This window comes from Rahnella sp. P4_A8 (assembly GCF_056402435.1).
Window position 1 is genome coordinate 1 of sequence record NZ_JBFUHK010000005.1, and the last position, 115343, is coordinate 115343.

General features: G+C 53.8%; 103 protein-coding genes and 1 pseudogene (1 of these 104 running past the window's edge). 36 read left to right on the forward strand and 68 right to left on the reverse strand.

The window, feature by feature from the left end:
* The 7 genes and pseudogenes from AC1DUO_RS04140 to fkpA form a co-directional block, all read right to left on the reverse strand.
* Nucleotides 1-157: pseudogene (locus AC1DUO_RS04140) on the reverse strand (30S ribosomal protein S7); the annotation flags it as partial.
* A gap of 96 nt (nucleotides 158-253) precedes the next feature.
* Nucleotides 254-628, reverse strand: a complete 375-nt coding sequence (gene rpsL, locus AC1DUO_RS04145; RefSeq protein WP_013573668.1) for a 30S ribosomal protein S12 — start codon at nucleotides 626-628, stop codon at nucleotides 254-256.
* A gap of 143 nt (nucleotides 629-771) precedes the next feature.
* The gene (tusB, locus tag AC1DUO_RS04150) at nucleotides 772-1059 is read right to left on the reverse strand and encodes a sulfurtransferase complex subunit TusB (RefSeq protein WP_013573667.1); all 288 of its coding nucleotides are present in this window, start codon (nucleotides 1057-1059) and stop codon (nucleotides 772-774) included.
* A gap of 13 nt (nucleotides 1060-1072) precedes the next feature.
* Nucleotides 1073-1432: a sulfurtransferase complex subunit TusC gene (tusC, locus tag AC1DUO_RS04155; RefSeq protein WP_013573666.1), complete on the reverse strand. Its 360-nt coding sequence runs from the start codon at nucleotides 1430-1432 to the stop codon at nucleotides 1073-1075.
* Between the two features lie 22 nt (nucleotides 1433-1454).
* On the reverse strand, nucleotides 1455-1847 hold the full coding sequence (gene tusD, locus AC1DUO_RS04160) for a sulfurtransferase complex subunit TusD (RefSeq protein ID WP_013573665.1): 393 nt from the start codon (nucleotides 1845-1847) through the stop codon (nucleotides 1455-1457).
* Nucleotides 1844-2566: a helix-turn-helix transcriptional regulator gene (locus tag AC1DUO_RS04165; protein ID WP_013573664.1), complete on the reverse strand. Its 723-nt coding sequence runs from the start codon at nucleotides 2564-2566 to the stop codon at nucleotides 1844-1846. Before AC1DUO_RS04165 ends, tusD begins: the two co-directional genes overlap by 4 nt.
* Nucleotides 2567-2830: 264 nt before the next feature.
* Entirely contained in the window at nucleotides 2831-3685 is an 855-nt protein-coding gene (gene fkpA / locus AC1DUO_RS04170; RefSeq protein ID WP_013573663.1) for an FKBP-type peptidyl-prolyl cis-trans isomerase, read from the reverse strand.
* A 293-nt stretch (nucleotides 3686-3978) separates the two neighbouring features.
* Here fkpA and AC1DUO_RS04175 point away from each other — a divergent pair, with 293 nt between their 5' ends.
* Nucleotides 3979-4197: a protein SlyX gene (locus AC1DUO_RS04175; protein ID WP_014411533.1), complete on the forward strand. Its 219-nt coding sequence runs from the start codon at nucleotides 3979-3981 to the stop codon at nucleotides 4195-4197.
* A gap of 232 nt (nucleotides 4198-4429) precedes the next feature.
* On the opposite strand, the gene slyD is transcribed toward AC1DUO_RS04175, so the two are convergent.
* The 4 genes from slyD to kefG form a co-directional block, all read right to left on the reverse strand.
* Nucleotides 4430-5035: a peptidylprolyl isomerase gene (gene slyD, locus AC1DUO_RS04180; protein WP_013573661.1), complete on the reverse strand. Its 606-nt coding sequence runs from the start codon at nucleotides 5033-5035 to the stop codon at nucleotides 4430-4432.
* A gap of 198 nt (nucleotides 5036-5233) precedes the next feature.
* Nucleotides 5234-5437: a YheV family putative zinc ribbon protein gene (locus tag AC1DUO_RS04185; protein WP_013573660.1), complete on the reverse strand. Its 204-nt coding sequence runs from the start codon at nucleotides 5435-5437 to the stop codon at nucleotides 5234-5236.
* Between the two features lie 78 nt (nucleotides 5438-5515).
* Nucleotides 5516-7324 (reverse strand): glutathione-regulated potassium-efflux system protein KefB, encoded by a 1809-nt coding sequence (gene kefB / locus AC1DUO_RS04190; protein WP_013573659.1) that lies wholly within the window; start codon nucleotides 7322-7324, stop codon nucleotides 5516-5518.
* The gene (gene kefG / locus AC1DUO_RS04195) at nucleotides 7324-7878 is read right to left on the reverse strand and encodes a glutathione-regulated potassium-efflux system ancillary protein KefG (RefSeq protein ID WP_014411531.1); all 555 of its coding nucleotides are present in this window, start codon (nucleotides 7876-7878) and stop codon (nucleotides 7324-7326) included. The genes kefB and kefG overlap by 1 nt, the downstream gene beginning before the upstream one ends.
* A gap of 129 nt (nucleotides 7879-8007) precedes the next feature.
* Here kefG and AC1DUO_RS04200 point away from each other — a divergent pair, with 129 nt between their 5' ends.
* Nucleotides 8008-9924 (forward strand): ABC transporter ATP-binding protein, encoded by a 1917-nt coding sequence (locus tag AC1DUO_RS04200; protein WP_119261134.1) that lies wholly within the window; start codon nucleotides 8008-8010, stop codon nucleotides 9922-9924.
* A gap of 60 nt (nucleotides 9925-9984) precedes the next feature.
* On the opposite strand, the gene AC1DUO_RS04205 is transcribed toward AC1DUO_RS04200, so the two are convergent.
* Complete coding sequence (locus AC1DUO_RS04205) at nucleotides 9985-10587, reverse strand: LysE family translocator (RefSeq protein ID WP_013573656.1); 603 nt, start codon at nucleotides 10585-10587, stop codon at nucleotides 9985-9987.
* A 100-nt stretch (nucleotides 10588-10687) separates the two neighbouring features.
* On the opposite strand from AC1DUO_RS04205, the gene AC1DUO_RS04210 reads away from it, so the two are divergent.
* Entirely contained in the window at nucleotides 10688-11683 is a 996-nt protein-coding gene (locus AC1DUO_RS04210) for a hydrolase (RefSeq protein WP_014411530.1), read from the forward strand.
* Nucleotides 11680-11925 (forward strand): YheU family protein, encoded by a 246-nt coding sequence (locus tag AC1DUO_RS04215; RefSeq protein ID WP_013573654.1) that lies wholly within the window; start codon nucleotides 11680-11682, stop codon nucleotides 11923-11925. Before AC1DUO_RS04210 ends, AC1DUO_RS04215 begins: the two co-directional genes overlap by 4 nt.
* A 31-nt stretch (nucleotides 11926-11956) precedes the next feature.
* Here AC1DUO_RS04215 and AC1DUO_RS04220 read toward each other — a convergent pair whose 3' ends face one another.
* Genes AC1DUO_RS04220 through fdrA form a run of 4 tightly spaced genes read right to left on the reverse strand, consistent with a single transcriptional unit; the run spans nucleotide 11957 to nucleotide 16593 of the window.
* Nucleotides 11957-12856 carry a carbamate kinase gene (locus AC1DUO_RS04220; protein ID WP_013573653.1) on the reverse strand — a complete coding sequence of 300 codons (900 nt, stop codon included), beginning with the start codon at nucleotides 12854-12856 and terminating at the stop codon, nucleotides 11957-11959.
* A gap of 9 nt (nucleotides 12857-12865) precedes the next feature.
* Nucleotides 12866-13627 (reverse strand): oxamate carbamoyltransferase subunit AllH family protein, encoded by a 762-nt coding sequence (locus tag AC1DUO_RS04225; protein WP_119261133.1) that lies wholly within the window; start codon nucleotides 13625-13627, stop codon nucleotides 12866-12868.
* Nucleotides 13624-14892, reverse strand: a complete 1269-nt coding sequence (locus tag AC1DUO_RS04230; RefSeq protein WP_013573651.1) for a YlbE family protein — start codon at nucleotides 14890-14892, stop codon at nucleotides 13624-13626. Before AC1DUO_RS04230 ends, AC1DUO_RS04225 begins: the two co-directional genes overlap by 4 nt.
* Before the next feature lie 33 nt (nucleotides 14893-14925).
* Nucleotides 14926-16593, reverse strand: coding sequence for an acyl-CoA synthetase FdrA (gene fdrA / locus AC1DUO_RS04235; RefSeq protein ID WP_119261132.1), 1668 nt, complete (start codon nucleotides 16591-16593; stop codon nucleotides 14926-14928).
* 297 nt (nucleotides 16594-16890) lie between these two features.
* On the opposite strand from fdrA, the gene allD reads away from it, so the two are divergent.
* The 3 genes from allD to allE are packed head-to-tail and all read left to right on the forward strand — an operon-like array spanning nucleotide 16891 to nucleotide 20006.
* Entirely contained in the window at nucleotides 16891-17940 is a 1050-nt protein-coding gene (gene allD / locus AC1DUO_RS04240) for an ureidoglycolate dehydrogenase (RefSeq protein ID WP_013573649.1), read from the forward strand.
* Nucleotides 17941-17965: 25 nt separating this feature from the next.
* A complete protein-coding gene (gene allC, locus AC1DUO_RS04245; protein ID WP_013573648.1) occupies nucleotides 17966-19192 on the forward strand; it encodes an allantoate deiminase in 1227 nt (408 codons plus the stop codon).
* Nucleotides 19193-19214: 22 nt separating this feature from the next.
* On the forward strand, nucleotides 19215-20006 hold the full coding sequence (gene allE, locus AC1DUO_RS04250; RefSeq protein WP_477986588.1) for a (S)-ureidoglycine aminohydrolase: 792 nt from the start codon (nucleotides 19215-19217) through the stop codon (nucleotides 20004-20006).
* Nucleotides 20007-20073: 67 nt separating this feature from the next.
* On the opposite strand, the gene AC1DUO_RS04255 is transcribed toward allE, so the two are convergent.
* From AC1DUO_RS04255 to AC1DUO_RS04295, 9 genes are all read right to left on the reverse strand, one after another.
* A complete protein-coding gene (locus tag AC1DUO_RS04255) occupies nucleotides 20074-21219 on the reverse strand; it encodes a glycerate kinase (protein ID WP_119261130.1) in 1146 nt (381 codons plus the stop codon).
* A 24-nt stretch (nucleotides 21220-21243) separates the two neighbouring features.
* Nucleotides 21244-22530, reverse strand: coding sequence for a uracil/xanthine transporter (locus AC1DUO_RS04260; RefSeq protein ID WP_119261129.1), 1287 nt, complete (start codon nucleotides 22528-22530; stop codon nucleotides 21244-21246).
* Between the two features lie 62 nt (nucleotides 22531-22592).
* A complete protein-coding gene (allB, locus tag AC1DUO_RS04265; protein WP_119261128.1) occupies nucleotides 22593-23954 on the reverse strand; it encodes an allantoinase AllB in 1362 nt (453 codons plus the stop codon).
* 82 nt (nucleotides 23955-24036) lie between these two features.
* A complete protein-coding gene (locus tag AC1DUO_RS04270) occupies nucleotides 24037-25491 on the reverse strand; it encodes an allantoin transporter (RefSeq protein WP_014411521.1) in 1455 nt (484 codons plus the stop codon).
* Nucleotides 25492-25566: 75 nt separating this feature from the next.
* Nucleotides 25567-26445 (reverse strand): 2-hydroxy-3-oxopropionate reductase, encoded by an 879-nt coding sequence (gene glxR, locus AC1DUO_RS04275; RefSeq protein ID WP_013573642.1) that lies wholly within the window; start codon nucleotides 26443-26445, stop codon nucleotides 25567-25569.
* A 91-nt stretch (nucleotides 26446-26536) separates the two neighbouring features.
* Nucleotides 26537-27313, reverse strand: coding sequence for a hydroxypyruvate isomerase (gene hyi / locus AC1DUO_RS04280; RefSeq protein ID WP_119261127.1), 777 nt, complete (start codon nucleotides 27311-27313; stop codon nucleotides 26537-26539).
* A 15-nt stretch (nucleotides 27314-27328) separates the two neighbouring features.
* Nucleotides 27329-29110 carry a glyoxylate carboligase gene (gene gcl / locus AC1DUO_RS04285; protein WP_013573640.1) on the reverse strand — a complete coding sequence of 594 codons (1782 nt, stop codon included), beginning with the start codon at nucleotides 29108-29110 and terminating at the stop codon, nucleotides 27329-27331.
* Between the two features lie 114 nt (nucleotides 29111-29224).
* Entirely contained in the window at nucleotides 29225-30034 is an 810-nt protein-coding gene (allR, locus tag AC1DUO_RS04290; RefSeq protein ID WP_013573639.1) for an HTH-type transcriptional repressor AllR, read from the reverse strand.
* A gap of 86 nt (nucleotides 30035-30120) precedes the next feature.
* Complete coding sequence (locus AC1DUO_RS04295; protein ID WP_013573638.1) at nucleotides 30121-30627, reverse strand: ureidoglycolate lyase; 507 nt, start codon at nucleotides 30625-30627, stop codon at nucleotides 30121-30123.
* Nucleotides 30628-30841: 214 nt separating this feature from the next.
* Between AC1DUO_RS04295 and allS the strand changes: the two genes are divergently transcribed.
* Together allS and AC1DUO_RS04305 are read left to right on the forward strand one after the other, a co-directional pair.
* Entirely contained in the window at nucleotides 30842-31756 is a 915-nt protein-coding gene (gene allS / locus AC1DUO_RS04300; protein WP_047607996.1) for an HTH-type transcriptional activator AllS, read from the forward strand.
* Nucleotides 31757-31891: 135 nt separating this feature from the next.
* Complete coding sequence (locus AC1DUO_RS04305) at nucleotides 31892-32761, forward strand: phosphoribulokinase (RefSeq protein WP_013573636.1); 870 nt, start codon at nucleotides 31892-31894, stop codon at nucleotides 32759-32761.
* 3 nt (nucleotides 32762-32764) lie between these two features.
* Here the strand turns inward: AC1DUO_RS04305 and AC1DUO_RS04310 are convergent, their stop codons facing one another.
* Entirely contained in the window at nucleotides 32765-33172 is a 408-nt protein-coding gene (locus tag AC1DUO_RS04310) for an OsmC family protein (RefSeq protein WP_013573635.1), read from the reverse strand.
* Between the two features lie 362 nt (nucleotides 33173-33534).
* On the opposite strand from AC1DUO_RS04310, the gene crp reads away from it, so the two are divergent.
* On the forward strand, nucleotides 33535-34167 hold the full coding sequence (crp, locus tag AC1DUO_RS04315; protein WP_013573634.1) for a cAMP-activated global transcriptional regulator CRP: 633 nt from the start codon (nucleotides 33535-33537) through the stop codon (nucleotides 34165-34167).
* A gap of 61 nt (nucleotides 34168-34228) precedes the next feature.
* Nucleotides 34229-36304, forward strand: coding sequence for a YccS/YhfK family putative transporter (locus AC1DUO_RS04320; RefSeq protein ID WP_119261126.1), 2076 nt, complete (start codon nucleotides 34229-34231; stop codon nucleotides 36302-36304).
* Nucleotides 36305-36995: 691 nt separating this feature from the next.
* Here the strand turns inward: AC1DUO_RS04320 and argD are convergent.
* From argD to AC1DUO_RS04360, 8 genes are all read right to left on the reverse strand, one after another.
* The gene (gene argD, locus AC1DUO_RS04325; RefSeq protein ID WP_119261125.1) at nucleotides 36996-38213 is read right to left on the reverse strand and encodes a bifunctional acetylornithine/succinyldiaminopimelate transaminase; all 1218 of its coding nucleotides are present in this window, start codon (nucleotides 38211-38213) and stop codon (nucleotides 36996-36998) included.
* A 123-nt stretch (nucleotides 38214-38336) separates the two neighbouring features.
* On the reverse strand, nucleotides 38337-38912 hold the full coding sequence (locus AC1DUO_RS04330; protein ID WP_013573631.1) for an aminodeoxychorismate synthase component II: 576 nt from the start codon (nucleotides 38910-38912) through the stop codon (nucleotides 38337-38339).
* A gap of 76 nt (nucleotides 38913-38988) precedes the next feature.
* Nucleotides 38989-39591 (reverse strand): putative adenosine monophosphate-protein transferase Fic, encoded by a 603-nt coding sequence (locus tag AC1DUO_RS04335; RefSeq protein ID WP_112198418.1) that lies wholly within the window; start codon nucleotides 39589-39591, stop codon nucleotides 38989-38991.
* The gene (locus AC1DUO_RS04340) at nucleotides 39581-39751 is read right to left on the reverse strand and encodes a YhfG family protein (protein ID WP_013573629.1); all 171 of its coding nucleotides are present in this window, start codon (nucleotides 39749-39751) and stop codon (nucleotides 39581-39583) included. Before AC1DUO_RS04340 ends, AC1DUO_RS04335 begins: the two co-directional genes overlap by 11 nt.
* A gap of 97 nt (nucleotides 39752-39848) precedes the next feature.
* The gene (locus tag AC1DUO_RS04345; RefSeq protein ID WP_477986598.1) at nucleotides 39849-41054 is read right to left on the reverse strand and encodes an aldose 1-epimerase family protein; all 1206 of its coding nucleotides are present in this window, start codon (nucleotides 41052-41054) and stop codon (nucleotides 39849-39851) included.
* 243 nt (nucleotides 41055-41297) lie between these two features.
* The gene (locus AC1DUO_RS04350) at nucleotides 41298-42821 is read right to left on the reverse strand and encodes a helicase HerA-like C-terminal domain-containing protein (protein WP_119261124.1); all 1524 of its coding nucleotides are present in this window, start codon (nucleotides 42819-42821) and stop codon (nucleotides 41298-41300) included.
* Nucleotides 42822-42962: 141 nt separating this feature from the next.
* The gene (gene ppiA / locus AC1DUO_RS04355) at nucleotides 42963-43529 is read right to left on the reverse strand and encodes a peptidylprolyl isomerase A (RefSeq protein ID WP_013573626.1); all 567 of its coding nucleotides are present in this window, start codon (nucleotides 43527-43529) and stop codon (nucleotides 42963-42965) included.
* A gap of 145 nt (nucleotides 43530-43674) precedes the next feature.
* Nucleotides 43675-44958, reverse strand: coding sequence for a cytosine deaminase (locus tag AC1DUO_RS04360; RefSeq protein ID WP_477986600.1), 1284 nt, complete (start codon nucleotides 44956-44958; stop codon nucleotides 43675-43677).
* Between the two features lie 223 nt (nucleotides 44959-45181).
* On the opposite strand from AC1DUO_RS04360, the gene nirB reads away from it, so the two are divergent.
* The 5 genes from nirB (at nucleotide 45182) to AC1DUO_RS04385 (ending at nucleotide 52743) form a co-directional block, all read left to right on the forward strand.
* Nucleotides 45182-47734: a nitrite reductase large subunit NirB gene (gene nirB / locus AC1DUO_RS04365; RefSeq protein WP_112198417.1), complete on the forward strand. Its 2553-nt coding sequence runs from the start codon at nucleotides 45182-45184 to the stop codon at nucleotides 47732-47734.
* Complete coding sequence (nirD, locus tag AC1DUO_RS04370) at nucleotides 47731-48081, forward strand: nitrite reductase small subunit NirD (protein ID WP_119261122.1); 351 nt, start codon at nucleotides 47731-47733, stop codon at nucleotides 48079-48081. The genes nirB and nirD overlap by 4 nt, the downstream gene beginning before the upstream one ends.
* Before the next feature lie 91 nt (nucleotides 48082-48172).
* Nucleotides 48173-49555 (forward strand): siroheme synthase CysG, encoded by a 1383-nt coding sequence (gene cysG / locus AC1DUO_RS04375; RefSeq protein ID WP_119261121.1) that lies wholly within the window; start codon nucleotides 48173-48175, stop codon nucleotides 49553-49555.
* Nucleotides 49556-49793: 238 nt separating this feature from the next.
* Nucleotides 49794-50924: a collagen-like triple helix repeat-containing protein gene (locus AC1DUO_RS04380; RefSeq protein ID WP_037033653.1), complete on the forward strand. Its 1131-nt coding sequence runs from the start codon at nucleotides 49794-49796 to the stop codon at nucleotides 50922-50924.
* Between the two features lie 100 nt (nucleotides 50925-51024).
* Nucleotides 51025-52743, forward strand: a complete 1719-nt coding sequence (locus tag AC1DUO_RS04385; RefSeq protein ID WP_379670870.1) for a ShlB/FhaC/HecB family hemolysin secretion/activation protein — start codon at nucleotides 51025-51027, stop codon at nucleotides 52741-52743.
* 64 nt (nucleotides 52744-52807) lie between these two features.
* On the opposite strand, the gene trpS is transcribed toward AC1DUO_RS04385, so the two are convergent.
* The 11 genes from trpS to pilM all read right to left on the reverse strand — a co-directional run bounded on the left by trpS (nucleotide 52808) and on the right by pilM (nucleotide 62851).
* A complete protein-coding gene (trpS, locus tag AC1DUO_RS04390; RefSeq protein ID WP_037033655.1) occupies nucleotides 52808-53824 on the reverse strand; it encodes a tryptophan--tRNA ligase in 1017 nt (338 codons plus the stop codon).
* A 1-nt stretch (nucleotide 53825) separates the two neighbouring features.
* A complete protein-coding gene (locus tag AC1DUO_RS04395) occupies nucleotides 53826-54524 on the reverse strand; it encodes a phosphoglycolate phosphatase (protein WP_013573620.1) in 699 nt (232 codons plus the stop codon).
* Nucleotides 54517-55194, reverse strand: a complete 678-nt coding sequence (gene rpe, locus AC1DUO_RS04400) for a ribulose-phosphate 3-epimerase (RefSeq protein WP_014333544.1) — start codon at nucleotides 55192-55194, stop codon at nucleotides 54517-54519. Before rpe ends, AC1DUO_RS04395 begins: the two co-directional genes overlap by 8 nt.
* Nucleotides 55195-55244: 50 nt before the next feature.
* Entirely contained in the window at nucleotides 55245-56060 is an 816-nt protein-coding gene (gene dam, locus AC1DUO_RS04405; RefSeq protein ID WP_013573618.1) for an adenine-specific DNA-methyltransferase, read from the reverse strand.
* Nucleotides 56061-56142: 82 nt separating this feature from the next.
* Nucleotides 56143-57192: an SPOR domain-containing protein gene (locus AC1DUO_RS04410; protein ID WP_112151928.1), complete on the reverse strand. Its 1050-nt coding sequence runs from the start codon at nucleotides 57190-57192 to the stop codon at nucleotides 56143-56145.
* 127 nt (nucleotides 57193-57319) lie between these two features.
* Nucleotides 57320-58402 carry a 3-dehydroquinate synthase gene (aroB, locus tag AC1DUO_RS04415; protein ID WP_013573616.1) on the reverse strand — a complete coding sequence of 361 codons (1083 nt, stop codon included), beginning with the start codon at nucleotides 58400-58402 and terminating at the stop codon, nucleotides 57320-57322.
* 57 nt (nucleotides 58403-58459) lie between these two features.
* The gene (gene aroK, locus AC1DUO_RS04420) at nucleotides 58460-58981 is read right to left on the reverse strand and encodes a shikimate kinase AroK (protein WP_477986607.1); all 522 of its coding nucleotides are present in this window, start codon (nucleotides 58979-58981) and stop codon (nucleotides 58460-58462) included.
* Nucleotides 58982-59329: 348 nt separating this feature from the next.
* Complete coding sequence (hofQ, locus tag AC1DUO_RS04425; protein WP_112198413.1) at nucleotides 59330-60592, reverse strand: DNA uptake porin HofQ; 1263 nt, start codon at nucleotides 60590-60592, stop codon at nucleotides 59330-59332.
* A complete protein-coding gene (locus tag AC1DUO_RS04430) occupies nucleotides 60592-61452 on the reverse strand; it encodes a pilus assembly protein PilO (protein WP_119261119.1) in 861 nt (286 codons plus the stop codon). Before AC1DUO_RS04430 ends, hofQ begins: the two co-directional genes overlap by 1 nt.
* On the reverse strand, nucleotides 61449-62012 hold the full coding sequence (locus AC1DUO_RS04435) for a PilN domain-containing protein (protein WP_119261118.1): 564 nt from the start codon (nucleotides 62010-62012) through the stop codon (nucleotides 61449-61451). The genes AC1DUO_RS04430 and AC1DUO_RS04435 overlap by 4 nt, the downstream gene beginning before the upstream one ends.
* Nucleotides 62012-62851 carry a pilus assembly protein PilM gene (pilM, locus tag AC1DUO_RS04440; protein WP_119261117.1) on the reverse strand — a complete coding sequence of 280 codons (840 nt, stop codon included), beginning with the start codon at nucleotides 62849-62851 and terminating at the stop codon, nucleotides 62012-62014. Before pilM ends, AC1DUO_RS04435 begins: the two co-directional genes overlap by 1 nt.
* 121 nt (nucleotides 62852-62972) lie before the next feature.
* Between pilM and mrcA the strand changes: the two genes are divergently transcribed.
* The gene (gene mrcA / locus AC1DUO_RS04445) at nucleotides 62973-65528 is read left to right on the forward strand and encodes a peptidoglycan glycosyltransferase/peptidoglycan DD-transpeptidase MrcA (RefSeq protein ID WP_112198410.1); all 2556 of its coding nucleotides are present in this window, start codon (nucleotides 62973-62975) and stop codon (nucleotides 65526-65528) included.
* A gap of 74 nt (nucleotides 65529-65602) precedes the next feature.
* On the opposite strand, the gene nudE is transcribed toward mrcA, so the two are convergent.
* Nucleotides 65603-66160 (reverse strand): ADP compounds hydrolase NudE, encoded by a 558-nt coding sequence (gene nudE, locus AC1DUO_RS04450; RefSeq protein WP_013573609.1) that lies wholly within the window; start codon nucleotides 66158-66160, stop codon nucleotides 65603-65605.
* 442 nt (nucleotides 66161-66602) lie between these two features.
* On the opposite strand from nudE, the gene AC1DUO_RS04455 reads away from it, so the two are divergent.
* The 7 genes from AC1DUO_RS04455 (at nucleotide 66603) to AC1DUO_RS04485 (ending at nucleotide 73568) form a co-directional block, all read left to right on the forward strand.
* Nucleotides 66603-68750 (forward strand): intracellular growth attenuator family protein, encoded by a 2148-nt coding sequence (locus AC1DUO_RS04455; protein ID WP_477986612.1) that lies wholly within the window; start codon nucleotides 66603-66605, stop codon nucleotides 68748-68750.
* Between the two features lie 114 nt (nucleotides 68751-68864).
* Complete coding sequence (gene yrfG, locus AC1DUO_RS04460; protein ID WP_119261116.1) at nucleotides 68865-69554, forward strand: GMP/IMP nucleotidase; 690 nt, start codon at nucleotides 68865-68867, stop codon at nucleotides 69552-69554.
* A 24-nt stretch (nucleotides 69555-69578) separates the two neighbouring features.
* Entirely contained in the window at nucleotides 69579-69983 is a 405-nt protein-coding gene (gene hslR, locus AC1DUO_RS04465; RefSeq protein WP_013573605.1) for a ribosome-associated heat shock protein Hsp15, read from the forward strand.
* 58 nt (nucleotides 69984-70041) lie between these two features.
* Nucleotides 70042-70926, forward strand: a complete 885-nt coding sequence (gene hslO, locus AC1DUO_RS04470) for an Hsp33 family molecular chaperone HslO (RefSeq protein ID WP_037033672.1) — start codon at nucleotides 70042-70044, stop codon at nucleotides 70924-70926.
* A gap of 227 nt (nucleotides 70927-71153) precedes the next feature.
* On the forward strand, nucleotides 71154-72776 hold the full coding sequence (pckA, locus tag AC1DUO_RS04475) for a phosphoenolpyruvate carboxykinase (ATP) (protein ID WP_013573603.1): 1623 nt from the start codon (nucleotides 71154-71156) through the stop codon (nucleotides 72774-72776).
* A 103-nt stretch (nucleotides 72777-72879) separates the two neighbouring features.
* Nucleotides 72880-73092 (forward strand): FitA-like ribbon-helix-helix domain-containing protein, encoded by a 213-nt coding sequence (locus AC1DUO_RS04480; RefSeq protein WP_013573602.1) that lies wholly within the window; start codon nucleotides 72880-72882, stop codon nucleotides 73090-73092.
* Nucleotides 73089-73568: a PIN domain-containing protein gene (locus AC1DUO_RS04485; protein ID WP_013573601.1), complete on the forward strand. Its 480-nt coding sequence runs from the start codon at nucleotides 73089-73091 to the stop codon at nucleotides 73566-73568. The genes AC1DUO_RS04480 and AC1DUO_RS04485 overlap by 4 nt, the downstream gene beginning before the upstream one ends.
* Nucleotides 73569-73780: 212 nt before the next feature.
* On the opposite strand, the gene envZ is transcribed toward AC1DUO_RS04485, so the two are convergent.
* Nucleotides 73781-75142 carry a two-component system sensor histidine kinase EnvZ gene (gene envZ / locus AC1DUO_RS04490; protein WP_477986616.1) on the reverse strand — a complete coding sequence of 454 codons (1362 nt, stop codon included), beginning with the start codon at nucleotides 75140-75142 and terminating at the stop codon, nucleotides 73781-73783.
* Nucleotides 75139-75858 (reverse strand): osmolarity response regulator transcription factor OmpR, encoded by a 720-nt coding sequence (gene ompR, locus AC1DUO_RS04495; RefSeq protein WP_009635740.1) that lies wholly within the window; start codon nucleotides 75856-75858, stop codon nucleotides 75139-75141. The genes envZ and ompR overlap by 4 nt, the downstream gene beginning before the upstream one ends.
* Nucleotides 75859-76447: 589 nt before the next feature.
* Between ompR and AC1DUO_RS04500 the strand changes: the two genes are divergently transcribed.
* The 4 genes from AC1DUO_RS04500 to AC1DUO_RS04515 all read left to right on the forward strand — a co-directional run bounded on the left by AC1DUO_RS04500 (nucleotide 76448) and on the right by AC1DUO_RS04515 (nucleotide 81528).
* Complete coding sequence (locus AC1DUO_RS04500) at nucleotides 76448-76996, forward strand: fimbrial protein (protein ID WP_013573598.1); 549 nt, start codon at nucleotides 76448-76450, stop codon at nucleotides 76994-76996.
* A gap of 104 nt (nucleotides 76997-77100) precedes the next feature.
* Nucleotides 77101-77787: a fimbrial biogenesis chaperone gene (locus tag AC1DUO_RS04505; protein ID WP_013573597.1), complete on the forward strand. Its 687-nt coding sequence runs from the start codon at nucleotides 77101-77103 to the stop codon at nucleotides 77785-77787.
* A gap of 105 nt (nucleotides 77788-77892) precedes the next feature.
* Nucleotides 77893-80403: a fimbria/pilus outer membrane usher protein gene (locus AC1DUO_RS04510; RefSeq protein WP_477986620.1), complete on the forward strand. Its 2511-nt coding sequence runs from the start codon at nucleotides 77893-77895 to the stop codon at nucleotides 80401-80403.
* A gap of 9 nt (nucleotides 80404-80412) precedes the next feature.
* A complete protein-coding gene (locus AC1DUO_RS04515; protein ID WP_119261113.1) occupies nucleotides 80413-81528 on the forward strand; it encodes a fimbrial protein in 1116 nt (371 codons plus the stop codon).
* 14 nt (nucleotides 81529-81542) lie between these two features.
* On the opposite strand, the gene pbpC is transcribed toward AC1DUO_RS04515, so the two are convergent.
* Together pbpC and AC1DUO_RS04525 are read right to left on the reverse strand one after the other, a co-directional pair.
* The gene (gene pbpC / locus AC1DUO_RS04520; protein WP_477986623.1) at nucleotides 81543-83912 is read right to left on the reverse strand and encodes a penicillin-binding protein 1C; all 2370 of its coding nucleotides are present in this window, start codon (nucleotides 83910-83912) and stop codon (nucleotides 81543-81545) included.
* A 56-nt stretch (nucleotides 83913-83968) separates the two neighbouring features.
* Nucleotides 83969-89986 (reverse strand): alpha-2-macroglobulin family protein, encoded by a 6018-nt coding sequence (locus AC1DUO_RS04525; protein ID WP_119261111.1) that lies wholly within the window; start codon nucleotides 89984-89986, stop codon nucleotides 83969-83971.
* Nucleotides 89987-90217: 231 nt separating this feature from the next.
* Here AC1DUO_RS04525 and greB point away from each other — a divergent pair, with 231 nt between their 5' ends.
* The 6 genes from greB to AC1DUO_RS04555 all read left to right on the forward strand — a co-directional run bounded on the left by greB (nucleotide 90218) and on the right by AC1DUO_RS04555 (nucleotide 97398).
* Nucleotides 90218-90691 carry a transcription elongation factor GreB gene (gene greB, locus AC1DUO_RS04530; RefSeq protein WP_013573592.1) on the forward strand — a complete coding sequence of 158 codons (474 nt, stop codon included), beginning with the start codon at nucleotides 90218-90220 and terminating at the stop codon, nucleotides 90689-90691.
* 111 nt (nucleotides 90692-90802) lie between these two features.
* Entirely contained in the window at nucleotides 90803-93133 is a 2331-nt protein-coding gene (locus AC1DUO_RS04535) for a Tex family protein (RefSeq protein WP_119261110.1), read from the forward strand.
* 398 nt (nucleotides 93134-93531) lie between these two features.
* Entirely contained in the window at nucleotides 93532-93756 is a 225-nt protein-coding gene (gene feoA / locus AC1DUO_RS04540; RefSeq protein ID WP_013573590.1) for a ferrous iron transporter A, read from the forward strand.
* Nucleotides 93757-93842: 86 nt separating this feature from the next.
* Nucleotides 93843-96161: a Fe(2+) transporter permease subunit FeoB gene (feoB, locus tag AC1DUO_RS04545; protein WP_014411500.1), complete on the forward strand. Its 2319-nt coding sequence runs from the start codon at nucleotides 93843-93845 to the stop codon at nucleotides 96159-96161.
* 8 nt (nucleotides 96162-96169) lie between these two features.
* Entirely contained in the window at nucleotides 96170-96409 is a 240-nt protein-coding gene (locus tag AC1DUO_RS04550) for a FeoC-like transcriptional regulator (protein WP_013573588.1), read from the forward strand.
* 68 nt (nucleotides 96410-96477) lie between these two features.
* Nucleotides 96478-97398 (forward strand): LysR family transcriptional regulator, encoded by a 921-nt coding sequence (locus AC1DUO_RS04555; RefSeq protein WP_013573587.1) that lies wholly within the window; start codon nucleotides 96478-96480, stop codon nucleotides 97396-97398.
* Here AC1DUO_RS04555 and AC1DUO_RS04560 read toward each other — a convergent pair.
* The 12 genes from AC1DUO_RS04560 to bioH all read right to left on the reverse strand — a co-directional run bounded on the left by AC1DUO_RS04560 (nucleotide 97378) and on the right by bioH (nucleotide 106819).
* Complete coding sequence (locus AC1DUO_RS04560; RefSeq protein ID WP_119261109.1) at nucleotides 97378-97644, reverse strand: DUF2442 domain-containing protein; 267 nt, start codon at nucleotides 97642-97644, stop codon at nucleotides 97378-97380. The two genes, AC1DUO_RS04555 and AC1DUO_RS04560, sit on opposite strands and share 21 nt — an antisense overlap.
* Nucleotides 97628-97867 (reverse strand): DUF4160 domain-containing protein, encoded by a 240-nt coding sequence (locus tag AC1DUO_RS04565; protein ID WP_014411499.1) that lies wholly within the window; start codon nucleotides 97865-97867, stop codon nucleotides 97628-97630. The genes AC1DUO_RS04560 and AC1DUO_RS04565 overlap by 17 nt, the downstream gene beginning before the upstream one ends.
* Before the next feature lie 100 nt (nucleotides 97868-97967).
* Nucleotides 97968-98903, reverse strand: a complete 936-nt coding sequence (mdcH, locus tag AC1DUO_RS04570; RefSeq protein WP_013573584.1) for a malonate decarboxylase subunit epsilon — start codon at nucleotides 98901-98903, stop codon at nucleotides 97968-97970.
* Between the two features lie 27 nt (nucleotides 98904-98930).
* Nucleotides 98931-99557: a malonate decarboxylase holo-ACP synthase gene (locus tag AC1DUO_RS04575; RefSeq protein WP_119261108.1), complete on the reverse strand. Its 627-nt coding sequence runs from the start codon at nucleotides 99555-99557 to the stop codon at nucleotides 98931-98933.
* A 17-nt stretch (nucleotides 99558-99574) separates the two neighbouring features.
* On the reverse strand, nucleotides 99575-100537 hold the full coding sequence (locus tag AC1DUO_RS04580; RefSeq protein ID WP_013573582.1) for an AEC family transporter: 963 nt from the start codon (nucleotides 100535-100537) through the stop codon (nucleotides 99575-99577).
* Between the two features lie 190 nt (nucleotides 100538-100727).
* Nucleotides 100728-101543, reverse strand: coding sequence for a biotin-independent malonate decarboxylase subunit gamma (mdcE, locus tag AC1DUO_RS04585; protein ID WP_112151934.1), 816 nt, complete (start codon nucleotides 101541-101543; stop codon nucleotides 100728-100730).
* Complete coding sequence (locus AC1DUO_RS04590) at nucleotides 101540-102382, reverse strand: biotin-independent malonate decarboxylase subunit beta (protein WP_013573580.1); 843 nt, start codon at nucleotides 102380-102382, stop codon at nucleotides 101540-101542. Before AC1DUO_RS04590 ends, mdcE begins: the two co-directional genes overlap by 4 nt.
* Nucleotides 102372-102674 carry a malonate decarboxylase subunit delta gene (locus AC1DUO_RS04595; RefSeq protein ID WP_013573579.1) on the reverse strand — a complete coding sequence of 101 codons (303 nt, stop codon included), beginning with the start codon at nucleotides 102672-102674 and terminating at the stop codon, nucleotides 102372-102374. Before AC1DUO_RS04595 ends, AC1DUO_RS04590 begins: the two co-directional genes overlap by 11 nt.
* A gap of 40 nt (nucleotides 102675-102714) precedes the next feature.
* A complete protein-coding gene (locus AC1DUO_RS04600) occupies nucleotides 102715-103572 on the reverse strand; it encodes a triphosphoribosyl-dephospho-CoA synthase (protein ID WP_119261107.1) in 858 nt (285 codons plus the stop codon).
* A 5-nt stretch (nucleotides 103573-103577) separates the two neighbouring features.
* Nucleotides 103578-105239, reverse strand: a complete 1662-nt coding sequence (mdcA, locus tag AC1DUO_RS04605) for a malonate decarboxylase subunit alpha (protein ID WP_013573577.1) — start codon at nucleotides 105237-105239, stop codon at nucleotides 103578-103580.
* A gap of 307 nt (nucleotides 105240-105546) precedes the next feature.
* A complete protein-coding gene (locus AC1DUO_RS04610; RefSeq protein WP_014333504.1) occupies nucleotides 105547-105816 on the reverse strand; it encodes a YdgH/BhsA/McbA-like domain containing protein in 270 nt (89 codons plus the stop codon).
* 220 nt (nucleotides 105817-106036) lie between these two features.
* Complete coding sequence (bioH, locus tag AC1DUO_RS04615) at nucleotides 106037-106819, reverse strand: pimeloyl-ACP methyl ester esterase BioH (RefSeq protein ID WP_013573575.1); 783 nt, start codon at nucleotides 106817-106819, stop codon at nucleotides 106037-106039.
* A 46-nt stretch (nucleotides 106820-106865) separates the two neighbouring features.
* On the opposite strand from bioH, the gene gntX reads away from it, so the two are divergent.
* The gene (gene gntX / locus AC1DUO_RS04620; protein WP_119261106.1) at nucleotides 106866-107555 is read left to right on the forward strand and encodes a DNA utilization protein GntX; all 690 of its coding nucleotides are present in this window, start codon (nucleotides 106866-106868) and stop codon (nucleotides 107553-107555) included.
* A 97-nt stretch (nucleotides 107556-107652) separates the two neighbouring features.
* Nucleotides 107653-108228: a Fe-S biogenesis protein NfuA gene (gene nfuA, locus AC1DUO_RS04625; RefSeq protein ID WP_013573573.1), complete on the forward strand. Its 576-nt coding sequence runs from the start codon at nucleotides 107653-107655 to the stop codon at nucleotides 108226-108228.
* Between the two features lie 53 nt (nucleotides 108229-108281).
* Here nfuA and malQ read toward each other — a convergent pair whose 3' ends face one another.
* The 6 genes from malQ to ulaC form a co-directional block, all read right to left on the reverse strand.
* Nucleotides 108282-110357, reverse strand: coding sequence for a 4-alpha-glucanotransferase (gene malQ, locus AC1DUO_RS04630; protein WP_119261105.1), 2076 nt, complete (start codon nucleotides 110355-110357; stop codon nucleotides 108282-108284).
* Between the two features lie 8 nt (nucleotides 110358-110365).
* On the reverse strand, nucleotides 110366-112780 hold the full coding sequence (gene malP / locus AC1DUO_RS04635) for a maltodextrin phosphorylase (RefSeq protein ID WP_119261104.1): 2415 nt from the start codon (nucleotides 112778-112780) through the stop codon (nucleotides 110366-110368).
* A 217-nt stretch (nucleotides 112781-112997) separates the two neighbouring features.
* The gene (locus AC1DUO_RS04640) at nucleotides 112998-113687 is read right to left on the reverse strand and encodes an L-ribulose-5-phosphate 4-epimerase (protein WP_119261103.1); all 690 of its coding nucleotides are present in this window, start codon (nucleotides 113685-113687) and stop codon (nucleotides 112998-113000) included.
* Nucleotides 113684-114544: an L-ribulose-5-phosphate 3-epimerase gene (locus AC1DUO_RS04645; protein ID WP_112151938.1), complete on the reverse strand. Its 861-nt coding sequence runs from the start codon at nucleotides 114542-114544 to the stop codon at nucleotides 113684-113686. Before AC1DUO_RS04645 ends, AC1DUO_RS04640 begins: the two co-directional genes overlap by 4 nt.
* Nucleotides 114545-114554: 10 nt before the next feature.
* Nucleotides 114555-115211: a 3-keto-L-gulonate-6-phosphate decarboxylase UlaD gene (locus AC1DUO_RS04650; protein WP_013573567.1), complete on the reverse strand. Its 657-nt coding sequence runs from the start codon at nucleotides 115209-115211 to the stop codon at nucleotides 114555-114557.
* A gap of 25 nt (nucleotides 115212-115236) precedes the next feature.
* Nucleotides 115237-115343, reverse strand: the final stretch of a protein-coding gene (gene ulaC, locus AC1DUO_RS04655) for a PTS ascorbate transporter subunit IIA (RefSeq protein WP_112151939.1). Its footprint extends 364 nt past the window's final position; only the last 107 of its 471 coding nucleotides appear in the window; its start codon lies beyond the right edge, outside the window — the gene reads right to left on this strand; the stop codon is at nucleotides 115237-115239.

The following is a 115343-nucleotide window of genomic DNA, read 5'->3' on the forward strand; positions in this document are numbered from 1 at the left end:
GTGTAGACGATTGCTTCTGCAGTGTGTAGACGATTGCTTCTGCAGTAGATTTTTTACCATCTACCATCAGAATGTTGACGAATTTTGCCAGCAGTTCGGATCCGAACTTAGGATCTGGCAGGATTTTACGTTGACCAATGACGCGACGACGTGGCATGGAAATACTCCGTTGTTAATTCAGGATTGTCCAAAACTCTAAGAGTTTATTTTGACAGTAAAGTGAAAATGTTTGGCCTTACTTAACGGAGAACCATTAAGACTTCGGCTTTTTAACGCCGTATTTAGAACGAGATTGCTTACGATCCTTAACGCCTGAACAGTCCAGTGCGCCACGGACGGTGTGATAACGCACACCTGGCAAGTCTTTTACACGACCGCCACGGATCAGGATCACGGAGTGTTCCTGCAGGTTGTGACCTTCACCGCCGATGTAGGAGGTAACTTCAAAACCGTTAGTCAAACGCACACGGCAGACTTTACGCAGTGCGGAGTTTGGTTTTTTAGGAGTGGTGGTATATACACGAGTACATACGCCACGTTTCTGCGGGCAAGCTTCCAGCGCTGGAACGTTGCTTTTAGCAACCTTCGTAGAGCGTGGTTTGCGTACCAGCTGATTAATTGTTGCCATTAAAAAGCTCCTGGATTTTGGTTCATAAACTACTTTGTAAACGCGTGATAAATCGCCCCATAAAAAGCATTAGCTAATATGGGGACGCAGAATTTTAGGGCTGACCTAAGAGGGTGTCAAGAAATATACAGCACATCGTTGTTTCACCATGCTGTTTGCTGGGTATGTTTCTCAGTCAGCGCGACGAAACCAGTATAGTCGATCAATGTGATTCTGTGTGAAATTTGACCAACCAGACCACGAGCCGCCAAATCTTCGCTTAAAACATAAATGGACTGCACATGCTGACTCATCAGGTTGCATGCCTCACTGCCATCAAGTGCAGCCAGCACGCCATCCTGCATCAGCAGAAGCGCATCGTCCTGGGCGATCATGTGAATAAGCAATGAAAAATCACAATGTTGCGGGGAATTGGCAAGAGTAAAAAGCATGGAGTTTCCTGATTTAAAACGTCATTACCACATCATATTCGGCCAGTCGCTGGCGAATTTCAGTCACGGGCAACGGCTCAACATCCAGAACCCATTCATGGCCAGCCGACAGGCCCCGTGTCTTTAATGACTCTTCACAAACGAAACACTGATCGACATCGTAAAGAGATAACACGCCGAACGTGGCAATATAATTACGCGCCAAAATTTTTTCCGGCTGCTGCGCTGGCATTAACTGGAAAACACCATCAGCTATGAAAAATACACCAATATCTTCGGTCAGCGCTGACGTTGCCAGCAACGCATCCAGCCCTTCCCGTCCTGCAGACGTACCGTGCGGACCCTGGGTGAATACAAACGCGATCTTCTTCATTATTGCTCCCTGCATTCACACATCAGAACTGCACCAGACGATCACAGGTCAACGAAGCTTCAGCCAGACTGCCCAGTCCGGTCAGGGTAAAACCCGGCTGCAAGTTAGTCTGCCCGTGCCCCTGATTATGGGCTTCTGTTTCATCTATCACACCGCGGCGTAATGCGGCAGCTACGCACACATTGAGTGCCACCTGGTAATCTGCCGCCATGCGCTGCCAGGATCGGACTAAATCGAATTCATCGGATGCCGGCGCGGAAAGCAAATTACCATTGAGCACACCTTCACGATAAAAAAACACGCTGTCGAGATGATGACCGCTGGCGATCAGCGCCAGTGCAAACTGATACGCGGCACTGGCTTGCTGAGTGCCGTATGCAGGGCCGGTGACCAGCAGGCAGTAACGCAGTTTCAACGTTCGTTCCCCACCAGATCACCGCTTTTAAACTGGCGGATATACAGGTAGACCGTGTGCTTAGAAATGTTGAGGCGATCCGCAACCTGATTAATCGCGTCTTTGATATCAAAAATACCCTTTTCATAAAGATTCAGAACCACCTGACGGTTCTTCGCATTGTTAGATACGTTGCGGTCAGCGTTGACTTCTTCAATGGTGAATTCCAGCGTCTGAGCCACCAGATCATCTACGGATGACGCGAAGTTCACGGACGATGCCACTTCCTGCGTCTCAGGCGGCATAAAGGTCTGAATGATTTGCGAGAAAGGTACGTCAAGATTCATGTTGATGCACAGCAAGCCAATCACGCGTTGCTCACGGTTGCGAATAGCGATGGTGACTGACTTCATCAGCACACCACTTTTCGCGCGGGTGAAATAAGCTTTGGACACATTACTGTCCGCACCGGTCATGTCATGCAACATGCGCAGCGCTAAATCCGTAATTGGCGAGCCGATTTTACGACCAGTATGCTCACCATTAGCAATACGGACCGCTGAACATTTCAGGTCTTCCAGTGAATGCAGAACAATTTCGCAATGCTCACCGATCAGCATCGCAAGCCCGTCCACCACGGCCTCGTATGAAGACAAAATCTCATGATCGACCTGGCTGAACGGACGTTGGTCCAGCAAATCCAGTTCACCGGTTTCGCCAGTTATAAGCGAATTAGACATCGAAGCTACCACCCTCTCTATCGCGCCTTCCAACGGGAGTCAGGACGCATTATTCATCATTCCACGGTCGTTACTGTATCAAAGACACAGAAAAAACGGCCTTACGATTATATGGATCTGTGACGTTATGCCGGGGAAACAAAAGCGTCAAGTTATCATCATAGAGTAACCTCAATAAAATGAAGGACAGGCGGCAAGAAAAGTGAGAGGCGAAAAAAAACCGCCGCATTTAGCGACGGTTTTCTGCAACGACTCAGCAGCAACTTAGTTTGCTTTTGGTGCTGCTTCAGCAGGTTTTTCAGCTGCTTTCGGGTCAGCCTTAGGTGCCGCTTTCACATCCAGCAGTTCAACATCGAACACCAGAGTGGAGTTAGCCGGGATCCCCGGAACGCCAGTTTTACCGTAGGCCAGTGCCGGTGGGATGACCAGCTTGATTTTGCCGCCTTTCTTGATGTGTTTCAGGCCTTCAGTCCAGCCAGGAATTACACCGTCAAGACGGAAGGACAGCGGCTCACCGCGGGTATAAGAATTATCAAACTCTGTACCGTCGGTCAGGGTACCTTTGTAGTTAACGACAACGGTATCGCTGTCTTTAGGCGCTGCGCCGGCACCTGGTTTTTCAACCTGATACAACAGACCTGACTCAGTTTTCTTCACGCCTTTTTCTTTGGTGAAATCAGCACGGAATTTGTCGCCTTTGTCAGCGTTAGCTTTCGCGTCCTGCTCCATCTTAGCCTGTGCTGATGCTTTCACACGGCCTTCGAAGGTTTGCAGAGTCTGCTCGATTTCCTGATCAGACAGTTTGCTTTTGTTCGCGAACGCGTCCTGAACACCGGCGATCAACTGGTCTTTATCCAGTTTGATGCCCAGCTTTTCTTGCTCTTTCAGGGAGTTGTCCATGTAGCGACCCAGCGATGCACCCAGAGCATACGCAGCCTGCTCATCATCACTTTTGAATTTGGCCGTATCTGTTGCTGCCGGAGCAGTTGCAGCAGGGGCAGCGGCTGGCGCAGTTGCAGCAGCGGCCGGTGCTGTGGCTTCAGCAGCCATAACCTGAGTGGCATTCAGGGCGATAGCCATGGTGGTTGCCAGCAGAGTTACTTTAAACAGTGATTTCATCCATTTCTCCAGGACCAGAAATCTGTGACCTCTGGTAATAATTACGAAAGTTCGGCGGTTACTATAACTGTCCGTCTCACGACAAAACAATCTCTATACACGCCATTAGCGTCTTATTCCGACCTTTTTTACATCAATAAGTTTCGTCACACGATCGGGATATACGGATAAAGCGTCAGGGAGGTCAGGTAATCCTGCGGCTTTACGGGTAGAATCGCCGGTCTACAATACAGGATGAGGTTCAGGTCAGTGCACAACATGATCAACACGAGCCATACAGTGAGGTAATGATGATGAACTCAAATACCATTGAACAACGTCTGGAGATGCTGGAAAACAAACTGGCTTTTCAGGAAATTACCATTGAAGAGCTGAACATGATTGTCACACAGCATCAGTTGGAAATGAGCAGACTGCACGATCACCTGCGCCTGCTGACAGACAAACTGCGTGCCAGCCAGCCATCAATGATTGCCGATCAGTCGGAAGAAACGCCGCCACCGCATTATTGATACGGATTGCGACGCAACAAAAAGGCGCCCTTGCGGCTAATGCCGGTCACTTAAGCATTTTTATGAATACAAATTCATTTTTGTGCTTCAAAGGATAATGAAGGAATCAGGCTTATAGCGCTATTTTTCTTCATCGAAGGCCCAAATTCACGGGCCTCATTTCCTTAAGTGACCGGCATTAGCCCTTGCGGCGCCTTTCGTTTATATCACTGTTATATCACTGTGCGGGCGATTAATGACAACCGCAGCCGCCGTTACCGCCGCAACCGCCTTTTTTGCCGTGATCATGACCGTGGTCGTGATCATGGTCGTGGCCGTGACCACCGCAGCAACCGTCACCGTGTTCATGGTCGTGACCATGATCGTGGCCGTGTTCGCCATGAACGTGGCCATGAGCCAGTTCTTCTTCGGTCGCTTCACGGATTGCCACCACTTCAACGTGGAAGTTCAGGTTCTGGCCAGCCAGCATGTGGTTGCCATCAACCACAACGTGGTCGCCATCAACTTCAGTGATTTCGACAGGAACCGGGCCCTGATCGGTATCAGCCAGGAAACGCATACCGACTTCCAGCTCATCAACACCCATGAACACGTCTTTAGGCACGCGCTGAACCAGGTTGTCGTCGTAGTTGCCGTAAGCATCGTTCGCGCCAACATGTACGTCAAATACGTCACCAATTGCATGACCATCAAGTGCAGTTTCCAGACCGGAGATCAGGGAACCATGGCCGTGCAGGTAATCCAACGGTGCGCTCACCGGAGATTCATCAACCAACACACCGTCTTCTGTACGTACCTGATATGCCACGCTGACGACCAGGTCTTTTGCTACTTTCATGATAACTCCTACCGTTGGAAACTCAATTTTTTGTCTGCGGGCGTTGCATAACGCACGCAACTTCGCTTAAGGCTAATTCAGTGACGGCCACTTTTCGATGAGATCATCCTGAAAAGCGCGATCGGATAAATTTGGCGAAGAGTGTAGCGGAAATCCGCGTCTCTGTACTACCAGCATAAAAAAACACGAGCCATAACGCTACTTCGGATCGAAAATACCAATCACCTGCTCTTCCGGGCGAAGCTTCTTGCTGACCTGCGCGTCAGTCTGACGCTGATGGTGTCCGCACTTTACACACTCCACCACTTCAACCTGATCTTCCTGCCATAAAGCCAGTGTATCCATCGCCTTACATTTCGGACACACCGCACCAGCGATGAACCGTTTACGGGTTGTAGCCATGTTACTTCTCCTGAAATTTCCGATATTGCGTCCGGTCAGTTTTCGATCAACCACCGAAATTATTTTTCTGCTACCGGGCTATTCGTCATCGTCCCAGCCATCAAGCTGGCGACGTTCGTTATGCATTTCACTCTGAAAGATGTCTTCCAGCTCTCGCCGGGCCTCTTTCACGCGGGAAATCTGCGCAACGTCGCCGCGGTTTTGCGGCACCAGTTCACGCAACATCCGCATGTCGAGCCGGCGAAAATGTTGCTGCGCGCGATACGCACTGTGCGGATGCATGCCCAGCGTCACGAGTGCTTTCTTCCCAAGCTCCAGCGCACTAGAAAACGTCTCGCGGGAAAAATTCACTACGCCGGCCTGCAAAAGCTCATGCGCTTCCACACGGCCACGGGCACGCGCCAGAATATTCAGATGGGGAAAATGCTGCTGGCATAAATGCACGATAGCCATCGTATCTTCCGGCTCATTGGAGGTAATAACGATCGACTTTGCCTTTTCCGCGCCGGACGCCCTGAGTAACTCCAGTTCGGTTGCATCGCCGTAATAGACTTTGTAGCCGTAAGTCCGCATCAACCCGACGGCGCTGATATCACGCTCCAGCACCGTAATGCGCATTTTGTTCGCCATCAGCAAACGTCCGATCACCTGCCCGAAGCGCCCGAACCCGACAATAATCACCTGCGGTTCGTCATCCTGAACAAAATGCTTTTCGTCGCTTTCTTCGCCGTCGTTGTAGCGTCGCACCAAAATCCGGTCAACCCACTGCATCAGCAGCGGCGTGGTCATCATTGATAACGTCACCACCACCAGCAACAGCGAAAGCTGCGACGAAGAAATCACTTTCTGCGCGCCCGCCGCCGAGAACAGCACGAAAGCAAATTCACCGCCCTGACTGAGCACGGCGGAAAATTGCAGCCGGACCGAAGTACGCAAGCCAAATACACGGGACAGCCCGTACAACAAGGCACCTTTGACAGTCACCAGAACAATCACGCCCGCCAGCACCAGCAAAATATGGGTATAAAGCACACCCAGATTCAGCGCCATGCCGACAGAAATAAAGAACAGCCCGAGCAGTAAACCCTTAAATGGCTCGATAGCGATTTCCAGTTCGTGCTGATATTCACTTTCAGCCAGTAAAATCCCGGCGATGAACGTCCCGAGTGCCATCGAAAAGCCCAGCGTATCCATAAACAGCGCCGAGCCGAGCACCACCAGCAACGCGGCGGCGGTAAACACTTCACGCACGCCGGAGGCCACAATCAGCCGGAAAATCGGCCGCAGCAGATAGCGTCCGCCAATCAACATCCCGCCAAAGGCCAGCACTTTCAGGCCGATCATTTCCCAGTTATTGCTGCCTTCGGAGCCCCCCGCCAGAATCGGGATCAGCGCCAGTGCCGGGATCACCGCGATATCCTGGAACAGCAGCACGGCAAAACCCAACTGGCCGCCTTCGTTACGCGTCATGCCTTTATCGCGCATCAGTTGCAGTGCCATCGCCGTGGATGACATCGCCAGCCCGATACCGCCAATCACCGCCGCCTGCCAGGAAAACTTCGTGAGATACAACAAACCGCCAAGCACCAGCGCGGTCAGGATCACCTGCCCGGCACCGACGCCAAAGATTTGCCGCCGCAGCGCCCACAACTTACCGGGATTCAGTTCCAGCCCGATGATAAACATCAGGAAAACCACGCCCAGTTCGGAGAAGTGCAGGATCTCATCCACGTCACGGATAAAACCTAAGCCCCACGGGCCGATGGCAATCCCCGCCAGCAAATAGCCGAGTACCGCGCCGATACCTAAACGTTGCGCCAGAGGCACGGCGACCACCGCAGCGAATAAAAACAGCAGGATTGCCGTAGGAATACTTGAAACGTCCATCAGACGATCCCCCCATGCGGCAACGGGGATTGCAGCCATTCGCCGTACGCTTCGGCATGGCTCTGCAACACATCAGGTTTCTGACGTCGCGCCCAGTAAATAACGATTGGCGTCATCCAGTGCATATGGCACATCGCCGACGTCAGCTCGAACGGACGCATAATATCGGACATCGGATAACGGTTATAACCGCCCGCACGGTAAGCGCCTTCCGGCTCGCCGGTGGTAACGACCGAACGCCAGTATTTGCCGTTAAGCGCATTCCCGCCAGCACCGCTGGCAAACCCCCGGGCCAGCACGCGATCCATCCATTCCTTTAATAAAGCCGGGCAACTATAGGTATAAAGAGGATGCTGGAAGACAATCACTTTGTGTTCACGCAGCAGTTGTTGTTCGCGGTGGATATCAATAAAAAAATCAGGATAGTGGGCGTACAAATCATGCACGGTGACATGCTCAAGTTGCTGTGCCTGCTGTAACAAAACGCGGTTGGCGACTGAATCGGGTGATTCCGGGTGGGCGTACAGCAGCAAAACCTTTGGTGGCTGCGACATCAATACCTCCAAAGCGTCGTCAGGGTGCGGTTTTTCCGTTACCATGCTTCGCAAAGACAAAATGGGACGCGATACGTCTTGTTTAAATCATTATCATGACAATTTAACATACTCTCAACACGGCGCTTTATGATTGTTTTCTCCTCCTTACAAATCCGACGCGGCACTAACGTGCTGCTGGACAACGCGTCTGCGACCATCAATCCCGGCCAGAAAGTCGGGCTGGTGGGCAAAAATGGCTGCGGTAAATCCACCCTGATTTCGCTGCTTAAAGGTGAAATGAGCGCCGATGCAGGCAACCTGACGTTTCCGTCCAACTGGGCGCTGGCCTGGGTCAATCAGGAAACACCCGCTCTGGACCAGCCTGCGATAGAGTATGTTATCGACGGTGACCGCGAATTTCGCCAACTGGAAGCGCAATTGCAGCACGCTAACGAGCGTGATGACGGCCACGCTATCGCCACGCTGCACGGTAAACTCGACGCCATCAACGCCTGGACCATTCCGGCGCGCGCGGCGAGCCTGCTCAGCGGATTGGGCTTTACTCAGAATCAGTTGCAGCAGCCAGTCAAATCGTTCTCCGGCGGGTGGCGCATGCGTCTCAACCTTGCGCAGGCGCTGATTTGCCGTTCTGATTTACTGCTGCTCGATGAACCGACTAACCACCTGGATCTCGACGCCGTCATCTGGCTGGAGAAATGGCTGAAAAGCTACACCGGCACGCTGGTGCTGATTTCCCATGACCGGGACTTTCTCGATCCGATCATCGATAAAATACTGCATATCGAACAGCAGACGCTGAACGAATACACCGGTAACTACTCGTCTTTCGAACGCCAGCGTGCGACCAAACTGTCGCAACAGCAGGCATTGTTTGAAAGTCAGCAGGAGAAAGTGGCGCATCTGCAAAGTTATATTGACCGTTTCCGTGCGCAGGCGACCAAAGCCAAGCAGGCGCAAAGCCGTATTAAAATGCTGGAACGCATGGAGCTGATAGCCCCGGCGCACGTCGACAATCCTTTTCATTTTAGCTTCCGCTCGCCGGAAAGTTTGCCCGATCCGCTGTTGCGGATGGAAAAAGTCAGCGCCGGTTATGGCGACACCACGATTCTGGAGTCGATCAAACTGAATCTGGTGCCGGGTTCACGTATCGGCTTACTGGGCCGTAACGGGGCCGGGAAGTCCACGCTGATCAAACTGCTGGCTGGCTCCATGCCGCCGCTTCACGGTGACATTGGTCTGGCGAAAGGCGTCAAACTCGGTTACTTCGCGCAGCATCAGCTGGAGTTCCTGCGCGCAGAAGATTCGCCGCTGCAACATCTGGTGCGCCTGGCGAACAAAGAAACCGAACAGCAGTTGCGCGATTATCTCGGTGGATTTGGTTTCCACGGCGATAAAGTGACGGATCCTACCGGGCGATTCTCCGGCGGTGAAAAAGCGCGTCTGGTGCTGGCACTGATTGTCTGGCAGCGCCCTAACCTGCTGTTGCTCGATGAACCGACCAACCACCTGGATCTCGATATGCGTCAGGCGCTGACCGAAGCGCTGATCGACTTCGAGGGCGCGATGGTTGTCGTGTCGCATGACCGCCACTTACTGCGCTCCACCACTGACGATTTGTATCTGGTACACGGCGGCAAAGTGGAACAGTTCGACGGCGATCTGGAAGATTATCAGCAATGGCTGGTGGACATTCAGCGTCAGGAAAGCCAGCAGGACGCACCGGCCAAAGACGGCGGCGTTAACAGCGCGCAGTCGCGTAAAGACCAGAAACGTCGCGAAGCCGATTTCCGCAATCAGACCCAGCCGCTGCGTAAGCAAATCACCAAACTTGAAGCGCAGATGGAAAAATTAAGTACAGAACTGGCGACCATTGAAGAGCGTCTGGCTGATTCCGCGATTTACGACAACAGCCGTAAAGCCGATCTCACCGAATGTCTGCAACAGCAGACCAAAGTGAAAGGCGCGCTGGAAGAGACCGAAATGACCTGGCTCGATGCACAGGAACAACTGGAAGACATGTCGAAGGCCTTTGATCTCGACTAGAAGATCGTTCGGTAAGAAATGAGAAAGGCGCCACGACGGCGCCTTTCTTTTGTCTGCAAATCAGTGCCAGATCAGCAATACGCAGGCGGCGGTCAGGATCCCCATCGCGATATTAAAGGTATACCACGCACGCCTGCTGCGCAGCAGGCGGCCAATTACGGTACCGAAGCCAAGCCAGATGATCCCGGACACCAGATTGACCAGGAACATCCCGAGGCTGATACCGGCAATAGAGTGGTTATAGGCGGCACCGGCCAGACTGAAGCTCGCGACCGCGCCCAGCCCCATCAGCCACGCTTTCGGGTTGAGGAATTGCAGCAACCAGCCCTGATACAAGCGGATCGGCCTGGGTGGCGGGGCGCCGGTTTCCAGTTTTTCATAGGCAGATGTCGCAATCTTCCACGCCAGCCACAGCAGATACAGGCTACCGGCGATTTTGAGGAACAGATGTAACGCAGGATAAATCGTGATGAGCCCGCCGACCCCAAACGCCACCAGCAGCAAAATACTTTGCATGCCAAGCATAATGCCGACCATCAGCCAGAGTGAGCGGAAGAACCCGAAGTTAGCGCCAGACGTGGTTAACAACATATTGTTCGGGCCAGGGGTGATAGCGGCGACCCATAAAAATCCAAGCATCGAGAAAAATAAACCAGGTTCCATTTAATTTGGGTTCTCCGACCCGAAAGATGTGCGATAGCATTGAAGCTAACAGCGTGATATTGATCGCACAAGAGTCTCTTAAGAGAAATTTATTCATCTTATGTTTGAATCCTTTCGCCCCCTGCGCGGAGCCAGTAATCCTCACATCCAGACGCTGTTACCGCGGCTCGTTCGGCGGCACGCAAAACTCAAACCTCACTGGCAAAGGCTGGATACGCCGGACGGGGATTTTCTGGATTTAGCCTGGACTGAAGACCCGGAACAGGCGCGACATAAACCACGCATGATCCTGTTTCACGGACTGGAAGGCAGTTTCTTCAGCCCTTATGCCCACGGTCTATTGCAGGCCTGGAAAGACAAAGGCTGGCTCGGCGTCGTCATGCATTTTCGCGGATGCAGCGGTGAACCCAATAAACTGCTGCGTATTTACCATTCCGGTGAAACCGAAGACGCCCGTTTTTTCATTCGCTGGCTCAATGAAACTTATGGCGAAGTCCCGACCGGCGCGGTGGGCGTGTCGCTCGGCGGCAATATGCTGGCCTGTTATCTCGGGCAGGAAGGGGAAACGTGTACGCTGAGCGCCGCCGTGGTGGTCTCCGCGCCGCTGATGCTGGAACCTTGCGCTTACCGGCTGGAACAAGGTTCATCACGGATTTATCAGCGCTATCTGCTCGATCAGCTCAAAGGCAATGCCTCGCGCAAACTGGCGAAATATCCGGGCACATTGCCCGTCACGCTGGAGCAGCTAAAAGCCATGCGTTACCTTCGTGAATTCGACGACGCCATCACCTCAAAAGCACACGGATTTACCGACGCGCTGGATTATTACCGCCGGTGCAGCGGCCTGCCGTTACTGGCGCAGATCAGAACGCCGTTGCTGATTATCCACGCCAAAGACGACCCGTTTATGACGCCGGAGGTCATCCCGAAAGCAGAAGATTTACCGGATTGCGTGGAATATCAGTTAACAGAACATGGCGGACATGTCGGGTTTGTTTCCGGCAGCTTACGTCATCCGCAGATGTGGCTGGAGCAACGCATTCCGGCCTGGATCGCCCCGTATTTAGAAAATAAGACTAAGGAAACAACAGAGTGATTATTCCCTGGCAGGAACTGGACGCTGAACTGCTCACCAGCGTGGTGGAATCCTTCGTATTGCGCGAAGGCACCGATTACGGCGAGCAGGAACGATCGCTGGAACAAAAAGTCGATGACGTGAAACGTCAGCTGAAAAGTGGCGAGGTTGTGCTGGTCTGGTCAGAACTGCATGAAACGCTGAACATTATGCCGCGTGGTCAGTTCCGCGCCGGGCAGGAAGAAACCCCGCAGGACTGGTAACTCACGGCTCCGTCGATGCGGAGCCGTTTTCTTACGCCGTTGCCGAAATACAGGTTCCGGCGTCTCCCGCCAGCACCGCCTCGATCTGATCCAGCGCGCCGATATAGGCCGGATAGCCGCTGTAATTCACAAACGCGCTGACCGCCGCGACTTTGGGGCCCATCGAACCGTCGTTTTGCGCAAAAGGCGCGAGCTGCGCGGGCGTCGCACGACGGATCGCCCGTTGCTGCGGCGTGCCCCAGTGTTCATACACCGCATCGGCATCGGTCAGGATCACCAGCTTTTGCGCCTTCAGTTGACGCGCCAGCAGCGCTGCCGACAAATCCTTGTCGATTACCGCCTGCGCGCCGTTGCCATCTTCAAACACCGGAATACCGCCACCGCCATTACAAATCACCACGTGCCCGCGCGCCAGCAATTGCTGAATAGCGTCGATATCCACAATCCGCTTAGGCACGGGTGACGCCACCACGCGGCGCAAATAAGCCCCGTCGGCTTTCATTTTCCAGCCATGCAGATTTTCCAGTTCCTGCTGAGATCCCGGCGGGTACACCGGCCCGATAAATTTTTCGGGAGAGGCAAACGCCGGATCGCGGCTGTCGACTTCAATGCGCGTCAGCACGGTGGACACCTCTGGCATGCCCGTCTGCTGCCCGAGCATTTGCGCCAGCATAAACCCGATCATGCCCTGTGTTTCTGCGACCAGAATATCCAGCGGATAGGCGGGCACCTCCGTATACGCCTGATTTTGTAATGACAACAATCCGACCTGGGGCCCGTTGCCGTGAACAATCGCCAGACGGTAGCGCGTCGCCAGCCGCGCCAGCGCACCGGCCACCGTCGCAATATTGCGATACTGATTTTCAGCCGACAGGCATTCGCCACGTTGTAAAAGCGCATTACCGCCCAGTGCGACCACTAAAGTTTCCATGTTTCCTCCTTAAAGAAAGTGTTCCCTTAAAAGCGTCAATGCCAGCCAGACGCCAAGCAGCGTATCGGCACCCGACGTGTGCCCCAGCGCCAGAACCTGCTCTGCGCGCCGGGCACGAATCAGATGCAGCAATGGGGTGGAAAATTGTCTTCTCACCGCATGATGCAGATAGGCGCAACTGACCGATGATGTGAGCGTGCGCAGGTCCGGTGTATGATCAAAAAAGTCACCGACCGGCAACCCGTGCGCCGCACACACCAGCAACATGCCGGTCAGCGTGTCGTCGTGGCTCGGTGTCAGCCCCGCGCCTTTGCCCACTACGTTCTGCCAGTCAACGCGATGCCCCTGCAACTGCCGCAATAACTGATGCTGAATATGCGCCAGTTCTCCGCCGGGCGGTTCAAGGACAACCTGACGAAGCTCACCGAACAGCCCCGTAAGCTGCGGGCATCCGGTCAGAAAACCGTGCACATAGTCGTAAAGCTGCCGCGAGCCTTGTGTTACGTGCAAATCCAGTCTGCGCGCGGGCGGGTTTTCAGCACCCGCCCGCATCACATCGCCCAACGTCAGACGACTGAGTAGCCCTTCAAAATCCCGCGCCCGCAACAGCCATCCCATCGGGCTCAACCCTTTGCCGTATCGATGCAGCGTCAGCCATTCGCCCCGCTCATTGATCAGGTTGATGGCGCGGGAAAACAAACCAACGACCAGCCAGTCACCGGGACATACCGGTGCGTGAGCGCTGACCGCCAGCGGTGCGGGAATATTCATACCTGAGGATGCACCCCGAGATGTTCCGCCAGAGCCTCCAGCGCCTGTTCGAAGCAGGCCAGCGGCGCACGTACCGTGCCTGCACCAATCTGACCAATCCCCGGTTCGCGGTGAGCAATGCCGGTGTTAATCAGCGGCGTGATGCCGGTTTCCACCACACGCCGCACATCCAGCCCGAGGCAGGCGCCCTGAAAATCCCAGCCGGGAATTTGCAGCATCATGTTGCGTTCGAGGAAGATTTCCGCCATTTCCTCAGACACGGTGATGGCGGCGTCCATCCCGCCTGCGCCGACAAAACGGGTCACGCCCGGCGCGGCAATCATCGCTGCGCCGCCGACGCCAAAGGTTTCCGTGATGGCGCTGTCGCCCATGTCCGGGTTGGCGTCTTGCTGGCTGTAGCCGCTGAAGAACAACCCCTGCGGCATATTGACCGGTGCGGTAAACCAGCGGTCACCGAGGCCGCTGACGCGGATACCAAACTCTTTGCCGTTGCGGGTCATGGCGGTGACGATACTGCCTTTGCCGATGGCCGCACCGGCATCCATTGCCGCCTTGCAGTAAGCCATCGCCAGATTGAGGAAGAACTGATCGGTCGTACTCAGAAAATGCAAAACGTCAGTCAGCGTGGTTTTATCCAGATTGCCTGCCGCCAGTTGCGGTGCCAGCGAACGCATCAGTAACGCCGAAGTGGCGATATTGCGCTGATGGAATTCATCGCCCATCGTAATGCCCTGCGCCATCATCGCCGTTAAATCGATACCGCGCTCGAGACGATGCAACGCGCCACTCAGTGCCGGTGCCAGCACGTCGCGCATCCAGCGCAAACGCATCTGAACATCCGGGCCATAGGCACCGAAACGCATCACCTTGCCGATACCTTCGTTCATGTTGCAGAAAGCACGGTTGCCGTCAGTGAGATTGCCGATCACCAGCACCGGCATGTTCGCCGACGTGATACCGCCCATCGGCCCGACCGCACTGACGTGATGGCAAGGCACAAACCGGATTTCGCCACTATTCAGTAATTGCAACGCACGTTGTTCATCCTGCGCCCAGCCTTCAAACAGACAGGCGCCGATGCAGGCACCGCGCACCGGGCCGGTCATGTCTTCCCAGCAGACGGGCGGACCTGCATGCAGCAGGGTTTTTCCCTGATTCAGCACCGGGATCACCTGACGGGCGGGCTGAACATCAAGCCAGTGCGGTCGCGCCTGACGAATGCGTTCGATAACGGCGGTATTGGCCTGTTCGAGGGTATTTTTCATAAGATGTCTCGTTATCCGAAGAGGGGAAACGGCTCAGCCCAGTTGTTTTAACAAGCTGGCCAGCCGGAGATTGCCACCCGCAACGGGCGACCATGGGTAGTGCACGACCGGCACCGAAGCCGATTGCAAATCCAGCGCAAAACTGCGCAGTCCGGCGTTGATCACCGCGACCTGCGACAACAGCGGGCAAGTTGATGCCGCAGGTGTCACGGCAGTTTGGGTACATAAGGTGTGTGCCAGCAGCGTGGCTTCCGGCAGGGTTTGCACCACCAAAATGCCCGCCTCGCGCAATAGGGCGATTTGCTGCGAACGGCACTGCGGATCCTGCTCACTGCCCGTCACCATGGCGATCACCACCAGCGGCGCATGTCGGGCGCGCTGCGTCATCAGTTGCCTGACAGCCGTTGCCACCGAACCGGCCGGATCGCGCTGCGCACCATAACCAATGACCACATCCAGCAGCAGCACGCCGGTTTCAGATTTACCGGCCAGCCCGAGAATCAGCTGTTCCCGCGAGGTCGGGTCAATCATCGGATGCGGTTTGCCAACGGTGTAGAAATCGTCGCCCAAATCAATGATGCGGTGTCCGTTGTGGTCAAGCATGGTGCCGTGCTCATGGACATGATCGGCTTCCACGTCCAGCAGACCGGCCAGCACCATTGCGGCCTCGGCGGCCAGCGTGCCACCGGTAAACAATCCGGCGATTTTTTTACCCGTGACATCAGGCTGCGATGCGGCAACCTGAACCACCCGCGCCAGCAGGCAGGCGATGCGTGCCGCTTCATCGAGGGTCGATGCCAGCCAGACATTGCCGTCACGTGCCTGGCTGACCGGCGCACCGAGAAACAGCGCCACCACTGGCTTACGAATAGCTTTCATCGCTGCCATCACTTTCAGGCGAACGGCATCTGCCGGGGGTTTGGAGACAAAGGCCAGCACCTGACTTTGCGGATCCTCCGCCAGCATCTTCAGCGACGTCAGCGCACTGATGCCGCCGACCTGCGCGGAAAGATCGCGTCCTCCGAGGCCGATAGCCTGCGAAATGCCCTGTCCGTTCAGCGCAATTTGCGACGTCAGTTCCTGAATGCCGGTACCGGATGCGCCGGTCACGCCAATCACGCCTTGCGGCAACACATTGGCAAACGCCAGCGGTGCACCGGCAATAATGGCGGTGCCGCAATCCGGCCCCATCACCAGCAACCCTTTCTCACAGGCTTTTTGTTTAAGCGCGATTTCGTCTTCCAGCGTGACGTTATCAGAGAAAATCATCACGTTGCGGCCACTGTCGAGCGCCTGATGCGCCAGCCCGGCGGCATACTCGCCCGCAATGGAAATCAGCATCAGATTAGCGTCAGGAAGGCGTTGTTCCGCGCTGGAAAAACGGCGCGCTACCGGCAGAGATCGCCCGCCGCGTTGCCCGGCTGACATGGCTTTTAAGGCGTCTTCAAGCTGTGCGGTAATCGCAGCAATAATGCCTGCTTCGCGACTTTCGCTACGCACCGCCACGCAGATATCATTCGGCGTCGCCTGTTCAAAACAGGCATGCCAGAAACCGGTGGCTTCTAATAACGCTTTATTGGCGGGTGTCCCCATCATCACCGATACATCGTCAACGTCCGGTGATTCACTGAGCTGGCGGGAAATAATCATCAGGCTGACGGAATCCTGAAAACTTCCTTTTTTAATACAGGCGTGGATCATCTGCTTCCCTTATATTTTCAGACGGTGAGACGCAGGCTACGCAGAAATAAAACCTCGCAAGGTGAACTGGCTCACACTTGATTTATTGTCAGGTTTAATTAAATAACCACGCTGATTTACATGTGAAAAAATTAAATAATGAATAACGATTAAATAAAAAATTAATAAGAAAAAATGCGCATTAGCAAATTGATTTTCGCTATCCCTGATTAGTTATTCAGATCACATTCTCACGCGGGATATCCCGTATTTTCTTCGCTATTCAACTCCTCATTCGCTGCAAATAAGGAACGCCAGATGAAGGTCAGTCGCGAAGAATTACACCAGCTTATTGCCCGCAAACTCACCACCGCCGGTTTAACGCCGGAACATGCCGCCGTGGTGGCCGACGTGCTCTCTTATGCTGATGCCAGAGGCATCCATTCTCACGGCGCGGTGCGGGTTGAATATTATGCCGAACGTATTGCCAGAGGCGGCACCAACACCTCTCCGGCGTTGCAGTGGGAAGAAACCGGGCCATGCAGCGGCATTCTGCATGCCGATAACGGCCCCGGACACGTCGCAGCAAACCTGGCGATGGAACATGCCATCGACATGGCAAAAACCAAAGGCGTCGCCGTGGTGGGAATCCGACAGATGGGGCATTGCGGCGCGCTGTCTTATTTCGTTCACCGCGCGGCCAAAGCCGGTTTGATCGCGGTTTCCGTTTGCCAGTCTGACCCGATGGTGGTGCCGTTTGGTTCCGCCGACATCTATTACGGCACCAACCCGATTGCCTTTGCCGCACCCGGCGAAGGGGAGCAAATCATCACCTTTGACATGGCGACCACCGTGCAGGCGTGGGGGAAAATCCTTGATGCCCGGGCGCGCAATGAAAAAATCCCTGACACCTGGGCGGTAGATGGCGCAGGCAATCCCACCACCGATCCTTATGCCGTCGAAGCGCTTCTGCCGATGTCCGGCCCGAAAGGCTACGGTCTGATGATGATGGTCGATGTGTTGTCCGGTATTTTGCTCGGCCTGCCGTTCGGGCGCTCCGTCAGCTCGATGTATGAAGACCTCACCGCCGGTCGTGACCTCGGCCAGTTGCACATTGTGATTAATCCGGCGTTCTTTACCTCTTCTCAGATATTCAGAAAAAATATCAGCCAGATGCTGGCCGAATTAGTGGCACTTCGCCCGGCGCCGGGTTTTGAAAAAGTGCTGTATCCGGGTCAGAACCTGGATATTTATGAAGAGCATACGAAAGCCAATGGAATAGAACTGATAGATGATATTTATCGTTATTTAATTTCCGATGAGCTTTATACCCACACTTATCAAACACAATCTCCTTTCGCACATTAATTATTTATTTAAAGGTGAATATGCTATGTCGCCCTTTTATCAGCACGTAGAAAGTCAGCTCGACTGGTTATCGGTATTTGGCGCAGATCCGGCTGGCGGTATTTCCCGCCTGCTTTATTCCCCCGAATGGCTGGAAACGCAAAATCAGTTAAAACAGCGGATGACGCAGAATGGGTTTGCCACCCGTTTCGACGCCGTCGGCAATTTATATGGCCGCATCGAAGGCAGTGACCGCAAAGACGAGGTCATTCTCTCCGGCTCGCATATCGATACGGTGGTCAGCGGTGGCCATCTCGACGGACAGTTCGGTGTGCTCGCCGCCTTTATCGCCATGCGCTATCTGAAAGACACCTTTGGCACGCCGCGCCGCACGCTGGAAGTGGTGTCGCTGGCCGAAGAAGAAGGCAGCCGTTTTCCCTATGTTTTCTGGGGCAGTAAAAACATTGTCGGACAGGCCGATCCTGCCGATGTGCGCAACATCACCGATGCGCAGGGCGTGAAATTTACCGATGCGATGCAGCAATGCGGTTTCACGCTGCCTGGTTCTCCGTTGCCCGCCCGCCGCGATATCAAAGCCTTTGTCGAACTGCATATCGAGCAGGGCAGCGTGCTCGAACGCAATCAACAGCAACTTGGCGTGGTGCATGCGATTGTCGGTCAGCGCCGCTATACCGTGACCCTGACCGGCACCGCCAATCACGCGGGCACTACGCCGATGAGTTACCGCAAAGATACCCTTCAGGCATTCAGTCAGATTTGCGTGACGGCTACCGAAAGCGCCGAAGCGCACGGCGATCCGCTGGTGCTGACCTTCGGCAAAGTGGTGCCGGTGCCGGGTACCGTTAATGTCGTGCCGGGTAAAACCGTGTTCAGCATTGATTGCCGCCACACCGATCAGCAGGCGCTGCTGGCGTTTACCACAGAACTGGACGCCACCATGCGGCGGATTTGCCAGGAACGCGGCATCGGCATCGACATTGATTTATGGATGGATGAAGCGCCGGTGCCCATGGACAAACAACTGGTGGCGCAACTCGACGCCCTGTGCCGTGAACAAAACAGCCGTTACCGCGTGATGCACAGCGGCGCCGGGCACGACGCGCAGATTTTCGCCGCCTGCGTACCGACCTGCCTGCTGTTCGTTCCCAGCATTGCGGGTATCAGCCACAACCCGGCAGAAAACACCGCTGTTGCCGATCTGGCCGCGGGCGTGGAAATGCTGGCGAAAATGCTGCATCAACTGGCTTATTAATCTGTCTTAAAGGGAGTTTACAATGGGTTATATCAACCAAAACACAGGCTATATCAATGATTTACTTTCTAACCGTTCCATCATCAAACGCGGGAATTATGCGCTGATTGAACCCGACGGTCTGGTCAAAAATACCCTGCCCGGTTTTGAGCGCTGTGAAATCACCATTCTGGCGACGCCGAAACTGGGCGCGACCTTTGTGGATTATCTGGTCAACATGCTGGAAGGGGGGAAAAACCTGGCGGGCTTCGGCGGCGACGCGCATATCGAAACCTTCGTCTACGTGATCGACGGTAACATCACTGCGAATGCCGAAGGTCAGGATTACCGGCTGGAAAGCGGTGGATATCTTTACTGCCCGCCGGGCGTGAGCATGACGCTGGTGAATGCCAACGGCGGCCAGAACAGCCGCTTATTCCTCTATAAAAAACGCTATACGCCAGTCAGTGGTTTCCAGCCGCATGTGGTGAGCAACAACGTGCATCAGCTGGAAAAAATCCACTACGAAGGCATGTCGGATGTGATTGTGCAGGATTTACTCCCTGCGGATCTGGGGTTCGATATGAACATTCATATTCTGACGTTTGCGCCAGGTGCCTGCCACGGCTATGTGGAGACGCACGTGCAGGAGCATGGTGCGCTGATCCTCAGCGGTGAAGGCATGTATAACCTGGATAACCACTGGATCCTGGTGAAGAAAAACGACTATATCTTTATGGGTGCGTACTGCCCGCAGGCCTGTTATGCCGTGGGGCGCGATGAGCCGCTGAGCTATATCTATTCGAAAGACTGTAACCGCGACGTCGAACTTTAACGGTTCGTGAATGTAATAAGAAAACCGCCATCGCTGGCGGTTTTTGTGTTTTGAGAAACCGATAACGTCAGGAAGAGACCTTCATGCCAAGCCGGTAAACTCGGGCAAGATTTTGCGCAGCGTAGCGCAGGTTTTCCTCCCCCTGCTCCAGCACCGTTTCCAGTGGCGCGAGGCGTGGGAGAATACTGAATACGGCTTCCAGCCCGTGCTGATGCACGACTTCCACTCCTTCGCCCAGAATGCCCGCCAGCCCGATCACCGGCACATGGTGGCGTTGTGCCAGCCGCGCCACACCGACCGGTGCTTTGCCGTTAATGGTCTGCTGATCCAGCCGCCCTTCGCCGGTGATCACCAGCGTAGCACCTTGCATCGCCTCTTCCAGCCCGATGGCATCCATAATAATGTCGATACCGGAACGCATGTTGCCACGCAGGAACAACCGAGCCGCCACACCCATTCCGCCCGCCGCGCCGCCGCCTGGCCACTCAAGCACGTTAACCCCGAGATGGCGGAAAATAACCGCCGCCAGATGGGCCAGCGCCGCGTCCAGAACCTGAACATCTTGCACCGACGCGCCTTTTTGCGGGCCGAATACTGCCGCCGCACCGCACGGGCCGGTCAGCGGATTTTCCACATCGCACGCCACTTCAATCCGGCACTGCGCTAAACGCGGATCCAACTGACTCAGATCAATAGCCGCCAGTTGCGCCAGCGCCGCGCCGCCCCACGGCAGATCAATGCCCTGCGCATCGGTAAAACGACCTCCGAGCGCCTGTACCATGCCAATGCCGCCATCAACGGTCGCGCTGCCACCAATGCCTAAAATGATATGGCGGATACCGCCGTCCAGTGCATGACGGATTAACTCACCGGTGCCGAAACTGGTGGCCGTGAGCGGGTCACGCTGTCCGGCGGGCACCAGCATCAGACCGCTGGCGGCGGCCATTTCAATCACCGCACAATCACCTTTGCCGTTCACACCGTAAAAACCACGCACGCGATGTCCCTGCGGGTCTGTCACTTCAATATCAATGCGATGGCCGCCGGTCGCGGCAATCAGCGCATCCACCGTGCCTTCGCCGCCGTCAGCGACCGGCAGACGGACGGCCTCGAGTTCCGGGAACACAGCGCGAAACCCGTCTTCAATCGCCATCGCCGCACATTCCGCACTTAAACTTTCCTTGAATGAATCGGGCGCAATAATAATTTTCATCTTCAATCCTTCGGTAATGGGGACTCAGTGAACCCGGTCCCAGGGCAATAAATTTTCCAGCGCAATCGCCAGCATCACGCCGGTCAGCAAACCATTACTCAGCAGCGGACGCAGCCACAGCGGCACCTGCTGCACATATCCGGCAGGCAGCCCCATCAGGAAAATCCCGGCAAACAGCGGGATCGCCAGACGGTAAACATTGCGGCTGCTGAGCCTGATGTGGGGCAGAAATGACAGCGACGAACTGAGCAGAGGCAGATAAGACACCAGCAACACGGCGCTGCTGATGCTCAACGGGATGCGGGCGAAAAACGCCGTCAGCGGCGTAAACAGACCAATGGCAACCACCACCAGCGCGCCGAGAATAAACGGTGCTTTGCGGTTGTCATTGGTTTGCGTCAGCAGGCCAATCGATGAGACAAACGGCGAAAAAGGCACGATGCCCAGAACAGCCGATCCCAGGGTAAACAGGCCGGAAACCACAAAACTGCGGCGATATTGCGGGGTCTGCTGCGGGTAAAAAATCTGGGTGCCGCGCAGCGCGCCAAAAGTATTCGAAATATTCAGCAGCCCGGTCATCGTGGCGGTCAGGATAATACCACCGCGTAATTCCTGCGGCGCGCCCAGCGGAAACCACTGCCAGTCTGTGCCGGTGCCCGGGCTGACGGCCTGCGGGAAAATGATCCTATATGCCGCCCAACCGAGCAACGTACCAGCCAGCAGGCCATATTTATTCCACGGTGACGGCAGCCAGACCACAATACCGACCACCAGCGCCGCCACGGCGAGCGCCAGCAGGAACGCCGGAAAATCAATAGCCACCGGCCCCTGCGGCACGCCAAAAGGGAGCCCCAGCATGCCTTTAATAAACAGCGACAGCAGTTGGGCACCGAGTAAAAACATAAACACCATCATCACCGCCGGACGAAACAACACGGCGATACGATGACCAAGCCCGCTCAGGCCAATCAGCACGGTGATCACACCGGAAAGTGCGATACCCACAGCCAGACTGCCGCCGATCACCGGCAGCGGCGTCCCTTGCGCGGCTTCCGCCAGCGTCACGGTGAGGATCACGCCCCACCACAATCCGGTCGGCCCTTCCATAATGGCACGGCCGTGGCCGAGCGCCGCCTGCGCCACGCACGCCAGCCCGGTGGCGATAAAAGAGTATTGCATCAGGCACAGCGTGGCCGCATCGGAAAGCTGAAACGCAGACTGTAATGTCGGCGGGATAACCACCGTGTTGCAGAAAATGAAGAAGAACCACTGGATACCCGGCAGGATTTGCGCTCTGGGAAATAACATCATGACAATCTGGCTGACCTCAAAAAGAAAAAGCCCGCCGTTTACACAGCGGGCAGATGCAGAGATTACTGCTGGTGTTTCAGTACGAATTTACCGATGCACTTATCCTGGAAACCGTCTTTGATGTCATAGATGGTTTCGCCGCGCAGAATAGTTTTCACGACCTGCGCATTGATGGTGCGGCCAACATACGGACTGACTTTATGGCGATATTCCAGATCTGACGCTTTCAGCACATAGCTGCTGTTCGGTTTGATGAACACGAAATCGGCATCTTTGCCGATGGAGATACGGCCTTTATGCTTCAGCCCGAAGATATCCGCCGCGTTGGAAGACATCAGCTTTGAGAACATCGGCAACGACATACCGCGTTTCTGCACGGCTTCGTCGAACATCACATCGACGCAGTTTTGCAGTCCGGCGATACCGCCCCACGCCTGCATGACGTTGCCGGCTTTCATATCCGGCGGGCACGGTGAATGGTCGGAGACCAGGCAGTCAAAGTCACCTTTCAGCAGGTGTTCCCACATGCCGTCCTGATTTTTCTTGTCGCGGATAGGTGGCGAACATTTTGCCAGCGTGCCGATCTCTTCAAACTGTGCGGTATCCAGTACGAAGTAATGCGGGCAGGATTCACAGGTCACGCGCTGGCCTTCGTGACGTGCGCGCAGCACTTCCGCCAGACCTTCCGGGCTGGAGATATGGCAGACGTGCAAACGGCAGTCCGCTACTTTCGCCAGATACAACACGCGGCGAATGGCTTCCACTTCAGTGAAGACCGGGCGTGAGGCAACATAATCATGTGCCGTCACCCGTCCGGCGTCTTTGGCTTCGCGGCCCAGTTCGTCGCAGATCAGCGCGTTTTCCGCATGAACCGCCACTAGCTGATCGCGTTTTGCCAGAATTTGCAGGCCTTTGAAATATTCCCAGTCATTCACGTCACGGAAATCGTTACTGACGCTGCGGTCGCCGCAGGTAGCGACGAAACATTTGTAGGCCACCACGCCTTCTTCATCCAGCTCATGCAAACGGTCAAGGTTGTAAGACACCAGCCCGCCAAACTGCGCGGCATCGATGGTCAGCTTGCCTTCGGCTGCATCGAATTTCATGTGCAGGGACGCGCGATCTACCGTGGCCGGTAACTGGTTAAGCGGCATTTCGATCATGGTGGTGATCCCGCCTTTGGCCGCCGCACGGGTACCGCTGGCGTAGCCTTCCCAGTGACTGCGGCCCGGTTCGGAGATGTGCGTATGGGCATCCACCATTCCCGGCGCAACGATCAACCCTTCGGCACTGAGGATTTTTTCTGCGCCAGTCAGGTCATCGCCGATGGCGACAATTTTGCCATTCTTCACCGCGATATCCGTAATCACGGCTTCACTTTCCAGAACAACAGTGCCTTTTTTAATGATCAGATCATATGACATGGTTATATTTCCTTATGAAAGTACAGAGATAAGATTTTATTATTGGATTTATTATTCGTTTATTTCATGCCGGTTTACCGGCTCACACATTTTGCGGCTGAAGTGACGGTTCCCTTTTCATAAAAACGGAATACAAAACGAAAGCCACAATGACGCCCACAAACCAGGAAACCCGCGATAAAGGTTCCAGTACAGGAATAAACTTTCCGCCCAGTGAAAGGACGACGGCAATTAATGTCACGGCGAATGCCACGGTATTAAATCCGCGATCGTAATAGTGATAATTTCCCGGTGCGGTATACAGCGTATCCAGATCCAGCTCACTGCGTACCACAATAAAATAGTGCGCCATCATCACGCCAATGACCGGCCCTAACATCCCGCCGATAATATCGAGGAACAGGTAAATACTTTCCTGATTCTCCATCAGTTTCCACGGGCAAATCACCACGCTTATCAGGCTGGCAATCAGCACACCTTTTTTATAGGTCAGCTTTTTCGGTGCGATAGCGGCAATCTGGAAACCGGCCGGGATAATGTTACCGGTGGCGTTGGTCGAAATGGTGGTCATCAGGATCACTAACACAGCAAACACCGAGGCGAACAGGCTGTCCCATTTCTGTACGATATCCAGCACGTTCCAGGTATCAACGCCGTAGTGAATGCTTGCCCCAGCCAGAATACAGACGCTGGCAACGGCAAACAGCACGTACGCCACGATAAGACCCAGCGTTTGTCCCCACGCCTGCTGTTTAAAGCTGCTGGCATTCTGGGTAAAGTCCGAAGCACTCACCGCCGGTGCCGCCCACACCGCGACCACGGCATTGATCACCACCAGAAACAGGAACAGCGGATTACCCGATTGCTCGGCATTGGCGGGCACATAGTTAAGGATATTTTCCAGCCCGGCCAGCGAGATAGCCCAGACCGCCATGCCGCCGAAAACAACATAAATGCACGGATTAAGGATGGCGGTGAATTTATTCAGCACCCCGCCGCCGCCAAAACCGATCATCACGTTGATTGCCCAGAAAATCATAAAGGCGATCAGCCCCGGCATGGAAATACCCAGCAGATTGAAATCACCGCCGAGGGTCAGGAACTCCGGCCAGATTTTGCCAATCAGGATCAGGAAGGCCAGTGAACCGGCATAGCATTGCAAACCGAACCACATAATCGCCGCGATACAGCCTCTGAGAATGCCGGGAAATAATGCGCCGCGGATACCGTAAGAACCGCGCAGGATCATCGCAAAAGGTACGCCGTATTTCGAACCTGCCGCCCCGTTTAATACCATCACCGCCGCAATAAACAGCGCGCTGATAATAATCGCCATCATCACGCTAAACGTAGACAACCCGAGAATAAGAAATCCGCCGACCGCAATATAATTCGGCACGTTGTGTACCGAACCCATCCACAGCGTAAAATAATTAAATCCTTTCCAGTTTCTTTTTTCTTTTAATTTTGGCAGAAGATCGTTGCTGTATCCTCTTTCACGATAACGTTCTTGCTGAGTGCATTCTGATTCATTCATCCTTAATTCCTCATAATACGTTAGGGACGTGCTTGTGGATTAAAAAAGGCTGACATTGATGCCAGCCTTACTTAATTAACCGATTTTGTGATTCGACATCATTTCCAGCGACTGAATTAATGACGAATGATCTAACTGCGATCCGCCGTTTGCTGCACAGACATTGAATAACTCCTGACAGGTCGCCGTATTAGGCAGGCTGATTGATAAGGCTTTGGCACTTTGCAGCGCCAGGTTGAGATCTTTCTGGTGCAGCGCGACTTTAAAGCCCGGCGCAAAAGTGCGCTTGATCATGCGCTCACCGTGCACTTCCAGAATGCGCGATGAGGCGAATCCGCCCATCAAAGCCTGACGAACACGGGCAGGATCGGCACCGGCGCGGGAAGCAAACAGCAGCGCTTCCGAGACAGCTTCAATATTCAGCGCCACAATGATCTGGTTCGCCACTTTGCAGGTTTGCCCGGCTCCGCAATCGCCCACCAGCGTGATGTTTTTACCCATCAGCTCAAACAGCGGTTTGATATCGTTGAAGACTGATTCCTTACCGCCCACCATGATGGTCAGCGTGCCCTGCTGCGCGCCAATTTCACCGCCGGAAACCGGCGCATCCAGATATTCCCCCCCCAGTTGCTGCACACGCTGCGCAAACGTTTTGGTTTCAATCGGTGAGATGGAACTCATATCGACAATGGTTTTGCCTTTCAGCGGCACGCTGGCGCAGCCGTTGTCACCAAACAGCACCGTTGCCACGTCTGGCGTATCCGGCACCATGATAATAATGACGTCGGCGTGAACGGTGACTTCTGCCGGTGTCGCACAGGCTTTGGCACCGGCATCGGTCAGTGAAGCAGGCACGTTGCCGAGTGTGGAGAAATGCAGACTGTGCCCGGCATCCACCAGATGTTGCGCCATCGGTGCGCCCATAATTCCTAAGCCGATAAATCCAATTTTCATGCTAATTCCCTTTCAATGTGACTGAAATTTGGCGTACAGAAATCCCTCACCGCGAGGGTGAATAATGTCTGTTTCTCGCGTTTTATAACGATTAGCGGTAGGCGTTAAGCCAGCCTAATCCTTCTTCCGTGCGCGCCCGTGGCTTATATTCACAACCGACCCAGCCGTCGTAATCCGAGTTTTTAATCAGGTTGAAAATAAAGTCGTAATTAATTTCACCGGTACCCGGTTCATTACGGTTCGGGTTATCCGCCACCTGCAAATGACCGATTTTGTCCGCATGGCGGATCAGGGTATTCGCCAGTTCCCCTTCCATCCGCTGCATATGGTAAATGTCGTACTGGATAAACAGGTTGTCACAGCCGACGCGTTCAATAAGATCCAGCGCCTGTTGCGTACCGGTCAGATAAAATCCCGGCATATCAAAGTGATTGATCGGCTCAATCAGCAGCATCAACCCCTCTTTCGCCAGCGCCTGTGCGGCATAGCGCAGATTTTCCACCACCAAAGGCGTCACGCTGACGGCATCAGAACCCGCCGGAGTTTTGCCAATCAGACAGTTAATTTTGCGGTTGCCGAGTGCTTTGGCGTAAGCGATGGCCTGTGCTACGCCTTCGCGAAACTCCGCTTCACGCCCCGGCAGGCAGGCAATACCGCGCTCGCCCGCCGCCCAGTCGCCCGCGGGCAGATTGTGCAGCGTATGTTGCAGCTTATTTTGCGTCAGCAACGCCTTCAGGGTGTCAGCCGGATAGTCGTAAGGGAACATAAACTCCACCGCCGTAAAACCGCTGTCAGCCGCCGCTTTAAAGCGCTGAAGGAAATCTACCTCCAGAAACAGCATGGACAAATTCGCAGAGAACTTGAGCATTTTCAGCCTCCTGGCTTATTCATATTTCATGAAGCTGACGTGCGTCGGTGCGTCATCCGCATTGTCGGCAACCGGCTCAAACTCATTCACACTGTCAATTTCGCCGCCCATGGAAATATTGGTGACGCGTTCCAGCATGATTTCCACCACCACCGGCACCTGATGTTTTTTCATCAGACGTTTAGCTTCTGTAAACGCCGGGGCGATATCTTCCGGCTTGAAGACGCGTATCGCTTTACATCCCAACCCTTCCACCACTTTCACGTGATCGACGCCGTAACCTTTCACGTCTTCAGAGTTGATATTTTCGAACGCCAGTTGTACGCAGTAATCCATATCAAAGGCGCGCTGCGACTGGCGGATCAGGCCGAGATAAGCGTTGTTCACCAGGACGTGGATGTAAGGAATGTTGAACTGCGCACCGACCGCCAGCTCTTCGATCATGAACTGGAAATCGTAATCGCCTGAAATCCCGACCACCTGACGTTCCGGCGCAGCAATGCAGACGCCGAGTGCCGCAGGAATGGTCCAGCCCAGAGGGCCCGCCTGGCCGCAGTTGATCCAGTGGCGCGGCTCAAACACGTGCAGCATCTGCGCCGCCGCAATTTGCGACAGGCCGATCGTGGTTACGTAATTCACATTGCGGCCAAAGGCTTTGCTCATTTCTTCATAGACGCGTTGCGGTTTGACCGGCACATCGTTGAAGTGGGTTTTGCGCAGCATGGTGCGTTTGCGTTCTTCACATTCCTGGATCCAGCTTTCGCGACATGGCAGTTTGCCGGCTTTTCTCTGCTCTTCCGCCACTTCTATCAGCAGTTTCAGGGCTTCACCGGCGTCAGACACAATGCCTAAATCAGGACAAAGTACGCGGCCGATTTGTGTCGGTTCGATATCAACGTGGATGATTTTGCGGCCTGCGGTGTATTTCTCTACCGAGCCGGTATGACGGTTGGCAAAACGGTTACCGATGCCAAATACCAGATCCGACGCCAGCAGTGAGGCGTTACCGTAGCGGTGCGCGGTCTGCAATCCGACCATGCCAGCCATCAGGCGGTGATCGTCCGGGATCACGCCCCAGCCCATCAGCGTCGGGATCACCGGCACTTGGGTTATTTCAGCAAAGCGCTGCAACAGCGCGGCGGCATCAGCGTTAATCACACCGCCACCGGCCACAATCAGCGGACGCTCACAGGCGTTGAGCATTTCCATCGCTTTGACGGCCTGAGCGACGGTGGCGGCAGGCTTGTAAGCGGGCAGCGATTCATAAGTTTCCGGATCGAATTCGATTTCGGCGGTCTGCACGTCATACGGCAGATCGACCAGTACCGGACCGGGGCGACCGGAGCGCATCAGATGAAACGCCTGTTGCAGAACACGCGGCACCAGCGCAGGTTCCAGCACGGTCACCGCCATTTTGCTCACCGGACCGGCAATCGCCTGAATATCCACCGCCTGAAAATCCTCTTTATGCAGACGCGCGCGCGGTGCCTGACCGGTAATGCACAGGATCGGAATGGAATCCGCCGAGGCGGAATACAGCGCGGTGATCATGTCGGTACCCGCCGGGCCAGACGTCCCCAGGCACACGCCGATGTTGCCGGCTTTCGCACGGGTATAACCTTCGGCCATATGCGATGCACCTTCCACATGACGGGCTAACACATGACGGATTTTTCCATGCAGGCGCATGGCGTTATAAAACGGGTTAATCGCTGCGCCCGGTACACCAAACGCGGTGGTGATCCCTTCTTTTTCCAACACATACATTGCTGCCTGTGCAGCTGTCATACGAGCCATAGCTAAATCCTCAGGTAATTCCGCTTTGCATAAAATAACGGAAAAAGTTTCCAACTTTAATTTGACTGAAAAAAATCCCGCTCACGACAGAGCGGGGATCGCAGGACGAACCGGTTAGTGGCGCTGACCCAGGGCCAGACTGATGTCACGCGCGGTATCCCGCACCAGTTCGCCTAAATCGGTAAAACGCTCCGTCGTTAAGCGGGAGCTGGGGCCGGAGATCGAAATCGCCGCCACCGCATTGTTATTGCTGTCAAAAATCGCCGAGGCCAGGCAGTTCAGCCCTGTCACATGCTCTTCGCTGTCCTGTGCAAACCCCTGCTGACGCGCGTGTTGCAGATCCTTTTTCAACGCATTCAGATTATCCAGCGTGTGCGTCGTAAAGTTCTTCAACCCCGCCTGCATCATCAGGCTCATCAGCGCCTCGTCATCCAGCGAATACAGCAACGCTTTCCCGGCCCCGGAGGCATGCAGTGGCAGACGGCTGCCAAGCGGCGCGCACATCCGCACCATCGACTGGCATTCCCGCTGGCCGATCAGTACCGCTTCGAAACCGTTGCGGATCGCCAGATTGGCCGTTTCGCCCGACAACAGCATCAGACGTTGCATATAAGGCGCGGCGACTGACAATACATCCCGGTTATGGATATAAGACGATCCGACCGTAAACGCCTGTAAGCCAATGTGCCACCAGCTCAGTTGCGCATCCTGATAAACAAAATCGGCCTCTTCCAGCACTTTCAGCAGTCGAAAGGTGGTGGAAAGGGGCAGCGACAAATTCTCTGCAATGTTGCTGACAGAAGAACTGCCGCCGGACTGCGCCAGATAATTCAACACCGCAATGCCGCGTTCTAAGGCCTGAGCGCCCTTTTGCGAACCAGAACCAGGCTGGCTAGGACGCCCCCGTTTTTTTACTTCGGCCATCTCACATTTCTCCAGCATCAGGCGCTGAGCGCCCGCGTTTCGCTTGTTTTCAGATGCTTGTATCTTATGCAAGATGCTTTATAGCGTCACGACTTTAATCCCGCCGCAACGGGTAAAATAAGCTGATAGCCCTGAGGTAACTGACTGATATCACAGTTGTCTGCGCCGCCACGATCGACGGTGAGAAAATTCGTCACCGTCTCAAACGCAAACAGCGGATGGTGCCAGACATTCCGGTGATAATTCACGCCCTGCAGGCCGTTGGTGATAAAGGCTTTCAGCGTGGAGATGTCCGGCGTCTCGCCCCCTGCCGCAACAATCACGATAAAGCGCTCGCCCTGCATCGGCACAAACGCCTGTGAACCGAGCGGGTGTTTTTCGAGTTGCGTCACCACAATGGGCAACGGTGCTGGCTGGGCGCGGTTGATGCTGACCAGCGGGCGATCCTGCCCGAGGATTTCCACGTTGGTCAGATCGTGGTACCGCTCAACCTTGCCGTCGTTGATATGAAAAAAATCGCGACCTGTCGTCTCAATCACATCGCCGTAAACCGCGAAGGCCGCCTGGGTCAGCGGGTAAACCGGAAGTTCCATGGCATTCATCCCTGCATTTAAAATAAAACCGGTGAGATAAGCCCGCCAGATTGGCGGATTTATCCTCAATGCAATTACTGTAGAAACTTTTTCCAACTTGCTCAATCGAAATATGGAAAAAGATTCCATAAAATTGATGAAGTCCACAATTCTCATCCGGTTAAATCTATAAAATCTTTTTCATTCAATGCATTAACATTACTTCAGGTGACCTATGCTGGATGAGGAGTCGATTAAAACCTTTATGCACGTCGCGCAAACAGGCAGCTTTTCCCGCGCGGCAGAGATGCTGCATAAAACGCCCGCGACCATCAGCTATCGAATTAAGATGCTGGAAGACAGTGCCGGGACGTTATTGCTCAACCGCACGACCCGTACGGTGTCGCTGACGCCCGCCGGACAGCATCTGCTTGAACGATGTCGCCAGTGGCTAACCTGGCTGGAGGGTGTACCGGCAGAACTGCAGCAGATTAACGACGGCATTGAGCGCCAGCTGAATGTGGTGGTGAACAATCTGATGTACTGCCCTGAAGCTCTGGCAGCGTTATTAAGCTCTCTGACGCAGCGCTACCCGTTCACGCAGTTCACTTTCACACGGCAGATTTACATGGGGGTATGGGATACGCTGCTGTACGAAGATTTTCAGCTGGCGATTGGCGTCACCGGCACCGAATCTCTTTCTAACGCCGTGAATCTGCTGCCGCTGGGTGAAGTGGACTGGGTTTTTGTTCATGCACCCTTTCATCCGCTGCAGCACATCACTGGCATGCTGGAAGAAGCGGTGTTGCGTCAGTACATTGCCATCAATGTGGAAGACACCTCGCGCCATCTGAACAAGCGGGTAGCCTGGTTGCTGACCGGGCAACGGCAGATCATCGTGGCAGATGTGGCGACTAAACTGGCCTGTCACCTGAAGGGAATGGGTATCGGTTTTCTGCCGCGCCATCTGTGCCAGCCATATCTCGACAGCGGCGAGCTGATCGCCCGGCAAATCCGCTATCCGCGCGCCCCTTCCCCGCTCAGTCTGGCGTGGAAAAAGGAGTACACAGGCAAGGCGCTGCATGACATTGTTTCTCTGTTCCACCAGAAAGACCCGCTGATCCAACCGTTGCTGGCGGGTTTAGAATAGTGATGCCCTCTTTGGCTTCGCGAATAAATATGGTAACAATAGGCTTAATTATGCGCAGCCTTGACGCCAGATCTTCGACCACAGAAAAGACCGCGTCTCGCCTGCCTGCATCACCTTTATGGAGAACAGCGCATTATGTCAGCCAAACATCCTGTTATTGCCGTGACCGGTTCGAGCGGTGCAGGCACCACGACCACCAGCGTGGCATTTCGTAAAATATTTCAGCAGCTTGGTTTGCGTGCGGCGGAACTGGAAGGCGACAGTTTTCATCATTTCACCCGTCCTGAAATGGATGCGGCAATACGCAAGGCGCGCGATCTGGGACGTCATATCAGCTACTTCGGGCCGGAAGCCAATGACTTTGGTTTGCTGGAAAAAAGCTTTATCGAATACGGTAAAACAGGCACTGGCCGTTCACGTAAGTATCTGCATACTTATGACGAAGCCGTTCCCTACAATCAGGTGCCGGGTACCTTTACGCCGTGGCAGGCGTTGCCGGAACCGACGGATATTTTGTTTTACGAAGGGTTACACGGTGGTGTGGTGGCGGACAAAATTGACGTTGCCGCGCAGGTCGACCTGCTGGTCGGCGTAGTGCCTATCGTCAACCTCGAATGGATCCAGAAACTGGTGCGCGATACCGGCGAGCGCGGGCATTCCCGTGAAGCGGTGATGGATTCCGTCGTGCGTTCGATGGATGACTATATCAATTACATTACCCCGCAGTTTTCCCGCACGCACATCAATTTCCAGCGGGTACCCACCATCGATACCTCGAACCCGTTTGCCGCCAAAGCCATTCCGTCACTGGATGAAAGCTTTGTGGTGATCCACTTTCAGGGGCTGGATGACATCGATTTCCCGTATCTGCTGGCCATGCTGCAAGGGTCGTTTATCTCGCACATCAAAACACTGGTGGTGCCGGGCGGCAAAATGGGGCTGGCGATGGAGCTGATCATGGCGCCGCTGGTGCAGCGCCTGATGGAAGGCAAGAAGATCGAGTAAACTTTATTCGGCTGCAATCACTTCAAAGCTGTGGGTGATTGTGGCCGCTTTCCCCAGCATCAGAGACACAGAACAGTATTTTTCGGCAGACAGGCTGACCGCACGTTCAACAATCTTATCGGTCAGATCCTTACCGGTGACGATAAAATGCAGATTGATGTGAGTGAACAGACGCGGCGCTTCTTCGCGGCGTTGTGAGGTCAGCTTCACTTCACAATCACGCACGTCATTACGACCTTTTTGCAAAATTGACACCACGTCGATTGCACTACACCCCCCTGCGGACATCAGTAACATTTCCATCGGGCTTGGGGCTTTATCACCCGCGTTTCCATCCATTGAAATCTGATGACCCGATGCAGACTCACCTAAAAATGTCAGTCCTTCAACCCATTTGACACGTGCATGCATGAACTATTCTCCCGGTGAATAAACTTGTCGAAATCTGCTCTCAGAGTACCCTTTCACCTAAAATCTGGCAACGTAACCCGATCGCCATCATGCTGAAGCGAGACAACAGAAGACAGCATCTCAAACCTGTGCTACAAACAAAGCCGAAACATACTTTCCAGTAAATTGCGGTGACGGTTTTTGCGGTTTAAGTACAGAACCCACGGTGATGACAGCAATAAACAGGCTGTTGCACTCCGACATCCGCTTGCAGCATTTCTGGAGAGTTATATGCTGAAAGGGCGCTTTGGATTTGAAGTGCCGTACAGGGAACTCTGAGCCCTGTGATTTTGGGCAGCGATAACAACAGAGGATAATAGCAAATGGTTCTCGGCAAGCCACAAACAGACCCGACTCTTGAATGGTTCCTGTCTCACTGTCATATACATAAGTATCCTTCTAAAAGTACGCTGATTCACCAGGGTGAAAAAGCCGAAACGCTTTACTACATCGTGAAAGGGTCAGTTGCTGTCCTGATTAAAGATGAAGAAGGCAAGGAAATGATACTGTCCTACCTTAACCAAGGTGACTTCATCGGTGAGCTGGGACTCTTCGAAGAAGGTCAGGAACGCAGTGCCTGGGTACGTGCTAAAACTGCCTGTGAAGTGGCTGAAATTTCATATAAAAAATTCCGCCAGCTGATTCAGGTTAACCCGGATATTCTGATGCGTCTCTCCGCGCAGATGGCCAACCGTCTGCAAGTGACGTCAGAGAAAGTCGGCAACCTTGCCTTCCTTGACGTTACCGGTCGTATCGCTCAAACCTTGCTCAATCTGGCTAAACAGCCTGATGCAATGACCCATCCGGACGGGATGCAAATCAAGATTACCCGCCAGGAAATTGGCCAAATCGTCGGTTGTTCACGTGAAACAGTCGGACGCATTCTCAAAATGCTGGAAGATCAAAGCCTGATCTCCGCACACGGTAAAACGATTGTCGTTTACGGCACACGTTAATCCCTCAAAAATTGGCGCGGCAAAACACTGTCGCGCCTTTTTTATGGGCTAAGCTTTACCCATGACGCTATGGCGAAGACTGTTTTACCATCCTGAAGTGAACTACGCGCTGCGCCAGACGCTGGTGTTGTGCTTACCTGTTGGCATTTGCTGGCTGTTTGGCAATTTGCAAATGGGCCTGCTGTTTTCCCTCTGCCCGGCCTGTTGTAACATCGCCGGTCTGGATACCCCGCATAAACGCTTTTTCAAACGCCTGCTCGTTGGCGGTTCACTCTTTGCCGTGAGCAGCCTTCTGCTGCAACTGATGCTCGAAAGCTGGCATATACCGCTGCCGCTGATCATGCTGTCGCTGGCGTTACTGCTCGGCGTCACCGGTGAAATCAGCCCGCTGCATGCGCGCCTGTTGCCCGGTGCGCTGGTGGCGACTATCTTCACGCTGAGTATGGTGGGCGTGCGCCCGATGTGGCAGGCCCCGGTGTTGTTCGCCGCTGGCACAGCCTGGTACGGATTGTTTAACTGGGCGTGGTTTCGTATTTCGGAAGAACAGCCGATGCGCGAAACGCTCAGCCAGCTCTATCTGCAACTCGCGGATTATTTCGAAGCCAAGTACAGCCTGCTGACGCAACACACCGATCCCGAAACCGCGTTACCCCCACTGCTAGCCCGCCAGCAGCAGGTTATCGACCTGATTGCCCTGCTTTATCAGCAATTACACATGTTGCCCCAGCACGGACATCATCATCACCATAAGCGGCTGTTTCAGCGTTTTCAGGTGGCGCTCGATTTGCAGGAGCACATTACAGTGAGCCTGCATCAGCCGGAAGAAGTGCAGAAACTGGTGGAGGAAAGCCATGCCGAAGCGGTTATCCGCCGAAATGCACAGGTGATTTCCACCCGTCTTCGGGTGATTGCCGACGATATTCTTTATCACCGTTTATCCGGGCGCTTTACGATGGCCAATGAGCTGACCGCGCTGGAGAAAATCGCCGCGCGCAACCCGGACAATCCGGTAGGTCAGTTTTGTTATTACCATTTCAGCCGCATTGCCCGTCTGTTACGCACACAGCGGCCGTTGTACAAACGTGACCTGATGAACACCCAGCCGCGTTTGCCCTTCTGGCCCGCGCTGAAAAGCTATCTTTCCTTCAAATCCGTGGCACTGCGTAATGCCGCACGTTTGGGCATTATTCTGGCGATTGGCAGCAGTCTGGGTCTGTTCTTCAATTTGCCCAAACCCTACTGGATCTTGCTGACTATCATGTTGGTCAGCCAGAACGGTTATAACGCCACGCGGGTGAGGATCCAGCACCGTGCACTCGGTACGCTGGCCGGATTGCTGATTGCCTCAGGCTTGCTCAAACTGGAACTGCCGGAAGGCACCACGCTGCTGTGCATGTTGCTGATCACCCTGTTGTCCTATACCGTTCTGCGCAAAAACTACGGACTGGCGATGGTCGGCATGACGGTGACTGCAGTGTATACCCTGCAATTGCTGGCGATGAACGGCGTGCATTTTCTGGTACCACGACTGGTCGATACCCTGATCGGCTGCGCGCTGGCCTTTGGTGGCACTATCTGGTTGTGGCCGCAATGGCAAAGCGGTTTGCTGCGCCAGAATGCACACCAGGCGCTGGAAATCTATCAGGACGCTATCCGCCTGCTGCTCGAGGAAAGCCCCGACACCGCCAAACTGGCGTACACCCGTATGCAGGTCAATCAGGCGCACAATAAGCTGTTCACTTCGCTAAATCAGGCGATGCAGGAGCCGGGTTTTAACTCACATTATCTGGCGGATATGCGTTTGTGGGTGACGCACAGTCAGTTTGTGGTTGAGCATATCAACGCGATGACGATCCTCGCCCGCGAGCATTACATGCTGCCGGAAAAACTGGCGACGGAGTATTTACAGACCTGCGAAATCGCGCTGCAAAGCTGTCAGCAACGACTGCTCTACGACGGGCCGGGCAGCGAGAACAACCTGTTTAATGCGCCGGAACTTCACCCGGATATGCCACTGACCGAAATGGAACGCCATCTGCGGCGCGTAATTTCACATCTCAGCGTGATGCATACCATCTCGTCACTGGCGTGGAAGCAGAGGCCGCATCATGGGATCTGGCTGACGCGGCGGGCGTGAAGGGGGAGACCCCTTTCAAATCCCCTTTTTACTGGCTTGCAGCCAGACTGCTTTTTAAAGCTAATCGGAGAATATTTCGGTTTCTCAAGTGCGGGGACCGCGCACTGACGGCTTAAAATGGATTGAGAAAGTTTCGGTTTCTCAATTGCCGAGCTCGCTTAACTCACCGCGCCGAAACCGACCAAAGAGGGCTAAGACGAGCCCTCTTTGGAATCTCCACGTCTTAAACTGCGCGCTTCGCTCGTAGGCTATGTTCCAGCAACCACAGCGACAGGCTGGAAATCTTGCCGCGTTGCGGTTCCTTCTCTCGGTCTTCGAGCCACTGGTCTCGAAGCCGCTCCGTTCAGCAAGATTTCTGATTCGCCCGCAGGATTCTAAATTCAAAAGCAGAAGGGTTTTATCTTTTAGAAATGTCGATTGGCGTGCTCAAAAATGGCACCGAATGAACGGTTCGAGACCTATGGCTCGAAGCCTGAAATTCGGGAATCGCGCAGCGATGACATTTTGCGCCACACACTAATGCGCCAGAACATGTCCGTCGTGCCTGCGGCAGCGCGCAGTAAAAAAGCGAGGGGAGTGCAGAGGGGAAAAGCCTTTCTCCTCTGCTCGGTTTCGGCGCAAAGGCCTTGTGATAACCGTACTTGAGAAACCGAAATTTACTCAGTCAGTTGCAAAGAGGGGGGCGTGGGGATCACCCCCCGCAAACTTTCCCCACGGCTTTCTCAAACCTTTCCATCCCTTCTTCAATATCCGCGAAGTCGATAACAAGCGATGGCGCAAACCGCATCACGTTTGGTCCGGCGACCAGCATCATCAATCCGAATTCTGCCGCGGCGGCATGGAATTCTCCGGCGCGGTTTTTATACGCATCAGAAAGCTCGGCGCCGATCAGCAACCCCTGACCGCGGAACTCGCTGAAGATGTGATATTTCTGGTTGATGGCCTCCAGCGCGCTGATGAATTTCTCGCGGCGCTCGTTGATCCCGGCCAGCACGTCTGGCGTATTGATGATATCCAGCGCGGCTTCAGCGACGGCGCAGGCCAGCGGGTTACCGCCGTAGGTGGTGCCGTGTTTGCCCGGTTCCATCACCGAGGCCACGTCTTCGGTTGCCAGCATGGCGGAAACCGGGAAACCGCCGCCGAGCGCTTTAGCAGTGGTCAGGATGTCCGGCGTCACGCCGTAATGCATGTAGCTGAACAACTTGCCGCTGCGCCCCATGCCGCTTTGTACTTCATCCAGCACCAGCAGCGCCTGATGTTTGTCACAAAGCTCACGCAGACCTTGCAGAAACGCTTTGGTCGCAGGCGTGACACCGCCCTCCCCTTGCACAGGCTCGACAACAATGGCGCAGGTGTGGTCGTCGATCACCGCTTTTACGGCATCCAGATCGTTGAACGGCACGTGCACAATATCAGCGGGTTTCGGGCCGAAGCCGTCGGAGTATTTCGGCTGGCCACCCACGGAAACCGTGAACAGCGTGCGACCGTGGAAGGCATTATGGAAAGCGATGATCTTACTTTTGTACGGGCTGTGACGGTGCGAAGCGTAATAGCGCGCCAGTTTAAAGGCCGCTTCGTTGGCTTCAGCGCCGGAGTTGGCGAAGAATACGCGGTCGGCAAAGGTGGCGTCGATCAGCTTCTGCGCCAGTCGAAGGGCGGGTTCATTGGTAAATACGTTACTGACATGCCACAGGGTTTCGCCCTGCTCTTGCAACGCTTTCACCAGTGCCGGATGGCAATGTCCAAGCGCCGTCACAGCGATACCCCCGGCGAAATCAACATACTCGTTCCCTTGCTGATCCCACACGCGACTGCCTTTACCTTTCACGGGAATGAATTTCGCAGGTGAATAAACCGGCAAAATAACTTTATCGAATGTGCCCCGATCTACCGATGATTTTTCCGCCATTACCCTTCTCCCTCACGACCATTGATATGAAAATATAATCACAAAATATGCATAAAAAATCACATACAGGCAAACAGAAATCGCATCTGATGGGTAAGTAATTTTTTCAGCAATATTAACTGATTAGATTTTAAGGAAATTATCCAAAAGCTGATGCCCCTGCTCGCTCAAAATGCTTTCAGGATGGAACTGAACGCCATGCAGCGGCAAGGTTTTGTGCATGATGCCCATAATGTCGTCACGACCACCATCCCGTTCTGTCCATGCAGTAACCTCGAAACAATCGGGCAGCGTCTGTGGCGCGACCACCAGCGAATGGTAGCGCGTCACGGTCAGCGGATTATTCAGCCCGGTAAAGACACTCCTGCCGGTATGGCGGACAGGGGATGTTTTGCCGTGAATGGCCTGCCGGGCGCGGACGATGCTCGCGCCGAACGCCTGCGCCATCGCCTGATGCCCGAGGCACACGCCAAGTATCGGTAAACGGTCGGAGAAATGGGCAATCGCTTGCAGGGAAATGCCAGCCTGATCAGGCGTACACGGGCCGGGAGAAATCACCAGATGTGAGGGGGAAAGCTGTTCAATGTCGGTGAGCGTCAGCTGATCATTACGCATCACTTTCACCTCTGCACCTAGCTCGCAAAAATATTGATAGAGGTTGTAGGTGAAGGAATCGTAGTTGTCGATCAGCAGCAGCATAGTGTACCCGGTAAAAGTCGGAAAATTTACCGGGCAATTCTACGCATTTTTCAGCTCAGGCTCAGTATTTTGTCGATCAATGTTCTTCCGGGATTTCACTGACAACAGTATTAAAAATTGCCACCAGCTCGGATTCATCACCAAACACCGCCGTTTTATTGGCCGCCAGCCAGCGCTCACGATCCACTTTGGACCAGTCAATATCGTAGCCAGCATGAATGACCAGTTGCTCGATGAAGATCCGCAGCGCACGTCCGTTACCTTCGCGGAACGGATGCAGCAGATTCAGGCCGGTGTAATAGTGAGCCAGACGCTCAGCGAGATTATCCAGGGGTAACCCGACCAGAAACTCTTCTTCTTCAAGCTCCTGCATCAGCGCGTTGCCCTCTTTTTCGATATATTCGAAATGGCAAAACTGAGTGTCATCCTTGTAGATATCGATTTCACGGAACTCGCCTGCCCAGGCGTAAATGTCCTGGAACAAAGACAGATGCACCGCACACAGATGCGGCAGTCCCATCACCGCAGGCCCAAGCGGCATCGCTGACGCGCGCAGGGCAGTAAATGCGAGTTCGGCCTGCAACAGACGATGTTCTTCACGGATTTCCAGCCGGTTTTTCAGCACATTGATGCCGGTATAATAGTAAGGGTCGGCACCGGGCACGAGTTTATCGTTCATAGTGCTTCCTCAGTTCGGTGAGGCGTTGTGAAATTTGTTCGTTGTCTAACGTGATAACCTCAACCTGCAAACCATCCAGCGCGCTACTGGCCTGAAAGTTCTGCCGCTGACGTTCGCGAAAAAGTTTTTCCTGCTGCCTGAGTGTCAATTTCTTCGCCATTATTTCCTCCCTGGGTACAGCCATTCGGGCACATACCTTGTGGAGTTAAGTATAGACAGAGAAAAAAGGGCGCCAGCTTCAGCGCCCTAAACTCGGATTATTCAACAGCGATAGGGGTCTCGTTCACGTCTGTTTTATGATCTGCCTGAARCGTTTTCACGCGATCCTCAAGCTGTTTCACCGCCTGCGCATCCGGCAGAAGTGAATATTTCAGTTCAAACACCGTGCTCTGGCCGGGTTGCAGTTGTTTTACGCGGCCTTGTTTACGTTCGATAGTGACCGGATACGCATAGTTGGTGCCCGGTTCGATACCCGTAACATAACCCTGCTTCAGAGTGTCGGTGTTTTTCCACAGCGTCAGCAGCGGCAACTGATGGGTATCGAATTCAATCGATGCTCCTTTGTTGCCCGCTTTGTTCACTACGCCAGCAATGGTTTTACCCTGTGCATCCGCCAGCGGAACCATGTTAAAGACCATCTCGTCGAAGCCTTTGGTTGGCCCGGCGTAAGTCTGCCAGTCTGCTAAACCTTTTTTGGCGTAATCATTGAACGGAGAAATTGATTTCAGCGGCGCAATGAAACGGGCGCCCTGCTCAAGGATCGGCTGACCGAAATTACTGTGATAAATAATCTGGTAGTCGTGCGGATAATCCGACTGGTTAGTCAGGGTGTCGTGGATGGTCCACGAATGACTACCCGGCACGTAACGCAGCTCAGTCCAGGTTTCCAGCTTGGCTTTCTTAAAGGTGTCTTCTTTCAGCAAGCCGCGCACCGTGATTTCATAAGGGGCTTTATCGGCAATATCAACCACCACTTTCGAGGCTGGTGTATTGCCCGCCCGACCGTGCAGCGTGTAAATCATGCCGTCAGCAGTAACAGGATGTCCGGTCCATTCAAAGCCGCAACGCACCATCATTTCGTTGAAACCTTCCAGCCAGCCCACACCGTTACGGCTTTCAAGGTTGATATAGGCCGGATTCACCACCTCCTGAACCGGAGAATCCCAACCTAAGCGGATGTTATCGCCGGTCACGTGCAGTAAATCCATCCCGCGCGTCGGGCTCAGCGCAATCGTCAGCCCTTTGCTGGTAATAGTGATGACTTTTGACCCTTCCTGTTTGCCACCGTGAAGCACTTTTTGTTCGATGCTGAAATCCGCGCCCGCGATGTTCAGCTTTTTGTTGTCGGTCTTCCAGTTTCCCAGTTCTGTACCGGCTTCAGCATCCGTCAGCACGATGGTTTGTGCAGTGGCCTGCCACGAAAAAAGCCCCAGAACGATCCCGGTAACGAGTAATTTTTTCACAATAACCCCTTTTTGCTGAATTGATTTAGCCCAAAAGCAATTCAGCCTACAAAGTCCGGCAGGCGAAAAACGTGACAGCCTTCAAGTTGAGCGGTTTTTATGCTAAATGACAGGCAGTAACGTGCCAGACCTCGCAAAAAATCGTAATTTCAGAGAGAAATTGCAAATGAAACTGAGATCTCAGGCAGGAAGAGACGCGCATAAGCTGATGCGTTTCAGCTTATACGCGTTAGCAGAAGGATGTTACTTTTTACGGCCTCCCATAATGGAACCGAGAACCCCACGCAGGATCTGACGACCTAAATCACGCGCCATGCTTTTTGCCGCAACCTGTACCACACCGTCACGTTTCCCCCCCCGTGGTCCGGTGCTGCCGAACAATATTTCATTCAGTCCCCCCATCAGCCCACCGCCGGAAGGGGTTTGCGCCGCCGGTTTGGCCGGGCCTGTGGATTGCGGCGTGTTGATCGTGCCGAAACCTTGTGCGGTGATTTTTTCGTAGGCCGATTCACGGTCTATGCTGTCTTCATAGCGACCATACAGAGGCGACTGGTTGATCGCTTTGTTACGTTCGTCGTCGCCAGTCATGCCCATTTTCGATTCCGGCGCTATCACCATCGCCCGCTCAACGATTTCAGGACGCCCCTTTTCATCCAGAAATGACACCAGCGCCTCGCCAACGCCCAGTTCAGTGATCGCCGTTTCAGCGTCGAAAGCCGGATTCGCGCGCAGTGTTTGCGCCGCCGCTTTGACCGCTTTCTGATCACGCGGCGTAAAGGCGCGTAAGGCATGCTGTACGCGGTTACCGAGCTGCCCGAGCACGCTGTCAGGAATATCCAGCGGGTTTTGCGTCACGAAGTAAATTCCCACGCCTTTGGAGCGGATCAGCCGCACGACCTGTTCAATTTTTGTCAGCAGCGCCTGCGGGGCGTCATTGAACAGCAGATGAGCTTCGTCAAAGAAGAACACCAGTTTGGGCTGCTCAGGGTCACCGACTTCCGGCAGATGCTCAAACAGTTCAGCCAGCAGCCACAGCAGGAAAACGGAGTAGAGTTTAGGCTGATTAATCAGCTTATCCGCGGCCAGCAGGTTGATAATACCGTGGCCTTTCTTGTCGGTTTTCATCAGGTCATTAATATCCAGCATCGGCTCACCGAAGAACTGATTTGCGCCCTGGCCTTCCAGCGTCAGCAAGCCTCGCTGAATGGCGCCGATGGAAGCGGAAGAAATATTGCCGTACTGCGTCTGGAACTGTTTAGCGTTATCACCGGTAAACTGCACCATGGCACGCAAATCTTTCATATCGAGCAGCAACAAGCCGTTGTCGTCGGCAATCTTAAACACCAGTTGCAGCACGCCGCTTTGCACGTCATTAAGATCGAGCAATCGCGCCAGCAGCAGCGGCCCGAGGTCAGAAATCGTCGCGCGGATCGGATGGCCTTTTTCACCAAAGATATCCCACGGGATAATGCTGCATGCCTGCGGCTGCCAGTCCGTCACGCCAATATCATTCAACCGCACGGCGAGTTTTTCCGACGCCACACCTTCAGCACCAATACCGGATAAATCCCCTTTCACATCGGCCAGAAAAACCGGAATACCGATACGGGAAAACTGCTCGGCCATTCGTTGCAGCGTGACGGTTTTACCGGTACCGGTCGCGCCGGTAATCAGTCCATGTCGGTTCGCCAGCGCAGGAAGGATCACCAGATCCTGTACCGGTTTACCTTCATTCATGGCTTTGGCAATCAGACGGGCTTCACTCATTTCATTGTCCTTGAAAGTGGGAGGCGGGGAGCTTTCTATAAAACTATAAGTCTCATCAAAGGGGCGTCAATAAATAGGCAATAAAAAGCCCCCGGAACCGGAGGCTTAGAAAAACAGTATTCTGGAGGAAGGGCTGAAAAATTAAGGCAGCACTTTCGCAGACAGGATCACAATCGGCGTCGTCGGCACGTTCTGGTAAGGCCCGACATTATCCGTTTTGACCTGAGACATTTTGTCTACCACATCCATGCCTTTAATGACTTTACCGAATACGGCATAGCCGAAATCACGCTGACCGTGATCGAGGAAGGCGTTATCTGCCACGTTGATGAAGAACTGGCTGGTCGCGCTGTCTTTATCGGCAGTACGCGCCATGGCGATGGTGCCGCGCAGGTTACGCAGGCCATTGTCCGCTTCGTTCTTGATCGGCTCTTTGGGCGCTTTTTGCTGCATGTCAGCCGTAAAACCGCCACCCTGCACCATGAAGCCCGGGATCACGCGGTGGAAAATGGTGTTGTTGTAATAGCCGCTCTGAGCGTAATCAACGAAATTCTTCACAGAAACCGGTGCCTTCGCACTGTCGAGTTCCAATTCGATATTCCCCGCTGAAGTGGTCAGCATGACATGGGTTTGGGCGGCCGCAAGAACAGGCTCCATTGCAGTCAGGGATAGCAGCGCAGTCAGGGCCACTAAAGTACGTTTAAACATGACGGTTCCTTTCTTCAGAATACAAACAACAGATCCCACTGATTCTAAAGAGGCTTTACGCTTAGCGCCAGACCTTTACCTTTATTTACGCTTGGGAATAAATATTCCAATTATTTCAGAATATTACATCATATTTTTCACTGCCTTAGCTGTTGAAATCCACAGCGTGATCTTCATCAAGATGGATGAGGGTTTTTGCCAGCTGTGTTTGCGCGATCAGTACGCCCTCGCACAGAGAATATTGTACCGGTGTCTGGCGGCGCACCGCGTCGAAACCACTTTGTGCTGGCAGGATCACCAGGCTGGCAGCATAGCCACTTTCCAGACCGTAACCTTGCAGATTCATAGTGCGGGCGCTGTAGGTGGTGATGAGCTTCAGCCCGTCATTAATTTGCTGATACCCCATCAGCTGACAGACATGCAGCCCCATGTGCAGTACCTGCAACATATTGGCGGTGCCGAGCGGATACCACGGGTCAAACACATCATCATGGCCGAAACAGACGTTGATCCCCGCCTCCAGCATTTCTTTCACACGCGTAATACCGCGGCGTTTCGGATAGGTGTCAAACCGTCCCTGCAGGTGGATATTGACCAGCGGATTGGCGACAAAGTTGATACCTGACATTTTCAGCAAGCGGAATAAACGCGAAGTGTACGCGCCGTTATAGGAATGCATCGCGGTGGTATGGCTGGCGGTAACGCGAGCGCCCATGTTTTCACGCAGGGCCAGCGCGGCCACAGTTTCGACAAAACGCGACTGCTCATCGTCAATTTCATCGCAATGGACGTCGATCAGCTTGTCGTATTTTTTCGCCAGTTCGAAGGTTTTATGCAGCGATTCCACACCGTATTCGCGGGTGAACTCGAAATGGGGAATCGCACCGACGACGTCAGCGCCCAGCTTCAGCGCCTCTTCCAGCAAGGCTTCGCCGTTCGGGTACGACATGATGCCTTCCTGCGGAAACGCCACAATTTGCAGCGTGACCCACGGCGCGACTTCAGCTTTCACTTCCAGCATGGCTTTGAGTGCCGTCAGCGTCGGATCAGACACATCCACATGGGTGCGCACATGCTGGATGCCGTTGGCTATCTGCCACTTCAGCGTTTGCCAGGCGCGCTGTTTGACGTCTTCATGCGACAACAGCGCCTTGCGTTCTGCCCAGCGTTCAATGCCTTCAAATAACGTACCGGACTGATTCCACGCTGGCTGACCGGCGGTTTGAGTGGTATCGAGATGAATGTGCGGCTCGATAAAAGGAGGGATTGCCAACCCCCCTTCAGCATCCAGGATATGCTCGCCATAGTCGGCATTATCCCATTGAGGGACAATCTGGCGTATCACGCCGCCTTCGATATCTATCTGCCACAACCCTTCCCGGTCAGGCAACCGTACATTTTTCACGGTACGCAAAAGAGTTTTCGTCACGCGTTACCTCATCATTTTTAGTAAGACTGCGTTGTCGGTGATGTTAAAGCCAATCTTAGAACAATAGCCTGAAAGTGTTTATAAATCGAAAGGTTACGTAAAAACCCAATAAAATCAGTCAAATACCCCCTAAGGAGTATATTGGAACTGGCTTGATTTGCATCAATACCCCCTGTTACGCGCGGGTTATGTTTAGCCTCAGAAAATCAATATTGAGGCAATTATGAGCAAAGTCAGAATCGCGATTATTGGCAACGGCATGGTCGGCCATCGCTTTATCGAAGATTTACTGGATAAAGCAGAACCGGGCCAGTTCGATATCACGGTATTTTGTGAAGAGCCGCGCGTGGCCTATGACCGCGTCCATCTTTCCTCTTATTTTTCACATCATACTGCCGAAGAACTGTCGCTGGTTCGCGAAGGATTCTACGAAAAACATAACGTCAATGTGCTGATTGGCGAACGGGCGATTACGCTCAACCGCAGTGAAAAAGTCATTCATTCCAGCAGCGGCCGCACGGTGTATTACGACAAACTGATTATCGCCACCGGCTCCTACCCGTGGGTGCCGCCGATCGCGGGTTCTGACAGTCAGGATTGCTTCGTTTACCGCACCATTGAAGACTTACATGCCATCGAATCCTGCGCCCGTCGTAGCAAACGCGGTGCCGTGGTCGGCGGCGGTTTACTCGGCCTTGAAGCCGCCGGTGCATTGAAAAACCTCGGGGTTGAAACCCACGTGGTAGAATTCGCCCCCGGCCTGATGGCGGAACAACTCGATACGCAGGGTGGCAGCCAGCTACGCCAGAAAATCGAAAGCATGGGCGTACGCGTCCACACCGCCAAAAATACTCAACAGATTGTTCAGGGCGGCACGTCTGCCCGTAAAACGATGGAGTTCGCCGACGGCACCTTCCTTGAAGTCGATTTCATCGTATTCTCCACCGGTATCCGTCCGCAGGACAAACTGGCGCGCCAGTGTGATTTAGAGATCGCTCCGCGCGGTGGCATTGTGATTAACGACCAGTGCCAGACCAGTGACCCGGATGTGTACGCCATCGGCGAATGTGCTTCGTGGAATCAGCGTACTTTCGGTCTGGTGGCACCGGGCTACAAAATGGCGCAGGTCACCGCTGATCATTTACTCGGTCGCGATAACGCCTTCACCGGCGCAGACATGAGCGCCAAACTGAAACTGTTAGGCGTGGATGTGGCCGGTATCGGCGACGCGCATGCCCGCACGCCGGGCGCACGCAGCTACGTTTATCTGGATGAAACCAAAGCGTTGTACAAACGCCTGGTGGTCAGCGAAGACAATAAAACGCTGCTCGGTGCCGTGCTGGTCGGTGATACCAGCGATTACGGCAATCTGCTGCAACTGGTGCTGAACAGTATTCCACTGCCGGAAAATCCCGATGCGCTGATCCTGCCCGCTCACGCAGGCAGCGGTGGCGCGGTGATTGGCACCGATGCCCTGCCGGAAAGCGCGCAAATCTGTTCGTGTTTTGACGTCACCAAAGGCGATATCATCAAAGCGGTTCAGGGCGGTTGTCACACCGTGGCGGCACTGAAATCGGCGACCAAAGCCGGTACCGGTTGCGGCGGCTGTATCCCGCTGGTAACGCAGGTGCTAAATGCTGAACTCAGCAAACAAGGCATCGAAGTTAACCATCATCTGTGCGAACACTTCGCCTATTCGCGCCAGGAGCTTTATCACCTGATCCGCGTGGAAGGTATCCGCTCATTCGACGACTTGCTGAATAAATACGGCAAAGGCTACGGTTGTGAAGTCTGTAAACCGACCGTCGGATCGCTGCTGGCTTCCTGCTGGAACGATTACGTGCTGAAACCGCAGCACACGCCATTGCAGGATACCAACGATGTGTTCCTTGCTAACATGCAAAAAGACGGTACCTATTCCGTTATACCGCGCTCGCCGGGCGGTGAAATCACACCGCAAGGCTTGCAGGCAATTGGTGAAATCGCAGCTGAATACAATCTCTACACCAAAATTACCGGCTCGCAGCGTATTGGCATGTTCGGCGCGCAAAAGGACGATTTACCCGCCATCTGGCAGAAACTGATTAACGCTGGCTTCGAAACCGGTCAGGCCTATGCCAAAGCCCTGCGTATGGCAAAAACCTGCGTCGGCAGCACCTGGTGCCGTTACGGCGTGGGCGACAGCCTCGGTTTCGGCATCAGCCTGGAAAACCGCTACAAAGGCATCCGCACGCCCCACAAAATGAAATTTGGCGTGTCCGGTTGTACCCGTGAATGCTCGGAAGCACAGGGCAAAGATGTCGGGATTATCGCCACGGAAAACGGCTGGAACCTGTATGTCTGCGGCAACGGCGGCATGAAACCACGGCACGGTGATTTACTGGCCGCCGATCTGGATAACGACACCCTGCTGCGTTATCTCGACCGCTTCATGATGTTCTACATCCGCACTGCCGATAAACTGCAACGTACCTCGGTCTGGATGGACAATCTCGAAGGCGGCATCGACTACCTGCGTAAAGTCATCATCGATAACAAACTGGGAATTAACGACCAGCTCGAAGCCGAACTGACACGCCTGCGCGACTCAGCGGTTTGTGAATGGCAGGAAACGCTGAACGATCCGGCGGCGCAAACCCGCTTCAGTCACTTTATCAACAGCAGCCAGCGTGACCCGAACGTGCAGTTCGTCGGTGAGCGTCAGCAACATCGTCCGGCGCGTCCTGACGAACGTATCCCGGTAAGACAAATCGCCGACGGGGAGGAAGTATTATGAGCCAATGGTTAACGCTTTGTTCTGTCGACCAGATCCTGCCTGCATGCGGTGTTTGCGCACTGGCAGGCGATCAGCAGGTCGCGCTGTTTCGTCCTTATGCTGATGAGCAGATTTTTGCGCTGTCGAACATCGACCCTTTCGCACAGGCCAGCGTGCTGTCACGCGGGATTATCGCTGAACATCAGGGCGAGCTTTGGGTAGCCAGTCCGCTGAAAAAACAGCATTTCCGCCTGACCGACGGTGTCTGCATGGAAGACGAGCAGTATTCGATTCCGGCTTACGAGGTCCGCGTACAGGACGGAAATGTGGAAATCAACACCGCCAGGCTTCGGGCTGAAATCGGCTAAACTCCGCGCCTTCCACGCCGCCTCCGGGCGGCGTTATTATTCATTCCAAAGAACGCTATTTCAAAGAACGCCGCCTCAGAGAATATTATCTATGGATTACCTGCCCCTTTTTTGTCAGTTAAAAAACAGAGCCTGCTTACTGGTCGGTGCCGGTGATGTTGCAGAGCGTAAAGCGCGTTTGCTGCTGGAAGCTGGCGCAAAACTAACGGTGAACGCCCTCACCTTTACGCCGCAATTTCAGATCTGGGCAGATGAAGGCAAAGTCCGCCTGTTACGCGGTGAATTCTCACCGCTGCTGGTGGATGAAAAATGGCTGGTGATCGCTGCGACCGATTCCGATCTGGTGAATCAGGAAGTCAGCGAAGCCGCAGATCACCGCCGCGTGTTCTGCAACGTGGTCGATGCGCCGGAAAGTGCCAGCGTGATCATGCCGTCGATCATTGACCGTTCTCCGCTGATGATCGCGGTGTCTTCCGGCGGTAATGCGCCGGTACTCGCGCGTTTGCTGCGCGAACGTCTGGAATCCATTCTGCCGCAGCATCTGGGCAAACTGGCACAGGTCGCGGGCGGATTGCGGGCGCGGGTAAAAACACATTTTCCTGATGCTTCTGAGCGCCGTCGCTGGTGGGAAAAACTGTTTAATCATCATCGCCTGGCGCAGTCGCTGGCGAACAATGACAACGCGCAAAGCCACGAATATCTTGAAGGGTTATTCCGCGAGCCCGTGGATAAACATGGCGAAGTGATTCTGGTCGGTGCCGGACCGGGCGATGCCGGATTACTGACGCTCAAAGGCTTGCAACAGATGCAACTGGCCGACGTGGTGGTTTACGACCGGCTGGTTTCTGACAGCGTGCTGAATCTGGCACGTCGCGACGCGGAGCGGATTTTCGTGGGCAAACGTGCCGGACACCATTGTGTGCCGCAGGAGCGCATCAATGAAATCCTGCTGGAACAGGCGCAGATGGGCAAACGCGTTGTCCGTCTCAAAGGGGGCGATCCGTTTATCTTTGGTCGTGGCGGCGAAGAACTGGAAGCACTGAAAGCCGCAGGTATCGCATTTTCCGTGGTACCTGGCATCACGGCGGCCTCCGGTTGTTCCGCTTACAGCGGTATTCCGCTGACCCACCGCGACCACGCGCAAAGCGTGCGGCTGATCACCGGCCATGCGAAGCAGGATGGAGTTTTAGACTGGGCCTGCATGGCGCAAACTCAGCAAACACTGGTGTTTTATATGGGGCTTACGCAGGCCGGAGAGATCCAGCGCCGGTTGCTGGAGAATGGCCTGGCAGCAGAAACGCCTGTCGCACTGGTAGAAAACGGCACCAGCCAGCAACAACGAGTGGTGACAGGGAAGCTCACAGAGCTCGAAAATCTGGCGAAAAAGGTGCAAAGCCCCAGTCTGATTATTGTCGGCAGCGTGGTGAGCTTACGTCAGAAACTCAACTGGTTTGCCAGCGAAACCTGTCTGTGATGCCCTTCTGTTCAAAAAACTCCATTTATTTTATTAATCAATTCAGAGAAGTGAATTCAGATTCACTTCTCTCCCCGCACTTATAAGATAAATCTTATAACAGAACATAATTCCTGTCATCTCACCTGAATCAGTCAAAATTCAAAATAATCACTGCACCCAAATGGAATATTCAGAATCTTCAACTTAAACTTTAATTACGCCAACTGTGGCGTAATCTCCCGTGGAGGGTCAAATCATGCGCCATACCATTCATGTTGGTCATGTTAACAAGATTGCCCTGGCAATCTTAGTCGCCCTGTCACTGGCTGCCTGTAGCGGCAGTGGCGGCGGCGGTTCTTCTCATACGGCAAAAACGTCCACCACCGGCTCAGCAACGACCGGCGATGGCACAGGTTCAGGGACCGGGACTTCAACGGGCGGTGACGGAACCTCCACCGCCGGGAATGGAAGCGGCACAGGATCGGGTACCGGGGCAGGCACCGGTAGCGGTGGAGGAACCGGGACTGGCGGCGGAACAGGGACAACACCGTCAACCACGCTTGCCAGCGCGACGATCCTGAGCAGCGCAGGCACCGCGGTCAGTGGTCTGGGTACGCAGGTCAGCAGCATCGCCACCCAGACACCGATCAGTAATATTCCGGTCGCCGGGACTGGCGTCGTGACCATCATCGACAGTACCGGTAAAGCGGTGACTGACGTGGGCAGCGGCGTGAAAAACGGGCTGGGACAACTCGGCACCAACCCGAACGCCGTCGGCACCACCGTCGCCGGCGTCCCCATTGCCGTGGCGGATTTGGGCACCGGCGTGTCAGGGCTGGGGACTTCGCTGGCTGCCAATACCACAGGAACACCGGTCAGCGGCGTGACATCCGCAGCAGGCGGGCTGGTCAATAACGTCGGGAAAGTGGTCACCACAACGGGTAACGGATTAGCGACAAACGTGCAAACCGGTGAGCTTTCTAAAGTCACCACGGCGACCACCGGTATCGTGACGCCCGTTGTCGCCAAAGTTCAGGGCACCACACAAGCCGTCGGCGGCGCAACAGGGCTGGGCGCACCGGTTAATGGCTTGCTGAATCAGGTGGGCACTACCGTCAGCGGCGCAGGGACGCAACTGGCAACCACCACACCGGCGCTGGCTGGTCTCGGACAGGTGGTCACCGGCACCGGACAGGCCGTGTCTAAAACCGGGACCATTCTGGTTCCTGCCAGCAGCACGACCACCTCTACCGCCAGCAATTCCGGCGGCATTTCGGCGGGCGCTGGCGCATCCGTCACGCAATCCGGCGGTTTACTGGCCGGGGTAGGCACCACAGTGGGAGGACTGACCGGCGGCCTGGGTCTGAAAGTCAAAACCACGCCGTAAATCTGTTAATGAGCGTTGGTAGAAAAAGCCCGCTCTCCGGTTCTGGCGGAGAGCGGGCTGGCATCTCTGAGTGGTAACTTTTCCCTGTGCGTTCAAAGGAATGTTTATGAGAATAAAATCCTGCATAGTGGCTTTACTGGGTTCTGCCATTGGCTACAGCTCGGCAGATATGTTTCCTACCCTGATCGACCCGAATAACCCGGCCAAACTGGCTGAGCCTATTTCCCAGCCTCCGGCCAAAACGCAAAATATCGCCTTACCCGCACAAAAGTCTCCTCCCAGCCTGACACCCCAGACCCTGATTGACGTCAGACACATTCAGTTTGTCGGCGGCACTCAGTATCCGCTGGATTCACTGGCCGCGCCCTTCGCCCCCTTTATCGGCAAACAGGTGCCGCTTTCGGCATTACTGGCGGCCACCGACACGATCACCCAACGCTATCACCGCGACGGTTTTATTCTCTCTTACGCCTATATTCCGGCCGATAACTTTAAAGAGGGCGTGCTCAGCATCGGTCTGGTGGAGGGATACATTTCCGGTACGCAAATCCGCAGCGACAATCAGCAGGTGGGCCGCTGGCTGAGTAAATTATCGCAACATATCATGGCGGAGAAACCGCTGACGCAGGATGCCTTTGAACGGTACACCCTTCTGATGGGACGCACGCCGGATACCAAAGTCAGCGCCTCGGCCAATAATCCGAACAACATTTACGGCGCCACCACGCTGAATGTCGACGCCACACGCCCGCGAAACTGGAATATCGCCACCGCCGTAGATACCCGCAAAGGTGACAGTTCTGCCGTGGTTAACGCCACGCTAAGCGGCCTGAGCACCTACGGCGAGCAGTTCGGCATTGCGACCTTAATCCCGCTGGAAAGCGATACCCGTAAGACCTACGCCGGTCTGAACTATCAGCAATATCTTGGCGACGACGGGTTGCTGATGCAGCTGAAAGGCAGTTATTACCAGCAGAAAGATAAGGATTACAACAGCATATTACTGCTGCCCAACGGCATCGACGTCGGGGCGCAAAACACCCAGACACAATATAACGGCGGCGTGGTATTCAGCTATCCGTTGCAGCTGACGCGGAAAAAACAATGGACGGTCAGCGGCGGTCTGGATTATCTCGATAAAAAATACCAATACGATTTGCGGGCAAGGCTGGGCAATCAGCAGATTGACCTGCCGCAGGTCAGCCAGCGGATCCGCTATCCGGCCGCAGAATTGTCACTGACCGGCTACCGGGAATATGATCAGGCTTACTGGAATACCACCTTCAATGTCCGTCAGGGGATCGACGGTCTGGGGGCGACGAACTCCACACCCAATGCAGATCTGACGTTTACCCGCTGGAAATTTAACGGCGATGCGGCCTATCTGTTCGATAAAAAATGGCGGTTAAGTTCATCCGTGGAAGGTGACTGGTCGGATAATGATTTACCTGAACCGGAGCGTGTGAATTTTGGTGCGCTGCATTACGGGCGCGGTTATCCGGACAGTGATGCCCAGGGGGATTACGGTGTCGGCGGACAAGTGGAAATGCGTTATATCCACAGTCTGGAACAGGGAGAATGGCTAAAAACCATTCAGCCTTACGCCGTGGTAGATGCCGCACATACCGGATTTAACCAGCCGGGGCTGCCCAAACAAAATCTGTCGTCTTACGCCATTGGCGTGATGTTTGGCGATAACCGTCACTATTCATTATCCGTGGAAGCCGCCAGACCGATTGGCGATGTGCCGCTCGACAGTTCGTCCCGCGACTGGCGCTATAACGCGACCTTTACCTATAACTTCAACACCGGCTCGTGAAATCCTGAAAGTAAAAAGCCACGTCTTAAAAGACGTGGCTTTTTGATGGAGTGCCGGGCATGACTTATTCGTAGCTGACGAAACCAATAGCTTCGTAGGCCTTCTTCAGCGTCACGCTGGCACGGGCACGGGCTTTCTCAGCCCCTTCTTTCATGACCTGTTGCAGATAAGCTTCGTCACTGCGGAAGCGGTTAAAACGTTCCTGCACTTCAGTGAGCATGCCTGAAACCGCTTCAGCAACGGCACCTTTCAGATGACCATACATCTGGCCTTCAAATTCAGCTTCCAGCTCAGGAATGGCTTTGCCCGTCACACCAGAAAGGATATCCAGCAGGTTAGAAACGCCTGGCTTGTTTTTAATGTCGTAACGAATGACTGGCGGCTCTTCAGAATCCGTCATCGCGCTTTTAATTTTTTTGGTCACCGCTTTCGGATCTTCCAGCAGGCCAATCACGTTTTTACGGTTGTCATCCGACTTTGACATCTTCTTGGTCGGTTCCTGCAATGACATCACGCGTGCACCGGATTTCGGAATGAACGGCTCCGGCACGGTAAACACATCGCCATAAAGTGCGTTGAAACGTGCGGCGATATCGCGGCTCAGTTCCAGATGTTGTTTCTGGTCTTCACCAACCGGCACCTGATTGGTCTGGTACAGCAGAATATCCGCCGCCATCAGCACCGGATAATCAAACAGGCCAGCGGTGATGCTTTCGCTGTTGGAGGTTTCATAGCGCGCTGATTTGTCTTTAAACTGCGTCATACGACCCAGCTCACCGAAATAGGTGTAGCAATTCAGCGCCCAGCTTAGCTGACTATGTTCAGGAACATGAGACTGCACGAAGATGGTACTTTTCTTCGGATCAATGCCGACCGCCAGATACAGCGCCAGCGTGTCCAGCGTCGCTTTGCGCAGCTTTTCCGCATCCTGACGCACGGTGATCGCGTGCAAATCGACGATGCAGTAAATGCATTCGTAATCGTCCTGCATTTTGACCCATTGACGCAGCGCACCCATGTAGTTGCCAATGGTCAATTCGCCTGAGGGCTGTGCGCCACTAAATACGATGGGTTTACTCATTTTATGCTTCCTGATCTTTTAAAGATAACAGCCCTAAAGTGGGCAAAAGGTCGGCGAAATTATCCAGTACGCGATCGGGTTTGGTCAGCGCGATAGTTTCACCGTAGTTATAGCCGTAAGTCATGCCCACACACGGACAACCAGCGGCCTGCGCAGCATGAATATCATTGCGAGAATCACCGACAAAAACCATTTCACTGGCGCGCAATCCGAGCAGTGCCAGGGTCATGTAGACCGGTGCCGGATGCGGTTTTTTCGCCACAACATCGTCGCCGCCAATCACGACCGTGAAATAGCTGTCGATACCCAACGATTGCAACAAAGGCGCGATGAAAGGCGTGGGTTTGTTGGTCACCAGCCCCATTGGCAGCCCGGCTGCGGCCAGTGCAGCCAGCGTCTCTTTGACTTGCGGGTATAAACGGCTGCCACCTGCGGCAGTATCGGCATAATAGTGATCGAATTTATCGCGCACTTTCTGCAGAAACTCTGGCGACAAATCACCTTCGGCCCAGCGAACGGCACGTTCAACCATCACGTCAGCACCATTGCCAATCCAGGTACTGAGACGCTCAACGCCTGCGACAGGTAAATTGAAATCACGCAGCGCCATATCCATGGCTTCAGAGAGACCCGGCGCGCTGTCGACCAGCGTACCGTCGAGGTCAAAACCTAAACCGCGGGCGGCGAGAATTTCAGTCATGTGAGACCTTAGCCAGTTCACTGCGCATATGGTCAATCACCGTGCGGTAATCCGGCTGATTGAAGATAGCGGAACCGGCGACAAACATATCTGCACCGGCAGCGGCGATTTCGCCGATATTTTCGGCTTTCACACCACCGTCTACTTCCAGACGAATGTCATAACCGCTGGCATCAATAATCTTGCGAACCTGACGCAGTTTATCCAGTGTGCCTGGAATAAACGACTGCCCGCCGAAGCCAGGATTAACTGACATCAGCAGGATCACGTCGAGTTTATCCATCACGTATTCGAGATAGCTCAGGGAGGTTGCCGGGTTAAACACCAGACCGGCTTTACAGCCATGGCTTTTAATCAGCTGCAGGGAGCGGTCAACATGCTCGGACGCTTCGGGATGGAAAGTAATGTAAGAGGCACCGGCTTCGGCAAAATCCGGGATCAGACGATCAACCGGTTTGACCATCAGGTGAACATCGATCGGCGCGGTAATGCCGTAGTTACGCAGTGATTTAAGAATGGCTGGCCCCATCGTCAGATTGGGGACGTAGTGGTTGTCCATCACATCAAAATGGACCACATCTCCGCCCGCTTCCAGAGCTTTCGCTGTGTCTTCGCCCAAACGGGCAAAGTCAGCAGACAGAATGGACGGTGCAATCAAAAACTGTTTCATCCGCTTCTCCAAACGATAGGTTTATCCGATGATCACCGCTTGGCCGGTAATCAGCGATATAGCGCTAAAAGTTCATTCACCATGCTGCGCTGGGCAACTTTACTGCTGATAGTGCGGCGCGCTGACACGCGGTGCAGCTGTTTCGCCTGTGCATACCATTCCAGCGTAAGTGGTGTTTCGTGGTTGGAAATCAGCACCGGCACATCGTTCTCATTGGAAAGCTGATACGCCAGACGAGCCAGATTACGCTGATCATCCATGCTAAAACTGTTGGTGTGGTACGCCGTAAAATTTGCTGTCGCAGAAAGCGGGGCATAAGGCGGATCACAATAAACCACCGAGCCAGACTGCGCTTTCAGCAACGTGTCCTGATAATGCTCACACACGAATACTGCATTCTTCGCTTTTTCAGCAAACCAGTAGAGTTCTTCTTCAGGAAAATAAGGCTTTTTATAACGCCCGAAAGGCACATTAAACGCGCCACTGAGATTATAACGACACAGGCCGTTGTAACAATGGCGGTTAAGATAGAGGAAAAGTACCGAGCGACGATAAGTATCGCTGCTGGCATTAAACTCAGCCCTCAGGCCGTAAAAACGATCTGATTCGTTAAACTCTGGCGTAAAAAGCACGTGAGCATCACGCACAAATTCTTCAGTGCGTGTCTTCACAATGTTGTAGAGATTGATCAGGTCGCTATTGATGTCCGCCAGAATATAAGCGTCATACTCGGTATTCAAAAATACGGAGCCCGCGCCAACAAAAGGCTCAATCAGACAATCTCCCACCGGAAGATGACGTTTGATGTCATCAATCAGCGGGTATTTGCCGCCAGCCCACTTCAAAAACGCGCGGTTCTTCTTCATGCCGTCAGTTAGCTACTTATATACAATTCACAGCCGCGGATTGTATCCTGTTTTTAGACAGCAAATCGCGTTGAGATCAGTTTCATTTTTTCAGGTCTTGCTGTACCTGATGTACAGGCTTGACCCACGGTTTTTTCGCCTGAACTTCCGCAGGCAAGCTGGAAATAGCACGTTTGGCTTCTGCAGAAGAAGCGTAGTTACCACTCACCAGTACAAACCACGGCTTCCCGTCGCGGGCGGTCTGATAAACCAGATAATTTTTCAGGCCCTGCTGTTTTGCAAACGCATTCAGTGTATTGGACTGAGAAGCGCCGCTCAGTTGCAGGGTAAAGTGCGTACCTGGCGCAGACTTAATGGCAGACGTGCTGCCAGAAGCTGTTGCCGGTGCAGAGGCAACCGGAGCAGGTGACGCGGAGGATTTGGTTGCCGGCGTTTTCGCGGTATGCGACGCCGTTGCTGATGTCTTATGCTCAGCCTGTTTCGAGGTATGAGCAGGCTGCGCATTACGCGAAGACTGTGCCGGACGTACATGGGTGGCTGACGGCTGAGAACCTGCCGGCGCCTGAGTATGAGCTGAACCGTTGACGGTCGCTGGTGCGGTCGGCAAAGAAGTCAGTGACTGAGCCGCAGGTGCCATACTGCCTTGTGCCACGCCATCGACCTGATTTTGCTGGGAAGAAAGCGCATCGCTCATATCACCCGGCAAATCGACACGTTCTTTCGCCTGACCATTATTGGGAACAGGCTCGGCTTCGGTTGGTGTCGGGGAAACTGGCGGTAAACCGATACTCTTCGGTTGCTGGCCATCAGCTGGCTGTTGACCGTCTACGGCTTGCGCCGTATTAGCCTGAGCCTGAGCAGAAGGTTGAGCAGGTGCCGCAGCATCGTTACCTGAGAGACTGATGTCTTTCGGACCATTGGTCTGCTGAGCAGGCTGGCTGGAGGAAGGTGACTTCATGGCTGAGCCGATACCGACAATCAGCAATACCAGCACCACAATCCCGATGCCGATCATCACGTACTGACGGGATACAGCGACTTTTGGAATGGAAGGAGACGGTTTGCGCGCGCGCGGTGGGCGGCGATCGCTGGTGTCTGGTTTGAGATCGTCTTCCGGTGTTAAATCATCCATCTAAAACCTCCAACCCGGCAAAAGCCTCAAGAGGCTTTACGCGGAGCAACTATCCTGACTAAAAATATAAAGCTTTGCTGGCAAACGTAAAATCGGTCGTTATCTGGCCATCATTATGGCCACAGTCTTAACGGCAATCTTCAATCGAAGCCAGCACCATTTCATGCGATACGCCGGAGCGTACTTCAGACTGACCAATTGCTTTCGGTAAAACCAGACGCAGCTCGCCAGCCAGTACTTTCTTATCACGCATCATGTGCGGCAGATAAGACTGCGCGTCCATAACTTCGGGGCCCGTCACAGGCAAACCTGCGCGGGTCAGCAGGGCTTTCACCCGGGCGATATCACCCAGACTGAACTGCCCCAGGCGATGAGCTGTATAACACGCCATCACCATTCCAGCTGCCACAGCTTCGCCATGTAACCAGTTACCGTAACCCATTTCTGCTTCAATAGCATGGCCGTAAGTATGGCCCAGATTCAGCAAGGCGCGCAGTCCGTTTTCACGTTCATCGGCAGCCACAACCTCGGCTTTCAGCTCGCAGCAACGACGGATGCAATACGCCAGCGCATTCATATCCAGCGCCAGTAAAGCATCCATGTTGTCTTCAAGCCACACAAAGAAATCAGCATCCAAAATAATGCCGTATTTGATAACTTCCGCAAGACCCGATGACATTTCACGGGCAGGCAGAGTTCGCAGACAGTCGAGATCAACCACCACCGACGCAGGCTGATAAAAAGCGCCGATCATGTTTTTTCCGAGCGGATGGTTTACCGCTGTTTTACCGCCAACGGAGGAATCAACCTGAGAAAGCAGCGTGGTTGGCACCTGAACAAAGCGTACACCGCGCTGATAACTGGCTGCAGCGAAGCCGGTTAAATCACCGACTACGCCACCACCAAGAGCGATCAGAGTCGTATCACGTCCGTGCGGCTTTTCGAGTAGCGCGGAGAACACGTCATTTAGAACAGTCAGGGATTTGTATTGTTCACCATCAGGCAAAATGACCTGATCAACACGAACGCCTGCCTGCTCCAGCACTGAACGAATTGCATCCAGATAGAGAGGGGCAAGGGTTTCATTGGTCACTATCATGACCTGATCGCCTGCCTTTACCGGCATAAAAGAAGCCGGATCGTGGAACAATCCGGCAGCAATCGTAATGGGGTAGCTACGCTCCCCTAACGTTACGGTAATCCTCTCCATGTCGTGCTCTGTGACCTTCTTTAACTGACACCCTCAGGCAATGATGGACACCAATAATCAGTTACTTTCCAGCATATTGATAATCTGGTTAGCAACGACTTTGGCACTTTGATCATCGGTACGAATAGTGACGTCGGCAATCTCTTCATACAAAGGATTACGCTCTCTCGCCAGTGCTTCAAGCACTTCACGCGGCGGAGCACTCACTTGTAATAATGGACGTTTTTTGTCGCGTTGTGTACGCGCCRGTTGTTTTTCGATGGTAGTTTCAAGATAGACGACAACGCCACGCGCTGACAAACGGTTACGGGTTTCACGTGATTTCACGGAACCGCCACCTGTCGCCAGAACAATGCCTTGTTTTTCGGTCAGTTCGTTGATCACTTTTTCTTCGCGGTCGCGGAATCCGTCTTCGCCTTCCAAATCAAATACCCAGCCCACATCAGCTCCGGTACGTCGCTCAATTTCGTGATCGGAGTCGAAAAACTCCATATTGAGTTGCTGAGCTAACTGTCGACCAATAGTGCTTTTGCCGGCACCCATAGGCCCAACCAGAAAGATATTGCGTTTCTCTGCCATGTTTTTCGGTATTACTAAGACAATTCGTTGATGATAACCCGCCCCGCCAATCAAATTAGCGGCGGGACCTAAACTGAAACCTCATGAGCGATATAGTGCGAGATCAGAAAAAAATTATCTCAACACTCTTGGTAGTTTGGCAACCGAATAAATCACTTTGCACGCCGCAGGAGGGAAACCGTACGTTTTTATCGGCGTGTCTGTCGTAATAAAAAGATCACGGTGCTCAATTCGGTAACCCTTGTAAGCTAAATCGACGGCAGCGTCAAACTCAGAAGCCTCTTGCAACACAAAAAGTTGCATGCGCTCAACGTTATTAAGTCATTTACAAGGGGTAAGAATACCCATTTAACGGGTGAGGATTAAGGTCGGAGTGATGAAAATCACCAACTCACGCCGCTGTTCATTGGTGTATTGGTGTTTAAACAAAGAACCGACCACCGGAATGTCACCCAGGACAGGGACTTTCGTATCCGTTTTTTGGTTTTTACGCTGGAATATCCCGCCGAGTACGATCGTTTCCCCGTTTTTTACCGTCACCTGGGTTTTTATTTCCTGCTTATCGATCGCCAGCGCCTCGCCTTCGGACTGTTTGATACTTCGCCCCGGCATGTTCTGGCTAATCTGCAACGCCAGTTGAATACGCCCGTCACGCTGAATTTTCGGCATGACTTCCATTCCCAGCACCGCTTCTTTGAATTCGATCGACGTGCTGCCACTCGCCCCGCTGGAAACCTGATACGGGATTTCCGTTCCCTGTTTAATACTGGCAGTCTGCATATGCGCCGTCAGCAGCCGCGGGCTGGCAATAATATCGACCTTATCTTCCTGCTCAAGCGCCGTCAGTTCGAGATCAAGGATCCGCCCGCTGATGTGTGCAAGATTGAAGCCGGCAGTAAATATCGGATTTTCGACCGGCATTCCCATACTGAAATTGTTCATGCGCACCGCTTTTGTAATGGGTTCCTCCCCGGTAAATCCCCAGCGCACTCCAAGTTCGCGCAGGCTTTCGCTGTTCATGGTGACGATATGCGCCGCCAGCTGGACCTGCTGGAGGGGTAAATCCATCTCCTTTACCCACGGTGCCACCACATCCAGCGCCGCCTGCGTGTCACGTAACAATAGCGTATTGGTGCGGGTATCTGCAGAAGCATTGCCTTTTTGCGACAACAGCGATCCTTTCTGAGCGTTCAGGCTAAGCGCCGTCTCTTTCGCATCCGCATATTGCAAAGGGACGGTGAGGCTGATCAGCGGGCTTTGCAGCGCCTGCTGATCGGCGGCATCTTTTATCCGCTGTTGTACAACCTGCGGGTCTTCTTCAGGCGACACCAATAAAACGTTGCCCTGCAACTGACTGGTGAGATGGTTCATTTGCAGAATGATGTCGAGCGCCTGCTGCCACGGCACATCTTTGAGTTTCACACTTATCTGCCCGTCCAAACCCGGTGCGGTGACCAGATTCAGTTGCCGGGCATCCGCCAGCGCCTGCAATACCAAGCCGACCGGCGAGGACTGAAACTCCAGCGAAATCAGCGGTGGCGTACCGGCTTTCACCGGGCTAAGACATAAACACAGCAAAAACAGCACAATCCGTTTATTTACGTATTTCATTATTTTCCTTTCCCTGGAGAATCATTACCTTTACCCAGCCTGATAATCTGACGCTGTAAGCCGCAACGTGCGTCACTGAGGCTAAGTTCAACCTGCACACTGCTGAGCACTTCAACCGTCCATTGCGGCATCCCAACGAGTGAACCTGTTTCGACTTTATTCCAGCGCCCCTGCGGAGAAAGCAGCCAGCCATAACGTTGCCCTCCGACATCTGAAATCCCGCTTAACAGCCATTCAGATAACGGAGAAACACCAGCACAGTCGGGTGTCTGTGGCGTATTAAACGGATCACGCACGGCTTTCGACGCGACGACACCGCTAACAAACTCCGCCGCTGGCGCAGTTTGTGTCAGTAACACTGATGCTTTCATCCCACCACTACCGGTGGTATGCAGATTCAGCTCGCTAAACGCAGGCTGTTCGGGACGTTGCAACAGCGCATGAAGAAAATGCATCAGTTCGGTAAAAGTCACCTGCAATTGCAATTCACCCTGCGGTTCTTGTTTCGGTTGCGAAACGGGTTGCCAGCGAATCAGCACCGCCTGAGAGTCTTTCAGTGGCCGGGAAAACGCTTGCTCCAGAGGCAGGCTTTTGCGCAGTGATGTCGCATTACCGGCCAGTTCCTGATCCAGTCTTTCCAGTGGAATCATGCGCATTAGCGTCACCTGAGCCAGGGAAAGGGTCTGTTGTGCGATGTCAATCTCCCGTTTCAGGGTTTCCTGTTGCTGCCATAATCCGCGCAATCCGAACTGATACAGCGTTAAAACCATCATCACTAAACATGCGGTCAGAATGAATACCCGCTGCCAGCCGGGTTTTTCCATCAGCGGTTCAATACGCTCTGATAGAAAACCGGTCATTGCGGTACTTCCGGCGCAGGCAGTGGCCTTTCAGCGCGAAACTGCGTTTTCATCACGAAGCTCAGATTCTGGTTGGGCTGTTGCTGTACATCAGAAAGACTGACCTTGCTGAGCAAGTCTCCTGCCGACAGCATGTCGCTCAATGCCAGAATGTCGTGGTACAACCGCCCTTCACCTTTTAACGTCAGCATTCCCTGATATTCTGTCAGCTCAGTCAGCCACAGTTCTTCGGGCATCTTTAACGCCAGCAGCTCCAATAATTGCAGATAGTCCCGGCTCCGCTGCACACGCTGGTGGCTCAAAAGGCGTGCTTCAGTCAGAACCTTTACCTGTGCTGAAGCGGCCTCCACACGACGCTGCTGAAGCATAATCTTTTGAATGCCTGAATTTAGCGCTGACAGCTTCACCTGCAATAACGTCCGCTCCTGCGCAATGAAAGCGGCCAGAAGCCAGGCACAGACCACCACAGAGACCGGAAACGAAACGAAAATCTTCAGCCAGCAACGCATCCGCTTTTGACGGCGCAGCTTTCGCCACGGTAATAAATTGACCTGGAGCATCAGTAATCCGCCTGACGAATAGCCAGCCCGACGGCGGGCGCAAATGCACCGGGATTCGCAGGCAAAGGCGCGGACAATTGCGCGATTGCGCTTAATGGCGACCAGCATTGCATTACCGCAGATGGCGATTCGCCACTGAAATAGTCCTCCGCGTGGCATAATGCGGCCGCGCGATACTGTGTGCGGATCTTCTGAGAAATTGAGGTTTCAGTCATGGCCTCTGCGTGATCCAGCAAGCCAAACTGGAACGGCAAGCTGTGCGGCGAAGCCCAGAGAAAGGCATCGTCAAGGGGATGAATCAGCAATGCATCACCCGGAACGCCGGCAGCACAGGCCGCCATCTGAAGTGCGCAAGGGGCCAGTTCAATAGCATCCGGAAACAACCGTGCCTGCACCATGCATCGCACCCACTGTTCAATTTCCTGCTGCCTTGCGGCTGTAACCACCAACTGATTATCACCATGAGGATCAGCCCGGTAGTCCATCACCAGATGTTCCATGCCGAGGGGGAATTGTTTCGCGGCGTTAGCGAAAATAAACGCACTGCGCTGCGGCTCACCCAACCGGGCATCGGGCGCGGCCATTCGCTGTTGCATAATACGTTGTGCAGGAAGGCTTATTCGTAATGAAAAAGACGTCGGCAGCGTTTTTCGCCAGCACGATAAAAGGGCGATCAGCGGTGCGGTCTCATGTAATATCCCCTCCCGCAATGTGAAAGGAGGCAAAGGATGCTGCCACCAGTGACGTAATTGCCAGCCATGACGCCGCCGCTGAACGGCGATCGCACGGGCAAAACCGGCTTGAATATCCAGACCTACCTGCCATGCTTGTAGTCGCATTTTCGCCCAATCTCCATATCGTCAGGTAAATAAAAGAACGTATCCATGTTGCTGGCTTGCCTTTATACTACCGCGCGGTTGTTTATAAACTGCCCAATTGACACTTAATGGGAAATCTCAGGTGAAGTTCGTAAAGTATTTATTGATTCTTGCAGTGTGTTGCATTTTGCTGGGAGCCGCCTCGATCTTCGGTTTGTATAAATATATCGAGCCACAGCTACCCGATGTCGCCACGCTTAAAGACGTGCGCTTGCAAACACCAATGCAAGTTTTCAGTGCCGAGGGTGATTTAATCGCTCAATATGGTGAAAAGCGCCGTATCCCACTGAAACTCGACCAGATCCCACCGGAACTGGTGCATGCGTTTATCGCGACAGAAGACAGTCGTTTCTATGAACATCACGGCGTGGACCCGATCGGTATTTTCCGTGCGGCTTCCGTTGCGCTGGTGTCCGGCCACGCCTCACAGGGCGCGAGTACCATTACTCAGCAACTGGCCCGTAACTTCTTCCTGAGTCCTGAACGCACGCTGACCCGTAAAATCAAGGAAGCATTTCTGGCCATCCGCATTGAGCAGATGATGTCCAAAGATGAAATCCTTGAGCTGTATCTGAATAAGATCTATCTCGGTTATCGCGCTTATGGCGTGGGTGCCGCTGCACAGGTTTACTTCGGGAAAAATGTCAACCAACTGACACTCAGTGAAATGGCGGTGATTGCCGGTCTGCCAAAAGCACCGTCAACCTTCAATCCGCTGTATTCTCACGATCGTTCCCTGGCGCGTCGCAACACCGTACTGGTGCGTATGCTGGATGAGAAATACATCACGCAGGCCCAGTACGATCAGGCGCGTGCTGAGCCGCTGGTGGCGAATTATCATGCTCCACATATCGAGTTTTCTGCGCCGTATCTGACCGAAATGGTGCGTCAGGAGATGGTGAAACGTTATGGCGACAACGCTTATAACGATGGCTACATGGTTTACACCACCATTACCAAGAAAACCCAGCTGGCCGCGCAGGAAGCCCTGCGCACCAACGTGCTCAATTACGATATGCGCCACGGTTACCGTGGCCCGTCAAATCAGTTATGGAAAGTGGGTGAACCTGCGTGGGATCAGGACAAGATTGTTCAGTCGCTGAAAACCCTGCCAGTGTATGGCCCGCTGTTCCCGGCCGTTATCACCGCAACGGACGACGCTCAGGCGACGGCAACGATGTCCAACCGCGCGGTCATCAGCCTGCCATTCAGCGGCATGCGCTGGGCGCGACCTTACCGTAATGACAATGCTCAGGGCCCGACTCCGAAAAAAGTCACTGACGTGGTGCGCCCTGGTCAGCAAGTTTGGGTACGTAAAGTGGGTGATGACTGGTGGCTGGCGCAGGTGCCTGATGTCAACTCAGCCATCGTTTCACTCAATCCAAACGACGGTGCCATTGAAGCGCTGGTCGGCGGGTTTGACTTCAACCAGAGTAAGTTTAACCGCGCCAATCAGGCGGTTCGTCAGCTCGGTTCGAACATCAAACCTTTCCTGTATACCGCAGCAATGGATAAAGGCCTGACGCTGGCGACTATCCTGAATGACATGCCAATCACCCGCTGGGATGCCGGTGCCGGTACCGACTGGCGGCCGAAGAACTCCCCGCCAACGTATTACGGTCCGATCCGTTTACGTCAGGGTCTGGGCGAGTCTAAAAACGTGGTGATGGTGCGTGCGATGCGTGCGATGGGTGTGGATTACGCGGCTGAATATCTGCAGCGTTTTGGCTTCCCGGCGGCGAACATTGTTCATTCCGAATCACTGGCATTGGGTTCTGCTTCATTCACTCCGTTACAGGTGGTGCGCGGTTACGCCACACTGACCAACGGCGGTTATCTGGTTGACCCGTATTTCATCACCAAAATCGTGGATGAATCCGGCCAGGTTCAGTTTGAAGCCAAACCTAAAATCGCCTGCCGTACCTGTAATATTCCGGTTATTTATGGGGATACGCAGAAATCTGCCGTGCTGTCGGATGACAACGTAGAAAATGTTGCTACGTCCACCATCAATAACAATACCAGTGTGCCAACGCCACAACTTGAGCAGGTTCCGCCGAACTCGCCACAGGTTGATGCCGCACAGCAATACGCACCGCATGTGATCAGTACTCCTCTGTCATTCCTGATCAGTGATGCACTGAACTCCAACATCTTCGGGGAACCGGGCTGGATGGGGACGGGCTGGCGCGCAGGACGCGACCTGAAACGTCACGACATTGGCGGCAAAACCGGGACAACCAACAGCTCGAAAGATGCCTGGTTCTCCGGATATGGTCCTGACGTGGTGACATCAGTCTGGATTGGCTTTGACGATCACCGTCGTGATTTGGGCCGTTCGACGGCTTCCGGTGTCATCCCGGATCAAATCTCCGGTGCCGAAGGCGGCGCGAAAAGTGCTCAGCCAGCCTGGGATGATTACATGAAAGCCGTGCTGGAAGGAGTGCCGGAACAGCCACAGACTCCGCCTCCGGGTGTGGTGACCGTCACTATCGATAAGAGTACCGGTAAGCTTTCTGACGGCGGCGGTAACAGTCGCCCGGAATACTTTATCGACGGGACTCAGCCGACAGAACATGCTGTGCATGAGGTCGGAACAACCATCATGGATAACGGTCAGGAACACGAACTGTTCTGATGCCTGAGCTGTAAAGCAAAAAGCCGGTCTGCGTAATGCATGACCGGCTTTTTTAATGATGTTTTATCGCAGGCTCAGCGGGCATTGCGCATCAGAAACTCATGCGCCAGAAATAACGCACTCACGTTGCGGGCTTCGCAAAAATCGGGATGTTGCAACAGTTCCATCATGCGTGACACCGGCCAGCGCGTTTGTGGCAAAGGTTCCGGCTCATCACCTTCCAGGCTTTTCATATACAAATCTTTAGCAATGACGATATTCATGCGACTGGAGAAGTAAGAAGGTGCCATGGTCAGTTTTGCCAGCACGTCAAAGTGCCGTGCACCGTAGCCCACTTCTTCCATCAGTTCCCGGTTCGCCGCCTCAAGCACACCTTCACCCGGATCAATCAGGCCCTTGGGAAAACCCAGCTCGTAGCTTTCAATCCCAACGGCATATTCCTGAATTAACAACAGCTCATCATCAATGATCGGTACAATCATCACCGCTTCACGATCGGAAGGACGCATGCGTTCATACACGCGTTCAGCGCCATTGCTGAATGTCAGATCAACAGATTCGATGGTGAATAATCGCGAACGGGCTACGGTTTCCACCTTCGTAATTTTCGGTTTTTGCAGGTGTTGTGTCATCTCATCCCCAACTTATTATTCACCTGACCAGAGGTGTTCTAATGGGTTCGTTTGTCTGTTCAAAAGCCGCTACCGGTAGTCATTGTGCGTTAAGGAGCGTCAGCATCGCAATCTTTACTGAAAAACTGTCTTTGTCCTGCCTATTTCCCGTTCAAAATGTCACTAAATAATCGCCGTTAATCGCGCAAAAAAAACACGTTGACTCATGGCTGTCACATTTTTGCTTTAACAAAAACACTCTCACTTAAAAATAGGATTATACCGATACCCGTTAATTCCCAAATGCAGGTATCCTCTAGCGTGGTATTTTTGTGCACGCGATTCAGATTAACAATAATAAAATTCCTATCAAAAAGCACCCATGCGCAGAATGTGCATTTCGTTATATGTATAATACTTTCACAGAGTTGACGTAAGTCACCCACGTCTGAACGGGGATCGGATGAGCACAGTAGTCGTGACACTGGTGTTGTTGTGTATCGCAATTATTGCCACAGCGTCTTATTTTTGGCTCGTATTGCGTCGCCGCCAACGCGGCGAGTCAGTCGTGCGTTTTTCCACACCCAGTCAGCGCAAACTCTCCCAGAAAGAACGCGACGCAGTAGAACGCTATCTGCGACAAAATGAAGGCCTCGGCCAGACACCGATCACCCACCGCAATAATCTGATTATCCTGCGAGATAAACTGACGCTGACCACCAAAAGCGAAAATGTTTATAGCCTGACCCGCGCGATCACCCGTTATGGGGTGGCGAGCGAAGATCCTAACAAATGGCGTTACTTCCTCGATTCTACTGAAATTCACCTGCCGCCATTCTGGGAGCAATACATTGCTCAGGAAAACCAGGTCGAGCTGATCAAAACACAGACTCTGCCGCTGGTGATTTCACTCAACGGTCATACGCTGACCGAGCACGTTTACGATGGCCCGGCGCCGGTTTCGGCGGTGATACCTTCTCAGCCGCAAAATGCGTCTATCCGTCATGAAGAAAGCGAGCATATTGAACTGGTCAAAGTGCGTCGCGAAACACGTGAAGAGCATGCGCTGACCCGTTCGAATGGTGTAAAAGAAGCGCTGGCTGTTTCCGCTATTCTGCTTCTGCTTTTCATCACACTGCAAAGTCCGGTGATATTTCTGCCCTGGTTGCTGGTGATTTCGGCAGGATTAGCCGCCTGGGTTATCTGGCGGTTTGTGTCTGAACGTTTAGGTAAAAATCGTAAGGAAATTCATTGCCTGCGCGGCTTACCTAAACGCTGGGGTTTGTTCGGTGAATCCAAACAAGGTGATATCAGCAATATTTCGCTCGGTGCGGTAGACCTGATTTATCCGCCTCACTGGCAGCCCTATATTGGTCGTGATCTCGGACAGCCAACGGACGTGGAAGTCTATATGAACAGCCACGTTGTCCGCCAGGGAAGCTATCTGACACTGCACGAGGAAGTGAAAAGATTCCCGCTCCAGCAGTGGGGAAGAAACCTGGTGCTCGCCACCAGCGCCTTCCTCTTGCTGCTGGCGTTACTGGTTTATGTGCCGCTTGGCCTGCCGCTCAAACTCAGCGTAGCCTGGCTGCAAGGTGCACAAAGTTCGCAGGTTAACAGCGTACAGGAACTGGAAAAGGCTGCCCTGCGCGTCGGCGACACCCTGAAAGTTCAGGGTACCGGCATGTGTTATGTGCCACCGGCGGCCAGCCGTTCTGCATCCGGTTTTATGCCTTTTGATTGTTCCGCGATTTACTGGAATACCGCGACGCCGCTGCCGGTGCCGCAGTCAGAAATTATTGATGCAGCTACAGCGCTGCAAACCACGGTGAACAACCAGCTGCATCCCGGCCAGAACCAAACCCCCGAGCAAAACATTAACCCGCAACTGGCCACCGCCATCGAGAAATCCGGGATGATCCTGCTTGATGATTTCGCGGATATCGTGCTGAAAACCGAAACGCTATGCGGAAACAGTAACGATTGTGTTCGTCTGAAAAATGCGCTGGTGAATCTGGGCAATTCGAGCAACTGGAATTCGCTGGTGAAGCGGGCAAAAGCAGGCACATTGCAGGGGATTAACGTTCTGCTGCGTCCGGTCAGCGCGCAATCGCTGAGTGAACTGGTGAATAACGCAACGTCTTCTTTCTTTGTTCAGGAAACCCGTCGCGCCGCTGACAGCCTTAACAGCCCGCCACCGGGCGGATTCTTGATCAGTAACGATGAAGGACGCCAGTTGATTGAAATGCCCACGCCTCCGGTCAGCGTGTTTGCTAACCCGCCTCAGGAGCAGTGGAAGCAACTGCAACAATTATCGACACTCCTGCTACATACACCGTTCAGTGCGCAGGGCGTGATCACCAGTATCAGCATTGATGCCAACGGAACCCGTCACATTTCGTTGCACAGCGAGCCGGATATCTCAACGCTCTGGCGCTATCTGGGCACCAGCTTATTACTGTTACTGTTAATCGGTGTTCTGGCGGTCAATCTCGTGCTGTTTACCCGCCGTTTCATCAAAGATAAGCGCAGAATCGACGATATTCAGCAATATTATAACTCCTGCTTTCATCCCACATTAATGCCAATCCCCGTGCAAAAACTGGGCTGAAAACCACCGGGTGTCCCTGCGCCACCCGGTCAGATTATGCTACCCTGACGCCCTTCCCTGCTTTCATCTGTTCGCCCCTGCGGTTTCTCACAGCCGCAAGAACCTGGAGTCTTCATGCCCCCCGATTTTGACTGGCAATGCATCGATACTGTTTTACTGGATATGGACGGCACATTGCTGGATCTGGCTTTTGACAGCCAGTTCTGGTTGCAGGATGTCCCTCTTGCCCTTAGCCAGCAGCGTGCGATCCCGCTTGAAAACGCGCGCCAGTTAATTCATGACGAATATCTTGCCGTCCAGCACACCATGAACTGGTATTGCTTCGACTACTGGAGTGAAAGGCTGAGTCTGGATATCTACCAGATGACGACGAACATCGGCAAAAATGCGCGTCTTCGCGACGACACGCTGCCGTTTCTGGTTCACCTGCGTGAAAGCGGACGACAGACAATTTTGCTCACCAATGCGCATCCGCACAGTCTTTCCGTTAAAATTGAACATACCGGATTAGACCAGCACCTTGATTTATTACTTTCCACCCACACATTTGGTTATCCGAAGGAAGATCAGCGGCTGTGGTCTGCAGTTCAGCAACAAACGGGCTTTAATCCCGACAGGACATTATTTGTCGATGACGGTGAACCGATCCTGAATGCGGCAAAAACCTTCGGCATCCGCTATTGTCTGGGTATAGAAAATCCGGACTCGACCATGGCAAATAAGTCATTTGAAGGACATCCTTCCATCAATGATTACCGCAGCCTGTTGCCTGCAATTCACCCCGTAACAGGCCCGGCTAAGTAACACCGGTACGCTCAGGGGAAGAATATGAAAGGTAAAACGGAAGACGACGATAATGCAGTACGCCTCGATAAATGGTTGTGGGCGGCTCGTTTTTATAAGACCCGCGCGCTGGCACGCGAGATGATTGATGGCGGCAAAGTGCATTACAACGGTCAGCGGGGGAAACCCAGCAAGCTGATGGAACTGAATGCCGAAATTACATTGCGTCAGGGAAATGACTCAAAAACGATCATCGTTCTGGGGCTGACCACTCAGCGCCGTAGTGCAGAAGAAGCACAGAAACTGTATCAGGAAACTGAGGCGAGCATTGCCAGCCGGGAAAAAATCTCCGAAGCACGCAAAATGAACGCGATGCCGCATCCGGACAGACGTCCGGACAAAAAGGAACGCCGCAACCTGATCAAATTTAAATATGGCGATTCTGAATAAATCCAAAGTCCTTCCAGGAGGGATGAAGGATTTGAGTTCGCTAAACAGAGAGAAAATTATGTCTAATCACGACCAACTGCATCGCTACCTGTTCAATCATCACGCCGTTCGCGGTGAACTGGTCTCGCTCAAAGAGACTTTCCAGCAGGTTATTGCCGGTCACGACTATCCGGCAGAAGTGCGCAATCTGCTGGGTGAAATGTTGGTGGCGACCAGCCTGCTGACTGCCACCCTGAAATTTGACGGCGATATTACCGTGCAGTTGCAAGGTGATGGTCCGCTGAAACTGGCCGTGATCAACGGTAACAACAAGCAGGAACTGCGCGGCGTCGCACGTCTGCAGGGTGACATTACCGAAGGCAGCTCGCTGAAAGAGATGATTGGCAACGGCTACATGGTGATCACGATTTCTCCGACCGTCGGCGAACGCTATCAGGGCGTCGTGGGGCTGGAAGGCGAAAACCTGGCAGAGTGTCTGGAAAACTACTTCATGCAGTCAGAACAGCTGCCAACCCGCATCTTCATCCGCACGGGTGAAGTTGAAGGCCAGCCTGCTGCAGGCGGCATGTTGTTGCAGGTTCTGCCAGCGCAAGATACTGATCCGGAAGAGTTCAGCCATCTGGCACAACTGACCACCACCATCAAGGCGCAAGAGCTGCTGACCCTGCCTGCCAACGAAGTGCTTTATCGTCTGTATCATCAGGAAGAGGTCACCCTGTATGAACCGCAGAATGTCTGTTTCCGTTGCACCTGTTCCCGCGAACGTTGTGCAGCAGCGTTGCTGACGCTGCCGGATGAAGATGTGCTCGACATGCTGGAAACTGATGGAAAAATAGAGATGCACTGCGATTATTGCGGCACGGACTATGAATTTGACGCGATGGATATGGCGACACTGAAAGCTGGCGGCGACGTTCATTCCGGAGATGACCACGTTCATTGATCGTTAACACGCGCAGCCTGAGGGACTTTTCACTGAAAAGTCCCTTTTTTATTGCTATTCCATAACCTCATTTGCACACCTTTCGGGTTTTTCATCACAATTCTGGAAAAACATTCACATCTACCGTTATTCTTTGAGAGCTGTCGTGGCACAAAAGCGATATATACCTACAATAGCAACTGATTTATCCCTATTTACGGGATTCAAATTCAGCAAGGAGCAGGGAAATGCCTACCACTATCGGGATCACCGCCGAAACACTCTCCCAGTATGGGATCCACCAGAATAGCGAAATTGTCTATAACCCTGATTACGAAACTCTTTTTGCAGAAGAGACGGCCCCGGGCCTGGAAGGTTATGAGCGCGGGCAGGTGACAGAGCTCGGTGCAGTGAATGTCGATACTGGCATTTTCACCGGCCGCTCGCCGAAAGATAAATACATCGTCCGTGATGACACCACACGCGATACGCTCTGGTGGGCTGATCAGGGCAAAGGGAAAAATGATAACAAACCGCTGTCGCAGGAAATCTGGACATCACTCAAGGCGCTGGTCAGCAAGCAGCTATCCGGGAAACGTTTGTTTATCGTTGATGCCTTCTGCGGTGCCAATGCAGACTCGCGCCTGAAAGTACGCTTTATTACGGAAGTCGCCTGGCAGGCACATTTCGTCAAGAACATGTTCATTCGCCCCGAAGTCAATGAACTGGAAAATTTCGAGCCTGATTTCATCGTGATGAACGGCGCGAAATGTACCAATCCGGACTGGCAGAAACAGGGCCTGAATTCTGAAAACTTCATCGCTTTCAATCTGACCGAGCGTATCCAGCTGATAGGCGGCTCGTGGTACGGCGGCGAAATGAAGAAAGGCATGTTCGCAGTCATGAACTATCTGCTGCCATTGCAGGGTATCGCCTCAATGCATTGCTCAGCGAACGTCGGCGAAAAAGGCGATGTGGCGGTGTTCTTTGGTCTCTCCGGTACCGGCAAAACCACCTTATCCACCGATCCGAAGCGTCAGCTTATCGGTGATGATGAGCACGGCTGGGACGATGACGGCGTCTTTAACTTTGAAGGTGGCTGCTATGCCAAAACCATCAAACTGAGCAAAGACGCCGAGCCGGAAATTTTCGGTGCGATAAAACGCGATGCCTTGCTGGAAAACGTGATGGTCAGCGCAGACGGCAAAATCGACTTCAATGACGGCAGCAAGACTGAGAATACCCGCGTCTCCTACCCGATTTATCACATTCAAAATATCGTGAAACCGGTATCGAAAGCCGGTCACGCCAGTAAAGTGATTTTCCTGACAGCCGATGCGTTTGGCGTATTGCCGCCGGTTTCCCGTCTCACAGCCGCGCAAACGCAATACCATTTCCTGTCCGGTTTCACTGCGAAGCTGGCCGGAACTGAGCGCGGTGTCACTGAACCCACGCCAACCTTTTCTGCCTGCTTTGGTGCGGCGTTCCTGATGCTGCACCCGACGCAATACTCCGAAGTATTGGTGAAGCGCATGGAAGCTGCAGGCGCTCAGGCCTATCTGGTGAACACTGGCTGGAATGGTACCGGCAAACGTATTTCGCTGAAAAATACCCGCGCTATTATCGACGCGATCCTCAACGGCACCATTGATGATGCGGAAACCTTCACCTTGCCGCTGTTTAATCTGGCGGTGCCGGTTGAGCTGCCGGGCGTCGACACGCATATTCTGGATCCGCGCAATACTTACGCCAGCCGTGAACAGTGGCAGGAAAAAGCTGAACATCTGGCACAGTTATTTATCGATAACTTCGACAAATACACCGATACCCCGGCTGGCGCCGCACTGGTCAGTGCCGGACCGAAACGCTAATCTGCTGGCAAACTCTTATCAGGCGCGGGCTTCCGCGCCTTTTTTATTGCAACCAGCCCAGCGGCATTTCAGAATGACAGCATTGCTGTCAGAGGAGCCTGATATGGCGACGATTACCGTTCGTAATCTGGATGATGATGTGAAGGAATTACTGCGCATTGCGGCGGCCAGAAAAGGCCATTCGATGGAAGAAGAAGCACGTTTGATACTAAAACAGGCGCTGACCACTACTGTGCCTGATTTTGGTCTGGGCAGTCAGCTGCGCCAGCGCTTTTCTTCCCTGAGCGTGGAACATCTGGAACTGCCACCGAAATGATCATCCTCAATACTGCCGTCATCCTTGAGATGATTAGCCCCTTCCCGCAAAAGAACGTGCTGCAATGGCTGGACGCGCAGGACGCCACACAACTGTATCTGACCAGCCTGAGCGTCGCGGCACTTTTCAGCTGGGCGGATAGTCTGCCGGAGAATCAGCCGAAAGCCGCGCTTTCGGACGCTTTGCTGGAGATGATGAACCAGGATTTCGCGGGCAGGCTGTTGCCGTTTGATGCGGCCAGCGCGCTGTATTACCCGCGTGTGATGGCCTTATCGAAGGCGGCCAATATTGAGATGGCGGAGCGTGATATGCAGCTCGCGGCAATCTGCCTGAACCATCAGGCGGGGCTTGCCACGGATCACGCAGAAGTGTTTGCCCACACGGGCGTGGTGTTAGTTAATCCATGGGATACGGCGGAAACACCACGATGGCGGGAAGAAGCGGCAGAGTATTATGTGATGAGCAGGAAGAATTAAGCCAGCGGCTGGGCTGCTGTTAAACCGTGGGTTGCCACCCACACTGGCCTTAAAGGTGGCTTATCGCCACCCCCCTTAAGGAATCCCGGGCTCTATTGCGCGCTCCGCGCTGGCTATGTTTCAGCTGCCGCAGCGCGATAAGTGATCGCCGAAATTGAGAAACCGAAACTTTCACCTGTCTGAATAAAAGGGATCATTAAGGCTCCCCTTAATCAAACCAGTTTTTGCTGTACCGCCACCGCTTTCAGCATCTCAACCGGTAACGGCAGATAGGCCCGAATTCGTAATCCCCCGCGGTCACTTTTCCCGATATCCAGCGTGCCTGAGTGGGCATCAATAATGCGCTGAACAATCGCCAGCCCGAGTCCGGTTCCGCTGGTAGTTCGCGCACTTTCGCCACGCACAAATGGCTGAAACAGATGCTTAAGCTGGTCAGGCTCAATGCCCGGGCCGTCGTCTTCAACCTGGAACCAGGCCCGCTGCAATTCGCGACCACTACTGACTTTAATCCAGCCGTCGCCATAACGGGCAGCATTCACCACCATATTCACCACGGCACGTTTGATAGACAGCGGATGAGCATTGACCAGCAATTCGCCGTCCGCCAGACCAGAGTCGATCTCACGTTCATAAGCGCTTTCCGTCGCAATCACTTCGCCCAGAATACCGTTAAGATCGGTGATCTCGGTCGGCATCTCCTGTCCGGTGCGCAGATAATCGATGAACTGCTCAATAATCGCGTTGCACTCTTCGATATCTTTATTGATCGACTCGGCGAGATAACTGTCATCGTCACTCATCATTTCGGTCGCCAGACGAATGCGCGTCAGCGGCGTACGCAGATCATGGCTGACGCCCGCCATCAGAAGGGTACGGTCATCGGCCAGCAGTTTGACACCGGCAGCCATCTGATTAAACGCCCGCGTCACAGAACGCACTTCAGACGCACCGTATTCACGCAGCGGCGGCGGAATAATACCTTTCCCTACCTGCAACGCCGCATGCTCCAGCTCAACCAGGGGGCGGTTCTGTATACGGATAAACAGCCACGCGCCACCAATCGCCAGCAACATAATCGCCAACGTATAGCGGAACAGCGGAGAGAAATCGCCCTGATGGATTTCAGTAAGGGGAACCCGCACCCAGATGTCAGGCGACAACCAGGTTTTCAGCCACACCACCGGGGTATTTTTATTGACCTCGACGCGCACGTCAGTAGGACCACCGAGTTGCTGCGCCATCTGCTGACTGAGGAATTCGTAATGCTGCGCCCAGCGCAGGCCACTCTCCTCGGCCGCAGAGTTGGTATAAAGAGAAATGCCCAGTTCGCGGTAGATTTCGCGACGAAATGCCGGTGGAACCGCCAGCAACGTCCCATCTTCCAACTGCAGCCGGTCAGTCATCAGCATACGGACTTCGTATGCCAATACCTTATTGAACTGCTGCAGGCTGGGCAGAATGGCGAAGTTCAGCACCACCAGATAGGTCGTCACCAGGCTGACGAACAGCAAGGTGACGATTAATAACAGAGTTCGGGCAAACGAGCTACGCGGTGAAAAGCGTATTCGCTTCATGCCTTACTGCCGTCCGGTACAAATACGTAGCCCAGACCCCAGACAGTCTGAATGTAACGCGGATGCGCCGGATCTTCTTCTACCATACGACGCAGACGGGAAATCTGCACATCGATAGAGCGTTCCATCGCACTGTATTCACGGCCACGCGCCAGATTCATCAGCTTGTCACGGGACAGTGGCTCACGCGGATGGCTTACCAGCGCTTTCAGCACGGCAAACTCACCACTGGTCAGTGGCATAGGCTCATCTTCACGGAACATTTCGCGGGTGCCGAGGTTTAGTTTGAACTTACCAAATGAGATAACCGCCTCTTCCTGAGAAGGTGCGCCTGGCAGTTCATTGGCCTGACGCCGCAGGACTGCGCGGATACGCGCCAGCAGTTCACGCGGGTTAAATGGCTTAGGAATGTAGTCGTCGGCGCCGATTTCCAGGCCCACGATACGGTCAACTTCTTCCCCTTTCGCCGTCACCATGATGATCGGCATCGGGTTACTCTGGCTGCGCAGACGACGGCAGATAGATAAACCATCTTCGCCAGGCAACATCAGATCCAGAACCATCAGGTGGAATGACTCACGGGTCAGCAAACGGTCCATTTGTTCAGCATTGGCAACGCTACGCACCTGGAAGCCCTGTTCAGTCAGATAACGCTCCAAAAGTGCACGCAGGCGCATATCGTCATCGACCACCAGAATCTTGTGATTTTCTTGCATTTAAATCTCCCAAAGGCGTGAATGCCTCAAGCTTGTATTGTTAGAAAAGTCAGCCAAAACAGACAGCGTTTAATGGTATATATTCTAGTCGAAATTGTAACAATGATTATGGATTTCCTAATTTATCAACAATATCAGAGGAGTCTTCTGCAAGCGAAGGTTGGTTTGTTACGGGGTGTCCCGCTCTGCAAACCTGCTCATCCGTTTTTCTGGTCATTATCTGAGCATTTCTGCCGAAAGTATCAGGAAAATGATCATCTCAATGTGCCCGTGGGGATAAAAGTTTGGTGATTTTACTTATTCGTTTGATTAATAATAAAGTGATAAGGATAATATTTTATTTGAGAAATAGATCATTTACCCACCAACTGATCATTTGAATGAATTAACCAAACCATAAAGATCATAGACAGTGATATTTCAGATTAAAAACTCATTATCATTTAATTAGACAGGATGCCACCGACTATTCAATGTATAGAACACTTGATAGAATTCGGCGTCTGAAGGTGATGAATTCACTTTATTTAATCCGATAAAGTCATCTTTAGATTAACCACTAATTTTTATTTCTGAATGGACGCAAAAAATGAAAACCAAGTTCAAGCTCTTAGCGGGTGGGATATTTTTGGCTATGGCTGCAAATAGCTATGCGATCGATGGCGCTATTAATTTTACGGGTGCGATTGTTGAAGAGGCCTGTGAAATCAATGGGGGTGAAGAGCTCAATATACCTTTAGGGACTTATTCAGCAGCTCAATTCCAGGAAATTGGTGATCTCTCTCCGAAGATCCCTTTTACCCTGCCACTTGATAACTGTCCTGTCGTTACTGAAAGTAATCCTACTCCTCACTTCCGGATATGGCTGGAGTCAGATACCGTTGCTGATACCACTGATTTGATTGCACTTGGCAATGATTACGGTGATGAAATGGCGGATGGTGTCGGCATCAGAATCGAAGATGCAGAAACCAACGAGATAATGAAAATCAACGGATTACCTGACATCATCTATCCAATCCCCGGAAAGGTTATGAATGTCAACCTTCTCGCATACTATGAGTCGTTTAAATTGCCTGGCGATATCACTGCCGGTGCAGCAGACGCGCGCGTGAAAGTCACTCTCGATTACAGATAAGTACTTTGAGCCTTGCCCTGTAAAAATTAATTCTACAGGGCATCTCTTATACGTTTATTCAATTACCGCATGAATATATTGCTACTGTAAGGATTCATATTCGAATGGGTAAGTCAAAAATATTAACATTACTTTTCATTATAACTTCAGTAGTTACATCACAAATAACCTATGCCGGCGGAATTATTGTCGGACGGACACGCGTTATTTATGATGCAGATAAAAGGGAAGCTACCCTTTCCGTTAAAAATAATGCCGATAACAATCCTTTCCTCATACAATCGTGGGTTGATGCGGGGGGAGAAAAAACACGCGGTCCTTTTATTATCACCCCGCCACTATTTCGACTGAATGCTCAACAGGAAAGTAACCTGCGCATTTCCTATAACGGCAGCGTCCTCCCGACAGACAGAGAGTCCGTTTTCTATATCAATGTTAAAGCGATACCTTCAACGCCAAAAAATACAAAAAACGAACTTAAACTGGTGGTCAATACGCGGATAAAGCTCTTTTACCGGCCAACAAAACTGCCCGGAAAATCGTTTGAAGCACCGAAGGCGCTCACTTTCTCCAGAAATAACGGTCATCTCGTTATCAAGAATCAGAGCCCTTATCACGTTGTTTTCAGTTCACTCAGCATTGGCTCAACTTTTTTAAAAGAGGTGGCCATGATTGCGCCATTGAGCGAGCTGGATGTCATTCTTCCCGCGAAAATCTCAGGCAACAGTGTGAAATGGGAAGCGATAAATGACTATGGCGGCACGACAGAACGATATGAGCAACCTCTGTAACCGGACCAATAAAGCCACGCCATAACTCACAGCAATCGCCTAATTACGGCAACTCAGAAGCACGAGAAAACTATGCTCACGGATGAAAAATTTTTACAGAAGAGCTTGTCTGGAGACATTAAAAAGACCTCCGCGCCGCTCGTGCTAAAACTGGGTGGCCTGCTGGCCAGTACGGCTTTGGGATTACTCGCCGCTCACCCGGCCCGTTCAGAAAATGTCTATTTCGATCCTCAGTTCATCGAGCGTCAAGCCGGTGATGTTGGGGATGTCGACCTCTCGTTGTTCCAGAGTAATGACCAGGCACAGTTACCAGGTAACTATGACACTGCATTGTATGTGAATAAAAAATTAAAAATACGTCATTCAATCAGCTACTTGTCCAAACCAGACGGCACGCTTGAGCCACAGATCACGCCTGATATATTGCGGTTACTGGGCGTCAATGTTGATGCGTTTCCGGCGTTAAAAAATCATCAGCCGGACGCACCTTTGGGTTCGCTTGCACAATATATCCCTGCTGCAGACGTCAAATTTGATTTCTACCTCATGCAGCTTAATTTCAGCATTCCGCAGGCAGCGATCCTTCAAAAAGCTGAAGACTATATTGATCCGGAAAAATGGGATGACGGCGCACCTGTACTTTTCTCAAATTATTCCTATTCAGGCGGCCAGAGGAGTTACCGAAATGGCAGTGATGATTCCAGCCAATACCTGAATCTGCAAAATGGCTTCAACGTAGGCCCGTGGCGCTTACGTAATTATACGACTTACAGCAACAGCGGAGGTGAGAAGCGTTGGGATACGATCTCAACCTACGCCGAACGGGATATCAAAACCTTAAAATCAAAATTCCAAATCGGTGAAAACTCGACCTCCGGAGAAATCCTCAGCAGTGTCCCGTTCTCCGGGGTTCAGCTTTTTTCTGACGATAATATGCTGCCAAACAGCCAGCGCGGTTTCGCACCCACCATCCGGGGTATTGCAAACTCAAATGCAGAAGTCACTATCCGGCAAAATGATCACATTATTTATCAGTCTTTTGTCCCTCCGGGTGCCTTTGAGATTAACGATCTTTATCCCTCATCCTACAGCGGAAATCTTGAGATAACGGTGAAAGAAGCTGACGGGACTGAACGCCGGTTTAATCAGCCTTTTTCAGCGATTCCCATCATGCAACGCCCTGGTCGTTTGAAATACAGCGCAACTGCGGGGACTTATCGCGCGACAGATAACAATGAGAAAGAGCCAACCTTTGCTCAAGGTACGGCTATCTATGGTCTTTCAAACACCATTACGTCCTACGGTGGCTCTGTGGTATCTGAAGATTACCTCTCAGGACTCATCGGTATTGGTTATAACCTCCGGTGGCTGGGCGGCATTTCGGCTGATGTTACCCATGCCCGTTCCACACTGGACAATAATCAAACCACCTCAGGTCAGTCATATCGCGTCCAGTATTCGAAAAATATTGAAATGACCGACACAGATTTCAGTCTGGCAAGCTATCGGTACTCAAGTGCGGGATATTACGACTTCGATGAGTCCACACAATATCTTGATGGCGACAATGCTCCGGAACTTGATTATCACAAACGCAGTAAAATCCAGTTCAATATCAATCAGACATTGTGGCAAGGCGCGAGCCTGTATCTGTCAGGATACAAACAGGACTACTGGAATAACAGCGGCAAGGAGAAGAATCTCTCACTGGGCTTAAACAACAGTCTGTTTGGTATCAGCTATAACCTGAGCTATTCCTACAGCCAGTTACAGGATCAGGATAACGATCAACAGATATCCCTGAACGTCCGTATTCCGCTCAGCCGTTGGTTGCCACAAAGCTGGGGGACATACAATGTCTCTCACCAGAAAGGCGAAGGGACACGGCATCAGGTTGGATTAAGCGGAACCGCGCTTGACGATCGTCGCCTGAGCTATTCAGTTCAGCAAAGTTATACCGATCATAACAGTGAAAGCGGCAGCAACCTTTACTCTTCTTACCGCTCCTCCTTTGGCAATCTCAATGCAGGTTACAATTACAGCAGGGATTCTCAGCAACTCAGCTACGGCATTGCCGGTGGGATCGTGGCGCATTCCCGGGGTGCCACTTTGTCTCAACCCCTCGGTGATTCCTTTGCATTGATAGATACCAATGGGGCCAGTGGGGCACGTCTGCAAAATCTTCCTGGCGTCAGAACAGACTGGCGTGGTTTTGCTGTCGTCCCGTATCTGACTGCGTATAACGAAAACCGTATCGCCATGGACACCACCACCCTGCCTGACGACGTAGATATCGAAAATACCTCAGCCATTGTGATCCCGAATTCCGGCGCCATGGTGACGGCACATTTTGATGCCCGAGTGGGGGCCAGAGTTTTGGTGACACTTGTCAGACCAAACGGGGCCACAGTCCCGTTTGGTGCCGTGGCGGCCACTGATAAACAAAGCAATATCGTGGATGAKGGCGGCGTCGTTTATCTGTCAGGTATCCCGTTAGAAAAACCCGTTTTACTTCATGTCAAATGGGGGAATAACGCATCTCAGCAATGTCAGGCTCAACTCAACATTTCTGCCTCAACCTCTCAGGTGAATTCGCTGAAGGCTCAGTGTATTTAAGGATAATTCATGCACACTAAAAAACAGGTTTTGCACAACCTGACATCACTCATAAAGCTCGCACTGTTGGGGATCGCCATAAATAGTTTTTCATCCCTCGCACAAGCGGGATCGGCAATGTGCTCGCCAGAAAATGGTGCCGCCGTGAGTTATGAAAACTTTCTTCATGAAGACATCCCCGCGTCGGACAACGAGAGAGGGAAAAAGTATGAAAAAAGCATGAATGGTGGAATGCAAAATTACACCATTGCCTGCAATTGTACCGACAAAGATGCCAGCAGCCGCAGTGGAGTACTGCTGATGTACACCGTAAAAACCGCCTTACCTAAGGGAACTGAGCCGGGATATTACAAAATTAATGACCACATTGATGTCAAAGCAAGCCTTGATCTGCCTCCGGCAACTGATGTTCCGGTGCCGACGACCAAAACACTTGGCGATGCCACGCATCACACAGATGCAAATAATAACGGCGTTTGCGTGCAGCAAAATACCCGTGCCAGCCTCGACATTGGTTCTCAAGGTTCATTAACTTTTTATATCACCACCCCTTTTATCGGAGAACTGGATATACCAAGAACAGAGATCGCTGAGATTTATTTGTCATCAGGTACGGCCATAGTGACCGCCCCTCCGCTTGGCTCCCCTGTTGCCCGCGTCTACGTCAGCGGAAAACTGACCGTACCCCAAAGCTGCGAAATCAATAAAGGTGAAACGATCACGGTCAATTTCGGTGCCATCGCCACCAATAAATTCACCACGCTCAATCAGCCTCCCAGAGGGTTTATTCCTGTAACGTTCAACATTACGTATGACTGCACAGCCAATGGATTGCCGAAGATCCCGGCAGGTACACAGCTTGCCATGCTGTTGAAGGGGGACGACCTGACAGATCAGTACACGCTGGTCGCCAGACGCCGGCCTTCTGACAATAAAGCCGATATTGGCATTCGCGTTGAGAATGCCAGCGGTACAGCGATCCCTTTTGAATCTGGAAACTTACCCATGAATCAAAACGGTATGGGAAACATCTCTATGACGGCTTACCCAATTAACCTCATTGGTGGCGGGCTGGATACCGGCGAATTCAGTGGGATGGCGACCTTGAAAATAGATATCCGATAAGCCTGCCACGCTGTTCAGTTCACAATCTCAATACTCACCAACCGGCTGTCCGCGCGCCCGTGGTCGTCCACCGCGCGAATGCGATACTGGCCGTTATTGATAGGCCGCCAGTCGATAGCGGATTTGCTGGCGGAGCTGCCGAGGTAGATGTCATCGACAAACCAGTACACCGTTTTACTGTCCGCATCCGTGACCGCATTAAAGGAAATCCGGTCACGGCCTTGCTGTGACTGCCGCAGCGTGTAGGTGGTATTTTTCAGCGGTGACGTGATGCGTGGCGGATTGCCACTCACGTCAACGCCCTCATCCTTGCAGTGATTCGCCGGGGGCTTACGTTTTGGCAACCCTGCCTGTGCAAAAACATTCGCCAGATCCGATGGCCAGAACTCAAACACTTCCGTACGGGTTTCGTCCTCCTCATAAGGCGGGCATGCCACTTCACCGGTCAGTTTATCGAGGCGCACCGGGCGGTAAACCGTATCGACTTTGATCGGCGACTTGCCCGGAATAAACCAGGTTTTGCCTTTTTGCTGGCACCATGGCGTCGGCAAATCACCGCTGGCCAGGCAGATATCCACCCTTTTCAACCCTTTGGGAAACGGGCGTTTGGGTTCCTGCAAATCAGGATAACTGGCGGTAATGCTGTCGATAATATTGAAGAACAGCGGCGCGGCCGCATCGGCACCGACAAACACGTTGTTGCCTTTGCTGTCGAAATTCCCTTCCCACACCACCAGCACGTAAGGCCCGAAAACCCCCACGCTCCAGGCATCACGAAAGCCCCAGGACGTGCCGGTTTTCCAGTAAACTGGCAGTGAAGACGGTGCCTGTGCCAGCGTATCACCCGGACGGCGGTGCTGGCGCAGCATATCGAGGGTGATGAAACTGGCCTCTTCACTCAGTAACCTGACCGGCGCTGTCTGCCGCGGATCGGATTTCTGCATCCGTAACGGCTGTAAGACGCCACGGTTCGCCAGCAATGCGTACAGTTTTGCCAGTTCCTGCATCGTCACTTCGCCACCGCCCAGCACCAGCGATAAACCATAATGGTTCTCGCTGGACATATCCGCCACGCCGGAAAGACGCAGAAACTGATAGAACGTCGGCTGGCGAAGCTGTGAAGCCACATACACGGCCGGAATGTTGCGGCTGAAGTTCAGCGCATCGGTGGCAGTCACTGGTCCGAGAAATCGCCGGTCGAAATTCTCCGGCGCATATGCCCCAAATGCTGAAGGTACATCTTTGAGAATAGTCATCGGATGCAGCACGCMCTGCTCCATGCCCAGCGCGTAAATAAACGGTTTGAGCGCCGAACCGGGCGAGCGTTTCGCATTGGTGCCGTTCACCTGCCCCTGAATCGTACGGTTGTAGTAATCGGCGGAACCGACCAGCGCACGCACACCCATATCACGGGTATCGGCCAGCACAACAGCAGCATTGTGAATCCCACGGCTTTCGTTGCGGGTGATAAACGCATTCACCTGCCGCTCGATCAGCCGCTGCAAACCGGCATCCAGCGTGGTGTCGATACGGGTATCCGTGCGGATAATTTGCGGGTTCTGCTGGCGTAACTGCTCGATGAAATGCGGCGCAATATAAGGCATCTGTTCGGGCTGGCGCAGTGCCAGCGGCAATCTGAACAATGAAGTCTGGCTGCTGTCGGTTGCATAATGGGCCTGCCAGCGCTGGAAAAGCCGGTTACGAGCCTGCGTCAGCGCCGCACCGACAACACCCGTTTTAGAGTCGATACGGTAGCTCGGCGATTGTGGCAGAACCGCCAGCGTCAGTGTTTCCGGTAACGTCAGATCCTTCGGGGCTTTGTTGAAATAAATCAGGCTGGCCGCGCCAATGCTTTCAATATTTCGCCCGTACGGTGCGGTATTCAGATAGGCTTCGAGAATGTCATGTTTGGAATAACTCAGTTCCAGTTGCACCGCGCGCAGAACCTGCATGATTTTACCCGATGGCGTGCGGGTGTTCAGATGCCAGTGCATCCGCGCCAGTTGCATCGTGATAGTGGAGCCGCCCTGCATCTTTCCACCCGTCACATAGCTGCGCCAGAACCCCCGCATCAGGCTGAACGGGTTAAAACCGGGGTTGATATAAAACCAGCGATCTTCATGCAGCAACAAGCTTTTCACCGCCAGTGGAGAAACCTGTTCAAGCGGCGTCCAGAGGCGATAACGGTCGTCGTTCGCCAGCGTGATGCGCATCAGCGTACCCTGACGGTCATAATAGGCGGTGGAAAAAGGCTGGCCCTGAGAAAGGAGCGGATGTGGCCAGAGGCGGCATGCCACAATAATCATCGCCAGTAAAAAAACCGCCATCGCGATGTTTTGCAGCAGACGTTTGGCTGTTTTAGAAAATGCGCGAAAGGTGATCATCTTGCTACTCAGAACAGGTTAAGCCCCGCCATCAGCGGCGGGGCTTCTGCATTGTGTTATTTTTTAGCAACAGCCGCTTCATCAGCCGGCACGACCACCAGTTTTTTATCACTGACCGACAACGCCTGAACTTCACGGTTATACATCGCTTCCCCGTAAGCCGGAGGGATCACGAAACTRCCGGTGTTGGTGGCTTTAATCTGATACACAAACTCCTGCACATCGGTGCTGGCGCTGCCGTAAATCACCACGCGATCTTCACGAATATCGCTGTAATCCGGTGCCCACGTAGAACCCGATGCCGCCAGCGGTGACTGCCAGGACGCTGAAGCTTCTGCTTCACTGTTTTCATCACTGCTGTCAGATTCCGGTTCCAGTGGCGTTTGCTGGACCACTTCGAATCCGCCCGGCAACAAATCCACAATCGCCAGATTGTCCTGCCCTTCCTGCGAGTTGGCGCGGACTTTCAGATGCACATTGATCTTCTGCCCCAGCGTCACCTGCGTGACTGCATTGCCTTTTTCATCGGTGTAATCGCGGGTGATTTCCAGACCACGGGAAATGGCTTTCTTCGGCGCTGCCAGATCGTAACCCGCCTGCGTCACCACGTACCAGGCGGGCGCGTTATTGCCGTTTTCAATGCGAAGTGCCTGTGCGTCAGCGGTGAAATTCGCTTTAGCAAACAGCCCCTGAACCTGTGAAATCAGCTGCGGTTCCACATTTTTGGTTTTGCTTAGTTGCGTAATTTTCAGCGCATCCGGTGCCGTGGCCTGCGCCGCCACCTGTGCGGAATAACTCTCCAGCGCCAGAATGCTCATTGCCGAGGAATACGTGGTGTAGCGTTCCTCTTTCAGTGCCTTGACCATATTTTCCAGCACCTGTGGCGGAATCGCGGAGACTTTTTCCGGGAAGTGACGGGTGATCAGATACAGCCGCGTCGCGTCCTGCACCAGTGGATCAAAGTAACTTTGCGTCCACCAGGCTTTGTCATACGCCCTGCTCAGTTGCGCCCACGTTGGTTGCAACAGCGTATTCGCCTCATCATCCATTTTCAGCAGACGGTAAGAAGACGCCAGATACATCGCGCTGAGATCGGTTTTCCAGGTGTCCGGATAACGCTGCTGCAAGGTATCCTGCACCGAGGCCAGCGAACTGGTGGTGATTTCACCCTGACGCGTCAGCAAATAAACCGCCCATGCGCGCAGACGCAGGGTATACAAATCATCATTCTGATTTGCCGCCAGTTCGCGCAGTGCCGAATTGGCTTCTTCCAGCATACCGGCTGGCAACGCAACGCCCGCCGCTTTGGCTTCCAGCAGATATTGCACTACATACGGCGTGACGAACGGATCGGTTTGCGGCGATGAACGCCACAGGCCAATCGCGCCGCTGTCGTTCTGTCGTGAACGCAGCACCCCCAGCATATCTTTCAGTTGCTTGCTGCTGTCCGCCGGGCTGAGATTGCCACGCATTTCCGGATGCACGGTTTCGAGGATCAGCGGCACCGAGCGGCTGACAATCTGCTCAGAACAGTAATACGGATAATCCGCCAGATACTGGGATAACCCGCTGGTCAGTACCAGCGGCGAGTTGGACACCGCCGCGTTACGCACCGCGTAAGCATCAAACATCTGACGCAGATTATCGACGTTCTGGCTGCTGCCGTTCATGCGTCCCATCACCGACTGCGTGCGGAACGGCATTGCCGGGCGCACCGACGTACTGATCGTGCGGCGGCTGGTTTTATCGCCATACGTCGCCTCAAACACCAGCGGCGCATCACCCGGCAAGGCTTTGGCGCGTAAGCGGAAATTAATCACGCCCTCGCGTTTTTCAGCCAGCGACAGGTTCTGATCGGCCTGGCCCACCACTTCAAGCTGCGGCGGTACAGTCAGGTGGATAGCAACAGGAATGCTTTTGCCGTTCAGCCCTTCGAGGTTGTTACTGACACCTACGCTGACATCAAACTCATCACCCGGTGCCACCATCGACGGCACGTTTGGCGTCATGATGAAGTTGTCGCGCACGGTTGCCGAGGTCTGCGCTTTACCGATTTTGTCCGGCGTCACGGAAATCGCCATCACGCGGATTTTACCGTTGAAATAATCCGGCACCGGATAATCAAACTGCTTCTCGCCGTTCACTTCGGTAATGCCCGACCAGTACGCCACCGGCTTGTCGCGCTTACGTTTAAACGGATTGACGTTCAGATCCAGACCTTCACCGGCGTCACCGCCCGGCGCGGCGGCGAGCTGCATCAGCTTGCTGAATTCCGGCAGGATAAGATCCAGAATCTGCGAGCTTTCCACGCCCAGTTCACGTTTACGGAAGAAGTACTCCAGCGGATCTTTCAGGCGATAACGCGCCACCTGCAAAATTCCCTCATCGACGGCAAACAGCGCCACCTGTTGCGGGCCGTCGGTCTTCACCGTCATGACCAGGTTTTCCCCCGGTTTAATCACCTCAGGCGCGTTGACGTCGAGAGTGTTCTGGCGGGCTTTAGTGCTGATTTTGAACGGCATCACGCCGTAGCTCAGCGGGCTCATAAAGATTTCATTGGAATTCACATCACGCACGAACTGCACGTTGATGTAGCCGTTGCCTTCCATGCCTGCAGGAACACGGATTTTCTGCACCGAACTGGTGGTGTCGGTATGGAACCACTGCCAGCTGTAGACTTTATCTTTCTCGATGGTAATCAGCCCGCTGCCGGTGTACGGCGCGTTAACGGATACCTCGATTTCCTCACCCGGCTGGTACTCCGCCTGATTGAGTTTCAGCTTCAGTTCGGCATTCCTGTCCAGCGAACGGCTGAGGTTGGCGTTACCGGCCACGGTATAGCCAATGCGGTTCAGCACATTGCCTTTCGCATCTTCAATAACCAGCACGAAATCACCCGGTTTATCCGTCGCCAGCGTCAGGTCGTTGCCCTGCGCCGTCAGCGACAGCGGCTGTTCCGACAACTGCACTTCCTTCATTTTCGACTGATATTTGTAAACGCCGGAATCCTGTTTGGTGAGCACTGAAATGTATTTCTGTTCAATCAGCGCGACTTTCAGATCCGGCAACGCAATCTGCTTCAGCGACGGGTCGACCGCAATAATGTTCAGATGGCGCGCTGCATCGCGGTTGATATAGCCTAAATCGCCGTCGGCTTTTACGCCGACCAGAGAGTCATACGGCGATACCAGCACCCGAGCCGTTGCGGCCACGGAACGTCCGCCACCGGCCACGAACGCCTCGGACAGCAGTTGCAACTGATAGGTCGCGTCAGCGTAAGATTTCAGATCCAGCGGGATATTCGCCGCGCCTTTTTCATCCGTCGTGCGCTCTTCCAGTTCCGTTTCGAAACCGTCGCTGTTCTGGCGGTTCTCATAGAAAGCGTAATCCGGGAACTGATCGAAGCTCGGATACATCGGGCGCAGCGTCAGTTTCGAGGTCACGCGCCGGTCCTGCGCAGGCGTACCGAACAGGTTCTGTACGTCAATATTGGCCTGCAATTCTGAGGGTTTCACCCAGCCTTGTTTACGCTCCGGCGTCAGTTGTAATTTCACCTTCAGCTGATCCGGCTCGAACTCTTTGACGTTAACCGAGGTATGTCCCAGCAAAGTGGAAGACTCATTGTCTTTGCCGATCAGATACAGATAGACATTCCATTCACCGGTAGGTGAATTATCGTCAGTGGTATAACTCAGCTCATTGAAACCGCTGGCACCGAGCGTCAGCGGGATAGTGCTCATCAGCTTGTCGCGCGGGTCGTGAATTTCCGCACGCACCGGCACACCCGCCAGCCCGTTGCTCCAGTCGGCAGCGCGGGTGATCAACCCGATATTGAAGGTATCCCCCGGACGATAAACGCCGCGATCGGAGAACAGATAACTGCTCAGCGTACGCGGGTCATTGGGGGTGATTTCGCCATCGACATCAAAACGGGAGAAGTCGAGGCCGCGATCGTTATTCCGGTCCGCTGGCAGGAAGGAGACATCGCCCTCTTTTTCCACCAGGAACATCACCGGCTGACGCTCGCTGGTATAAACGTCCAGCGCCGGGAAACGTACATGCCCGTCAGCACCGGTGGTTTGAGTCAGCAGCGTGACGCCGTTTTTAGCAATAACCGAGACTTTCGCATTTGCCACCGGTGTGCCGCTGTGAATTGACTGCACAAATACGTCGCGTGTTTTATCCTGCGAACGCTTGGCAATAATCCCCAAATCGGTGACAACAACGAATCGCGAATCGCCAACCGGCGCTTCATCTCCGCTCTGGTCTTCATCCTGATACACATTGCCGTCGTCATCCGCTTCCGGTTTCACTTCTTTCTTTTTCGGATCCCATTCCGACAGCGTCAGCAGGAATACGCCGCGATGCGAGGTCGGATCGGTGGAGAGATAACGCGAAAGATCGACGCCCTGATAATTCACTTCACCCGGCTTGTCGTTATTCACCGCCGTCTGATATTTGAAGTGCTCGGTGAAATACTCGTCATTCAGGCGGTTAAATTCCGCCGATGAATATTCACGACTTTTGAACGACACGATGTGTTGCAGCTGGCTCGGGATCACCCGTTTGATGTCCAGGCGCATCCCCGGTACGTTACGCGCCGCGACGCTGATTTGCTTGTCACCGTTGACCGACAGCAACGAGCCTTGCGACATAAATTGCAGGGATTTCGGATAATCCGGAACCTGAACGATGCGGTAGACTTTTTCCGGCATTTTATAGCCGCCGGAAGATGTCAGAATATTGTCAATCTCCACCAGCATGGCACGGTGGGCTGGCGCATCGAAACGGAAGCTGAACTGCGGCTGATAATCACTTTCCGCGTCATTAAGCTGGATATTCAGCGGGGTGGCCTGCGCGAGCACATTATTCTCGACGCTGTCGACTGCCCAGCTTGCGTAATCATCCGGGCCTTTGGCTTCGTCCTGATCGTTTGGATTATGCTGTGGCAGTAACCACACTTTGACTGCCTGGCGGATATCTTTGTCTTTGACCGCGTCGCTGAACCCGACGATCAGCGCACGCTGGCCTTTCGCGCCATCGGCATCCACCACCTGCGCGCTGGCTTCGTTCACCGTCAGGCTATAGAGCGTCGGCACGGACACCACGCCATTCTTCGCCTGCGCGGTGGCATTTGAGGGTACAGAGGCCTTCACGCCTTCGCCAATGATGACACGCACGGAACCACCGTGATCCAGCGATTTCAGCGGTTCGGAATGTACCCAGGCATTGAGTTTCTTCTGGTCATAGACCACAGAATAATTGAGTTTCGTCCCGGTTTTGGCTTTCCCTTCGGTCAGGCCAAGCGAAATCTGTTTTTCGAAACTGGCGACATCCACCGGTGCGTTGAATTTAACGTTAAAAATCGCGCTGCGTTTTTGGGGATCCTGCGGGTCCTGATAATACTCGGCCTGACCCAACTGATAACCGAAAGCTGGGGCAGAAAATTCATAGCGAGTTTTCGCCAGTTTAATTTGTGGCGCAAGCAGCACATCAGGGGTGAAGTTCACATCATATTTGTTGCCCATCGGCAGCGGATTTTTAGGCGTGAACACTAAGGTGTAACCACTTACCCATTTCCATTCACCTTCCGTGGCAGGTTTCAGGGAAATCCCTTTTTCGACCACTTTGCCCACTTCCGTCACGGGCGCGGCAGAATGACGGAAACTAAAAATGACTTGCTGCGGTGCAGGCTTTTGCGCGGCGTAATTGACGGACTCGGGGCCGCTGACGCTGACGCTGGTGTTCTGATAAACCATTGGTGCAGGTTCTATCGGCTGCGGGCGATTGAGCCACCAGTGCCAGCCGTAAACGCCAGCACCTGCGGCGCACAGCAAAACCAGAATCGCCAGACTGATGGCTTTCGGGTATTTATCTACGCCATTTTCCATCCGCGTAAAGCTGCGCTTCAGCCAGCCGGAAGTGGCCGTCCACCAGGCAGGTGCCCGCCAGTCAATATTCCCGACCAGCGGTTTGAAGACACGACCCAGCAGGCCCAGAATAAAAGCCAGCACGCGGAAAACACCTTTTATCAATGTAAAAGGCAGACGAAGTAAGAATTTTAATAAATCCATTTGTTGCTGTACCCCTAATCCCTGTGAACCATCGCCAGAAGTGATATTTTTATGCGAATCAGGACTTTTATTAAATTCAACGCATTGCGCCGCAGGATAATGATTATTCGCCTAAAAAGCCATCAGATAAAGCGTAGCAGCAACCGGGAGTTTCCGGCTGATTTCTGCGCTGCCAGCGACACGATTGTGTGAAACAATAGCGCGAGGATTTTGCGCAAAGCGACAGGTGACATGAAGACGAAACTGATTACCCGTGAAGGCTACGACAAGCTCAAAACTGAACTGGATTTCCTGTGGCGCGATGAACGCCCCGAAGTGACCAAAAAGGTCACCTGGGCTGCAAGCCTGGGCGACCGCAGTGAAAATGCCGATTACCAGTACAATAAGAAACGGCTGCGTGAAATCGACCGCCGCATCCGCTATCTGACCAAATGCATGGAACAGCTGCGCATCGTCGATTATTCACCGCAACAGGACGGCAAAGTGTTCTTTGGTGCCTGGGTGGAAGTCGAAAATGACGACGGCGACATCAAGCGTTTCCGCATTGTCGGATATGACGAAATTTTTGGCCGCAAAGACTACATTTCTATCGACTCGCCGATGGCGCGCGCGCTGTTGAAAAAAGAAGTCGGCGACAGTCTGGTGGTCACCACGCCGGTTGGCGACGCGACCTGGTACGTCAATGAGATTGACTACGGGAAATGATCAGCTAACTCTCAAAACACGCAGGCGGACAGCCTGATGACTGGCATTTTATGTCTTCAAACCGTATAACTGTGCCCTGCTTTTTAAACGAAAAAAACTGATATCAGACCTATGAATGATCAACTGAGCCGCATTATCGCAAGTGAATTGCAGGTTCGCCCGGAGCAGGTTGCTTCCGTGGTGCGTCTGCTGGATGAAGGTAATACCGTGCCGTTTATTGCGCGGTATCGTAAGGAAGTCACCGGTGGGTTGGACGATACCCAACTGCGTCAGTTGGACACCCGTCTGGGTTATCTGCGGGAGCTGGAAGATCGTCGCCAGACCATCCTCAAATCTATCGAAGAACAGGGCAAACTCAGCGACGACCTGGCAAAAGCCATTAATACCACGCTGAGCAAAACCGAGCTGGAAGACCTTTACCTGCCGTTCAAACCCAAGCGCCGCACGCGCGGACAAATCGCTATCGAAGCCGGTCTGGAGCCGCTGGCCGAATTGCTGTGGAACGAGCCACAAAACGAGCCGGACGCTGCTGCCGCAAAATTCATTGATGCCGATAAAGGCGTGGCCGACACCAAAGCTGCCCTTGATGGCGCACGTTACATTCTGATGGAACGCTTTGCAGAAGATGCCGCGCTGCTGGCGAAAGTCCGCGATTACCTGTGGAAAAACGCCCATCTGACGTCCCGGATGGTGGAAGGTAAAGAGCAGGAAGGCGCGAAATTCCGCGACTATTTCGACCATCACGAACCGATTTCTCAGGTGCCTTCGCACCGCGCGCTGGCGATGTTCCGCGGCCGCAACGAAGGTATCTTACAACTGGCGCTGAATGCCGATCCGCAGCATGACGAGCCGCCAAAAGAAAGCTATGCCGAACAACTGATCGTCGACCATCTGGGCCTGCGCCTGAACAACGCGCCTGCTGACGTCTGGCGTCGTGCCGTGGTCAACTGGACATGGCGTATCAAAGTGCTGCTGCACCTCGAAACCGAGCTGATGGGCACCGTGCGCGAACGCGCCGAAGATGAAGCGATCAACGTTTTTGCCCGCAACATGCACGATTTGCTGATGGCCGCCCCCGCCGGTATGCGCGCCACTATGGGTCTCGATCCGGGTTTACGTACCGGTGTAAAAGTCGCCGTTGTGGATAACACCGGCAAACTGGTGGATATCGATACGGTTTATCCCCATACCGGTCAGGCAGCAAAAGCCGCACAACAGGTTGCCGCGCTGTGCATCAAACATAATGTCGAACTGGTGGCGATCGGTAATGGCACCGCGTCCCGCGAGACCGAGCGCTTCTTCCTTGAGCTGCAAAAACAGTTCCCGGCGGTAAAAGCGCAGAAAGTGATTGTCAGTGAAGCCGGTGCATCGGTGTATTCCGCCTCCGAACTGGCGGCGCTGGAATTCCCGGATCTGGATGTTTCTATTCGCGGCGCAGTCTCTATCGCCCGTCGATTACAGGATCCGCTGGCGGAGCTGGTGAAAATCGACCCGAAATCCATCGGTGTTGGTCAGTATCAGCACGACGTCAGCCAGTCTCAGCTGGCGAAAAAACTCGATACCGTGGTCGAAGACTGCGTGAACGCCGTGGGTGTTGATCTCAATACCGCATCCGTTCCCCTGCTGACCCGCGTGGCCGGTCTGACACGCATGATGGCGCAGAATATCGTTAACTGGCGCGACGAAAACGGTCAGTTCCGTAACCGCGAACAGTTGCTGAAAGTCAGCCGTCTGGGGCCAAAAGCCTTTGAGCAATGCGCGGGCTTCCTGCGTATCAACCACGGCGACAACCCGCTTGATGCCTCGACAGTTCACCCGGAAACCTATCCGGTAGTGGAACGCATTCTGGCGGCGACACAGCTGGCGCTGAAAGAACTGATGGGCGATTCCAATGTGCTGCGTGGCCTGAAAGCCAGCGAATTCACCGATGAGCAGTTCGGTGTGCCGACGGTCACCGACATTATCAAAGAGCTGGAAAAACCGGGGCACGATCCGCGTCCAGAGTTTAAAACCGCGACCTTTGCCGAGGGCGTTGAAACCATGAACGACCTGATGCCGGGCATGATCCTCGAAGGCTCTGTCACTAACGTCACCAACTTTGGTGCGTTCGTCGATATTGGTGTCCATCAGGACGGCCTGGTTCACATCTCGTCACTGGCGAACAAATTCGTCGAAGATCCCCACACAGTGGTGAAAGCCGGCGACATCGTCAAAGTCAAAGTGATGGAAGTCGATCTGCAACGCAAACGTATCGCGCTGACCATGCGACTGGACGAGCAACCGGGCGAAGCACCCGCGCGCCGTTCTTCCGCGCCAGCGTCAGATTCACGAGACAATCAGAAACGCCACGCGCCAAACAAACCGTCGGGCCGCAATGCCGCGCCAGCAGGCAATAACGCGATGGCCGATGCTCTGGCCGCCGCGCTCGGCAAAAAACGTTAATTCTTCGTTTTTCCCCGCCACACCAAAGCCGCTGATATCCAGCGGCTTTTTTTATGTATCTTTTTTCGACACTTTTTAAACTCTGTCTTAATGAATCAATCACTGAGGTAAATCAATAAATCGGCCATCCGGCAGGCATACGATAGCGACGCGGTGGAGATTCCCGTGAAGAGGCACCCCCTCTTTTCTTTTGTCTCTATACGCGTACTAATTATGATAACTATTCTCGTTTGTACTTCTTTGCGTATTCAATACGCCGTCAGCCACAGGCTGACAATTTCGCACCATGGACAATTTCTGAGCAATATTTCGCAGTTAAGTGAGATCACCGGGCACGGAAGCGCGGCGTAACCTTTGTCACGCTGCCCCCAAAATGCCTGAATGCTTCGCGAGGAACTATGCAACTTCAATCAAAACGTGCTTATAAAATTACCGGCTTTTCACACGAAATCAGCCCGGCTTACCGGCAGAAACTGTTGTCACTCGGGATGTTACCGGGGTCATTTTTCAACATTATCCGCGTTGCGCCGATGGGTGATCCGGTACAAATCGAAACCCGCCGTACCAGCCTCGTCGTCCGCAGAAAAGACCTCGATCTCCTCCAGCTCGAGATGATGGCCTGATCCCAACATCAGGCCTTTGACAGTTCATTTTTCGCTGCGGCCCCGGGCTTGCATGTTTACCTTTTCTGACACGTAGATTTTATCGAATGAAACCATTAACGATCGGCCTGATTGGTAACCCAAACTCAGGTAAGACCACGCTTTTCAATCAGTTAACCGGTTCACGCCAGCGTGTCGGTAACTGGGCAGGCGTGACCGTCGAGCGCAAAGAAGGTCAGTTTGCCACCGCAGCGCACCAGATTACGCTGGTGGATTTACCGGGTACCTATTCCCTGACCACCATTTCCGAGCAAACTTCGCTCGATGAACAAATTGCCTGCCATTACATTCTGAGCGGCGACGCGGATCTGATGATCAACGTCGTCGATGCCTCAAACCTCGAGCGCAATTTATACCTGACACTGCAACTGCTGGAACTGGGCGTGCCATGCATCGTGGCGCTGAACATGCTGGATATCGCCAAAATCCAGAACATCAATATTGATATCCCTGCGCTGTCTGCTCGTCTGGGTTGCCCTGTGGTGGCGCTGGTTTCTACCCGTGCCAGCGGCATCAAAGAACTGAAAGCCGCCATCGACGAATTGCCACAAGTGGCTGTGCTGGAACGTGTGCAATATCATCCGGTTTTACAACAGGAAGTCGATGTCTTGGCCGCCGAAATGCCGCCAGCCATGGCGCTGCAACAACGCCGCTGGCTGGCACTGCAAATTCTTGAAGGGGATATTTATAGCCAGACGCACGCAGGCAACGCACAGGCATTATTGCCGCAGGTGAGAGCCCGGCTGGCTGAGCAGAAACTGGACGATCCGGCACTGCTGATCGCCGATGCGCGTTATCAGAGCATCGCGGCGCTTTGCGCAGAGATCAGCAACTCCCACCTTACGGCGCCGAATAAACTGACGCAGGTGCTCGATCGCGTGATCCTCAACCGCTTTCTGGGCGTACCGATTTTCCTGCTGGTGATGTATCTGATGTTCGTGCTGGCCATCAACATCGGTGGTGCGCTGCAGCCGATTTTCGATATCGGCTCCGCCGCGATTTTCATTCAGGGCATGCAGTGGATTGGCTTTACCCTGCATTTCCCGCAATGGCTGACCATTTTTCTGGCACAGGGGCTGGGTGGCGGTATCAATACCGTGCTGCCGCTGGTGCCACAAATCGGCATGATGTATCTGTTTCTGTCGTTCCTTGAAGACTCCGGTTATATGGCACGTGCCGCGTTCGTCATGGACAGGCTGATGCAGTCGCTCGGCCTGCCGGGTAAATCCTTCGTGCCACTGATTGTCGGTTTCGGCTGTAACGTGCCGTCTATTATGGGTGCCCGCACGCTGGATGCGCCGCGTGAAAGGCTGATCACCGTGATGATGGCGCCGTTCATGTCATGCGGCGCACGTCTGGCGATTTTTGCGGTGTTCTCTGCGGCCTTTTTCGGGCAGGACGGCGCATCCGTGGTGTTCTCGCTGTATCTGTTGGGCATCGTGGTCGCTATCCTGACCGGACTGCTGCTGAAATACACCATCATGCGCGGCGAAGCCTCGCCGTTTGTGATGGAACTGCCGGTGTATCACGTTCCGCACCTGAAAAGCCTGCTGCTGCAAACGTGGCAACGTCTGAAAGGTTTCGTACTGCGCGCCGGTAAGGTGATCGTGATTGCCAGTATTTTCATCGGCGCACTGAACAGTTTCTCGTTCAGCGGCAAGGCGGTGGATAACATCAATGACTCGGCGCTGGCGTCAGTCAGTAAAGTGCTGACACCGGTGCTCTCGCCGATGGGCGTACATCCTGACAACTGGCAGGCGACCGTGGGTCTGGTCACCGGTGCGATGGCAAAAGAGGTGGTGGTCGGTACGCTGAACACGCTATATACCGCCGAACACATCACCAATGAAGCCTTCGATGCGGCCAGTTTTAACCTGTTCGATGAACTGGGCGGCGCGGTAAAAGAAACCTGGCAGGGTCTGAAAGATACCTTCAGCATCAGCGTGCTGTCGAACCCGATCGAAGCCAGCAAAGGCGACGGTGAAATGGGCGTCAGCTCAATGGGCGTCATGAGCACCAAATTTGGTTCGGCGATTTCGGCTTACAGCTACCTGATCTTTGTATTGCTTTACGTGCCTTGCGTCTCGGTGATGGGGGCGATTGCCCGTGAAACCAGCCGTAGCTGGATGACGTTCTCGATCTTCTGGGGGCTGAACGTGGCGTACTCACTGGCAACCCTGTTCTATCAGGCGGCAACGTTCAGCACGCATCCGGCACACAGCGCGGGCATTATCCTGATCGTACTGATCTTCAATGCCCTCGTCTTAACCGCCCTGCGCAAAGCCCGCAGCCGGGTCAGCGTTCATCTGCAACCGCGCAATGTGGCGGCCTGTTGTAAACCCGCTACCGGCAGCGATTGCCATTAGGAGATGAGATGACCAGTCTGATTCAGGTTCGCGACAGTCTCGCACTGGCCGGGCGGGCAGATGCCCGCCAGCTCAGCCATCAGCTTAATGCACCACAACCGCTGGTGCAGGCGATGCTTGAACGGCTGGTCGCCATGCGCAAAGCAGAAGTGGTCGAAGCTGATGACAGTTGTCTGAGCGGCAGTTGTAAAAGCTGCGCCGACGGCAAGAAATGCCTCACGGTGAGCTATCAGCTCACCCGACACTGATTCAAAGCCTTTCCTGATAGCCGCGTCGCGGCTATCATCACTCCTCGTTTACGCCCGCAGGAGCCTGCATGATCGACAGTGAAATCACCTTCCGTAAACTCGAAATCTTCCTCGCTTATATGGAAAAGCAAAACATCACGCGTACTGCTGAACAACTCGGTCTGAGCAGCGTCAGCGTGCATCGCGCCCTGCATTCACTGGAAGAAGGTTTACGTTGCCCGCTGTTTATCCATCGTGGCCGCAATCTGCTGCCGCTGCCTGCGGCTGAAGCGCTGCTGGAGCACGCGACGCAGGTCATCGAGCAAATGGAACACGGTATCCTGGCGACCCGGCGCGCCGCCGGTTTTGGCGATAAGCGGCTGAAAGTCGGCACGTTATATTCGCTGACGCTGGAAACCATTCCGCGCCTGATCATGGGGCTGAAACTGCGCCGTCCGGAGCTTGAACTGGAACTGGTGATGGGGTCCAACAATGATTTACTGCACAAGCTGGAAGACGGTCAGCTGGATGCCATCCTGATTTCGACCAGTGATTCCAATGTCGATGCCCAGCGTTACGATCAGTTGCCGCTGTTTCAGGACGATATCTTCCTCGCCGCACCGGCCAGCGCAGAACTGATTTCAGAAGGCACAGCGGATTTACGCGATTACAAACAGAAGAAATTCGTGTCGCTGGCTGAAGGGTTCGCCACCTATCACGGCTTTCAGGAAGCCTTCCAGGTCGCCGGTTTCGAACCGGATATCGTGACGCGGGTGAATGATATTTTCTCGATGCTGAGTCTGGTGCAGGCGGGTGTCGGTTACACACTGATTCCCGGCAGGATGAAAGGCGTGTATGAGAATACGGTAAAATTACTGCCACTGGCTGAAGCCTACCAGATGCGCCAGACCATTTCGCTGGTCTTTCCGCACAGCCGCGAGCACGACCCGAATCTGCTCGCCCTCGCCGCTGAAAGCCGGATGTATGCGCTAGCGAGCAGAAAGCGCTGACGCATTCGTATGGGTCGCCGGTTTAGCGATCGGCTTTCCCACGATTAAGCCCTCAATGGAAATATCTTCATCCAGAGCATCCCAATGCAAACCATAAGCACTGGTTTCGCAATCCTGACGCTGTGCGGGTGTTGCGTTCAGCAGAACAGGAAATTGCGCCAGCGGCACTGTCAGGATCTGGCCATCTTCAAGAGTCACCCACATTGTACTTTCATCAAAACGAACACTTTTAGGCGAAATACTCATTCCATGCTCCTTGAAATAGTGTCTGATAAACGTTAGTTAACGTTATAATTTCCCTGATCTCTTTGGCAGAAAAACCTGTCTGGCGACATAGGGCAACAGGTGAAAGCCATAGTTTGGCTTCTTTCTGACCAGATCTTACATGAATATGATGCGGTTCAAGAGGATTTCCTTCATTGGAATAGAAGAAAAAACGGTAATTTTTAAAGCGTAGTATCACTGGCATGGCGGTGACTTCCCTGTATAAACAGTCCGATAAAAACAAAAAACCTTTCACTCAGGAAAGGCTTTTATTCCGTAGTATCACCAACCTATCACGCCTTTAATCAGCGTTCGTTTTGCCGTAACCGTGTTGCGAGACGTCGCGCAACCTGCATACCCGACTGGCATAACGACAGCGCTTCGCCCTGCTCCATCGCGCGGCGTGTCAGGCCGCTCAGCACCGCGCCCGGCGGCATTTCAATCGCCAGCCGTACATCGCGCTGATACGCGGCAACCATGGCGTCACGCCAGTTGACAGTACGGGCCATGTTCATCGCCAGGTCGTCAGCGATTTTTTCCGGTTGCCAGTACACACGCCCGGTTGTTCCGCTGAGATAACCACTGATCGGGCGGGAAATATGAATCTGTTTAAACGCCTCCACCAGTTTCGCCGCAGGCTGATCAAGCAGCGCACAGTGTGACGGCACACTGACCGCCAGCTGATGGGTTTTCTGTGCGCCCTGCGCTTTAGCGAGTTGCATCACCTGCGCCATCGCGGCATCGCTGCCGGCAATCACCAGTTGATCTTCCGCGTTAATATTCGCCAGATATACCGGCGATTCTGCACTGTTGACCTGCGCCACCAGATCTTCAACCTGCATCTGACGCAGACCGGTGATCGCCGAGAGGCCAAAGCCCTGCGGATAAGCCTGTTGCATCAGCTCACCGCGCAGTGCGACCAGACGTACAGCATCGCAATAGTCGAGCGCACCGGCAATCACCGCCGCCGGAAACGCGCCAATCGACAGCCCGCTGCAAAAATCAGCTTCGATTCCTTCGGCCTGACATTGTTTCGCCCAGACCACACCGGCAATCAGTAAACACAGTTGTACCGCGCGGGTGGAACGCAGAGCATCGGCGCTGTCGAGCAGCAGAACGTCTTCATCCAGCGCGAGGCTGGCCTGTTCGATGAGGGAATGCGTGAGCGGGTTATCCGGCAGGCGATGCAGCATTTGCGGCACCTGCGGCCCTTGCCCGGGGAAGGTAAATAAGATTTTCATCGTGCTCCTTGCTTCTTTTTGCGGGCCTTAGCCTGCCGGCGATTGCCACGGGTCGCGCACCAGCAACGGGCCGGACGCCGTTTTCAGCATGATGTCACCGCCACGCAACCATTCGCTGAGGGCAAATCCCCCCTGCGGCGTATTGATCTGAACATCGGCGCGGCAGGGAAGCCGCTGAAGCTGGTCGTAAAAATCGGAAAACTGAGAAGGTTCTGCCGGTGTGTCGCAACGCACCAGTAAATCGAGATCGCTGTCGGCATGCATCACCGGGAGGTCACTGACCAGCGCGTAGGCGCAACTGCCCGTCACGCCCCACGCGAAAGGCAGTTGCAGACTGCATAACGTGATCAGCGCCTGCACCGGTTGCTGAGACACAAACGGCGAGTGCAAAAGTGCGTTGACGTCGCTGACCAGTGATTCGGGCGTGACGACCCGCACCACCGCCGCCGGGTCAATCCAGGCGGCGGCTCGCTGAATACGGGTCAGCCCGCGAATACCCACCGGAACCGCACCGTCAGCACGCTTATCGCGACGCACTACCAGCGGCAGCGCAGTGCGCCAGCCGGTGTTTACCCATTCGGGTAAGGTTGTGTCGCTTTGCAGCGCTGAACGGTCGCTTATCCAGACAAAATCATGGGCACGCGGGTCACACATATTCAATCCTTCTTAAATCAATGCAATGCAGCGGTCAGTGAGATAAACAGCGGCAAAGTCACGATACACAATACGGAACTGATCAGCAGTGATGCTTCTGCATCCGGGGACTGCACACCGAAACGGTTACCGAACACGATACCGAAGAAACCGGCAGACAGCGCAATCATCAGTATTGCGGTCACAGCAACCTGACCGCTCAGGCCAAATGCCAGAACCAGACCCCAGGCGATGAACGGCTGGATCAGGTTTTTCGCCACACAAGACAACAACACCGGACCGTTAATTTTCAGTTTACGGGCTGACAGGATCACACCGGTCAGGAACAGCGCAGATGCGGTCGCTGACAACCCCAGCGGCTTGATCGAAGCCAGGAAAATTTCCGGCATTTTAATGCCAATCGCTGACAGGATCACGCCCAGCAACGGTGCCCAGACGATCGGTTTTTTCACTGAACGCCACATCAGAACCGGCAGCAATGCCAGGGAAGATCCCTGATTTTCACCACTGAGACGCGCTTTTTCACGTTCAAGGATCAGCAGACAGAACGGCGTCATCAGCACGGAACCGCAGGCGATAGAGACCGCGACGGAAAGTGACGTTGACGGCGCATCACCCAGCACGCTGCCCAGAATAGGCAAACCCAGTGCCGCATAGTTTGGCAGTGCGACAGTCAGCGTCAGCACCGCCGCGTCCTGCGCAGATTTTTTGAAGACTTTGGTGCAAATAAAGTAAATCGCTGCGTAGGTTATCCACATCGCCAGAACCAGCACCAGAATCAGCGGTGACTGTTCCACAATGCCCGCCCACGGGGTTTGTACGGTGGCTGCAAACAGCGCAGCAGGTAAAGCAAAATCCATCACGAAAATATTCAGTAAAGAGACATTCTGGTTATCCACCATTTTCGCTTTCCCGGCGTAAAAACCGAGGATCATGATGACGAAAATAGGGGCAAGCGCGTGCAATATTACGTAAGTCATAGCGTTTTTCCTGAGGCAAAAAATGATTGCTCAGTCGGCGCCGGTGCGATGGTTTTTTTAGTATGACAGTCCAGTTGCAGACAACAGCAGGCCCTCGCCCGGACGGTATGTCAGGGCGGGAACCCGCAATGCGGCTGCGTCACGCTGTTTGCAGGTGCGTTACCGGTTGAGACTGAAAGTTGTTAACGAATTACCATTCCTGGCGCATCTGCTGGCGAACGCGCTGCGAACTTGCGCGGTTTTCTGCACCCAGACGGTTGCTGAGGCTAACGCCTTCTTTGCGTGCGTCCTGGATGTTTTGCCAGACAACGTTTTGCACGTTGCTGATGTCGTCGGGTGTGGCCTTATCCGGGTCAGCGATGTCGAGTAATTGCGACAGCAGGCCCAGCGTGGCGTAGTTTTCGATGTCGTAAGCCATCGGCGGAATGGTGGCAGCCAGTTTTTCCAGCGCGTCCACAGAACGTAAGGTGATACGTGCGGCAGATTCTTTACCCATCGCGTGGATCATCACGCCGTCGTTTTTGAAGGCGATCAGTTTGTTAGCCTGATAACCGTGCGCCAGAAACGCACCGGACATCGCTTTACCGACAATCAGCCCGACCACCGGATGCCCGGCCAGACGCGCTTTGGCGTAAGCGCCTGCGGCACCGGCCAGCGCCTGATGGATACCGAACGCTTCTTCGCGGCGACCATAAGCCTGACTTGGTACGTCGATGACCGCCACGATGGCGCGTTTGGTGCTGGCATCCGCGTCGGCGTCAATCACGTCGTTAACGACTTTTGCCAGATTCCAGCCTTCGAGCAAACCGACTTCGCCGCCCGCTGCACGCGGATACTGGTTATTTTTGTCCGGCACCACGGCGATGAAACGTACCGGCTGGTCATTCATTTTGCCGTCAGCCGCTTTCACGGAAGGGCAAAGACCGGTTACCGGAGTGGCGTCTTTGGTCAGTTCAGCGAACCAGTAATCACCCCGGCTGGCTGCATTATTTGCTACGTTGCTCATGCGCGATCCTCCCGGTTAAACAAGGCTTCCGTCACTTCACGGCTGGCCTGCTGCGCGGTGTCAAAACCGGTCAGTTTTGGCAGGTAATAATCATAATTATCAGAACGATGTGTCGCAGGTACGCCCGCTTTAATAAAGGCCAGCACGCTGTCTTTCACTTCATTCAGGGAATCTTTCACCAGCGCATCAACAAACCCGCTGTGATAACGCACTTCGCCACCGGTCATGCTCCAGATAAACGGACGGTCGCGGGAATCGTATTCATCGATACCGGCTTCCTGTTCGATAACCTGCGGACCGTTCAGTCCCAGACGGGCTTCACGGGTGACAATCAGATAGCTGCACAGCGCGGCGGCAATCGACATCCCGCCAAAGCAACCAACAGTACCGGCAACGACGCCGATCACCGGCGTATAGCGGCGCAAATCAACAATGGCGGCGTGAATATCCGCGATCGCCGCCAGACCCAGATTGGCCTCCTGCAAACGCACACCACCGGTTTCCAGCAGCAGAACGGCCTGCGTCGGGATGCCGTTACGGTTATCTTCTGCAGCCATTTCCAGCGCAGCAGCCATTTTGGCACCGGACACTTCGCCCATGCTGCCGCCCTGGAAGCTGCCTTCAATCGCCACAACGACAGCAGGCTGGCCGTTAATCTGACCTTTGGCGACGACCATGCCGTCATCGGCCTGCGGCACGATGCCCTGCGGTTCCAGCCACGGAGACATAATGCGTTCGAACGGCCCGAGCAGTTCACGGAAAGTCCCGGCGTCCAGCAATTTGCGGGCGCGCTGACGGGCGCTCAGTTCGATAAAGCTCTGATCAGTATCAGTTGGCATTTTCAGCCTCCTCAAAGACCTGTTCGATACGCAGACGGGCAACGCCGGGTGTGGCGCCAAAATCATTGATGTCGAGACGGCCGGCCGGTAATTCACGCAGCGCACTCAGACGGTTAAAAAAGTTCTGCCATAAGGTATGGCTGCCGTCGACCGAGGTGGTGACGATAATGTTCAGTTCATTGACTGTTTTTGGTTCATACAGCGCTTCTAAATCGCCGGAACCTACCACGCCTGCTTCGGCACGGCCTGCCAGCGGTTTTGCCGCCGGGTAGTTAAATTCAAAACGTTCCATAACACCTCTTTGTACTGATGTTAGTTAATGCGTATCCGGTTCAGACCACGCTGACGCGGTCAAGAAACAGCGTCGCAGCCAGTAAATCAGCGGCACCGCCGGGCGATGTGTTGTCCGCCAGCATCCGGTGTTCGAGATGGCGCAACCGTTGTTTGCCCGCCATCGTGCTGGTGCCACCGGCTTCCAGCACGGCCTGCGCGCCCTGATGCATGGCTTCCAGCGCCGGTAAGCCACCGCGTGACAGCACGCAGGTGTCGGCCAGTGTGGACATCACCGCCAGTAAGGCATCGACCTGCGCTTCGCTTTCGCTGGCGCCGTGTGCCCGGCTGTGATGAAGCTGCGGCAGTGCACAACCAATAATGTGCGGGAAACCGCTTTGTGCCTCTTCGCGTGCACCCGGCACCTGATAACGCTGCACGGCGTGCGAACCTTTACTGAATTTTTTCGGGCTGAAAGCATCGGGCAACACCGCAATTTTCGCGGCGCGCTGCGCAATATGCAGCGGCAGTAAACTTTCCGGCTGCATGGCAACGGCGCTGACCAGCAACCCCATCGCCCAGATAGCGCCCCGGTGAGTATTCACGCCGCCGGTTTCCGCCATCATCTGCGCTTCGCCAGCACGACCTAAACGGCCCACTTCCTGACGCAGGGCGATATCCGCCGGGCGCTGCCAGCTGTGTAAAGCCAGCAAATAGAACGTGGATGTCAGGCAGCGCGCCGAACGCACCATCAGATCTAAACTTAAATCCTGATGGGCACCGGCACTCCGGCTGTCTACCAGCCCCGGTTTCGGGCTAAGCCGCGCTTCGTCGATCAGCGCCTGCGTCGCCGTTTCTGCCAGCCTTTCGGCCAGTTCTTCCGCTGTGAGCAGAGCGCCAGTCGTTAAAGTCTGCGGCATAGTGATCACCAGCTACGGAATTTGGCTGGCGGGTTATACAAGCCGCCGGACCAGTCAACCAGCTCGCTCACGCTGCCCGCCGCCAGTAATGAACGGGTGGCGTCGGTGCGGCGGATGCCCATATCTTCCGGGAAGACCACCAGTTCCTGACGACGCAGGTCGGCGACGCGTTTGGCGTCAACGCCCAGACCGATGTCAGTGATACCGGCAACTGCCGCCACCATCGCACGGCGTTCTTCGAGAGAACGGGCACGGTAAAGATAGGCGATACCTTCTTCGGTCAGCACATGGGTCACGTCGTCGCCGTAAATCATCACCGGCGCCAGCGGCATACCGGATTCTTTACCCACATCGACGGCTTCGAGTTTCTCAACGAATGTCGGTTTGCCACCGGCCTGGAAGGTTTCCACCATCTGTACGACCAGTTTTTTACCGCGAGCCATCGGGTCCGGCTCTTCAATCATGTCGAGCCAGGCTGGCGTGGAGTGACGGCGACCGTGCGGATCATGCCCCATGTTAGGCGCGCCCCCGAAACCGGCCAGACGACCGCGGGTCACGGTTGACGAGTTCGCCAGCCCGTCAACCTGCAAGGTCGAACCGATGAACATGTCTACCGCGTACTGGCCTGCCATCTGGCAGAACGCACGGTTGGAGCGCATAGAACCGTCGGAGCCGGTGAAGAACACGTCAGGACGGGCGCGGATATATTCTTCCATCCCCATTTCGCCGCCGAAGCAGTGAACGGTTTCCACCCAGCCGCTTTCAATCGCCGGGATCAGCGTCGGATGCGGGTTCAGTGTCCAGTGTTTACAGATTTTGCCGCGCAGGCCGAGCTGTTCGCCGTAAGTGGGCAACAGCAGTTCGATAGCGGCGGTGTTAAAACCGATGCCGTGGTTGAGCGACTGCACGTTGTGTTTGGCGTAGATACCTTTAATGGCCATCATGGCCATCAGCACGTGAACCGGTTTGATCAGGCGCGGGTCACGGGTGAACAGCGGTTCTATGAAGAATGGCTTGTCGGCGACGACCACGAAATCGATCCAGTCGCCCGGAATATCGACGCGCGGCAGATCGGTGTCTTCTTCAACCAGTTCGTTGACCTGCGCAATCACGATACCGTTTTTGAAGGCTGCGGCTTCGACCAGCGCCGGGGTGTCTTCGGTGCTTGCGCCGGTATACAGATTGCCTTTGCGGTCAGCTTTGAAACCGGCGATCAGTGCGATGTTCGGCACCAGATCGACGTAAAGACGGGAATACAGTTCGATATAGGTGTGGATCGCACCGATTTCCATCTGACCGTCTTCCAGCAACTGCGCGATGCGCAGGCTTTGCGGACCGGAGAACGCAAAATCGAGCTTACGGGCGATGCCACGTTCAAAGAGATCCAGATGTTCAGCGCGGCTGACGCTCGGCATGATCATATGTAAATCATGCAGCTTTTCAGGATTCACTTTCGCCAGTGATCGGGAAAGGAAGTCAGCTTGTTTTTGGTTGTTACCCTCCATCACCACGCGGTCGCCGGAGGCAATCAGCGTTTCGAGGATGGGGATAATTTTATCTGTGGGTAAAACTTTACCCTCTGCCACGGAACGGACACTGTCGATACGCCGTTGTTTTTCATTGCGGCGGGTGTCCCACACTTTCGTGGTCTGCGGATGTTGCGGCATGCCAAACCTCCCTGGGTTGAGCTTGCTGAATCTTTCCCGGCGTGATGAAACAAGAGGCATCGGGAAGTTCAGTCAAGTGGCGGTTGCATCACATTTGACCTGTTTTGATAGCCTGCTAAGTGTAAGCAGCGAAGAATATTGCATCAATTAAGCGTCCGGACACTTCGTTACGCTGAGAGTAACGATCTGACGTATTTCTTTAAAAACAAATTGATACAGAACAAAGAAAGAGAAGGAGCGCACAGAAAACGGGAATAAAAAAGGGATGCACAAAGGCATCCCGGGGTTCAGAGCAGCATAAAAGCGATTATTTGAAGACTTCAGCCGTTGCGGTGATTTTCTTCTTCTCCTGAGCCGCAATCACCACATAGTATTTGCCGCCCTTTTCATCAGCCAGTTTGGACAATTCTTCTTTCGCATCCATTGGCGCAGTGTATTCATTGCTGGTCGTGACCACGCCCAGACTGGTGTAACCCTTATCTTTGGCTTCTTCTTTCGAGATCATCTCTGCCGCCATCGCGTTGAGTGAGAATAACCCTGTCAGAATTGCCGCAACGATAATTTTGTTTGATTTCATGACATTACCTCTAAATTGGATGAATAGTTCTCAAAGAAAGCAGTCAGGATATGAACAGCGGGTGTATCTGCGCTGGCATGACCTTCATGGTTAAACGCCAGTAAACTCCCCAGAGACGCAAACAGGCTCGCGTAACAACTTACGCCCACCTTTCACCCCGTCATCATCGGCTTAAGTATTAGTCACCCTTGAGAATTAGCCAGAAAATTGAAAAAAATATTTACATTGGCTTGCAGTCTGCAATCAGGAAACGCTCGACAAGTTCACAAAACCTATCAGGGTGGGAGATAAACGGCGCATGTGCAGCCTTTTCAACGACTTCCGAACAGGAATCGGGCAGAATCGCATCCATCAGCGGCACCATTTTTCTCGGTACCAGCCCGTCGAGCGCACCGTAAATACGCAGGACTGGCAAGGTCAGTTGCGTCACCGGCTGGCGCAAATCCACGTTGCGTAAAATCTCCAGCCCGCCATTGAGCACGGCCACCGGCGGCATCGGCAGATTCAGAACGATCGATTTAAGCAGCCGCGCATCCTGACGGGCGCTGTCGCTGCCCAGCGTCTGCAGCGCCAGAAAACGCTCAACCGTGCGCTGGAAATCTTCACTTAACTGATGCTGAAAACCCTGTAATACGTCCGGGCGGATCCCCGGCCAGTTTTCATGGGCTGCAAAACAGGGCGATGATGCCACGGTAATCAGTTTTTCCACGCGCTGCGGCGCACTCAGGGCTATCTGGCTGGCCACCAGGCCGCCCAGCGACCAGCCAAGTAATGCGCTTTTCTCCGGCATTGCGGCAAGCACGGTTTCCGCCATCTCTTCCAGCGTCATCGCCCCGAAACCCTCACTGCGGCCATAGCCCGGCAGATCAATCAGATGCAGACAAAATTGCGGCGCAAGTCGCTCTGCCGTGTAACGCCACACTTCGGCATTCAGCCCCCATCCGTGAAGCAGCACAAGATGGCGATCTCCTTCGCCGATAGTCTCCCGGTAAAGCGTATTCATAGCGTATTGTCCGTGTCTGTCTGATTGGCAAAAGGAACCCGCCGCTATGCTAACAATTGCCAGCCGCTGTTGGCTATGCCAGTGTCCGCTGCATCTCCCGGTTCAGGGCATTTGCAGTTTGTGCATGAAACATCTGCCGGTCGCACCGCCCTGCTGCCTGCGCTGCGGATTGCCCTCTTCCGGGGGCAGCGCCGATTGCGGACGTTGTCTGTTAAAACCCCCACCGTGGGACGCGATGATCTTCGCCAGCCCTTATGAAATGCCGGTGAGCGGGCTGGTTTTGCGGTTCAAATTCTCCAGGCAACCGGAACTCGACACCACGCTCGCCCGTTTACTTTTTCTGCGCTGGCAGGAACGCTACCGGATGAGCAATCTGTCCAGACCCGACGTGCTTCTCAGCGTGCCGCTGCATCAGAAGCGCTATTTCTCGCGCGGGTATAATCAGAGTGAATTGCTCGCGAAGCCGCTGGCACGCTGGCTGCATTGCCAATATCTGCCCGATGCCCTGAGCCGCAACCGGCGCACGCCGCCGCAGCAAAGTCTGACCGAGCACGAAAGAAAGTGGAATCTGCGCAAAGCCTTCACATGCCATGCCAGCCTGCGCGATAAGCACGTGATGTTGCTCGATGATGTGGTCACGACCGGCAGTACTGTCAGGGAAATCAGCAAGATTCTGCGTAATCAGGGCGTTGCTTCGCTGCAAATTGCCTGTATTTGCCGGACTTTGCAGGCGTAAGCACGTGCTGCTAACACACTGGCAACGTGAAGGGTGACGGGTAAAAACAAAGGGCGTATTATAACCAACTAGAGTAGTCAACTATTGAGCGAATGTTATGATCCTTATTACCGATGCTGCCCAAGAGCACTTTGCCAAATTGCTGGCAAGCCAGGAAGAAGGCACCCAAATCCGCGTATTCGTGATCAATCCCGGTACGCCAACCGCAGAATGCGGTGTCTCCTATTGCCCACCTGACGCCGTAGAAGCGACGGATACCGAACTCAAGTTCGAGAAACTGTCTGCTTTCATTGATGAATTAAGCGCGCCTTATCTGCAAGACGCCGTGATCGACTTCGTCACCGATCAGCTCGGTTCCCAGCTCACGCTGAAGGCTCCGAACGCCAAAATGCGTAAAGTCTCTGACGATGCGCCGCTGATGGAACGTGTTGAATATCAGTTGCAGTCGCAGATTAACCCGCAGTTAGCCAGCCATGGTGGTCGTGTTTCCCTGATGGAAATCACCGACGACGGCATCGCTATCCTGCAATTCGGCGGCGGTTGCAACGGCTGTTCGATGATTGATGTCACCCTGAAAGACGGCATCGAGAAAGAACTGCTGCAAAACTTCCCTGAGCTGAAAGGCGTTCGCGACCTGACTGAACACCAGCGCGGCGAACACTCCTTCTACTGATCACCTGCTGATCAGCCAGAACATAAAAAGCCCCCTTCCGTTGGGTGCTTTTTTTATGCCTGCCTGCGCTGGTTTAAATCACTGAGCAGCGCATCAATATGCTCATCAGCAAACATGTCCTCCAGGGTTCGCGTCAGTTTGCGCCGCCAGTTGGGGTATTCGGTATTGGTGCCCGGCACATTCACCGGCAAATCCATGTCCAGCCAGTCTTCCGGTTGCAAACCCAGCAACGCGCTGGCGCTGCCCGCCAGATAACGTTGCAAACCCAGGTTCAGCAGCGGCGTCATCGGCATGTTTTCAGCACTGCGGCTGATCGATTTCGGCACACACTGTGTCAGATGCAGCGCATTAAGAAGCCCCTGCTTGCTACGTTCACGTTCCCCGCGCAGTTTTTCCAGCACCTGCGGATCAGGATAAACGCCCAGCGACGCTCCGAGCGTTAAATCGCCCCCTTCCCAGTAGCCCCGCAACGTCGGTAAATCATGGGTGGTGACCGTTGCCATCGCTTGTGAAACATAATCTTCCGGCGGCCGGTAAAGGAAGTGTTTATCGTGCTCGAAATACAACACTTTGTAGGAATACACCCCGCTGTCACGCAGGCTGGCGAGGATTTCTTTCGGCACGGTACCGAGGTCTTCACCAATCACCATGCACTGATGCCGCTGACTTTCCAAAGCCAGCACACCGAGTAAATCCTCCAGCGGATAACGGACATACGCGCCGCTGCCCGCCTCCTGTTCGGCGGGTATCCACCACAAACGCAGCAACCCCATGACGTGATCGATACGCAGTGCACCGCATTCCGCCATGTTTGCACGCAGCAAATCTATGAACGGCTGATAGGCACGGGCTTTCATTTCGTGTGGATCAATGGGCGGAAGCCCCCAGTTTTGTCCCTGCGGGCCGAGAATATCTGGCGGCGCACCGATGGTGGCATTCAGGCAATACAGCGCCGGATCGGACCAGGTTTCCGCGCCGCCTTGCGCTACGCCGACCGCCAGATCACGATACACGCCGATCGGCATCTTCAGCTCAACACTGCGCTGATAACATGCGGAAAACTGCATCTGCGCCAGCCATTGCTGCCACTGATAAAATTCAATTTCACCGGCGTAACGCTCGCTGAATTCCCGCACTTGTGCACTTTTCGCATCACGATAGACTTCCGGCCATACCGGCCAGCCCCACTGGCCTAAATCCAGATCGCGCAGATGCGTATGCAGTGCGTCGAACAACGCCTGCTGTCGCAGGCTGTCGCCACCAAGTGCGACGAAACGGCGAAAATCCTGCTTACGCGGGCTGTCTTCCGGCAACTCGCAAAACAGCGGCCAGGCCAGTTTGAGCGCCGCCGATTTCAGCGCCATCACCAGCGGATAATCGACAAACTCCGTGCTGCGTGCCTGCAGTAACGCCTCGCGCGTCTCTGTCGAATGCCACCAGTCTTGCGCCTCGCGACTGGCGGTAAACTCCTCCACGGCATTCACATCAATGTAGGTCAGATTCAGCCAGCGGCGGGACGACGGACTGTAAGGGCTGGCACTTTGCGGATTCGCCGGATAGAGCGCGTGTATCGGATTCAGCCCGACGAACGCCCCGCCGCGTTTCCCAACTTCTTCGACCATTTTTTTCAGGTCACCGAAGTCGCCTGCGCCCCAGTTATTCTCCGAGCGCAGCGTGTAAAGCTGAACCGTCGCGCCCCACAGTTTTTCCCCTGCCAGCAATGCCTCCGGCTCATAACAGCGCGGCGGCGCGACGATGATCCGGCAAGGCCAGACGTTATCATTTTGCGATAACGTCAACTGGTGATAGCCGGCAGGCAGCGCAGCCCCGAGGTTCAACACGTTGCCTGTCAGGATTTCGCCCTGCGTCTGGCTGCCATTTTCCTGCGTCAGTTGCCATTGAAATGCGCCACTGCCTTCCGGCGTGAGCCACACTTTTTTGCCTTGTGTAAACACTTTGACCGGCGGCACGGGCGTGATTTCCGGCACGTCAGCCGGATCACGCCCCATCGCCGCCAGCAAGGCGACGCGCGTGTCATCTGACACCGTTTCCACGTCATCCGTCATATTAATGAAACTGTCTACAATGCCTGCCCGGCGCGCGGCCTCAGCGAGTTGCTTGTCCTCCATGTTGGCTCCTATCGTTTGGCCTGCCAGATGCGCTGCTGATAATCGCGGATGGAACGGTCAGCGCTGAACATGCCTACACGGGCCGTGTTGAGCAAGGTACGGCGGGTCCATTCATCGGCATTACGGTAAAGCGCATCGACCTGTTTTTGCGCCTCGCAATAGGTGGCAAAATCCGCCAGCACCAGATACGGATCACCGCCATCGAGCAGACTGTTGAGCATCAGATCGAAGGCCTTTTTGTCACCACTGGCATAAAAACCGCTGGCCAGTTCGTCGAGAATGGCTTTGAGATGTTTGTCCTTTTTCACCAGCGCTTTCGGCTTGTAGCCTTTTTTCAGCTGCGCTTTGACTTCATCAACGGTCAGTCCAAAGATAAAGATGTTGTCCTCGCCGACTTGTTCGGCAATTTCGACGTTGGCACCATCCAGCGTGCCGACGGTCAGTGCACCGTTCAGCGCCAGTTTCATATTGCCGGTACCGGAAGCCTCTTTCCCGGCGGTAGAAATCTGCTCCGACACATCCGCCGCCGGGATCATCAGTTCTGCCACCGACACACAATAATCGGGAATGAACACCACTTTGAGACGATCGGCGACGATCGGATCGTTGTTGATCTTCTCCGCCACCTGATTGATCGCATAAATAATATTTTTGGCGAGGTAATAACCGGGCGCGGCTTTGGCGCCGAACAGGAAAACACGCGGCACGATGTCGAGTTTCGGGTTATCGCGGATCTGGCGGTACAGGGAAAGAATATGCAGCAGATTGAGATGCTGACGTTTGTATTCATGCAGGCGTTTAATCTGTACATCGAAAATCGCGTCAGGATTAAGCCGGATCCCCATGCGCTGCCAGACGTATTCCGCCAGCCGCACTTTGTTATCGTGTTTGATTTTGCGGTACTGTTTGCAGAATTTTTTGTCTTTAACACCGTCTTCCAGACCTTTCAGCAGGTCCAGATTATTGACCCAACTGTCGGTTTTCAGCCGTTCATCAATCAGTGCCGACAGCGCCGGATTACATTGTTTAAGCCAGCGGCGCGGCGTGATGCCGTTAGTCACGTTATGGAATTTTTCCGGCCACAACTGGTGATACTCCGGGAACAGATCTTTGACCACCAGATCGGAATGCAGCGCCGCCACGCCGTTAACCGCAAAACCCGCGACCACGCAGAGGTTCGCCATACGCACCTGTTTGTCGTGATGCACGGCAAGTTTCGCCCAGACCGCCTCATCACCCGGCCATTCTTTGCTGACCCGTTTCTTAAAGTTGGCGTTGATCTGTTTAATGATCTGGAAATGACGCGGCAACAGGCTGCGCACCAGTCGCTCGTCCCAGGTTTCCAGCGCTTCCGGCATTAGCGTATGGTTGGTGTACGCGAAGGTGCGGCTGGTGATGTGCCACGCGTCATCCCAGCTCAACTGATGCTCGTCGAGCAGCACGCGCAGCATTTCAGGAATAGCGATGGTCGGGTGCGTATCGTTGAGCTGGATGACTTCATAATCCGGCAGTTCGCTGATTTTGCGGCCAAGGAAATGATGACGCCGCAGGATATCGGCCACCGAGCAGGCGCACTGAAAATACTGCTGCATCAGGCGCAGGCGTTTACCGGCCTGATGGTTGTCGTTCGGATACAACACTTTGGTGAGTTTGGCGGCGTCGATGCCCTGTTGTTCGGCTTTCAGAAACTCGCCGTCATTAAACTTTTCGAGATCAAACGGGTGCGGATGCGTGGCTTCCCATAAGCGCAACGGTTGCGTGATACCGTTGCGGTAACCCATTACCGGTAAATCCCAGGCTTCGCCACGCAGGGTAAATTCCGGTTCCCAGCGTGAAACGCCCTGCTCATTTTTCACGATTTTACCGCCAATACCGACGCTGACCGCCAGCGAACTGTTGTGGCGGAACCACGGATATTCGCTGCGGTGCCAGTCGTCCGGCGACTCTTTCTGTTTGCCGTCAACAAAACGCTGGCGGAATAAACCGTACTGATAGTTCAGGCCGTAACCGATGCCGGGCTGCCCGACGGAAGCCATCGCATCGAGATAACAGGCCGCCAGCCGTCCCAGCCCGCCATTGCCCAGCGCCGGATCAATTTCTTCTTCCAGCAGGTCGGTCAGGTTGATATCAAACTGCTCCAGCGCAGCGGCAATTTTTTCGTACCAGCCGAGATTAATCAGGTTGTTACCGGTGAGACGCCCGACCAGAAATTCCATCGAGATATAGTTAACGTGGCGGATAATTTTTTTGCTTTTACTGCTGACCGGCTCATTTTGCGGGGGAATTTGTTCCGCGACGGCGGCGCTGACCGCATGCCACCACTGGTGCCGGGTCATATCTGAAGCTGAAGTGAGTCCGAACGCTTGCCACTGGCGGGTGAGCGCCGCCAAAAAAACATCCTGCTTGAACGTGATCTTCGACATAGGGCAGTCTCTTTTCAGTCTGAGGGGACGGAATGCTTCCGTGAGAAAAAGTGTGATCGCGATATCTATGTATAAACCCTATGCTGGAAAAATGCTCACTGCGGGGATGAGGAAAAATGCATGAAATCATGTCGAAGGGATGGCGGAGATGCCATTAAAACCCCGCCCCAACCCTCACCTTCGCAGGGGAGGGGTTTTAATGGCATCTCAATAGCTATTATTTCTGCCCGTAATACGCATCCGGCCCGTGCTTGCGGCTGAAGTGCTTGTGCAGCAAATAATCGTCCATCGGGGTTTGGTCACGTCGGATTGAACCGGTGATCCACGCCATTTTCGCGACTTCTTCCAGCACCACCGCGTTGTGTACCGCCTGTTCCGGCGTGATTCCCCAGCAGAACGGGCCATGCTGGGCGACCAGAATACCCGGCATATGCAGCGGATCGATGCCGGTCAGCGACGCGGCGATAACTTTGCCGGTTTCCAGTTCGTACTCTCCGCTGACTTCCTGACGCGATAAAGGCCGGGTGCAGGGAATGGCACCGGCAAAATAATCCGCGTGTGTGGTGCCGAGTAGCGGGATGGCGACGCCGGCCTGCGCCCATGAGGTCGCATAGGTCGAATGGGTATGCACGATGCCACCAAGCTGCGGGAAACGGGCGTAAAGTTCGAGATGCGTGGCGGTATCTGAAGAGGGTTTGTAATGCCCTTCCACGACGTCGCCTTGCAGGTTCAGCACGACCATATCGCTGACCTGCATTTTCTCGTATTCCACGCCGCTCGGTTTGATCACAACAATACCGCGCTCGCGATCAATACCGCTGACATTCCCCCACGTGAAGGTCACCAGACCAAAAGCGGGCAGCGCCATGTTGGCTTCAAATACGCGTTGTTTCAGTGCATCCGTCATCGGGTTTCCTCCATGTTAAGCCCGGCTTTCTGCATTTTATCGACCACCCAGGCGCGGGCGTTGCGCACTTCCTGCATCGGATCGGCGGCGGTTTCGCTCCACATTTCGATCAGGTACGGCCCGCGATAACCGCTTTTTTGCAGCGTGGCAAAGCAACGCTCGAACTCCACCACGCCGTTGCCAAAGGGGACGTTTTTGAATACGCCGGGCTGTGTGTCTTTAACATGCACAGCGACGATATGCCCTGCGCCGCTTGCCAGTTCCATCTGCACGTCGTTATCCCATGCCGATAAATTGCCGATATCCGGATAAAGCTGGAACCACGGATTGTTCAGGTAATGACTGTAACCCAGCGCTTTGCTGATCGAATTCATCAGCGGGTAATCCATGATTTCCATCGCCAGCGTGACCTGCGCACGACTGGCCATTTCGACGGACTCCTGCAAGCCATCGCGAAAACGCTCGCGGGTATTTTCATTGGCCTGCTGGTAATACACGTCATAACCGGCAAGCTGGATCACGCGAATGCCGAGATCCTGCGCCAGCACGATGGCCTTGCGCATGATTTCCAGACCCTGATTGCGGGTTTCATCATCTTCTGCACCAAGCGGGAACCGCCGGTGTGCGCTCAGGCACATGGACGGAATGCGGATGCCGGTGCGTGATATTGCATCAACTACCTGCAAACGTTGCTCGCGTGACCAGTCCAGCCGCGCCAGCCGGTTGTCGGTTTCATCCACCGACATTTCAACGAAATCGAAGCCCAGCTCTTTCGCCAGTGTCAGGCGCATCAGCCAGTCTTCGCCCGCAGGCAGGGCTTTTTCATAGATACCGAGTGGAACGGCTTTATGCATCATTCGGTGTTCCTTAGCCCCAGAGCTGGCGAATGGATTTTTTGAACTGACGTGCTGCGTCAACCGGATCTTTGGCGTCGCGGATACTACGTCCGGCGATAAAGACGTGCACCGGAATGTCTTTAAATAGCGGCAAATCTTCCAGCGCCAGTCCRCCGGTAATGGTCACTTTAAAGCCCATGGCGGAAAGGCGTTTAATCGCCGAGATATCGGCATCGCTCCACGCCACCCCGGCGGCCTGCGCGTCGCGGCTGCGGTGATAAACCACCTGCCCGATGCCTGCGTCGTGCCATTCCTGCGCCTGTTCCCACGTCCAGTAACCGGTCAGCTCAATCTGCACGTCGCCGTTAAATTCTTTCGCCACTTCCAGCGCACCTTTGGTGGTGTTGATGTCGGCACAGCAAATCACCGTCACCCAGTCAGCATGGGCTTCGAAACACATGCGCGAGAGGATTTTTCCGGCATCGGCGATTTTGGCATCGGCCAGCACAATTTTTTCCGGATACAGCGCCTTGAGGTCACGCACCGCGCGCACACCTTCTGCGACACATAAAATAGTGCCAACTTCGATAATGTCGACTTCGCTGGCGATCAGACGCGTGGTTTTGTAAGCGTCGTCCATCGACTGGTTATCCAGCGCCACCTGCAACATCGGTAATGAATGAGACATAATATATTCCTTCTCTGCTAACGAATTAGTGAACCGCCGTGGCGGAGGTCAGGTCGATCAGATCCAGCACCTGTTGCGCCGTAGTGCAGGCACGCAGGCGGTCAAAATTGGCTTCATCATCAAACAGGTTCA

What these genes read in the sequence shown, in the direction of transcription:
- rpsL (WP_013573668.1), bottom strand. Translation starts at nt 628, where the DNA reads ATGGCAACAATTAATCAGCTGGTACGCAAACCACGCTCTACGAAGGTT.
- tusB (WP_013573667.1), bottom strand. Translation starts at nt 1,059, where the DNA reads ATGCTTTTTACTCTTGCCAATTCCCCGCAACATTGTGATTTTTCATTG.
- tusC (WP_013573666.1), bottom strand. Translation starts at nt 1,432, where the DNA reads ATGAAGAAGATCGCGTTTGTATTCACCCAGGGTCCGCACGGTACGTCT.
- AC1DUO_RS04165 (WP_013573664.1), bottom strand. Translation starts at nt 2,566, where the DNA reads ATGTCTAATTCGCTTATAACTGGCGAAACCGGTGAACTGGATTTGCTG.
- fkpA (WP_013573663.1), bottom strand. Translation starts at nt 3,685, where the DNA reads ATGAAATCACTGTTTAAAGTAACTCTGCTGGCAACCACCATGGCTATC.
- AC1DUO_RS04175 (WP_014411533.1), top strand. Translation starts at nt 3,979, where the DNA reads ATGAACTCAAATACCATTGAACAACGTCTGGAGATGCTGGAAAACAAA.
- slyD (WP_013573661.1), bottom strand. Translation starts at nt 5,035, where the DNA reads ATGAAAGTAGCAAAAGACCTGGTCGTCAGCGTGGCATATCAGGTACGT.
- AC1DUO_RS04185 (WP_013573660.1), bottom strand. Translation starts at nt 5,437, where the DNA reads ATGGCTACAACCCGTAAACGGTTCATCGCTGGTGCGGTGTGTCCGAAA.
- kefB (WP_013573659.1), bottom strand. Translation starts at nt 7,324, where the DNA reads ATGGACGTTTCAAGTATTCCTACGGCAATCCTGCTGTTTTTATTCGCT.
- kefG (WP_014411531.1), bottom strand. Translation starts at nt 7,878, where the DNA reads ATGTCGCAGCCACCAAAGGTTTTGCTGCTGTACGCCCACCCGGAATCA.
- AC1DUO_RS04200 (WP_119261134.1), top strand. Translation starts at nt 8,008, where the DNA reads ATGATTGTTTTCTCCTCCTTACAAATCCGACGCGGCACTAACGTGCTG.
- AC1DUO_RS04205 (WP_013573656.1), bottom strand. Translation starts at nt 10,587, where the DNA reads ATGGAACCTGGTTTATTTTTCTCGATGCTTGGATTTTTATGGGTCGCC.
- AC1DUO_RS04210 (WP_014411530.1), top strand. Translation starts at nt 10,688, where the DNA reads ATGTTTGAATCCTTTCGCCCCCTGCGCGGAGCCAGTAATCCTCACATC.
- AC1DUO_RS04220 (WP_013573653.1), bottom strand. Translation starts at nt 12,856, where the DNA reads ATGGAAACTTTAGTGGTCGCACTGGGCGGTAATGCGCTTTTACAACGT.
- AC1DUO_RS04225 (WP_119261133.1), bottom strand. Translation starts at nt 13,627, where the DNA reads ATGAATATTCCCGCACCGCTGGCGGTCAGCGCTCACGCACCGGTATGT.
- AC1DUO_RS04230 (WP_013573651.1), bottom strand. Translation starts at nt 14,892, where the DNA reads ATGAAAAATACCCTCGAACAGGCCAATACCGCCGTTATCGAACGCATT.
- fdrA (WP_119261132.1), bottom strand. Translation starts at nt 16,593, where the DNA reads ATGATCCACGCCTGTATTAAAAAAGGAAGTTTTCAGGATTCCGTCAGC.
- allD (WP_013573649.1), top strand. Translation starts at nt 16,891, where the DNA reads ATGAAGGTCAGTCGCGAAGAATTACACCAGCTTATTGCCCGCAAACTC.
- allC (WP_013573648.1), top strand. Translation starts at nt 17,966, where the DNA reads ATGTCGCCCTTTTATCAGCACGTAGAAAGTCAGCTCGACTGGTTATCG.
- allE (WP_477986588.1), top strand. Translation starts at nt 19,215, where the DNA reads ATGGGTTATATCAACCAAAACACAGGCTATATCAATGATTTACTTTCT.
- AC1DUO_RS04255 (WP_119261130.1), bottom strand. Translation starts at nt 21,219, where the DNA reads ATGAAAATTATTATTGCGCCCGATTCATTCAAGGAAAGTTTAAGTGCG.
- AC1DUO_RS04260 (WP_119261129.1), bottom strand. Translation starts at nt 22,530, where the DNA reads ATGATGTTATTTCCCAGAGCGCAAATCCTGCCGGGTATCCAGTGGTTC.
- allB (WP_119261128.1), bottom strand. Translation starts at nt 23,954, where the DNA reads ATGTCATATGATCTGATCATTAAAAAAGGCACTGTTGTTCTGGAAAGT.
- AC1DUO_RS04270 (WP_014411521.1), bottom strand. Translation starts at nt 25,491, where the DNA reads ATGAATGAATCAGAATGCACTCAGCAAGAACGTTATCGTGAAAGAGGA.
- glxR (WP_013573642.1), bottom strand. Translation starts at nt 26,445, where the DNA reads ATGAAAATTGGATTTATCGGCTTAGGAATTATGGGCGCACCGATGGCG.
- hyi (WP_119261127.1), bottom strand. Translation starts at nt 27,313, where the DNA reads ATGCTCAAGTTCTCTGCGAATTTGTCCATGCTGTTTCTGGAGGTAGAT.
- gcl (WP_013573640.1), bottom strand. Translation starts at nt 29,110, where the DNA reads ATGGCTCGTATGACAGCTGCACAGGCAGCAATGTATGTGTTGGAAAAA.
- allR (WP_013573639.1), bottom strand. Translation starts at nt 30,034, where the DNA reads ATGGCCGAAGTAAAAAAACGGGGGCGTCCTAGCCAGCCTGGTTCTGGT.
- AC1DUO_RS04295 (WP_013573638.1), bottom strand. Translation starts at nt 30,627, where the DNA reads ATGGAACTTCCGGTTTACCCGCTGACCCAGGCGGCCTTCGCGGTTTAC.
- allS (WP_047607996.1), top strand. Translation starts at nt 30,842, where the DNA reads ATGCTGGATGAGGAGTCGATTAAAACCTTTATGCACGTCGCGCAAACA.
- AC1DUO_RS04305 (WP_013573636.1), top strand. Translation starts at nt 31,892, where the DNA reads ATGTCAGCCAAACATCCTGTTATTGCCGTGACCGGTTCGAGCGGTGCA.
- AC1DUO_RS04310 (WP_013573635.1), bottom strand. Translation starts at nt 33,172, where the DNA reads ATGCATGCACGTGTCAAATGGGTTGAAGGACTGACATTTTTAGGTGAG.
- crp (WP_013573634.1), top strand. Translation starts at nt 33,535, where the DNA reads ATGGTTCTCGGCAAGCCACAAACAGACCCGACTCTTGAATGGTTCCTG.
- AC1DUO_RS04320 (WP_119261126.1), top strand. Translation starts at nt 34,229, where the DNA reads ATGACGCTATGGCGAAGACTGTTTTACCATCCTGAAGTGAACTACGCG.
- argD (WP_119261125.1), bottom strand. Translation starts at nt 38,213, where the DNA reads ATGGCGGAAAAATCATCGGTAGATCGGGGCACATTCGATAAAGTTATT.
- AC1DUO_RS04330 (WP_013573631.1), bottom strand. Translation starts at nt 38,912, where the DNA reads ATGCTGCTGCTGATCGACAACTACGATTCCTTCACCTACAACCTCTAT.
- AC1DUO_RS04335 (WP_112198418.1), bottom strand. Translation starts at nt 39,591, where the DNA reads ATGAACGATAAACTCGTGCCCGGTGCCGACCCTTACTATTATACCGGC.
- AC1DUO_RS04340 (WP_013573629.1), bottom strand. Translation starts at nt 39,751, where the DNA reads ATGGCGAAGAAATTGACACTCAGGCAGCAGGAAAAACTTTTTCGCGAA.
- AC1DUO_RS04350 (WP_119261124.1), bottom strand. Translation starts at nt 42,821, where the DNA reads ATGAGTGAAGCCCGTCTGATTGCCAAAGCCATGAATGAAGGTAAACCG.
- ppiA (WP_013573626.1), bottom strand. Translation starts at nt 43,529, where the DNA reads ATGTTTAAACGTACTTTAGTGGCCCTGACTGCGCTGCTATCCCTGACT.
- nirB (WP_112198417.1), top strand. Translation starts at nt 45,182, where the DNA reads ATGAGCAAAGTCAGAATCGCGATTATTGGCAACGGCATGGTCGGCCAT.
- nirD (WP_119261122.1), top strand. Translation starts at nt 47,731, where the DNA reads ATGAGCCAATGGTTAACGCTTTGTTCTGTCGACCAGATCCTGCCTGCA.
- cysG (WP_119261121.1), top strand. Translation starts at nt 48,173, where the DNA reads ATGGATTACCTGCCCCTTTTTTGTCAGTTAAAAAACAGAGCCTGCTTA.
- AC1DUO_RS04380 (WP_037033653.1), top strand. Translation starts at nt 49,794, where the DNA reads ATGCGCCATACCATTCATGTTGGTCATGTTAACAAGATTGCCCTGGCA.
- AC1DUO_RS04385 (WP_379670870.1), top strand. Translation starts at nt 51,025, where the DNA reads ATGTTTATGAGAATAAAATCCTGCATAGTGGCTTTACTGGGTTCTGCC.
- trpS (WP_037033655.1), bottom strand. Translation starts at nt 53,824, where the DNA reads ATGAGTAAACCCATCGTATTTAGTGGCGCACAGCCCTCAGGCGAATTG.
- AC1DUO_RS04395 (WP_013573620.1), bottom strand. Translation starts at nt 54,524, where the DNA reads ATGACTGAAATTCTCGCCGCCCGCGGTTTAGGTTTTGACCTCGACGGT.
- rpe (WP_014333544.1), bottom strand. Translation starts at nt 55,194, where the DNA reads ATGAAACAGTTTTTGATTGCACCGTCCATTCTGTCTGCTGACTTTGCC.
- dam (WP_013573618.1), bottom strand. Translation starts at nt 56,060, where the DNA reads ATGAAGAAGAACCGCGCGTTTTTGAAGTGGGCTGGCGGCAAATACCCG.
- AC1DUO_RS04410 (WP_112151928.1), bottom strand. Translation starts at nt 57,192, where the DNA reads ATGGATGATTTAACACCGGAAGACGATCTCAAACCAGACACCAGCGAT.
- aroB (WP_013573616.1), bottom strand. Translation starts at nt 58,402, where the DNA reads ATGGAGAGGATTACCGTAACGTTAGGGGAGCGTAGCTACCCCATTACG.
- hofQ (WP_112198413.1), bottom strand. Translation starts at nt 60,592, where the DNA reads ATGAAATACGTAAATAAACGGATTGTGCTGTTTTTGCTGTGTTTATGT.
- AC1DUO_RS04430 (WP_119261119.1), bottom strand. Translation starts at nt 61,452, where the DNA reads ATGACCGGTTTTCTATCAGAGCGTATTGAACCGCTGATGGAAAAACCC.
- AC1DUO_RS04435 (WP_119261118.1), bottom strand. Translation starts at nt 62,012, where the DNA reads ATGCTCCAGGTCAATTTATTACCGTGGCGAAAGCTGCGCCGTCAAAAG.
- pilM (WP_119261117.1), bottom strand. Translation starts at nt 62,851, where the DNA reads ATGCGACTACAAGCATGGCAGGTAGGTCTGGATATTCAAGCCGGTTTT.
- nudE (WP_013573609.1), bottom strand. Translation starts at nt 66,160, where the DNA reads ATGACACAACACCTGCAAAAACCGAAAATTACGAAGGTGGAAACCGTA.
- AC1DUO_RS04455 (WP_477986612.1), top strand. Translation starts at nt 66,603, where the DNA reads ATGAGCACAGTAGTCGTGACACTGGTGTTGTTGTGTATCGCAATTATT.
- yrfG (WP_119261116.1), top strand. Translation starts at nt 68,865, where the DNA reads ATGCCCCCCGATTTTGACTGGCAATGCATCGATACTGTTTTACTGGAT.
- hslR (WP_013573605.1), top strand. Translation starts at nt 69,579, where the DNA reads ATGAAAGGTAAAACGGAAGACGACGATAATGCAGTACGCCTCGATAAA.
- hslO (WP_037033672.1), top strand. Translation starts at nt 70,042, where the DNA reads ATGTCTAATCACGACCAACTGCATCGCTACCTGTTCAATCATCACGCC.
- pckA (WP_013573603.1), top strand. Translation starts at nt 71,154, where the DNA reads ATGCCTACCACTATCGGGATCACCGCCGAAACACTCTCCCAGTATGGG.
- AC1DUO_RS04480 (WP_013573602.1), top strand. Translation starts at nt 72,880, where the DNA reads ATGGCGACGATTACCGTTCGTAATCTGGATGATGATGTGAAGGAATTA.
- AC1DUO_RS04485 (WP_013573601.1), top strand. Translation starts at nt 73,089, where the DNA reads ATGATCATCCTCAATACTGCCGTCATCCTTGAGATGATTAGCCCCTTC.
- envZ (WP_477986616.1), bottom strand. Translation starts at nt 75,142, where the DNA reads ATGAAGCGAATACGCTTTTCACCGCGTAGCTCGTTTGCCCGAACTCTG.
- ompR (WP_009635740.1), bottom strand. Translation starts at nt 75,858, where the DNA reads ATGCAAGAAAATCACAAGATTCTGGTGGTCGATGACGATATGCGCCTG.
- AC1DUO_RS04500 (WP_013573598.1), top strand. Translation starts at nt 76,448, where the DNA reads ATGAAAACCAAGTTCAAGCTCTTAGCGGGTGGGATATTTTTGGCTATG.
- AC1DUO_RS04505 (WP_013573597.1), top strand. Translation starts at nt 77,101, where the DNA reads ATGGGTAAGTCAAAAATATTAACATTACTTTTCATTATAACTTCAGTA.
- AC1DUO_RS04515 (WP_119261113.1), top strand. Translation starts at nt 80,413, where the DNA reads ATGCACACTAAAAAACAGGTTTTGCACAACCTGACATCACTCATAAAG.
- greB (WP_013573592.1), top strand. Translation starts at nt 90,218, where the DNA reads ATGAAGACGAAACTGATTACCCGTGAAGGCTACGACAAGCTCAAAACT.
- AC1DUO_RS04535 (WP_119261110.1), top strand. Translation starts at nt 90,803, where the DNA reads ATGAATGATCAACTGAGCCGCATTATCGCAAGTGAATTGCAGGTTCGC.
- feoA (WP_013573590.1), top strand. Translation starts at nt 93,532, where the DNA reads ATGCAACTTCAATCAAAACGTGCTTATAAAATTACCGGCTTTTCACAC.
- feoB (WP_014411500.1), top strand. Translation starts at nt 93,843, where the DNA reads ATGAAACCATTAACGATCGGCCTGATTGGTAACCCAAACTCAGGTAAG.
- AC1DUO_RS04550 (WP_013573588.1), top strand. Translation starts at nt 96,170, where the DNA reads ATGACCAGTCTGATTCAGGTTCGCGACAGTCTCGCACTGGCCGGGCGG.
- AC1DUO_RS04555 (WP_013573587.1), top strand. Translation starts at nt 96,478, where the DNA reads ATGATCGACAGTGAAATCACCTTCCGTAAACTCGAAATCTTCCTCGCT.
- AC1DUO_RS04560 (WP_119261109.1), bottom strand. Translation starts at nt 97,644, where the DNA reads ATGAGTATTTCGCCTAAAAGTGTTCGTTTTGATGAAAGTACAATGTGG.
- AC1DUO_RS04565 (WP_014411499.1), bottom strand. Translation starts at nt 97,867, where the DNA reads ATGCCAGTGATACTACGCTTTAAAAATTACCGTTTTTTCTTCTATTCC.
- mdcH (WP_013573584.1), bottom strand. Translation starts at nt 98,903, where the DNA reads ATGAAAATCTTATTTACCTTCCCCGGGCAAGGGCCGCAGGTGCCGCAA.
- AC1DUO_RS04575 (WP_119261108.1), bottom strand. Translation starts at nt 99,557, where the DNA reads ATGTGTGACCCGCGTGCCCATGATTTTGTCTGGATAAGCGACCGTTCA.
- AC1DUO_RS04580 (WP_013573582.1), bottom strand. Translation starts at nt 100,537, where the DNA reads ATGACTTACGTAATATTGCACGCGCTTGCCCCTATTTTCGTCATCATG.
- mdcE (WP_112151934.1), bottom strand. Translation starts at nt 101,543, where the DNA reads ATGAGCAACGTAGCAAATAATGCAGCCAGCCGGGGTGATTACTGGTTC.
- AC1DUO_RS04590 (WP_013573580.1), bottom strand. Translation starts at nt 102,382, where the DNA reads ATGCCAACTGATACTGATCAGAGCTTTATCGAACTGAGCGCCCGTCAG.
- AC1DUO_RS04595 (WP_013573579.1), bottom strand. Translation starts at nt 102,674, where the DNA reads ATGGAACGTTTTGAATTTAACTACCCGGCGGCAAAACCGCTGGCAGGC.
- AC1DUO_RS04600 (WP_119261107.1), bottom strand. Translation starts at nt 103,572, where the DNA reads ATGCCGCAGACTTTAACGACTGGCGCTCTGCTCACAGCGGAAGAACTG.
- mdcA (WP_013573577.1), bottom strand. Translation starts at nt 105,239, where the DNA reads ATGCCGCAACATCCGCAGACCACGAAAGTGTGGGACACCCGCCGCAAT.
- AC1DUO_RS04610 (WP_014333504.1), bottom strand. Translation starts at nt 105,816, where the DNA reads ATGAAATCAAACAAAATTATCGTTGCGGCAATTCTGACAGGGTTATTC.
- bioH (WP_013573575.1), bottom strand. Translation starts at nt 106,819, where the DNA reads ATGAATACGCTTTACCGGGAGACTATCGGCGAAGGAGATCGCCATCTT.
- gntX (WP_119261106.1), top strand. Translation starts at nt 106,866, where the DNA reads ATGCTAACAATTGCCAGCCGCTGTTGGCTATGCCAGTGTCCGCTGCAT.
- nfuA (WP_013573573.1), top strand. Translation starts at nt 107,653, where the DNA reads ATGATCCTTATTACCGATGCTGCCCAAGAGCACTTTGCCAAATTGCTG.
- malQ (WP_119261105.1), bottom strand. Translation starts at nt 110,357, where the DNA reads ATGGAGGACAAGCAACTCGCTGAGGCCGCGCGCCGGGCAGGCATTGTA.
- malP (WP_119261104.1), bottom strand. Translation starts at nt 112,780, where the DNA reads ATGTCGAAGATCACGTTCAAGCAGGATGTTTTTTTGGCGGCGCTCACC.
- AC1DUO_RS04640 (WP_119261103.1), bottom strand. Translation starts at nt 113,687, where the DNA reads ATGACGGATGCACTGAAACAACGCGTATTTGAAGCCAACATGGCGCTG.
- AC1DUO_RS04645 (WP_112151938.1), bottom strand. Translation starts at nt 114,544, where the DNA reads ATGATGCATAAAGCCGTTCCACTCGGTATCTATGAAAAAGCCCTGCCT.